Source organism: Brachybacterium netajii (SeqCode) (genome assembly GCF_054114245.1).
Genome location: NZ_JBSYXB010000005.1, coordinates 115,344 through 225,394, shown reverse-complemented (window position 1 = coordinate 225,394; position 110,051 = coordinate 115,344). Strand labels below are relative to the sequence as shown.

The window sequence follows — 110,051 nt, the reverse complement described above, 5'->3', positions numbered from 1 at the left end:
TCCAGATCGGGGTATCACTGCAGGTCAGAGCGTCGGCGCAACGGTTGCGCCTCCGGTTCGGTCGTTAAGCGGGCGTTCAGCTCCTTCAGCTGCGCTCCGGGCGCTCCCCAGAGGGCTCCCCGGAGGGCTCCCAGCACCGGCCCCTGTCCTCGCCCCTGTCCCTCTCCCCGCGTCCCTTCCCCTGCTCCCCTCGCCCGTCTCAGGTTCCCCGCCTCAGGCTCCCCGCCTCCGGTTCCCCGGCGAACCGTTCCACTGCGCCCCCGTCCTCTGCTGCGACCGGCGGTTCCTGGACCTCAGCCGCTTCCTGCGCTGACGGTGAACCTGTGACCCGGCCCCTCGTGCGCGTGCCCGCACGGGGCTACGGTGACGGCCATGTGGCAGATGATGGACCTCCTGTACGGGCACAAGAAGCAGATGGTCTCCGCGGAGGAGGCGCTTCCGGGGCGGGACGCGTACCCCTACCCCCTGGAGCGCGAACATGCGGTCCTCGGGACCGACATGCTCGGACCGGAGGCGCCGTCGGATCCGCACCCGTGGCCCGCGGACGCCGAGGAGATCGTCCTCGCCGGCGGCTGCTTCTGGGGCATCGAGCGGATCGCCTGGCAGGTGCCCGGCGTCCACACCACGGTCGCCGGCTATGCCGGGGGCTTCACCGCCCACCCCACCTATGACGAGGTCTTCTCCGCGCGCACGGGCCATGCGGAGGCCGTCCGCGTCATCTATCGGGGAGGGGCGACGACGCTCCGCCTCCTCCTCACCGAGTTCTGGGAGCAGCACGACCCCACGACTGCCAACCGTCAGGGCAACGACGTCGGCACCGAGTACCGCAGCGCCGTCTACTGGACGAGCGCGGAGCAGGAGCGCATCGTCCGCGACTCCGTCGAACAGTATCAGCGGGCGCTGACCGACGCCGGCCGCGGGGAGATCAGCACCGAGCTCTCCGCCCTCTCCGACGCGGGCGACGGGTCCTTCTACGTCGCCGAGCCGGTGCACCAGCAGTACCTGGCCAAGAACCCCGGCGGGTACTGCAACCATGGCTTCAACGGCGTCGCCTGCAGCATCGCCTGAGCCCACAGCTCAACAGCCCCGGATCTCGGGCACGGGCGCCGGACCCGAGATCCGGGCCCGGGCCCCCGGTCCGGGGTCAGGCCGGCTGGTCGCTCTCGGCGATGAGCTCGAGGTCCTCGACGGAGGGCAGCGGCACCTCGCCCTCCTCGAGCAGGTCGTAGGCGCGCTCCATGAGGGCGGTGTCCTCGAGGGTGTCCTCGGCAAGCGTCACCATCAGCTGCGCCAGACGACCCTCGGAGATGAGCAGGCGGAGCTCGAAGGTGATGCCGTCGTGGACGAACCGGCCGAGCACGGGCCAGGTCTGGTCATGGGGGACGACGAGCCGCTCCGGTGCATCGACCGCGAGTTCGATGTCGCTGGTGGCGTAGCCCGGATCGACCTGCTCGGCGACGGCGAGCTGGGAGCGCAGCGCCGGCGCCCCCGGCAGCCCACCGCGGCCCGACGGGTTCGCGAGCAGCGCGGCGATCAGCGCCCGCGACTCCTCGGACAGCTCCGTGCGCACGGGCTCGTCTTCCTCCTCGACCTCCCAGCCGTCGGCCCCGTCGGCCGCGGTGCTCCGGGCATGCGCCCAGTAGGCGAGGGCGGTGCCGGCCGTGCCGACCGCGGCGAGCAGCACGCGGGGGTGACGGATGCCGACCGCGCGCATACCGTCGACGATGCGGCCGTCGATCGCCTCCGACACCTCCGCGAGACCCAGCGTGAGACCGGCGGCGAGGACGCCGTCGGCGGCCGGGGAGACGAGCCGCTGGCCGTCGCGCGCGAGGTCCGCGGACAGCGCACCGCTCGCGGCGGCCATCCCGACCCGGTACCAGGCCCGACGGCGGGGCCCCAGGGTCCGCGGCTCCACGAGCGAGAGCGCCCCGACGGCCTGCGCCATCAGCCCCGCGCGGGCGATCAGGCCGAGCGGCAGCGGCCGGGAGCCGATCAGGATCTGCGACCGCGATCCGTGGACGACGGATGCGCCGACGCCGGAGGCGATGCCCGAGACGATGCCGGGGACGGAGCCGAGGCCGGATGCGGAGGAGCTGGAGGACGCCATACGGCGAGCATACGGGCACGATCCGTCGCCTCGGCTCCGACGATCGTCTCGTCCTCCGCCCCCGCGCACCGTTCGATCCGACGTCGCCCCGCCGTCGGCCCGCTGTCGCCGCGCGTCCACCGGTCGCCGCGCGTCGGCCGGTCGTCGGAGGCCGACGGAGCGGCGCAGCGCACACGGAGCGCGGGGGAGCGCGTGGGCTCCGGCACCCGGGCGTTCCCGCCCCTCCTCTGCGGACGCGCGCGGGACTACCGTGGCCGCATGCTCGATCTCCTGGCGGGAACCCCGCTGCTGACGCTCTTCGCGGTCGTCGCCCTGGGATCGGCGGTCGGGGTGCTGAAGATCGGTCCCGTGCGCTTCGGCGCGTCGGGCGCGCTCTTCGTCGGCCTCGCCGTCGGCGCCCTGGACCCGCGGCTCGGCGAAGGGCTCGGCACCCTGCAGTCCCTGGGGCTGGCGCTGTTCGTCTACACGACGGGCCTCGCCGCCGGCTCCACCTTCTTCCACGACCTCCGCACGCAGACGCGCCTCATCCTCGGCGCGACGCTCGCGCTGATCGCCGCCGCCGTCCTCGGCGTGCTCGTCGGCGAGGCGCTCGGGCTGACGCCCGGCATGATCGGCGGGCTCTACGCCGGCATGTACACCGCCACGCCCGCCCTGGACACCGCGACCACCGCCCTCGCCGGGTCGAGCGCTCCCGCCGTCGGCTTCGCGATCGCGTATCCGATCGGCGTCCTCCTCACCATCGTGATGCTCTCCTCCGCCGTGAAGAAGCACCTGCCCGGACGCAACGACCCGCCCCCGCCCTCCGCCGCCGGACTCCTCGACCTCAGCGTCGAGGTCGAGAACCCGATGCGGGTGCGGCAGATCCCCGGGATCGCCGCGACCGCCGGCCGCAGCGGACAGGTGCGCATGTCCTACCTCCTGCGCGAGGGCCATATGCGCGTCGCCCGCCCCGAGGACCATCTCGTGCGCGGCGACCGCATCCTGCTCGTCGGCATCCCCGACGCCGTGCGCACCGCCGCCGACGCCCTCGGCCACGCCTCCCCGCAGCATCTCGTGCACGACCGCCGCGCCGTCGAGTTCCGCCGCTTCGTCGTCTCCGACCCCGCGATCGCCGGGCAGACCATCGCCCAGCTCCGCGTCCCCGCCCGCGTCGGCGGCATGATCACCCGCGTGAGGCGCGGCGACCGCGAACTCCTCGCCCTGCCCGACATGCCCCTGCAGCTCGGCGACCGCGTCGCCGTGGTCGTCCCCCGCGAGCGCCTCGACGAGGCCCGCGCCATCCTCGGCGACTCCGAGCGGCGCATCACCGAGGTCGACTGGGTCAGCGTCGGGCTCGGCATGGTGCTCGGCATCCTCGCCGGCCTGATCGCCATCCCGATGGGCGCCGGCGCAGGCCTCTCCCTCGGCGTCGCCGCCGGCCCCCTCGTCGTCGGCCTCATCCTCGGCCGCCTCGGACGCACCGGCCCCCTCGTCTGGACCCCGCCCACCGCGGCCGGCCTCACCATCCGCCAGTTCGGCCTCGTCATCTTCCTCGCGACCGTCGGCCTGTCCAGCGGCCAGGCCTTCGCCTCCACCGCCTTCAGCCGCACCGGCCTCCTCGTCGCGCTCCTCACCGCGGGACTGACCGTGCTCAGCGTCGGCGCCGTCTGGTTCGTCGGACGCCTGAGCGGCATGTCGACCGCCCGCACCGCCGGCGCCATGGCCGGCTTCATCGGCCAGCCGGTCCTCCTCGGCCACGTCACCGCCTCGATCGACGACGAGCGCGCCGAATCCGGCTACTCCGCCCTCTTCACCCTCGGCATGATCGTCAAGATCATCCTCGTCCAGCTCATCGTGATGCTCTGAGGGCGACGCGGGGAAGGGCGGGGCGAGTGTGCACGTCACGGGGGCAAGCGCACCTTGCTGGCACCTGCCTCCCGCCTCCTGACGGCCGAGTGTCCGCCAGCTGACGGCCGAGTGTCCACCAGCACTCCCTAAAGCGCTCCATTTCCGGGCACTCCTGCCCACTGCTCGCGCTGACAGGGCGAGCGCGCTGGGAGGAGTGCGAGCTCGCGGGCGTCAGGCGGGCGAACGGGCACGAAGGCGGTGCATCTGGCGATCTCCCCTGCTCTCCTCGGCCCAGTGTCCACCAGCACCCCCTGAAGCGCTCCATTTCCGGGCACTCACGCCCACTGCTCACCCCCAAGCTCACCCTGGTCTGCGAGCAACGCCCGCGGCCCGTCCCTCCCAGCATCCGGCCCGCCCCTCCCGGCGTCCGAGCCAGCTCTCCTCAGCTATGGGCTCCCGGCTACGCTCGCTGCGTGATGTCTGCCGTTCCCGATGCCCATGAGCCCGTGCCCGATGAGGCTCGCGCGGCGGACCCCGCGCCCGCATCCGCACCCGAACCTTCGCCCGCCCCCTCCCCCGCGCACCCTCGCTTCCGGCTGCTCGTGCCGATCGCGATCGCGCTGGCGGGGGCGCTCGCGTACGGGCTGCTGGGGTGGCAGCAGTGGCGGAATCTGGTGGCGCCGTCGTGGGATCTGGGGATCTTCACGGAGCTCGCGAAGGCGTACGGGAGCTTCTCGGCGCCGATCGTGCCGATCAAGGGCGACGACGTGAACCTGCTGGGCGACCACTTCCATCCGATCCTGGTGCTGCTGGCGCCGGTGTGGTGGGTGTGGCCGTCGGGGCTGGCGCTGGTGTGGACGCAGGCGGTGCTGTTCGGGGCGTCGGCGATCCCCCTGGCGAAGCTCGCGATCGACCGGCTGGGGCGGGCGATGGGGACCGTCGTCGGCGTGGGGTACGTGTTCTCCTTCGGTCTGCAGGCGGCGGCGGACGTGCAGTTCCATGAGATCGCGTTCGCCGTCCCGCTGCTGGCGCTGTCGCTGACGGCGCTGCTGCGCGAGCGGGTCATGGCCGCGGCGCTGTGGGCGATGCCGCTGGTGCTGGTCAAGGAGGATCTCGGGCTCACGGTGATGGTGCTGGGCCTGGTGATCGCCCTGCGCTACCGGACCCCGCGCGCTGCGACGCCGCGCGACGCCACGCCGCGCGCTGCGACGCCGCACGACCGGACCCCGCACGACCGGACGCTGCGCGACCACCGGATCACGGGGTTCGGGCTCGCGTGCTGGGGCGCCGGCTGGTTCCTGCTGTCGACGTTCGTGATCCTGCCGCTGCTGAACACGGCGGGGCAGTACGACTACACGGACAAGCTCGGGTCGGTGCTCGACGTCTTCGTGCCGGGGACGAAGTGGGTGACGGTGCTGATGCTGGTCGCGGCGGCCGGCGTGATCGGGGCCCGCTCGCCGCTGATCTGGCTGATGCTGCCGACGCTCGCGTGGCGCTTCACCGGGACCGTCGAGTTCTACTGGGGCTGGACCTGGCATTACGGGGCGGTGCTGATGCCGATCGCGTGCGCAGCGCTGCTGGATGCGCTCGGGGATCGTCGGACGGGTCGGGCGACGAGCCTGCTGCGCCGGGACCGGCCCCTGCCCTCCCGGACGGTCCGCTGGACGGCGGCGATCGCGTCGGCGGCGACCGTCCTGACGCTCGGCGCGCAGATCCCCGTGCTGGACGTCCTGCGGTCGGAGCGCTGGGAGCTGACCTGGCGCGCCGAGCCCGCCCAGGGGGCGCTCGATGCGATGCCCGACGGGGCGGTCGCGGCCGTGGACATCACGCTGCTCGCCTATGCGGTGCCCGATCATGACGTCCAGTGGATGCACGGGCCCAATCTCCGCGTCCCGGACTGCGCGCTGATCGACCAGTACGCCTTCTCCTGGCGCGATGATCCTCCGCGGTCCGCGTCGGACGCCGAGGCGTGGGCGACCCTCGAGTGGGGCGCCGGATCGGGGAACCCCGCGGGGGCCGATGTCGTCTACACGACGGTCTACGACGACGGCGGCTTCCTCGTCGTCTGCCGGGACGACATCGGGGCGGACTGACCGGCGGGGGTATACTGCCGCCCGGTGCGCGCGGGGCCTCGCGCCCTGGTCCGATCGGACACGCACCGCCCCGACGGAAGGATCATCACCGTGACGACACCTCGCGTGAGCGTGCAGGAGGCGTGGGACGCCCTCGCCCAGGGCAATGAGCGGTTCATGAAGGGAACCCTCGCGCATCCCCAGCAGAGCGCCGCCCGGCGCAGCGAGCTGACGGACTACCAGGAGCCCGACGCGGCGTTCCTGGGGTGCGCGGACTCGCGGGTCGCCGCGGAGATACTCTTCGACTGCGGTCTCGGCGACCTGTTCGTCGCCCGCAACATCGGCCAGATCGCCAACGAGAACACGGTCGCGACCATGGAGTACGCGGTCGCGGAGCTCGGCGTCGCCGTGATCGTCGTGCTCGCCCACGGCTCCTGCGGGGCCGTCGCCGCGGCGATCGACCTGACCTCCGCGACCCCCAGCTACGTCACGCCCGCGATCGAGAAGGAGCTGGAGCTCATCCAGCCGGCGGTGCAGCGCGAATGGCTGGCCTCGCACCGCGACACCCCGTACGTCGACCCCGCGCTGATCGACGCCGACGCCGTCGGCCGCCGTCATCTCGACGAGACGATCCACGCCCTCATGCGCTCCTCGCGCGTGATCAGCGACGCCGTCGCCGCCGGCGACCTCGGCATCGTCGGCTGCCAGTACCAGCTGGAGGACGGCCGGGTCGTCCCGATCACGGCCGTCGGGCAGCTGACGATCGCGGCCTGAGGCGCGGCGGAGGGCACGGCTCAGCGCTCCAGCAGCTGAGCCCTCCAGCCCGACGCGACCGCGCCGGCGACATGGCCCGCCGAGTCGTCGAGGAAGGCGACCGCGTCGCGCGGGACGCTTCGTCCGAGGACCTGCTCGATGCGCGCATGGGCCGCGTCGAAGGCCTCGCGGTCGGGCTTGGCGGCGCCCAGCTCCGCCGAGTTCAGCAGGCGCTCGCCGGCGGGGCCGAGGAGGTCGTCGACGCCGAGGTCGCGCAGCTCCTCGCGCACGCGGTCGGTGCCGTTGGTGAACACGAAGACCTCGCGGCCCGAGCGCCGGGCCTCGTCGAGGACGGCCCGGACGTCGGGGTCCGGGACCGGGGTGCTCGCGAGCCAGGCACCGACGACGGCGCGGGCCTCGTCGGCCGCGATCCCGTCGGCCTGCAGGTCGGCGGCGATGCGCTCGCGCCATTGCGCATGGGTGGCGCGGCCGCGCACGACCTCCCGCAGCAGCGGGCTGCGCAGGATCGCCCGGTAGGAGGTGCCTCGCGGGCGGTCGAGGCGCGCGTCGAGGCCGGGGAACAGCGCGGGGTCGAAGCGGCGCAGCACGCCGTCGAGGTCGCTGACCACCACGTGCGTCGCCCGGTCCCGGACGAGCTCCCGGAACACCGCGAGGGACGCCGCGCGGGGTGCCGCGCGTGATGCCGCGCGGGGCGTCTCCGCCGCCGGGCGCCGCGGTCCGCGGACGGTCTCGTCCTCGCCGGGTTCCATGCCCCCAGCGTAGGCAGATCGGACCGCCCCCGGCGCCACCGCTCTGACCTGGCATGGGCTACGCTCGTCGGCGGACACGGGGTGCCCCGCCGGGGCTGAGACCACACCCGCAGAACCTGATCGAGTCAATGCTCGCGGAGGGATGTCATGGAAGAACCGCGCTCGAACGCGCCCGCCACCGCCGTCGACGCCGTCACGGCCACCACCGCCGTCCCGGCGAAGACCACCGTCACGGCCACCACCGCCTTCACCGCCCGGCTCCGCGAGGAGGCCAGCCCCGCCTGGGACCTCGCCGTCGGCCATCGCTTCGTGCGAGAGCTGCACGTCGGGACCGTCCCCGACGACGTCATGGCCGGGTACCTGGTCCAGGACCATCGCTTCCTGGACAGCTTCCTGATGCTGATCGGGGCGGCGATCGCCACGGCCGACACCCCCGCCGCCCGGCTCCGCCTCGCGCAGTTCGCGGGCGACGTCGCCGGCGAGGAGAACACCTACTTCCTGCGCTCCTTCGACGCCCTCGGCATCGACGAGGACCGTCGGGCGAGCATCCCCGACGCCCCGGCGACCGCCGGCTTCCTCGCCCTGTTCCGCGAGGCCGCCGCGAGCGGCGACTACGCGGTCGCGCTGGCCGTGCTGCTGGTGACCGAGTGGCTCTACAACGACTGGGCGGCGGCCGCGCCGCGCCCGCTCCCGGCGGACTTCGTGCACGCCGAGTGGATCGTCCTGCACGACAATCCCGGGTTCGAGGAGTTCGTCGGCTTCCTGCGCGCCGAGCTGGATCGCGTCGGCGCGAGCCTCGAGGCGGCCGACGGGGCAGCCTCCAGCGCGGCCGAAGGAGAGGCCGGCGGCGCATCCGACGGCGCGTTCGCCGGGGTCCGGCTCGCGGCCGTGCGCGAGGCCTTCGCGCGCACGGTCTCCCTCGAGCTGGAGTTCTTCGACGCCGCCTACGAGGACGCCCGGGTGCCGTCCGCGCGGCGCGTCCTCGAGGGGGCCGTGCGATGAGCCTGTTCGCGCAGCTGCGGGCGGCGGCCGTCGAGGACTGGGACGCGTACACCCGCCACGAGTTCGTCGAGCGTCTCGGCGAGGGCACCCTCCCGCTGGCCGCCTTCCAGGACTATCTCGTCCAGGACTACCTGTTCCTCGTCCAGTTCGCCCGCGCCTACGCCCTCGCCGCCTACAAGGGCCGGACCCTCGAGGACGTGCGCCGGGCGTCGGAGGGGCTGACGGGCGTGCTCGTCGAGACCGACCTCCATGCCCGGCTGACGACTTCCTGGGGCATCTCCCCCGAGGCCCTCGCGGCGACGCAGGAGCGCATGGGGACCGTCGCCTACACCCGCTTCGTCCTGGACTGCGGCGCCTCGGGCGACCTGCTGGACCTGCACGTCGCGCTCGCGCCCTGCGCGATCGGCTACGGGGAGATCGGGGCGCGCCTGGCGCCACGCCTCGCGGACCGCTCCGGCACGCAGCATCCGGACGGACAGCATCCCTACGGCGACTGGATCGCCGAGTACGCCGGCGAGGAGTTCCAGGCCTCGGCCCGCGCGGCGACCGCCCGGCTCGATGAGCTCGCGGCGTCCGCGGGGAGTACGGACGCCGCGGGCCTCGCCGGCCCGTCGGCCGCTCGCCTGCCCGACGGGCCCCGGCTCGCGGAGCTCACGCGGATCTTCCGCACCGCGACGCGGCTCGAGGCGGCCTTCTGGCAGCAGGCGCTCGACGCCGTCTGAGCGGCGGCGTGCCCGCCGGCTCCGGCCAGCGGGCGCGCCAGCCGACGGGCACGTCTGCCGACGGCCGGACCGCCGGCGGCAGCGCCGTCGGCCCGGCCGCCGGCGCTCAGCCCCGGGTCTGGGAGGGGTCGCCGATCCAGCCGACGACCAGCGGCGTCAGGGTCGAGCGCTCGATCGCGAGGTAGAGGAAGGGCACGTCGAGCGCGAGGGTCCGCGGCTCGCCGACGTCGGCCGCCGACTCCTCCATCAGCACGGCGGTCGCGGCGGCGGCCTCCATGCCGTTCTGGTCGACGGTGATGACCGCTTCGTGCAGGACGTCGGAGATCACCAGCTCCTCCGCCGTGGTGATGCCCGAGAAGTCGGCGGCGCCGAAGGCGTCCTCCATGCCGAGCCCGGAGAGCACGTCGACGAGGGAGGCCCGCCAGTCGATGTCGAAGGCGGGCAGGGTGACCTGGACGGGCTCGCCCTGCTCGCCCATCGCGGCGAGCAGCGCGTCGAGCAGCGCCGCGCCGTCGGACCCGGTCCCGCCGTCGGACGCCCAGGCGTCGACCACGTCGGCGATCGCGCCCGTCGGCCGCACGAGCACCAGCCCGAGGTCCCCGCCGTAGGAGGGGAGCATGGTGGCCTGGCAGACGTCGTCCTCGTACCAGCTGGTGGTGTCGGCCTCCAGCATCGGCACGTCGACCGCGGTGCCGTCGGCGCGGGTGAAGGGGAGGTCGCCGAGCTGGCTGAGGGGCTCCGGCCACGGGGCGCTCAGGCGCAGGGCGTTGATGAGGGCGAGGCGGGTGGACTCGGAGAGGGCGCCCTCGGGCACGAGCTCCTCGATGAGGTCGTCGGTCTGCTCGGCGACGAAGGCGTTCATGTCCGTGCGGGCGTCCTCGCGCGCGGACTCGTCGGCGAAGTCGGCGGTGTGCAGGCCCGCGTCGAGATGGCGGGCGAGCGCGTCGAGGTAGTCGGACTCGACGTCGAGTCCGTCCTGGATCCAGACGGCGTTGGCGAGGTTCGCGGCGGGCGGCTCGGGCCGGTCCTCGCCGCCCTCCTCCTCGGCGGCCTCGGCCTCCTCGCGTCCGATCTCGAACAGGACGCTGCGCAGCGTGCTCGCCGCCTCCGCGAGCGTGGTCATGTCCGCGCCGAGCACCTCCTCCATCTGCGCAAGGGTGTCGCCGGCGGCGCCGAGGCCCGCCATCGTGAGGGCGACCTGCACGGAGACCGGCGAGCACACGAGGTTGGTCTCCTCGGCGTCGAGGCCTCCGAGCATGCGCGCGGCGAAGGGGGTCAGCCGTCCGGCGATCGTGCCCGGCGCCTGCGGCTCGTCGGGCGAGACGTCCGAGCGGAGGTCCTCGGGGACCGCGACGCCGTCGGAGTCGAGATCGCAGCCGGCCAGCAGGGCCGACGAGGCGAGCACCGCCGGCGGGAGCGCGAGCAGGCCGCGGCGCGGGAGGCGGACGGGACGGGGTGCGGGTGCAGCGGACGTCATGCCCCGATCCAATCACGGGCGTCGCGCCCGCCCGGGGTGCCGATCGTCGGGGGCGCGTCCGGCCGATCGTCGATGCGGCACCGGGCCGACGGAGCGGACAGCGGGCCGATGAGGCGAGCCCGGGGCCGACGATGCGAGCCCCGGGCCGACGGGACGAGCGCCGGTACCGTGGAGCGCATGGACGCCGACGACCCGGTCCCCCTGCACGTCCGGCAGCCCGAGGGCGCGCCCGCCGAGCCCGACGAGCTGCGCACGCTGCTCGAGCAGACCGACGCCTTCGAGGAGCTGGCCGCGCGGATGGCGCTGCTCTCGGACCCTCGACGGCTGCGGATCCTGTTCTGCATCCATGCGCATCCGGGCGTGCGCAGCTCCGACATCGCGCGGGCGACCGGCGCGAACGACTCCACCACCTCGCACGCCCTCGCGCTGCTGCGCTCCGCGGGATGGGTCCGCTCCGAGCGCGTGGGCCGCGAGGTCCGCTACGAGCTCGCCGACCCGATCGTCCACGAGCTCCTGCACGGCATGGGCTCCGACCACCTCCCCGGCGTCCGCCACGGGCACGAGCATGCCGACGGGCACGAGCATCCTCACGAGCATGCGCCGGCTCCCGCGCACGAGCATGGGCACGCCGACGGGCACGCGCACCCGCACGCCGACGAGGCCGCGCACCCCGAGCGCTGACGCGCAACCGACGGCACGCCCTCCGTCGGCGCGCCAGACACTTGTAGTGTCGTGCAAGTGTCAGCCCGATCCACGATCCTGCCGGGCGCCCGCGAGGACTCCGACGTCCCGGGCGCCCCGGCGAGCGCGGGCGCCGTGGCGAGCGCGGGAGCCGTGGCGAGCGAGGGCGTCCCGCGCGGCGCCGGCGCCGCGGACGTGCTCGGGGTGCGCTCGCGGGCACGCCGCGCGCGCCTGCTGCTCGCCGGCCTCGCCCTCGCGACCCTGCTGAGCGCGGTCGTCTGCATCGGGATCGGGCCCGTCCCGATCGCCCCGGGGACGGTGCTGCAGGTCATCGCCGCGCACCTCCGCCTCGACGGCGTGCCGTTCGTCGGCCCGCTCGTCGGCGCGGTCGTCGGCCCGCTCGTCGGCCCGCTCCTCGACGGCGGGGCCGGCGCATCGGCCGGAGTCCCCGTCGATGCGGCGACCGACACGATCGTGTGGAGCGTGCGGGTGCCGCGCGTGCTGCTGGGAGCGGCCGTCGGCGCCTGCCTCGCGATCTCCGGGGCGACCCTGCAGGCCATGGTGCGCACCATGCTCGCCGACCCCTACGTCCTGGGGATCTCCGGCGGCGCCTCCACGGGGGCGGCCGCGGCGATCCTGTTCGGCGTCGGCGCCGCTCTCGGGGAGGCCGCGCAGTCGGTGCTCGCCTTCGTCGGCGCGCTCGGCGCGGCGCTGCTCGTGCTCGTGCTCGCGCGCGCGAACGGGCGCGTCACCTCGATGCGGCTGCTGCTGTCGGGCATCGCCGTCGGGTATGCGCTGTCGGCGGCGACGAGCCTGCTGATCTTCTCCTCGGACTCCGCCGAGGGCTCCCGCTCGGTCATGTTCTGGATGCTCGGCTCGCTGTCCCTGGCCCGCTGGAACGCCTTCCTGGGGATCGCGCTCGCCGCCGCGATCCTCGGCACCGCGGTCCTGATCGGCGGCGGACGGGTCCTCGACGCCCTCGGCGCGGGCGACGAGACCGCCCACGGCCTCGGCATCTCCCCCGACCGCGCCCGCATCGCGCTGCTCGTGGCGGTCTCGCTGTGCACGGCCGCGGCAGTCGCCGCCGCCGGATCGATCGGCTTCGTCGGCCTCGTGATCCCGCATCTCGCGCGCCGGCTCGTCGGCACCCGCCACCGGGTGCTGATCCCGGCGAGCGCGCTGCTGGGCGCGCTGCTGCTGCTGTGGGCCGACGTCGTCGCCCGGATGGTCATGCAGCCGCGGGAGCTGCCGATCGGCGTTCTGACCGCCGCGGTCGGGGCCCCGTTCCTGCTGATCCTGATCCGCCGCCTCCACGCCCACAGCGGCTGAGCCGGGCCCGCACCGCCGCTCGCCTCCACCCGTACCCGCACCCGCACCCGCACCCGAGGAGCCCCATGGATCGTCGTCAGTTCGCCCGCACCGGCCTCGTCGGGATGCTCGGCGCCGCCGTGCTCGGCACCGCGGCCTGCACGGCCGCCGGTTCGGGCTCCGGAGCGGGCGCCGCGGGGGCGGGCGGTGCAGGCGGCGCGCCCGACGACGGGGCCTCCGCCGAGGGCTTCCCGCTGACGGTCGCGAACTGCGAGGCGGAGCTGACCTTCGCGGCCCCGCCGCAGCGCCTGGTGCTGCTGGAGTCGGCACCGGTGACGATCCTCGACGGGATCGGCGCGCTCGACAGGGTGGTCGCGCGGGCCGGCGACTTCCCCGGCGACTACTACGACGCGGATCTCGCCGCGCGCATCGCGGCGATCCCCATGCTCTCCGACGAGCTCGACGCCTCCGGCCACCTGCAGATCTCGCAGGAGGTCGTCATCGCCCAGCAGCCCGACCTCGTCCTCGGCCTGCCCGACGGGATCACCCGCGAGGGCATGCGGGATGCGGGCGCCGAGGTGCTCGTCCAGAGCGTCTACTGCGGCGGTCTCGACGATAGGGCCTCCTTCGACACCCTGCACGAGGAGATCGCCCTCCACGGCCGGATCCTCGGCCGCGCCGCCGAGGCCGACGCTCTGATCGCCGCCCTCGATGCGCGGATCGCCGCGGTCGGCGGCGGCACGGCATCCGACGGCGGCACGGGGTCCGGTGGTGGGGCGGTCTCCACCGCGGCGGTGCTGTATCCCTCGCTCGGCGGCGGGCCGCTGTACGCCTACGGCGCGGCCTCGATGGTCACCGCCCAGCTCGACGCCCTGGGCATCGAGAACGTCTTCGCGTCGACGACGGAGCGGGTGTTCGAGGTCGGCGCGGAGCCGCTGCTGGCGGCGGATCCCGATGTGCTGATCGTCCTGCACCAGAGCGAGGGCGACGGCTCCGACGTCGTCGACGAGATGGTCGGAGCGGACCAGCTGCAGGGCCTCGCCGCGGTCCGGGCGGGGAGCGTGCTGCCGCTGCTGTTCAACTTCTGCGAGCCGGCGACGCCGCTGGTCGTCGACGGCCTCGAGCGCATCGCCGCCTGGGTGCAGGAGCTCGGGGCATGAGCGGGGATCCCGGCCCGGCACCGTCTCCGGCGCCCGTCCTGGCAGCGGTCCCGGCACCGGCCGCAGCACCGTACGCACCGCCGGCCGCAGCACCGGTCCTGGATGCCCGCGGGCTCGTGCACGCCTACGGCGCGGGCGCGTCGGCCGTGCCCGTGCTGCGGGGCGTCGACCTGCAGGTCGGCGAGGGGGAGGTCGTCGGCCTCGTCGGCCCCAACGGCGGCGGGAAGACGACGGTGCTGCGGGCCGTCTCCCGCGCGATCGTGCCCGACGGCGGGAGCGTCCGCCTCGACGGGCGCGACGTGGCCGCGATGTCGGGCCGCGAGCGGGCGCGACGGATCGCCGTGATGGCGCAGGAGACCGACGACGGGATGCCGTTGAGCGTCGCCGATGCGGTCCTGCTCGGCCGCATCCCGCATCGTCGGGGCTTCGGCGGGACCACCCGGGAGGATCTGCGGATCGCGACCGCGGCGCTCGAGCAGGTCGGGGCGCTGCACCTCGCCCGCCAGGACCTCGCGGAGCTCTCGGGCGGTGAGCGGCAGCGGGTGCTCGCCGCGCGCGCTCTCGCCCAGCGGCCGCGCCTGCTGCTGCTGGACGAGCCGACGAACCACCTCGACGTCGGCGCCCAGCACCTCCTGCTCCGCCTCGTGCGCGAGCAGGGCCTCCGGCCGGGACAGGACCGCGCGCAGGGGCAGGGCCTCGCGACCCTCGTCGTGCTCCACGACCTCAACCTCGCCGCCCGCTACTGCGACCGGGTGCTCGTCCTGGACGGGGGCCGGGTGCGGGCCGACGGGCCGCCGGGCCGCGTCCTCACCGAGGAGCTCGTCGGCGAGGTCTACGGCGTCCGCGCCGAGCGCCGCGCCTCCGACGACGGGACCGCCCAGCTCCTCTTCCGCCCCGCGCCGAGCATCGCGCCCGCCGCCGCGCCGTCCCCTCCCACCGACCCGATCGAGGAGCTCCTCCATGCCCGCTGACCCCCGCCCCGCCCGCACCGTCGCCGACGTCGACACCGCAGTCGCCGCAGATACCGAGGCCACGGATACCGAGGCCGCGCAGCGCCGCATGACCTCCTACTGGGATCGCTACGCCGCCGAGTACGACGCCCATCAGCGCTTCCGCCTCGGCCTCGACGGCGAGGCCGAGACCTGGGCGCGGGTCTGGTCGGCCGCCCTGCCGGCGGCGCCGGCGCGCGTGCTCGACGTCGGGACCGGCACCGGGAACGTCGCCCTGCAGCTCGCCGCGCTCGGCCACGAGGTCACCGGCATCGACCTGTCCGAGGGGATGCTCGCGCAGGCCCGCGCCAAGGCCGCGGATCGGGGTGCACCCCGTGCGTCCGTCGGCCCCATGGCATCCGACGAACCGGCGGCATCCGACGGACCGGTGGCGTCCGACGGGGCCCCGGCGCCCGTCTTCGCCCGCGGCGATGCCGTCGCGCCGCCCTTCGCCCCGGGCTCGTTCGACGCGATCGTCTCCCGCTACCTGCTGTGGACGCTGCGCGATGCCCCGGCGGCCCTCGAGCGCTGGTTCGCGCTGCTGCGCCCGGGCGGGGTCCTCGTCGCCGTCGACAGCCCCTGGTACGAGGACGCTCCCGCGCTCCCCCGCCGCACCGCACGCGAGGCCGACTTCGCCGACGCCTACGACGAGGACGCCTTCGGCCGACTCCCCTTCGGACGGGCCGGCGTCGAGCGGATCCGGGCGGCGCTGGCCGAGGCCGGTTTCGAGGACGTACGCGCGGATCCGCTGCCGGAGATCCTCGCCCTCGACCACGCCCACGGCGTCGCCCCCGGTCACACGCCCGCGATGCAGCACCGCTTCAGCGCCCGGCGGCCCGACGCCCCAGCGCTCCGACGCCCCGACCGCATGTGACGGGAGCGGCGGAATAAAGGCGTGACGCGCCCCGTTGAGGGGTGATAGCGTCCTACGCGGTCTCCGGTGGTCGGAACCTGAGACATGGACTGCGCTCCGGCGCCGTCCCCGCAGCAGCCCGCTCCGGCGGGCGACGCCCCTGCGTCATCGCAGGAGAGCTTGCCCCGGCGGACCTCCCCCGCCGTCCGACACAGCGATCGGCAGCGCCGACACCCGCCATGGAGGCGGGCCGGCGACCGCATCGCCAGCACGCGCATCAGCACCGAGACCCTCGTCGCCGTGACGGGATTCCACAGGTCCTGCGGATGATGCGCCGCCCACGACATCGTCGGCCCCGTGCCGACCCACCCCGTCGGCTCCGGCCGATGCAGAACCGTCGGCATCCGCCGACCACGAAGGACCCATGATGAAGAACCAGAAGACCCAGCAGCACCAGAAGACTCAGCAGCACCAGAAGAACCAGCAGCTCTCCTCGCATCGGGCGGCCCGGAAGACCGGCCGCTTCACCGAGTACCGCACGGTCGTGTTCCGCGACCAGAGCGCCGGGATCCGCTACCTCACGCGCTCCAACCGCGCGACGCCGTACTCGACGACCTGGTCCGACGGCCGGATCTACCCCGTCGTCGAGATGGACCTGTCCTCCGAGGCGCACTTCGCCCGGAAGCAGGCCCGCGCCGAGCAGCGCGCCCTCGCGGCCGCCTGATCTTCCCGGCCCGCACGGCCGACGCACGACTGCCCGTCCCGGATCCGTCCGGGGCGGGTAGTCTCGTTCTCGGCCGTCGGTGTCGGATGCTCGCGTCAGATGCTCGCGGCGGGCGCGAGCGCGGCGACCGCCGCGTCGGCCTCGGCCATCGCGAGCATCGCGTTGATGTGCGCGCCGGCGAGCGCGCCGCCCGCGGCCGACGGGCCCACCTGCGCCGACGGGTCGGCGACGTTCCCCGCCGCCCAGACGCCGGGCACCGCGGTCGCCCCGCCCTGACCGGCCACGACGCGTCGGCCCATCCCGGCGGGGAGGTCCTCCACCGGCAGGCCCAGGCCCTCGAGCCCGTCGAGGCGCGGCTCGAGGACGGTGGAGACGGCGAGCACGCTGCGCGGGACGACGGTCCCGTCGGCGAGCTTCACGCCGGCCAGGCCGGTCGCGGCGGTCTCGTCGGCGAGGACCTCGGCGACCGCGCCCTCGATGATGCGGATGCCGCGGGCGCGGAGCCGCTCCCGGTCGGCGGGATCGAGCCCGGCCTCCCCTGCCTCGCCGGCGAGCATCACGACGTCGTCGCTGAGCTGGCGGAACAGGAGCGCCTGGTGGACGGCCATGGCGCCGGTCGCGAGGATCCCGATGGGCTCGTCGCGGACCTCCCAGCCGTGGCAGTAGGGGCAGTGCACGAGGCCGCGGCCCCAGTGCCGGGCGAGGCCCTCGATCTCGGGGAGGCGGTCGCGGGTGCCCGTGGCGACGAGGATCCGGCGCGCGCGCAGGACCCGTCCGTCGGCGAGGACGATCTCGAAGCCGAGGTCCCCGTCGGGGCTCGGGCTCGCCGCTGCGGAGGCGACGCGCCCGGTGACGATGAGGCCGCCGTACTCGCGCACCTCGCGGCGTCCGCGGGCGAGGAGCTCGGACGGGGGCGTGCCCTCGTTGCCGAGGAGGCCGTGGACTCCGTCGGCGGGGGCGTTGCGGGGGTCGCCGGCGTCGATCACGACGACGCTCCGGCGGGAGCGGGCGAGCATGAGCGCGCCGTTCAGTCCCGCGGCGCCGCCGCCGAGGACCGCGACGTCGACGACGTCGCCGGGGATCTCGTCGCGGACGGCGTCGTCAGCCGTGCCCGTGGGATCAGCGGTCGGGGCGGTGATGGTCTCGGTGGGGGAAGTGCTGGTCATGGGTGCCTCTCCTCGGGTCGTGGGCGGGTCGCTCGCGGCGGGCGCTCGTCGTGCCTGACCTCGTCGCGTCGTCTACGACGCTAGAAGATCTGGCGCATAAGGCATAGCATCTTGCTCATGCCGCAAGATTCTGCCTCCGTCGACGGCCTCGTCCGCAAGCGCATCCGTGGGCTGCGTCTCGCCCAGGGTCTTTCGCTCGATGACCTGGCCGCCCGCACGCACATGAGCCCGTCCACGCTCTCGCGGATCGAGAACGGTCAGCGCCGGCTCGCGCTCGATCAGCTGGTGCTCATCGCCCGCGCCCTCGACACGGGCCTCGACCAGCTCGTCGAGTCCGCGGAGGAGGACGTGGTCTCCAGCGCCGTGATCGACGAGGCGAACGAGTCGAAGCGCTGGTCGATCCGCGCCGAGCCCGACAAGATCATCATGCGCCGCCGCCTGACCGGGCCCCCGCCCGAACCCTCCCGGATGCGCGCCCACCCGGGCAAGGAGTGGCTGCTGGTCCTCTCCGGGACCGCGATCCTCCGCCTCGGCGAGCGCCGCTACCGCATCGAGACCGATCAGTGCGCCGAGTTCTCGACAATGCTCCCGCACGCCTTCGGCGCCGAGGGAGGCCCCTGCGAAGTGCTCATGGTCTTCGACCGGGCCGCGAGCCGCGAGCACCAGGGGCATCACGAGGAGCAGGGCGAGCCGTCCGGGCGGGACGAGCGGGAGCCGACGAGCCGGAGCTGACGGCCGGACGAGCCGATGAGCGGCCCGGCGGCCGGGCGGCCGGGCGGTCATCCGCTCGGACGACAGATGGTCCGTTCGGATGAGGGCGGGTCCCTCCCACGGGCGGACGCCGTCCTCGCGCCCGCGGACGCATACTCGGATCGACGCCGCACGACGCGACTCGCCACGGGCGACGGCGCCGACAGCCCGTTCCAGGGCCCCGCGCCCGCGTTCGAAAGGCCTTCCGATGTCGCACGTCGCCCATCCCGCCGTCCCCCCGATCCCCGCTCCCCCGGGCACCCCTGCCACCCCTCCGACCGCGCGGCCCGCCCTCGCCGTCGTCGGCCCGCCTGCTCCCGCCACCGCCCCCGCACCGCGGCGGGCCGCCTGGTACCTGCGCTTCTCCTGGGTGATCGCGCTGGTCGCCGGGCTCGCCGCCTACATCGCGACCTTCGTGATCATGCTGATCACGCAGAACCCGACGATGCTGCCGACGGTGCTGCTGGTCGGCGCCGGCACCATCCCGCTGGCCGTGCTGCTGTTCGCGCAGACGAGCCGCGTGGGGCCGATGGTCCCCACCAGCACCGTGCTGATCGTGGCGAGCGTCGGCGGGCTGTTCGCCGTGTGCGCGGCGGGACTGACGGAGGCCCTCGCCGGCGCGGTCCTCGGCCGTCCGGCGATCCTGCTGGTCGGGATCATCGAGGAGACCGCGAAGCTGGTGGTCCCGCTGATCATCCTCGCCCTCGCCCATAGGGCGACCCGCGGCGGCGGGATCGTCATCGGCATCGCCGCCGGCACCGGCTTCGCCGTGCTGGAGACCATGGGCTACGGCTTCGACGCGCTGCTCTCGCAGAACGGCGGGCTCGGCGCCCTCGACGCGACCCTGGTGCTGCGGGCGATCCTCGTCCCCGCCGGGCACGTCGCCTGGACCGGCGCGGTCTGCGCGGCCCTGTGGCACCTGGTCGAGAGCTCGCACAAGGGGCGCGCGACGCTCGCGCTGGTCGGCGCCTACGTCGGCGCGATCGTCCTGCACACCGCCTGGGATGCGAGCACGAGCGGCGTCCTGCATGTGCTGATCGGCCTGGTCAGCGTCGTCGGCCTGCTGTGGATCACGATCGCCGCGCATCGCGCCTTCGTCCGCCGGCAGACGGCGGGCGCGCTCGCGAGCACGCCCGCCTGAGCACGCCCGCCGGAGTCAGCCGCGCGCGCCGAGCCAGGGGGCCAGCACGTCCTCGGCGCCGAGCCAGGGCGCGAGGCCCTCGGCCCATTCCTCCTCGGTCAGCAGGCAGCGGGCGAAGGCGTCGCGGACGCGCGGCGCGTCGGCCGGGTCGACGCCGGTGACGACGATGCGGGTGGTGGGCAGGTCGCGCCCGGCCTCGGCGATGGACCCGATGCTGGCCTGGCCGCCCGCGCCGTCCCACTGGCAGATCGCGTCGGGACGGTCGGGCAGCCAGAAGCGTCCGCGGCCGCGGAGGCGGCCGGCCCCCAGGTCCTCGACGTTCTCGAGCAGGCGCTGAGGATGGAAGGGCCGCTCGGAGGCGAGGTCGAGGGTCCAGGTGCCGTGCTCCGAGGGGCCGCCGTGGGGTCGCACGCTGCGCGGATCCCGTCGGACCAGGCCGGCGACGTGCCCGACGGGGGCGTCGACGACCTGGGACGCGTCCAGGCTGTGCAGGCAGGGGGCGAGCAGCTGGTCGTCGGCCCGCAGATGCTCGACGAGCTCGAGCCCGGCCTCGGAGCCCTCGCCCCCGGAGCCGTCGGCCCCGGCGACGACCAGCAGGTCGGCGTACTCGATCTGCGCGGCGAGCGCCTCGCCGACGCTGCGGGAGTCCTCGGGGGCGACCTCGAGGCGGCGCTCGGCGAGGGTGTCGTCGCCGAGCAGGTCGTGCAGCGCCGTGGCGGCGGACAGGACCGCGACCGTGCGCGCGGTGCGCCAGGCGCTCCCGCTGTCGACCGCCTGCTCGTCGACCTCGACCCCGGCGACGAGGGCGCGGTTCCTCGCGGCGGCGCGGCGGGTGCGCAGCGCGCCGACGAGGGCGCCGACGACGGTGATCGGGTCCGCGGCGATCGGCGGGGTCAGCAGGATGGTGCGCACGTCGGAGCGGGCGGCGAGGCGGTCGAGGGTGGGGACGGCGTCCTCGCGGGTCGCGCAGGAGACGCAGGGGTGGGCGAGCTCGAGGACCTGCTCCTCGAGCACGCCGTCGCGGCCGACGACGCGGCGGCGCAGCACGCCGGTCCGGGGGTCGGACTCGTAGCGCAGCTCGACCGCCTCGGGCAGGTCGAGCATCAGGTCCGCGACGAGCGCGCCGCGCAGGACCGGGTCGATCGCCGCGACGACGGCGACGGGGACGGGCGCGGGACGGCCCGCGGGACGGCCGAACGACGGGGCCGCCGCGGCCGGGCCCGCCGCGGAGAAGGCAGGGGCTGTGCGATGGGACATGAGGACTCCTCCACCTCTTGACGATAACGATTCTCATTAATAGTATCTGCCGGTGCGTCGGGGCGGTGTCAAGCCGTCGACGCATCGGCTGCGGCGAGGAGCACATCCGCCCGAGCAGCCCGCAGACAGCGCCGCGGGAGCGACGCGCAGACAGCGCCGCAGGAGCGACGCGGAGAAGGGAGTGCCCATGGCACGCAGGAACGAGGTGCGCGGAACCATCCGCCTGCGCTCGACGGCCGGCACCGGCTACACGTACATGACCACCAAGAACCGTCGGAACACCCCGGACCGGCTGACGGTGCGCAAGTTCGATCCGCGCATCCGCCAGGTCGTCGAGTTCCGGGAGGAGCGCTGATGGCGAAGACCTCGAAGATCGCCGCCGACGCCCGGCGCCGACGCACCGTCGAGCGCTACCGGGAGCAGCGGCTCGCGCTCAAGCGCACGATCAAGGACCCCGCGACCTCGGCCGAGGAGAAGGCTCTCGCGCAGCGGGACCTGCAGCGGCTCCCGCGGGATGCGAGCCCGACGCGCCTGCGCAACCGCGACGCGATCGACGGCCGCCCCCGCGGCTATCTCCGCGTCGTCGGCCTCTCGCGCGTGCGCTTCCGCCAGGCGGCGCATCGCGGCGAGCTTCCCGGCATCACGAAGTCCAGCTGGTGACCCTGCAGGGGCACCCCAGAGGAGGAGCAGCATGAAGAAGGACATCCACCCCGACTACCGGCCCGTCGTCTTCCGCGACGCGAGCGCCGGCTTCGCGTTCCTGACGCGGTCGACGGCGACCTCCGAGAAGACCGTCGTCTGGGAGGGCGGCGCCACCTATCCGGTGATCGACGTCGAGGTCTCCTCCGCCTCGCACCCGTTCTACACGGGCCAGGCGAAGGTGCTCGACACCGCCGGTCGCGTCGAGCGGTTCCGCCGGCGCTACGGCCAGCGCGCCCGCGCCTGACGGGCGGCATCGACGACGAAGGGCCTGATCCTGCTCGGCAGGATCAGGCCCTTCTCGTCATCCGCGGAGGTCGCCTCCGCCGACGGGTCGGCGCGTCAGTGCCTCGCGGACGCTCCGCCGTGGCCGAGGGCGGCACCGGCGCGCTCGGCGCCGAGGGCCGCGAGGTCGGTGCAGAACTTCACCAGGAGCACGAGGACGGGGACGGTGGCGACCAGCAGGAGGGCGCCGATGAAGAGGAGCGGGAAGGCTTCGCCGAAGGACATGGTTGCTCTGCGATTCTTCTGGGGGGCGGCGGACGAGGGCCGCCCGCAGGCGCCTCCCGTTCTGTGACTCGCAGAGTGTGCTCCTCGCACCCCCGTCCTGTCCACTACGGCTCACACCGTCTCGGCCGGACCGCCCGTCGGGGTGTCGAAGAGATGCTCCTCGACGAGCGCGAGCCGCGCAGGCCGCTGCTCCATCTCCAGCAGCACGACCTCGTTGCGGCCCTCGCGCAGCAGCGGCGCCGGGACGTACAGCGTCTGCTGCGGTCCGACGTGCCAGTAGCGGCCGACGCAGAACCCGTTGACATAGGCCACGCCGTGGCCCGCCGCGGAGACGTCCAGGAAGGTGTCGGCAACCTGCGAGGGCGCCGCCTCGAAGGACGCGGCGATGAGGACGGGGCCGTCGGCACCGTCAGCCGGAGTCGCGCCGTCGGCCGGAGCGCGGTCGGCCGGAGTCGCGCCGTCGGCCGCGCGGGCGACCAGCGCGGCGAGCTCCTCGCCCATGTCCTCGAGCGGCCAGGGGTCGACCTCCCAGCCGTTGAGGAAGCGCGGCTCGCGCCAGACCCCGCCGAGGATGCCCTTGCGCTCGCCCAGGCGCTGGCCGAAGTTCGCGCGGCCGAGGTTCTCGACCAGCAGGTCCACGCGCACGGTCCGACGGGATCCGCCGAGCTCGCCGCGCTCGGGCAGGAGGCGGTCCAGGAGCGGGGTCAGCTCCACGATCTCGCAGGCGGGATGGCGCTCGGTCGTGCCGACCTCCCCGCCGACGACGCCCGCGAAGATCCCGTCGACCCACACCCAGGCGCGGTCGTGGAGATCCCACAGCTCGAGCGGGCGCAGACGGGCGCCGTCGGACGCGCCGTCGGCGCCGGCAGCGCCGTCGGCGCTGTCAGTGCTCGCCGCGATCACCTCGATCTCGATGTCGCGGGAGGCGCGGAGCATGCCGCGCTCGAGGCCCAGGTCCTCGAAGGACGGGATCCTCGGGTGCAGGGCGCCGGGCCGGGCAAGCAGGCCCGTGCCGTGCAGGGACGCGGTCCGCTCGATCGTCAGCTCGGCGGCGGGCAGGTGCGCGGGGGCGGCCTCGATGCCCAGCTGCTCGAGATGCTCCGCCAGCGGCGGGAGCTCGCGGTACCGGCCGATGACCTCGCGGAAGGCGCGGAACTTCTCCGTGAGGGTGCCGTCCTCGGCGATCGGGGCGTCGTAGTCGTAGCTCGTGGTGGTGGGCTGGAGGCGCTCGGCGAAGTTCGCGCCCGCGCGCAGCCCGAAGTTCGTGCCGCCATGGGCCATGTAGAGGTTCACGCTCATGCCGTGCTCGAGCATGTCGGAGAGCTCGCGGGCGGCATCGGCGGCATCCCGCACATGGTGCCGCTCGCCCCAGTGGTCGAACCAGCCGTTCCAGAACTCCATGCACATCTGCGGCTGGTCGGGGAGCTCGACGGACGCCATCTCCAGGGCCTCGAGGGCGCGGGAGCCGAAGTTCAGGGTCGCCCAGGCGCCCTCGACCGTGCCCCCGGTCAGCCACTCCCGGCCGGGGCCGTCGGAGGTCACCAGCAGCTCGTCGATCCCGCGCACGCGCAGGCCGTCGCGCAGATGCTCGAGATGGTCGCGGTCGTCGCCGAAGGAGCCGTACTCGTTCTCCACCTGCACCATCACGACATTGCCGCCGCGGGAGGCCTGGCGGGCGGCGATCACGGGGATCAGCTCGTCGAACCAGGCGTCGACGGCGGCGAGATAGCGCGGATCGCTCGTGCGCAGCGCCAGGTCCCGGTCGGCCAGCAGCCAGCCGGGGAAGCCGCCGTTCTCCCATTCGGCGCAGATGTACGGGCCGGGGCGGACGATCGCATCGAGCCCCAGCTCCTGCGCGATGTCGAGGAAGCGGCCGAGATCGGCGAAGCCCTCGAAGGTCGTCACCCCCGGAGCGGGCTGGTGCACGTTCCAGGCGACATAGGTCTCGACGGTGTCGCAGCCGAGCGCGACCAGGCGCAGCAGGCGGTCGCGCCACAGGTCGGGGTGGATGCGGAAGTAATGGACGGCCCCGGAGATCACCCGGTGCGGCGCGCCGCCGCGGAGAAGCCCCGCGGGCGTGGGCTCGAGCAGTGCGGACATGGTCAGGCCTCCTGGACGACGGCGGATCCGCCGGCGGGGACGAGCAGGGCGCCGTCGGCGTCGGCGCCGGCGAGGAGCTCCCGCCCGCGCACGGCGATCACCTGGTCGGCATCGGAATGGTTGAGGACGAAGAGGAACGAGGTGCCGTCCTCGGCGATGCGGCGCACCGCCTCGACGTCGCGGGCGAGGCCCGGCAGGACGGGGCCGACGCCGGCGCCGTCGGCGATCTGCGCGACCAGCGTGCGCAGGCCGTCGGCCGACGGACGGGCCGCGACGTACCAGGCCGACGCGCCCTCGGACCTGTCACCCCCGGTCCCGTCGTCCCCGGTCCCCCCGATCTCGCGCCGGGTCACCGCGGGCAGGCCGGCGAGCTCGCCGTCGGCCCAGGTGCGGACGGCCTCGGCGCCCTCCAGATGCGTCTTCTCGCTCCACAGGTCGGCGGCGGTGCCGTCGTCCAGGTGCAGGACCTCGCCCTCCTGCAGGGCGTAGAACTCCTCGCTGCGCACCCCGAGGAGCTCCCGGAAAGCGCCCGGGTAGCCGCCGAGGCGGATCCGGTCCTGCTCGTCGACGATCCCGGAGAAGAAGCTGATGACGATGTGCGTGCCGGCCTCGGCCGCGGCGGTCACGCGCGCGGCGTCGGCGTCGGACACCGTGTAGACGGTGGGCAGGACGACGAGGTCGTAGGCCGCGAGGTCCGCGTCCAGCGGCACCAGGTCCACGCCGATCCCGAGATCCCACAGCGCCGTGTACCAGCGCAGCAGCTCGCCCGAGTAGCTCAGGTGCTGGGTCGGATGCGAGTCCAGCTCGCTCCCCCACCAGGACGGATAGTCGACGACGAGCGCCGCCCGGCTGCGCACGCGGGAGCCGGCGACGGGCGCGAGCGCCTCGAGCGCCCGCCCCAGGCCGACGGTGTTGCGCCAGACGTCGGTGTCGCGACCGGCGTGCGGGACCATCGCCGAGTGGAACTTCTCGGCGCCCGCCTGCGACTGCCGCCACTGGAAGAACATGACGCCGTCGGCCCCGCGGGCGACATGCGCGAGCGAGTTGCGCAGCATCTCCCCGGGCCGCTTCGTGCGGTTGCGCGGCTGCCAGTTCACGGCCGACGTCGAATGCTCCATGAGGATCCACGGGTCGCCGCCGCCGACGCCGCGGGTCAGGTCCGCGGCGAGCGCGAGCTCGATCTGGCTGCGGGGGTCCGCGGCGATCAGGTAGTGGTCGTTGGCGATGAGGTCGAGGTCGTCGGCCCAGGAGAAGTAGTCCATCCACTTCGTCGCGCTCGAGAGCATGAGGTTCGTGGTGGTGGGCACGTGCGGGGTGACCTCCCGCAGCACGTCGCGCAGGGCCCGGTAGTGCACGAGCAGCTCGTCCGAGGAGAAGCGGGCGAAGTCCAGCTGCTGGCCCGGGTTCGCGTAGGTCGGCGCGGTGCGCGGCGGCAGGATCTCGTCGAAGGAGTCGTAGCGCTGCGACCAGAAGGCCGTTCCCCAGGCCGCGTTCAGCCCCTCGATCGTGCCGTAGCGGGCCTCGAGCCAGGTGCGGAAGGCCGCGGCGGCGTTGTCGGAGTAGTCGTGCGGGACATGGCAGCCCAGCTCGTTGTCCACATGCCACAGCGCGAGCGCCGGATGATCGCCGTAGCGCTCCGCCATCGTGCGCGTCATCCGCAGCGCGTACTCGCGGAACACCGGCGAGGACACCGCATACGACTGGCGGCCGCCCTGGCCGAGGACCGTCCCGTCCTCCCGCTGCGGCAGGATCTCCGGGTGCCGACGCGTCAGCCACGGCGGCGGGGAGGCCGTCGCCGTCGCGAGCGCGACCCGGATCCCGGCCGCGGCCAGGCGGTCCATCGTCGCATCGAGCCATCCGAAGTCGTACTCGCCCTCGCGCGGCTCGAGCGTCGCCCACGCGAAGATCGCGACGCTGACCAGGTTCACCCCGGCCTCGCGCATCAGCTCGACGTCCTCGAGCCTCACCTCGTCGGGCCACTGCTCGGGGTTGTAGTCGCCGCCGTAGGCGATCCCCTCGACGCCGAGCGGCCAGGGTCGTGCTGCTGCCATCGCTCCTCCAGGAGGCTGCTCCGGGCGCGCGGGCCCGGGAGATCGGATGCGCCGGGCGGGGTCGCCGTCGACGCTCGGGGCCAGCGTAGACGAGATCGCGTGAGCGTTCACGCGATGCTGGTCGGAGGGCGGCGGGAGGGTGGCGACGGACGTGCCCGACGGGAGCGCTCGACGGGAGCGCTCGACGGACGCGGAACCGTGACCGTTCCCAGGCAGACAGGCATGACTTTCCGTGCTACAGCGCCGACATTGCCTCTTGACATGCTGACTGTCGAGGTCATTAATTGGAATCGATCACAGTCCTCGCGTCGATGCCGGGACTGGACGAGCGGGCCACGACGGTGCGGTCCGCTCCCCCGACAGGCTCCGCGACGGCGCGGACCACGACCAGCAGGAGACGGACGATGGAGTTCTCACCCCGGATCGCAGGACGACCCGCCCCGCAGGCGCGCACCTCCCCGGGCCCCCGGCCCACCCGGCGCAGCGCGCTGCTCGGCGGCACGGCCCTCGGGGCCGCGGCGCTCGCGACGCTCAGCGCCTGCAGCGAGGCCCCCGCCGAGGGCGGCGCGGCAGGAGCCGACGGCAGCACCGGGAGCAGCGCGGACGGCGGCCTCGAGTGGGATGACGCGGCCGGCGGCTACGTCATGGAGGAGGCCGTCGCGAGCGGCGAGGCGCCCCTGACGCTGTGGGTCGAGTACGAGGAGTACGGGGACGCGATCGTCGCCGCCTTCCAGGAGCTCCACCCCGACGTGCGGATCGAGGTCGAGATCGTCGCCAAGGTCGACGCCGGTGAGCGCATGGCGCTGGACGGCGAGGCCGGGACCGGGGCCGACGTCTTCACGCTCGCCTACGACCAGCTGGGGCGGACCATCGACGCCGGCGTCGCCGCCCCCATCGGCCAGTACCAGGAGGCGCTGACGGAGCGCACGGGCGAGGTGTTCGTCTCGGCCGTGAGCCGCGACGGGGAGATGCGCGCCGTGCCGATCTCCACCGAGTCGATCGCGCTGTTCTACAACCGCACCCTGCTCGAGGAGCTCACCGGCTCGGCGGAGCCCGCGACCACCTGGGAGGAGATCGCCGAGCTCGCGGCGACCTACAACGACTCCGCCACGAACACGTGGACCATCCGCTTCCTCTCCGGGGAGCTCTACTACGCCTACCCGGTGCTCTCCTCGCTCGGCTGGCAGCTCTACCCCGAGGGCGACATCGAGCAGCCGCACCTGGACTCCCCCGAGCTCACCTCCGGCCTCGAGTACTACGCGACGCTGCGCGAGGTGTGGGACGTGAACTCGGCCGACGCCACTTACGACTCCATCGAGAACGAGTTCGTCAAGGGCGAGACCCCGTACGTCATCACCGGCCCCTGGACCTTCGGCGACTTCGACGCCGCCGCCGAGAGCGTCGGCTTCGAGTACGGCGTGACCACGCTCCCGTCCGTCGCCGACGGCGGCCCCGCCTCCTCCCTCGCCGGTCTGTCCGTCGCCGTCGTCTCCGGGTACACGCCGTATCCGGCGGCGGCGCGCGTGCTCGCCGACTTCCTGGCCTCCGACGCCGGCGCCGCCGCCCTCTACTCCTCGATCGGGGCGATCCCGGCGCTCACCCCGGAGCTGTCCGTCGGCGTCGAGGGCCTCGCCGACGACGAGCACGCCCAGGGCGTCCTCGCGCAGTCGCAGCACGCCGACCTCGTCGAGGAGATCCCCGAGCACCTCTACACCGTGGGCAACGCCCTGGTCGCCAACGTCTGGGACAGCGTCCTGTCCGTCGCCGACGCCCAGGCACAGGCCGAGTCCGACTACGCGAGCCTCTCGGGCCTCGGGGAGTGACGGGGAGAGGCGAGGAGGGACGAGGAAGAACGAGGAGGGACGCCGTGACGAACACGCTCGAGGAGCGGCCCGAGCCGCCGTCGGCCGACGATGCGCGCCCGGCCGCGGCCGACAGCCGGGTTCCGGACGAGGCCGACGGCGCGGGGCCGGCCAGGGCCGACGCCTCGCCGTCGGCCGCCGCCGGCCGGACCGCCGCGCGCGATCTGCCGCCCTGGGCCGTCGGCCTCGCGTCGGCGGTGGTGTGGGGCGGCGGCCAGGCGCTGAACCGGCAGTGGGGAAAGAGCCTCCTCTTCCTCGCGATCATGGCGGGGACCGTGGTGACGGAGCTGGTCACGGGCCACTATCAGAACGTCGTCGACTACAGCTTCCGGCGCCACGGCGGGTTCTTCCTGCGGGGGCTGTGGGGGCTGATCACCCTCGGCACGCAGCCCCGCGAGACGGGCCTGACGGGTCTCACCGAGGGCGACCACTCGATCGTGCTGATGGTCAACGGGCTGATCGCCGCGCTGGTGCTCCTCCTCCTCGGGCTCGTCGCCGCGGGCGGCATCCTGGATGCGGTGCGCACGCGGCGCACGATCCGGCGCACGGGCTCGGCTCCGAGCTCGCGCGCCTGGGCCGTCGACCTCTGGCAGTCGTCGTACGCGTACATCATGCTGTCGCCGCTGCTGGTGCTGCTGCTGTTCGTCAGCGCCCTGCCGATCCTCTTCGGCATCCTCATCGCCTTCACGAACTACAACCGCGACAACCTCCCGCCGCTGCATCTCGTCGAATGGGTGGGCTTCTCGAACTTCGCGAGCATCTTCTCGATCAGCGCCTGGTCGACCACCTTCCTCGGCGTGCTCACCTGGACGATCGTCTGGGCGCTCGTCGCGACGGTGACGACCTACCTCTTCGGGTTCTTCCAGGCCGTCATCCTGAACAGCTCGCGGGTGCGCTTCCCGCGGTTCTGGCGGAGCATCTACATCCTCCCGTGGGCGGTGCCGGCGATGATCTCGGCGCTCGTCTTCCGCTCGATGTTCAACGGGCAGTTCGGGCCGATCAGCCAGTTCCTGCTCGACGTCGGCCTCACCGACGAGCGCATCTACTGGTTCACCGACCCCGGCAATGCGATGCTCGCCCGCATCCTCGCGATCCTCGTGAACCTGTGGCTCGGCTTCCCGTACTTCATGGCGCTCATCGGCGGCGCGCTGACGACCGTCGACCGGAACTGCTACGAGGCGGCGGTCCTCGACGGCGCCTCGTCCTGGCAGATCCTGCGGCGCATCACCTTCCCGATCGTCTACCGGGCGACCGCGCCCCTCGCGGTGCTCGCCTTCGTCAGCAACTTCAACAACTTCGGGGTCATCTACTTCCTCACCCAGGGCGGACCCGCGAATCCCGACTACCAGTTCGCCGGCAGCACGGACCTGCTGATCACCTGGCTGTTCACCCTCACCGTCGACAACCGCCTCTACAACATCGGCGCGGTCATGTCGATCGTCATCTTCGTGATGGTGGGGACCTTCTCCCTGTGGAACCTCAAGAGATCGAGGGCCTTCGATGAGCTCTGACATCGCCGGCGCCCACCGCGCCTCCCCCGCCGCTCGGCCCGCCGGCCGCGCAGGCCGCCCCGGGAGCCCCGGGTGCTCCGACCGCGCAGCGGTCCTCTGGGACCGCGCCAAGACGATCCTGATCCACCTCGAGCTGGCCGTGCTGGCCGTCGTCGTGATCTATCCGCTGGTGTGGGTCGTCGGCGCCTCCTTCGGATCGACCGGCGGCCTCGCCCAGGCCTCCGCGATCCCCTCGGATCCCTCGCTCGTGAACTACGTGCGGCTCCTGACCGCGACCGACTTCCCCCGCTGGTATCTCAACTCGCTGATCGTCGCGACCAGCAACATGGTGCTCAGCGTCGTCATCTCGGCCTTCAGCGCATACATCTTCTCCAGGATCCGCTTCCGCGGCCGCAAGACCGCGCTCACGGCGATGCTGATCCTCCAGATCTTCCCGACGTTCCTCAGCGCCATCGCCGTGTACATGCTGTTCCTGAACTTCGGCATGCTCGACAGCCTCGTCGGGCTCATCATCGCGAGCCTCGCCGCCCAGCTGCCGTACAACACCTGGCTGCTCAAGGGGTACGTCGACGGCATCCCCACGAGCTTCGACGAGGCCGCCCTCATCGACGGCGCCTCCCGCACGCAGATCTTCACGCGGATCCTGCTGCCGCTGATGACGCCGATGCTGACCTTCGTCGCCATCACCCAGTTCGCGGTGCCGTGGATGGACTTCATCCTCCCGAAGCTGCTGATCAGCAGCCCGCAGAACAAGACCATCGCGATCGGCCTGTTCGAGATGATCGCCGACGAGACCCGCAACCAGTTCACGACCTTCGCCGCGGGCGCCGTCCTCGTCGCCGTGCCGATCACCATCCTGTACATCGTGCTGCAGAAGCACCTGATCAGCGGCCTCACGGCCGGAGGGGAGAAGGGATGACCGCCATGCGGGAGATCCGCGGCGCCGACGCGTCGATGACCGAGGAGCTCGAGGAGCTCGGCGCCGTCTTCCGGCACCGGGACGGCCGGGCCGACGACCTGTTCCGCATCATGGCCGCCGAGGGCGCGACCCTCTCGCGCCTGCGCCTCTGGGTCGACCCGTACGAGGGCGGGGCCGACGGCGGGTCCGGCGGCCGGGCCCCGTTCCTCGGCGGCACGAACGATCTCGAGCGCACCCTCCGGCTCGCCCGACGCTCCCGCGCGGCCGGCCTCGACGTCATGCTCGACCTCCATTACAGCGACTTCTGGACCGACCCCAAGAAGCAGCAGCTCCCCCGCGCCTGGGCCGGGATGGGCGAGGACGAGCTCGTCGCGACCGTCGAGTCCTACACGCGCACGGTCCTGCGCCGCTTCGCCGACGAGGGCATCGACCTCGCCCACGTGCAGGTCGGCAACGAGATCACCAACGGCATGCTCTGGCCGATCGGCCGCACGCCCCGCTACGACCTCGAGACCCGCCGCTTCGAGGAGGTCCCCTCCGGCGAGCGCGCCCGCCAGTACGACGCCCTCGCCCGGCTCCTCGCCGCCGGGGCGCGCGCGGTCCGCGCGGAGGCGCCCGACGCCCGGATCGTGCTGCACCTCGACGCCGGCGGGGCCGACGACCTCTACCGCGCCTGGTTCGACGAGATCATCGGCCGCGGCGTCGAGGTCGACGTGATCGGCCTGTCCTACTACCCCCTCTGGCACGGCACCCTCGACGACCTCGGCCGCAACCTCGCCGCCCTCGCCGAGCGCTTCGGCCGCGACCTGTGCGTCGTCGAGACCGCCTACGCCCACCGCCCCGACACCGCCGACGGCGCCTTCGCGATCTTCGACGCCCCCGCCGCGGAGAAGGTCGGCTACCCCGCATCCGTCGACGGCCAGCGACGCTTCCTCGAGGACCTCCGCGCCACGATCGCGCGGACCCCCGGCGGCCACGGCCTCGGCTTCATCTACTGGGAGCCCGCGTGGCTCCCGATCCCAGGCACCAGCTGGGCGAGCCGCGCCGGCATGGAGTACGGCGACGACATCGCCGAGGGCGGCAACAACTGGTCCAACCAGGCCCTCGTCGACGAGACCGGACGCGCGCTCGAGTCCTGGTCCGCATACCGCCCCGCGATGGGCTGACCCCGACCCCCGCGGCATCCGGCCGCGGCAGGTCGCGACTCAGATCGCGACAGGAAGGAGGAGAACGATGGCGTTCTCGACCAGCAGGGAATGGCGCCCCACCCGACGATCCGCGCTCCTCGGAGCGGCAGGGCTCGTCGCCGCAGGTGCGACGGCCGGCTCGGTCCGCACCGCGGCACGGGCAGAGGCCGCCGGCAACGGCGGATTCATCATGGGAGGGGATCTCGGCATGCTCACCGAGGTGGAGTCCCTCGGCGGGGTCTTCTCCGACGGAGGCGTCGTCGGGGACCCCGTGGCGATCATGGCCGCCCACGGCATGAATCTCGCCCGACTCCGGCTCTGGGTGGATCCCTATTCGTCCACCGGTGAACCGTATGGAGGCGGCACCAATGATCTCCCGACGACCATCGCCATGGCGCAGCGTGCGAAGGCGCAGGGAATGCAGGTCCTCCTCGATCTCCACCTGAGCGACTGGTGGGCCGACCCCGGCACGCAGACGAAGCCGAAGGCCTGGCAAGCTCTGTCCTTCACCGATCTCGTCAGCACGGTCCGCAGCTACACCGAAGACGTCACGGACCAGATGCGCGCCGCCGGCGTGCTCCCGGACATGGTCCAGATGGGCAACGAGGAGTCCGCCGGGATCCTCTGGGATGACGGGAAGATCGGCGACGGCGTCTCCGATTTCGCTCCGCTGGCCCAGCTCCTGCAGGCAGGCATCGACGGTGTGCACGCCGCTCTCGGAACAGGCGAGTCCGTCGAGATCGTCCTCCACCTCGATCAAGGAGGTGACAATGCCCTGTACCGGTGGTGGTTCGACGGCATCGTCGCTGAAGGCGTCGATTTCGACGTCATCGGCCTGTCGTTCTACCCGTTCTGGCACGGGACCATGGGCGACCTCGCCGTCAATCTCAACGACATCTCGGCGCGCTACGGCAAGGACGTCCTCGTCGTCGAGACCTCATACGGGTGGACGCTCGAGGACGGCGACGGCCTCGGGAACTCGTTCTACACGGCAGAAGAGGCGACCGGCGGATATCCCGCGACCGTCGCGGGGCAGACCGCGTTCCTCCGCGATCTGCGCGATCTGATCCGAGCCGTTCCCGGTGGCCGGGGTCGCGGGCTCGTCTGGTGGGAGCCCGCCTGGCTCCCCGTCGAGGGAGCGAACTGGGGGTCGGAAGCCGGCAAGGAGGACAACGACGATTCCGGCGATCTGTCGAATCCGTGGGACAACCAGACGCTCTTCGACTGGGACGGCGAGGCCCTCGCCACCCTCGCCGTCTTCGACGAGACCCCGCATGACGATCTGATCGTCAACGGCGGCTTCGAGGCCGACGGATATACGAACTCGCCCTCCGGCTGGGGCGTCTGGTCACAGGTGCCCGCGGATGCGGATGCGGTGTTCACCCAGGACCCCGCCGTCGTCGGCACCTACAAGCTGACGCATTGGAAAGCGACCGCCTACACCGTCTCCACCTATCAGACGATCACAGGCCTGGCGAGCGGCACCTATCGCGTCTCCGCATGGGTGCTGAGCAGCGGCGGCCAGAACGCCGCCTATCTGTATGTGAAGCAGCACGGCTCTGCGGAGGCTCGCGCGGACATTCCTGCCTCGCCGAGCGCGTGGGTCCGAGTGATGCTCGACGTGACGGTCACGACCGGCATCCTCGAGCTCGGGTTCTACTCCGACGCGAACGCCGACGACTGGATCAACGTCGATGATGTCCGCGTGATCGCCGCGTACTGACCAAGACCGCGGGCCGCCGAAGCAATCCGGGCCTCCGTTCCGCGTCTCCTCGGCGTGACGCGGGACGGCGGTCAGGGCACCGAGCGGTCGGAAGAGTCAGCCCGCCGTCGCCTGCCGCTTCTCCTGGAACCGGTGGATGGCATAGCCGATCGTCCAACCGACGAGGCCGAACAGCAGGAACACGCCGATGGCGACCGGCGGGGTGAACCAGCCGCTGACGAGGAGCAGCGGGAGGACGATCACGAGCATCGCCAGGAAGTGCACGAGGGAGCGCTTCGCGAGCGACCAGGCGTCGATGTCGTAGAGCGGGATCGCCATGATGACGGCCGCGGCGATGAGCCCGGCCACCCAGGTGCTCCTCGCCTGGGCGGCATCCTCGATGAAGAACGAGAGGGACACCATCACCGCCCCGGTGATCGCACCGGAGATGATGAACGGCCTCGCTCTTCTCATACCGGCGACTGTAGCGCGGGAAGACCGGCGCGCTGGGGCCGACGGCCGTCGGCCCATCCGCCGTCGGCCGATCCGCCGTCGGCCGATCCCTCGCCCCCTGAACGCGCAGGCGGGTCCGGCGTCCCCGGAGGGACGTCGGACCCGCCTCGACGTCGGACCCGCACGGAGCCGGACCCGCTCGTCGGCCGAGCACGCGCACACGCGCGCGGCGCGGCCGACGGGCGTGACCCGGCCGTCGGACCCGCCCGTCGGACCGGGCGTCAGCCCTTGACGGCGCCCTCGGTGAGGCCTCCGCGCCAGAAGCGCTGGAGGACCAGGATGAGGATCGCCAGGGGGATCACGGAGAGCAGCGCGCCGCCGACCGTGAGCTGGTAGAACTCGGGCAGCCGGTCGGTCTGGGCCCTCCAGTTGTCCAGGCCGAGGGTGATCGGGTAGAGCCGCTCGTCGGCGAGCATCACCAGCGGCAGGAAGTAGTTGTTCCAGATCGCGACGAACTGGAACAGCAGGATCGTCACGACCGCCGGGGTGAGCTGCGGGAGGGCCAGACGATGGAACAGGCCCAGCTCGCCGACGCCGTCGATGCGGCCGGCCTCGAGCATCGAGTCCGGGACCGCGGCCCCCGCGTAGACGGAGGCGAGGAACAGGCCGAACGGGCTGACCAGCGAGGGGATCAGCACCGACCAGTAGGTGTTGGTCAGGCCCACGGAGCTGAACAGGAAGAACAGCGGGAGGGCGACGGCGGTGCCGGGGACGAGGACGCCGCCGAGGATCAGCACGTAGACGGCGGTGCGGCCCGGGAAGCGGTACTTGGCGAGGGCGTAGCCGCCGGCGACCGCGAAGTAGGTCGCGAGCACCGAGCCGACGCCGGAGTACAGGATCGAGTTCAGCGCCCAGCGCGGGAAGATCCCGCCGTTGGCGCTGAACACGGCCTTGATGTTCGCGAACAGCTCGAAGCTGTCGCCGAACCAGAAGCCGCTCGTGCCGAAGAGGTCCTCGGTGGTCTTCGTGGCGTTCACGACGACCCAGTAGACGGGGATCAGGAAGTAGATCGCCACGATCGCGAGGATCGCGGTGACGATGATCGTCGTCGTGGGCTTGCGTCCGGCGTCGCGGGCGCCGGCGCGGTTGTCGCGCGCGTTCGCGCGACGCTGCCCGCCCGTCCGGCCGGTTCCGTCGACGGGGGTCTTCTCCACGGTGCTCATCGGCGCTTCTCCGTCCACTGCGAGATTCCCAGCGCGATCGCCGACAGCAGGAACGCGGCCACCGCGATGATCACGGCCTGCGCGGCCGCCATCCCGATGTCGTTGTACTGGAAGGCGTAGGCGTAGGCGGACATGTTGGGGGTGTACTCCGAGGTGATGCCGGAGCTCATGGTCTGCAGCAGCCTCGGCTCGGCGAAGAGCTGCAGGGTGCCGATGATCGAGAAGATGACGGTCAGCACGAGCGCCGGCCGGATCAGCGGCAGCTGGATCGAGCGGGCGACGCGGAAGGAGCCGGCGCCGTCGATCTTCGCCGCCTCGTAGAGCTCGCCGGGGACGGCCTTGAGCTGGGCGATGATGATCAGCATGTTGTAGCCGGTGTAGGTCCAGGTCACGATGTTCGCGATGGACCACAGCACCATGTTCGGGCCCAGGAAGTCGACGTCGATGCCGACCAGGGCGAGGACGTCGACGATCGGCGACAGCCCCGGGATGTAGAGGAACGACCACAGGATCGTGGCGATGACGCCGGGGATGCCGTAGGGCAGGAAGTAGGTCGCGCGGAAGAACCCGGGGAAGCGGGCGCTGACGGTCTCGAGCAGCAGCGCGAGGATCGTCGCGGCGACGATCATGACGGTCACCTGCACGGCGCCGAACAGGATCATGCGGCCGATGGAGGCGATGAAGTTCGCGTTCGTCAGCGCCGCGACATAGTTGTCGAAGCCGGCGAAGGAGCTGGTCACTCCGCCTTCGCCGAGCAGGCCGGAGCGCTGCACGCGGCTGAAGGAGTAGCCGATCGCCATGATGATCGGGACGATCATCATCAGGACGAACAGGAGCAGGAAAGGTGCCAGCAGCACCCAGGGGGCGGTTCTCGACCTCATCGTGCGACCTCCGCGTTCAGTCCGATGTCTCGCATGATCGTGACGATCTCCGTCTGGGACTCGGCGAACATGTCGCCCATCCCCATCTCCCCGTTGATGACCGAGGTCATGCCGTCGCCGACGATCGCCATGGCGCGCTGCATGAGGGGAGCCCAGGTCCAGTCGAGGTTCTGGCCGGCGGCCATGTCGACGATGACGTCCTCGTTGTAGTTCTGGCCGGAGAAGAACTCCGAGGGCTGCTGCCGGATCTCGCCGATGTAGTCGGCGGCCGGGGACCAGCCGATGCCGGAGTGCTCGATCATCGCGTCGATGCCCGCGGGATCGGTGCACATCCAGGTGAGGAACTCGAGCGCCTCGGCAGGATGCCGGCTGTTGGCGAGGATCGCGGCCGACGAGCCGCCGTGCGCCCCCGAGGCGTAGCCGGTGTCCCAGGTGGGCATGGGCGCGACGGCCCATTTCCCGGCGCCGTCGGGCACGGATTCCACGAGCGCGTCGGACCAGGATCCGGAGATCGTGGCCAGCACGTTCCCGTCGCCGGCGGCGGCCATCCACGGGGTCGAGAAGGCTCCGTAGCCGGTGCCGACGAGCTTGTCGGCGAGGATCCCGTCCCAGAAGGAGGCGACCTCGAGGGAGGCGTCGTCGGTCATGTCGACGATCCAGCCGTCGCCCTCGGGGCGGAACCACACGGCCCCGGCCTGCATCGCCCAGCCGACGGGATAGGAGCCGTCGGTCGGGTCGAGGGTCATGAGGGTCTTGCCGGCCTCGGAGACCTCCCCCGCGACCTCGCGGAAGGCGTCCCAGGTGCTCGGCGCCTCGAGGCCGAGCTCGCCCTCGAGGACCTCGCGGTTGTAGAAGGTGGCGATCGGACCGGTGTCCTGCGGGACGCCCCAGTAGGAGTCGCCGACCTTCGCCTGGCTGATCGCGCCGGGATCGAACTTCTCCACGTCATCGCCGAAGCCGTAGCGGGAGAGGTCGACGAGCGCCCCGGCGAGCGCGAACTCGGGGAGGCTGCGCAGCTCGACCTGGGCGATGTCGGGCCCTCCGCCCGCGGCGACCGCCGACAGGATCTTGGCGTAGCCGCCGCTGTTGCCTCCGGGGATCCAGACGGCCTCGACCTGGATGCGGTCCTGGGTCGCGTTGTAGACGTCGGCGACCTTCTGCAGGTCCTTCAGCCAGGCCCAGTAGGTCAGCGTCACGGGTCCGTCGGAGGCGGGGATGGTGGGTTCGGCGTTCACCTCGCCTGGGTTCGGCGGTGCGCAGGCGGCCAGGGCGGCGGCCGTGAGCGCGGCGCCGGATCCGGCCAATGCGGATCGCCTCGAGAAACGTCGCATGGGAGTGTGCTCCTCTCATCCTCATCGTTGAGGTAGCACGACCCTAGCAGTCACTGACCAGTGTTCGGTTTCCGTCACCGCACGCCTCCCACCTGCAACGTTGAACGAAAGCGTTTCCCGGCGCGAGGCGGCGGGGCATCCCGGAGTCGCCCCGGCAAGCGCCGACGAGGGCACGCTCCCACCCCCGGAGGCGGCACGGATCGCACCGTCCCCGCAGGTCAGAATGGTGATGCGGGACACTCCGCAGAACGCTGCGCGTCAGTTCCCAGCAGCGCTCGAATCGGTGCTGCCGGAGGCGGAGGACGACGAGCCCGACGTTCCCGAGGAGGAGCCGGTCGTCGAGTCCGTCGTGCTCGAGGAGCTGTCGGTGGTGCCGGTGTCGGCCGTCGCGTCGCCGGAGCTGTCGCTCGTGGAGTCATCGCTCGTCGTGCTATCCGTCGAGGACCCATCGGCCGTCGAGTCGCTCGTGGAGCCGTCGGTCGTGGAATCGGTCGTGGAGCTGTCGGTCGTGGAGTCGGTGGAGTCGCTCGAGGAGTCGTCCGTCGTCGAGCCGCTCGTGCTCGAGTCGCTCGTGCTCGCATCGCCCGAGGAGGAGTCGCTCGTGCTCGAGTCCCCGGTCGAGGAGCTGCTCGAGGAGTCGCTCGACGAGGAGTCGTCCGAGGTCGTGCTGTCGTCGGTCGTCGTGCTCGAGCTCGAGGAGTCGTCGTCGGCCGTGCCGGAGCCGTCGGTGCTCTCATCGGCCGACGAGGCATCGGCGGTCGACGAGTCGGCGGTGTCGTCGCTCGCGGACGAGGAGCTGCCGGTGACCGAGCGCTGGATCTGGCCGGTGCCGGGCGAGAGCTCGATGCCGAACACGCGCTGCACGGCGAACACGCCGCCGAAGGCGAGAAGGGCGATCGCGAGGCTCATCAGCGCGATGCGCAGGACCTTCCGCGCAGGCCCGGGCTCCGCCGCGGCGGTCCGGTTCCCGCCGGCCGCCTCGGCGCTGAGGCCCTCGCGCCCGTCGGCGACGAGCCCCTCCGAGCCGACGGTCCCGTCCCGGCCGGCGGCCCCGTCCCGGCCGGCGGCCCGATCAGCATCATGGGCCGCGTCGATCCCGTCGACGCCGCCGATCGCCGCGGCCATCGCCTCGACCGCGGCCGCCCGATCGCCCGCGGGCAGGTCCCGCTCCCCCGGGCCCGTCGCGAGGCCCGTCTCCGGGTCGAGGCCGCGGAGACGGCGCAGCTTGCGGGTCTTCGCCTCCTTCAGCTTCGCGGCGCTGCGGCGCACGGAATCCGTGTAGAGCGCGACCGCGCCCGCGGAGACCACCGACGTGACGGCCGCGCCGATCACGGTGCCGGCGACACCGAGATGGCCGCCGACCACGGAGGCCGTCGCGGCCGCCGCGCCGCCCGCGATCAGGCTCGTCGGCGAGAGCTTCTTGATCGCCGACTCGGGCTCGCCCTCGGACGCCGCTTCCTGCGGGCCCTCCGACGGGGAGCCCGCGCGGATCACGGTCGTGCGGGAGTCCGCGTCGTCGACTCCGACGCTCGCACGAGCGTCGGCGTCGAGGGGACGGACAGTGGTGGAACGGACGGAGACTGCTGCCATGGGCAGACTGTGCCGCGGCGAGGTGGGAGTTTCCGAGGACCTGCCTCACTCCCGCCCGAGTATGCACACAATCCCCGCGATCCGTCCCGGCGGCCTGCACGATCTCCCCCGGCTCCCCCGAACTCCTCCTCCCCCGGCTCCCCCGGCTCCCCCGTCCTCCGCCGAGTTCCCTCCTCCGGCGGACCGCACGGGTGCACACTGGCCCCATGGCGACGCCGCGGATCGAAGACCATGCCCTGCTGTCCGACCAGCGCTCGTGCGCGCTGGTGACCCGGGAGGGGACCATCGACTGGCTCTGCCTGCCGCGCATCGACTCCGACGCGATCTTCACCTCGCTCCTCGGCACGCCCGAGCACGGCCACTGGACCCTGCGGATCGTCGACGGGGAGGTCCTCTCCCGCCGCTACCTGCCGGGCTCGATGGTGCTCGAGACGACCTGGCGCTCCCCCACCGGCCGCGCGATCGTCACCGAGCTCATGCCCGTCCCCGCCGCTCCGTCCGACGCACGCCCGGATCCAGGCGACGGCGACGGCAGCGGCGGCGATGACGCCGTCGACGGCAGCGGCGGCAGCGGCGACGCAGACGCCGCCTCTGCCGACCAGGCCGACCTGATCCGCACGGTGACCTGTACCGACGGCGAGATCGAGGTGATCAGCGAGCTCGTGATCCGCTTCGAGTACGGACAGGCGGTTCCCTGGGTGCGGCGCGGGCCCGACCGCACCGGCGAGGACGCGCTGATCGCCGTCGCGGGCGGCGACGGTCTCGTGCTCCACGGTCCGCGCCTGCACCCCGACGGGCACCGGCATCGCGGCCGCCTCCGCATCGCCGCCGACGGCGCCGGCTCGTCCTCCGCCGACGGCACCGGCGCCGGCTCTGGCGCGGGCGCGGGCGCTGCCTCCGCCGATGGCGCCGCCTCGGCCTCCTGGGTCCTGACCTGGTTCCCGTCCTGGCAGCCGGTGCCCGCCGCGACGGAGGTCGGCCCCGCGCTCGAGTCCACGCTCCGCGCCTGGACCCGCTGGCTGGACCCGGTGCGACAGCATGCCGACCGGGCCGCCCGTCCGTCGGCCCCGGCGACCCGCCCGTCGGCGAGCCCGGCGACCCGACCGCTGGCCGACCCGGCGACCCGGCCGTCGGCGAGCCCGGCGACCCGACCGTCGGCCGACGACGAGCTCGTGCAGCGCTCCCTGCTGACGCTGAAGGCCCTGACCCATCGCGACACCGGCGGGATCGTCGCCGCCGCGACCACGAGCCTGCCCGAGGACTTCGGCGGAGTGCGCAACTGGGACTACCGGTTCTGCTGGCTGCGCGACGCCGCCCTGTCCCTCACCGCCCTGCTCGACCACGGGCACGTCGACGCGGCGATCTCCTGGCGCGAATGGCTGCTGCGGGCGATCGCCGGGGACCCCGAGCGCCTGCAGATCATGTATGCGGTCACGGGCGACCGCGAGCTGCGCGAGCAGGAGCTGGCGCACCTGCCGGGATACGAGGGGTCCGCCCCGGTGCGGATCGGCAACGGCGCCGCCGACCAGTACCAGGCCGACGTCGTCGGCGAGGTGATGATCGCCCTCGACGCCATGCGCGGCGCCGGGATCGAGGAGTCGCCCTGGTCATGGCCGCTGCAGAAGGCGCTGCTGCGCTTCGCCGTCGCGCACCTCGACGAGGGCGACCAGGGCATCTGGGAGATGCGCGGCGACCCCGCCTTCTTCACCCACGGCCGCGTGATGACCTGGGCGGCCTTCGACCGTGGCGTGCAGGCCGTCGAGCGCGACGGCCTGCCGGCGTCCGACGCCGAGCTCGCCCGATGGCGCGACCTGCGCGACCGCCTCCGCGAGGAGGTCCTCACCCGCGGCGTCGGCCCCGACGGCGCCTTCACCCAGACCCTCGACGGCCCGCCCGAGGTCGACGCCTCGCTGCTGCAGATCCCCCGCACCGGCTTCCTCGCGGCCGACGACCCGCGGATGCTCGCCACCGTCGCCCGCATCGAGCAGGACCTCGCCGTCGGCGACCAGGGCCTGATCCTGCGCTACCGCACCCGCGGCTCCGCCGAGGGCGTCGACGGGTTGCCCGGGGACGAGCACCCCTTCCTCGTGTGCTGCTTCTGGCTCGTCGAGCAGCACGCCGCCTCGGGCCGGCTCGCCGACGCCGAGCGCCTCCTCGAGACCCTGCTCGGCTGCGCGAACGACCTCGGCCTCCTCGCCGAGGAGTACGACGTCGGCGCCGCACGCATGGCCGGCAACTTCCCGCAGGCCTTCAGCCACCTCGGCCTCGTGCGCGCGGTCGACGCCGTCGCCGCCGCCCGTCGCGCCGCCGCCACCGCCCGTCGCGCCACCGCCACCGCCTGAGGCGGCCGACGAGACGGCCGACGAGGCGGGCGACCGTCGGCCGGGCTCCGTCGGCCAGGCAGCCGTCGAAGCGAGCGACCGTCGGCCGGGTGCCCGTCGGCCGGACGCTCGTCGGCCGCCGGACTTGTGTCGGTGCACGCCAGAGGCCTATACCATGCAACCGGTTCCCTGTCTCGCGATTCGCGAGAGTCGCAACCGCATCGGTGCGATCCGGTGGTAGCGTGACGGACCGGCGGTCCCCACCCGCCGCACCGTCTCGAGGACGCGGCACGCGCGCTCGAGGTGGATGCCTCCTCAGGCGTCCGCCCTGCGGCGCCCCCTCGGCGTCCGGCGACGGTGCCCCCGTCCCGACCCCGAAGGGCCACCATGGTCGACATCCGGTTGGACGCGCAGTGGATCGACTACGCGATCATCGCGCTCTACTTCGTCTTCGTCCTCGGTGTGGGCTGGTTCGCCAAGCGCGGCGTCTCCAACTCCATCGAGTTCTTCCTCTCCGGCCGCTCCCTGCCCGCATGGGTGACCGGCCTCGCCTTCATCTCCGCCAACCTCGGCGCCGTCGAGATCATGGGCATGTCGGCCACGGGTGCCGAGTACGGCATGCCGACGATGCACTACTTCTGGGTCGGCGCGATCCCCGCGATGCTGTTCCTCGGCGTCGTGATGATGCCGTTCTACTACGGCTCCAAGGTCCGCTCGGTCCCCGAGTTCATGCGCATGCGCTTCGGCACCGGCGCCCACCTGGTCAACTCCTTCTCCTTCGCGCTCGCGCAGCTGCTGATCGCCGGCGTGAACCTGTACCTGCTGGCCACGATCGTGCACCGCCTGCTCGGCTGGCCCCAGTGGGTGGGCCTGATCGTCGCCGCCGCGTTCGTGCTCTTCTACATCACCGTCGGCGGCCTCTCCGCGGCCATCTACAACGAGGTCCTGCAGTTCTTCGTGATCGTCGCGGCCCTGCTGCCGCTGACCCTCATCGGCCTGCACCGCGTCGGCGGCTGGAGCGGCATGAAGGAGCGCATCTCCGGCGACGGCATGCTCGGCTCCGAGCAGCTGCACACCTGGCCCGGCCAGGCCCTCTCCGGCTTCGACAGCCCGGTCCTGTCCGTGGTCGGCATCGTCTTCGGCCTCGGCTTCGTGCTCTCCTTCGGCTACTGGACGACGAACTTCGTCGAGGTCCAGCGCGCCATGGCCTCGAAGTCCATCACCGCCGCCCGGATGACGCCGATCATCGGCGCCTTCCCGAAGATGTTCATCCCCTTCATCGTGATCATCCCCGGCATGATCGCCGCGGTCCTCGTCGGCGAGCTCACCGAGTTCAAGCAGCTCGACTACGCGGGCGACGCCGCCGGCGCCGCCGCCACGGGCGTCACCTACAACGACGCCCTGCTGCTGCTCATGCGCGACGTCCTCCCCAACGGCCTGCTCGGCGTCGCGATCGCCGGCCTGCTCGCCGCGTTCATGGCCGGCATGGCCGCGAACATCTCCGCCTTCAACACGGTCGTCACCTACGACCTGTACGAGCAGTACGTGAAGAAGGACGCGCCCGACGCGCACTACATCAAGGTCGGCCGCATCGCGACCGCCGCCGCCTGCGTCATCGCCATCTTCACCGCCCTCATCGCCGGCCAGTTCTCCAACCTCATGGACTACCTGCAGACGCTGTTCGGCTTCTTCAACGCCCCGCTGTTCGCGACCTTCATCCTCGGCATGTTCTGGAAGCGGATGACGCCGACGGCCGGCTGGGCGGGCCTCGTCTCGGGCACCGTCGCCGCCGTGATCCTCTGGAGCTCCTCCACGTTCTTCGGCGTCTTCGAGCTGCCCGGCCAGGGCCTCGCCTTCGTCTCGGCCGCGACCGCCTTCATCGTCGACATCATCGTCTCGGTGATCGTCACGCAGTTCACCACCCCGAAGCCGGATCACGAGCTCAAGGGCCTGGTCTACTCCGAGACCCCGAAGACCGACCTGGTCGACCCCGAGGAGAAGGCCCTGCCCTTCTACCGTCGTCCGGTGCCGATGGCAGGCATCGGCCTCGCCCTCGTCATCATCCTGAACGTCGTCTTCGCCTGAGCACGGAACGAGGAGAGAACTCATGAGTGCACACAAGGACAACGGCGCCGACGCGTCGGCCCCGTCCGCCGCCGTCGAGACCGCGGGCGCTTTCGACATCCGCAACTTCATCGGCGCCCTCGTCGGCCTCTTCGGCGCGATCCTCACGCTGATGGGCCTGTTCGCCTTCGACGCGGCCGAATCCGCCAAGACCGACGGCATGAACGCCAACCTCTGGGCCGGCATCGCGATGGTCGTCGTCGCCGCCCTCTTCTTCCTCTGGGCGAAGCTCGACCCGATCCGCATGATCGTCCAGGACAACGAGGAAGGCGCCGAGGAGCCCAAGGACATCGCCGGCCTCGACTGAGGGGCTGCGCGTCTGAGGGCTGAGGGCTCGAGGGGCTGAAAGCCTGAGCGCGTGAGCGCGTGAGCCGCCTTCCGGGGACGCCCCGGGCATCCGCACGCTGCGGATGCCCGGGGCGTCTTCGTCATCCTCGGCATCTTTGGGTGACTTCGTCGTCCTCGGCATCTTTGGGCGTCTTCGTCGTCCTCGGCGTCCAGATCCAGCGCGCCCCGGGGCAGTGGCCGGAAGCACCCGGAAATGGAGCGCTTTAGCTATAGCTCATGCCCACTCGACCAGGGGCGCTACCCCGCTGACGCTTCAACTCCAGCGACCCTCCGCCGACTCCGCCAACGCTCCCCCTGCAGACCTCCTCCAGCCACCACGGCCCCGCACCCGCCCGCGCCCCTGCTCACGCCTGCGCTCACGCCCACGCCGCACCTCCAGTGGCCGGAAGCACCCGGAAATGGAGCGCTTTAGCTACAGCTCATGCCCACTCGACCACCGGCGAGGCCCCTCGACCACCGGTGCACCGCCGTCGGCACTTCACCACCGATGCTGCCCCCGCTGAAGCCTCCAGCCCCTTGGGCCCCCGCACCCGCCACCTCCAGTGGCCGGAAGCTCCCGGAAAGTGAGCGCTTTAGCTACAGCTCATGGCCACTCGACGGGCTCCCTCAGGATGACGCCCCCGCCCGACGAGATCCCCCCGGGGATGACGCTCCCCTTCGACCCAGAGTGGCTCCCCGAGCCCCATTGCCCCATAGCCCCGTGGTCCCGTGGGCCCGGTCTCCTTCCGCCGACGGGAGCGCCGGGGGACGTGGACCTCGTCTCCGCTCGCGTGCACCATGGACGGATCATGTCCTCAGCTCGCCGCGCCACCGACCCTTCCCCCATCGCCACTGCTCACCCCGACGCCACCGCTCACCCCGACGTCACCGCAACCGACACGGGCACGGGCACAGGTACAGGTACAGGCACGGGCACAGACATAGACACGGCCACCGACCCGGTCGGCCCCGACCTGGTCTGGTATGTCAGCTACGGCTCGAACATGAACGCCGACCGCCTGGCCTGCTACATCCGCGGCGGGCGGCCGGAAGGGGCGCTGATCGGATACACGGGGTGCCGGGACCGCACCGCTCCGCGGGCGGATGCGGGGGTGGTCCTGCCCGGTCGGCTGCACTTCGGCGGACGCTCGCGGGTGTGGGACGGCGGGATGGCCTTCTACGACCATGACGCGGAGGGGCCGACGCCTGCGCGCGCCTATCTGCTGAGCGTGGAGCAGTTCGTCGACGTCGCCGTGCAGGAGATGCACCGGGAGGTCGCCGACGATGATCCGCTCGAGGCCGCGGTGCGGGAGCTGATCCGGGAGGGGGCTGTCGGCGACCGGTATGCCGCGGGGCCGGGACGGTACGAGACGATGCTGCGCGTCGGCGAGCGCGAGGGCGTCCCGATGCTGACGTTCACGGCGCCCGACGGGGTGCGCGCGATGCCGGCGACGGAGCCGACGCCCGCCTATCTGGGCATGCTCGCGGAGGGTCTGCGGCAGGCGCACGGCTGGGATCGGGAACGTGCGGACGCCTACTTCACCGCACGCGGCGCGCACCCGGATCCGGCGATCCGCGAGGAGATCGAGCTCAGGACCGCGTCCGACGCGATGCGCTGAGAGCCAGCGCCGCGCCGAGAGCCAGCGCCGCGCTGAGGGCCGACGACGCCCTGGGGGTCCGGCGCCGCTCCGAAGGTCAGCGCAGGGCGGCGGCGATCTCGTCGAGGGACTCGGCCTGGCCGTAGCCGGTCAGCAGCGGGAGCGCCTTGATGACGGGGGCCGTGCAGGTCCCGGGGATGTCAGTGGTGGCGACGACGAGGTCGGAGTCCGCGGCGCAGCTCGCACCGGCGGGGTCGTTCCCGTCGAGGGCGAAGTCCATGACGCGGGCCTGGGTGACCGATGCCTGGATGCCCTCCTGCAGCAGATGCTCGCGGACGTTCTTCGCGACGATCTGGGAGGTGGCGACACCCGTTCCGCAGACGACGAGGACCTTCTTCATGGACTGCTGCTCCTTGATGGACTGGTTCAGAGCAGTGCCGTCGGGTCCCGCCGCGTCCTGTCCAGGACGAGCGGCAGACCGGCGTGCGGCTGCATCTGCGGCCGATCCATCTTGCCCCTTCCGCGCGTCGGACGACCACTCGCAGGGACGAGATCCTGGTCATGCATCGCAGGAGAGCCGCGGAGCCGCGGGACCCACGGGCTCCGGAGGAGCCACGGAGCCGCACCCCCGCCGCCCCGCTCGCGCTCCACCGATCCGCTCGCTCTCCACCGATCCGCTCGCGCTCCGCCGATCCGCTCGCGCCCCGCCGATCCGAGGCGCAGGATGGAGGGACGGATCTGCACCCTGCCCGAGGAGCTTCGCATGACCGCCGCATCCCGTCCCGCCGCCACCCCGGAACGCATCGCCGACCTGCTCGGACGCGTCCCGCGCAGCTCCTTCGTCGGCGGCGCGTTCGTCGGCGACGCGTTCGTCGGCGGCGCCTCCGACGCAACGACCTCCGACACGCCGGCCTCCGACGCCCCGACCTTCGACGTCATCGACCCGGCCACGGGCCGGACGCTCGTGCAGGTGGTCGACGCCGACGCGGCGTCCGTCGGACGGGCCGCCCTCGACGCCGCCGTCGCCGCGCAGGAGGCCTGGGCGGCGACGCTCCCGCGGGAGCGCTCGGAGATCCTCCGCCGCGCCTTCGAGCTCGCCCAGGAGCGGGCCGACGACCTCGCGCTGATGATGACGCTCGAGATGGGCAAGCCCCTCGCAGAGGCCTACGGCGAGGTCGCCTACGGGGCCGAGTTCCTGCGCTGGTTCAGCGAGGAGGCGGTGCGGCTGGGCGGGGAGATGCGTCGGGCGCCCGCGGCCGACCATGCGATCCTCACGGTCGCGCGGCCCGTCGGCCCGGTGCTCGCGATCACTCCGTGGAACTTCCCGCTGTCGATGGGGACGCGGAAGATCGCGCCGGCGCTGGCCGCCGGCTGCACGGTCGTCCTCAAGCCGGCGGGGGCGACGCCCCTGACGTCGCTGCTGCTCATGGAGATCCTGCGGGACGCGGGGGTTCCCGACGGGGTCGTCAACTGCGTGGTCACCTCGGATTCGGCGACGCTGTCGACGACGCTGACGTCCGATCCGCGGCTGCGGAAGATCTCCTTCACGGGCTCCACGCCCGTCGGACGCACCCTCCTCGCGCAGGCCTCCGAGCATGTGCTGAAGGCGTCGATGGAGCTGGGCGGGAACGCGCCCTTCCTGGTGCTGCCCTCGGCCGACGTCGACACCGCCGTCGCCGCCGCCCTGCCCGCGAAGTTCCGCAACAACGGTGAGGCCTGCACCGCCGCGAACCGCTTCTACGTCCACGCCTCCGTCGCCGAGGAGTTCACGGCGCGCCTCGCGGAGGAGGTGCGGGCGCTGGTCGTCGGCCCCGGGATCGACCCGGCGACGACGCTCGGCCCGCTCATCGACGACGCCGCGGTCGCGAAGGTCGAGGAGCTCGTCGCCGACGCCGTGGAGCGCGGGGCGCGGGTCCTCGTCGGCGGCGAGCGCCTCGCGATCGGCGGCGCGGCCGACGACGGGAACAGCAGCGCGAGCGACGCGGCCGACGGTGCGGGCACGCCGTCGGGCGGGTCCTCCGGCGCGGCGCCGGGCACGCCGTCGGGCGGGTTCTTCTACGCGCCGACGGTGCTCGCCGACGTCCCCCGCGACGCACGCGTGAACCGCGAGGAGATCTTCGGGCCGGTCGCGCCGATCATCGTCATGGACGACGTCGAGGAGATGATCGCCGCGGCGAACGACACCGAGTTCGGCCTGATGAGCTACGTGATCGGCGAGGACCTCGGCGAGGTGACCCGTGCGGCCGGACGCATCGAGTCCGGCATGGTCGCCGTCAACCTCGGCGTCGCCTCCGACCCGGCGGCGCCCTTCGGCGGGGTCAAGGAGTCAGGCCTCGGCCGGGAGGGGTCGCATGAGGGCCTCGACGAGTACGTCGAGCGCACCTACATCCGCATCCCGCTCTGAGGCGGCCCCGCGGAGCCGCCGGGGCACCCCGTCTCGCGCGCCGGAGCGATCGTGCCGGGGCGGTCGGGCCGGAGCGATCGCGCCGGGGCGCTCAGCGGCGTTCGCCGTGGCGGCTCGGGTCCTCGATGCGGAAGCCCGGGCGGGGACGGCCGTAGGCGTCGGGGTCGGCGTACTCGTCGGTGTCGTCGTCGGCGTCGCCGGACAGCTCGGCGGCCTCGTAGGGGTCGTCCCCGTCGGACGTCATCTCGTCGCCGTCGCGATTGCCCTGCTCGGCGGCGGCGAGGTCCTCCTCGCCGAGATCGCGCGGGAAGTCGGGGGCGAAGTCCGCCCGGGTCGCCGCGTCGCGGCGCTCCTCCCGCTCGAGCTCGAGGATGCGGTCGGCGTTCTCCACGCCGTCGGGCCCGGAGAAGCCGCGCTCCTGGGGGCTGCGCCCATCACGGCCGCCCCGACCGTCTCGGTCATCCCAGCGGTCTGCGCTCTGATCAGCCATCGTATCCTCCTCGACCCGTAGTCCCCGAGCGTACGACCGCGGAGGCGCTCCCGCATCTCCGGCGCACCGGAGATGCGGGAGCGGAGGCTCAGACCCCCTGGGCGATCGCGAAGGAGCCGGGGTCCCCGCCCTGTCGGCCGGAGGGGCCGCGGTGGAGGGCGCTGATGCGGGCGACCTCGTCGGCGCTCAGGCGGAGGTCGCGGGCGGCGAGGTTCTCGACGATGCGCGCGGGCGTGACGGACTTCGGGATCACGACGTTCCCGAGCGCCAGGTTCCAGGCGATGAGGACCTGCGCAGGGCTCGCGCCATGGGCCTCGGCGACCGCGGTGACGACGGGGTCGGCGAGCTCGCCGCCGCCCTGCCCCAGCGGCGACCAGGACTCGGTGACGATGCCGAGCTCCGCGTGGTGGGCGCGCAGCTCGGGCTGGGCGAAGTAGGGGTGCAGCTCGATCTGGTTGAGGACGGGGCGCACGCCCGTCTCGGCCTCGATGAGCGCGAGGTCCTCGGGACGGAAGTTGGAGACGCCGATCGAGCGGATACGGCCCTGCTCCTGGAGCTCGACGAACGCCTGCCAGGTCTCGGCGGCGAGGCCCTTCTCGGGCGTCGGCCAGTGGATGAGGTAGAGGTCGAGCACGTCGAGGCCGAGGTCGGCCATGGTCTCGTCGAAGGAGCGCAAGGCGTTGTCGCGGCCCTGATCCTGGTTGGGGCACTTGGAGGTCACGAAGACCTCGTCGCGCGGGAGGCCGGCGGCCCGCAGCGCCCGGCCGACGCCCTCCTCGTTGCGGTAGCCGCGGGCGGTGTCGATGTGGCGGTAGCCGGCCTCGAGCGCCGTGACGACGACGTCCGCGGCCTCGTCGTTGCTCACCTGCCAGACGCCGAAGCCGAGCTGCGGGATCGACCGCTCGTCGGCGAAGGGGATGCGCGGCTCCGAGGCCGAGGCGGATGCGGATGCCGATGCGGGGGTCGCGGGAGTCGGGTCGTTCGCGGGTGTCGGGGCGTTCATCATCGATGCTCCTGGTGAGAGTGGGGAGAAGGGGTGGGAACGGAACGAGGGGGGACGGCGGGGCGGCGGGAGCGGCGGGGCTCAGACCGCCACGGCGCCGAGGGAGACGGGCCGGGAGCTCGGATCGGCTGCGAGCCAGTCGGCGAGCTCGCGCGGGCGGACGTCGTGCTCGGCGAGGCGAGCGATCGGCAGCCAGGCGGTGCCGTCCTGGCGCGGGTCGGGATCGGTGCCCTCGCCGGGCTCCTCCCCCTCCGCGAGACCGCACCAGTAGGCGATGTTGACCTGGTGGAACAGCGGCATCGAGCCGCCGTCGAGGAGCCGACGACGCGTGATGACCTCATAGAAGCACGCCAGCTGGTGGACCTCGACGCGGGCGCCGATCTCCTCGCGGCACTCGCGCTCCAGCGCCGCGATCTGGTCCTCGCCGTGCTCCTGCCCGCCGCCGGGCGGCTCGAACAGGTACTGGCCGTCGGGCGTGCGGGAACGGTTCATGAGCACCTGGCCGTCGCGCACGATCAGCGCCTTCACGGCGACCCGGGGCGTCCTGCCGGTGGGGCTCACAGGTCGCCGCCAGACTCGCCGCCGCCCGGCTCGCCGCCGCCTGGCGCGGTCAGGCGGGCGCGGGCCCGACGGGCGAGCTCCTCGTCGTCGGACGCCTCCAGCAGATCCCGCACTGCCGCCTCGTCGCGCAGCAGGCCCATCAGCGCCTGCAGAGCGCGCAGATGCGCCCGCACGTCGGTGAGCAGGGGCATCGCGATCAGCTCGACGTCGACGGTGCTGCCCGATCCGCCCATCTCGCCGAAGGCGACGGGCCGGGCGAGGGTCGCGATCACGAGGCCCGGCGTCACCACATGCTCAGGATCCGCATGCGGGATGGCGGTGGGGACCGGGGTCGGCAGGCCCGTCGGATAGGTGGCCTCGCGGCGACGCAGCGCCTCCGGGAACTCGACGGCGACGGCACCGGCGTCCAGCAGACGACCCGCCAGGGACCGCAGCGCATCCTCGTCGTCGCCGACGTCCAGCCGTGCGACGGCGAGCAGCACGTCGAGCTGCTCGTCGCGCTCGCCATGCTCGTCGCGGGCCCCGTACTCGTCGTGGGGCTCGCGCTCGTCGTGGGGCTCGCGCTCGCGGTGGGGCTCGCGCTCGCGGTGGGGCTCGCGCTCGCGGTGGGGCTCGCGCTCGCGGTGGGGCTCGCGCTCGCGGTGGGGCTCGCGCTCGGGGTCGCCGGGTCGTCGCTGACTGGTCATGGAGCCTCCTGGTCGTCCGCTCGATTCTGTCACGTCGACTCCTCCGCCGACGGCTCGTCCCGTGCCTCCTCCGCGCCCGTCGGTCCCTCGCCTCGTACGCTGGTCCGGATCCCCGCCCCGCCGAGCCGCTGATCCCAGGAGCCTCCATGCCCGCCCCGCGCGACACCGCCGTCATCGTCCGGACCGCCCGCCTGTACTACGAGCAGGGCCGCTCGCAGACGGAGGTCGCCCAGGACCTCGGACTGTCCCGCTCGAACATCTCCCGGATCCTCACGCAGGCCCGCGACCGCGGGATCGTCGAGATCTCGATCCACGACCCCGACGGGCCGCCCCGCCGCGACGAGGCCCTCGAGGGCGCGCTCCGCGCCGCCTTCGGGCTGCGGGAGGCGCACGTCGTCTCCGCCCCGCGCACCAGCGGGACCGCGGCCGTCGCCCGCGAGGGCGCAGCGGTGATCGCCGAGCGCGCCACGCAGGTCTCCTCCGTCGGCATCTCCTGGGGCCAGACCGTGCAGAGCATCGTGGCCGAGCTCCCGACGCTCCACCTGCGCCCCGCCCCGCGGGTGCTGCCGCTGGTCGGCGGGCACAGCGCGCTCGACGAGCTCGCCGACGGGGAGTCCGTCCTGCGCACCCTCGCCTCCCGCCTCGGCTCCCGCCCCGAGACCCTCTACGCCCCCGCCGTCCTCGAGTCCGCGACCGCCGTGTCGACCCTCCGCGCCGAATCCAGCATCGGCTCGCTCCTCGCCGACGCCGCCCGCGTGGACCTCGCCGTCGTCGGCATCGGCTCGCTCGGCGTGCACTCCTCCCCGCACGTCCTGCGCCTGATGAAGCTCGACGACGACGAGCGCGCCGCCTTCACCGCGCAGCATCCCGTCGGCGACGTCTGCGGACGCTTCGTCGACGCCACGGGCGTCCCGCTCGGAGCGCCGACGGACCAGCGCGTCCTCGCCGTCACCTTCTCCGAGCTCCTGCGGATCCCCGAGGTCGTGGGCGTCGCCGCCGGCGCCGAGAAGGCCCCTGGCGTCGCCGGCGTGCTCCGCAGCGGCGCCATCCGCACCGCCATCCTCGACGACGAGCTCGCCCGCGCGATCCTCGCGGGAGTCTGAGCGAGGACCGCGCGGGCGGGCGGCTGATCAGGCCTTTCCGCGCAGGACCAGCTGGAACCGCTCCGTCGTCTCGCGATCCACGGGCAACTCCTTCCCGTCCAGGTGCGTGATCGGCGCAGCCAGGCGCACGGACGACAGCAGCCAGGCGGCGTCGGCCGCAGCGACGTCGGCGACGGTCAGCAGCTGCTCCCGCAGCACCCCGCCCTCGCCCCGGACGAACACGGCGATCGACCCCAGGCTCGTGCCCGGCAGCACACCCGCATCGACCGGCGTGGTCAGGTACTCGCCGTCCTTGCGGATGAGCAGCGTCGACGTCGGACCCTCGAGGCAGTAGCCGTCGCTCGCGACGAACAGGACGTCGTCGACCCCGCGCCGATGCGCCTCGCGGGTCGCCGCCATGTTGATCGCATACGACAGGGACTTCGCCCCGGCCAGCAGCCACGGGCTGGTCTCCGGCGCGGTCGTGGGGATCCCGCGGTCGAGGGTGTCCACGCGGATGCCCTGCTGCGCGGCCGAGTAGTCGTCGGCCTGCTTCGCATGGATCCAGCAGGTCGGGACGCCCGTCCCCTCGACCCCGCGCGTCACGATGATGCGGACGGTCAGGTCCGGGACCGCCGGATGCGCGGCCACCGCAGGATCAGCCATCGCGGCATCCACCGCAGCGGCGAACGCGTCGGCCATGACCTCGAGATCCGGCTCCGGAAGCTCGAGCATCCGTGCGCTGCGCGCGAGCCGCTCGAGATGCGGCCGCAGGTTCACGGCCACGCCGTCGAACACGCCCACGGTCTCGAAGATCCCGTCCCCGCGCGTCGCCGCCAGGTCCGTGACCAGCAGCTGCGCGGCCGACGGATCCGCCTGGACGTAAGGCGGCTGAGGCGTCTCCCCGGTACCTCCCGGGCTATCCGCCGCGCGCGCGATCCCGCCTGCTGCGCCCTCCGCGCCGCCGGCAGCGGGAACGAGGAACAGCACCGGCTCGGGAGCACGGGAAGCGGACGTGGACATGATGACCTCCGGGTATGCCCCTGCGCCGTGGCTCGGCGCGGAATGGGGATGGGGTGCGTCCCAGGGTAGACCTGTCATCGGGTACCGAAGCCTCGCAGTCCCGAGGCAGGGAAGCTTCGCGGAGCGTCCCTCAGCTGCATCTAGCGCGGGCTAGTGTCCCTCAGCTGCAGCCAAGGCGCGCAGTGTCCCTCAGCAGTAGCTGAAGCGCTCCATTTCCGAGCACTACCGGCCACTCGACCGCCCACGGCCCGCCCACGGCTCACTTTGGGCACGCCCAGCGTCCCCTGGCTGCAGCCAAGGCGAGCAGTGTCCCTCAGCAGTAGCTGAAGCGCTCCATTTCCGAGCACTTCTGCCCACTTGGCCACGACTGCCGCAGGGCCGCCACCCCAGCAGGCCGGCTACCCCAGCAGGCCGGCCACCCCCAGCAGGGCAGCCGCCCCAGCCGACTCCGCCGTGTCAGCCAGCGACGATGGCGACGACGCGGCCGCCCTCGCGCCACTCGACATGCCAGTCCAGGGGGTCGCCGGGCAGCTCCGCGTCGATCACCGAGGTGAAGGCGTCGACAGGTGCCTCGCGCAGGTCGGCGACGCCGATCGTGCCTTCCGGCAGGTCCACGCTCCCCGCGGATGCGCTCAGGAAATCGGCGAGCGGCACGACCGGGACCTCGACGAGGTCCTCGCCTGCCTCGGCTCCGGCCACGACACCGGTCTCGACCAGGTCTTCGCCCGCATCCACGTCCTCATCCGCGTCGCCCTCCTCATCGTCCTCGCCGATGCCGAGCACCGTCGCGTAGAGGTTCTCGACGAGGAGCCGCTCGAGCTCCTCGGCGCGCGACTCGTCGCTGTCGAGGTCGACGCCGTCGCTCGCACCAGCACCCGAACCAGCGCCAGAAACAGCACCCGCACCCGAAGCAGCACCCGATCCAGCACCACCACCGGTCCCGCGCCGCGCGGCGAGGTCGGCCTCGTGCTCGAGGGCGTCGAGGCGATCGAGGGCGGAGGCGAGAGCGTCGGCGAAGCGCTCGAGGTAGGCGCCGAGATCCGTGGCGACGAGGCGGAGTGCGAGGTCCTCGCCGATGCCGTAGACGGCGCCCGCGGTGCCGTCGGGGAGGATCGCGAGGATCACGGCGACGTCCTCCCCCTCGTGCAGGGGGTAGAAGCTGGTGGGGGCGCCGAGGAGCGTGTAGGGGCCGACGTCGGTGCGCTCGTCGACGACGAGGCTGAGGTGGTCGCGGTCGCCGACGCGGATGCCGCCGAACTCGTCGAGGATCTGCTCGAGGACGGGCGGCGGATCGGCCGTGAACTCGCCCTCCCCTTCGGCGAGACCGGGGATGGGGGCGACGTCGCGCTGGTGGGTGAGGGCGAGCGAGGCGAGGCGCTCGAGCACGGGGCGCAGCGGCGCGATCGGCAGCGGCGCCTCGGGGACGGGCCAGGACAGGGACGGCATCGGCGAGCTCATGGGCTCATCGTGGCACAGCGATGCCGCGCGGCCAGCCCGGGGAAGGCCCCGTCAGCGCACCGCGAACACCCGCGCTCCGGCGGCGCGACCGCCCGCACTCGAACCGCTGCGACCACCCGCCCGGTCGACCTCCCGGCGCACCGCTCGGCCGGCCTCCCGGCATATACCGCCCGGTCTACCGCTCGGGCAGGCGTCGGGCGGGACCGCCGGGGCGGGTGACCAGGGTGGAGGCCCGCGCCCCGGCGTCGGGGAACTGCTCGCGGTAGGCGGCGAGCCAGCGAGCGGCGAAGGCCTCCGCCCCCGCCGCGCCACACTCACCAGCCCCAGCACTCGCCTCCGCACCAGCACTCGCCCCCGCACCCGCCCCCGCACCCGCACCCGCACCCGCATCGACGAGGGCCCAGACGCTGCCGCCGAAGCCGGCGCCGAAGCTGCTGGCGGCGTGGGCGCCGAGCTCGCGGGCGAGGCGCTGGAGGGCGATGGTCTCGGGGGTCTGGTTGCGCAGGCCCTCCTCGGCGCCGTGCTGGGACTCGTCGACGAGGCGTCCGAGCTCGTCGAGGTCGCCGTCCTCGAGGGCGATCGCGGCGGCGGGGACGATGCGCTCGGACTCGTCGAGGAACTGGGTGAGACGGGCGGAGAGACCGGCATCGCCAGCGGCGAGGCCTGCATCGTCGGCCGCGAGGCGTCGGAGCCGGTCGATGGCGGCGGGTCCGGTGGCGACGGCGGACGCGAGGGTGGGGTCGTCGCGGTCGCCGGCCTCGTTCCAGCGGGCGAGGATCTCGCGGACCGCGAGGGAGGCGCGGTTGTAGCGCTCGAGGGCGGCACCGGTCTTCTCGGCGTCGACGCCGCTGACGGCGACGACGAGCGCGAGGTCCGCGGGGAAGGGCACGACGCGCTCGGCGCGCACCGGGGCGAAGGAGTACTGGACGAGCGCGTCGGGGACGCCGCAGAGCATGGCCGTGTGGTCCTCGCTGCCGCCGAAGGTGCCGACGCCGCGGCGGCCCTCGAGGATCCCGTAGGTCTGGCCGTTCTCGACGCAGCCGAGGTATTCGGCGAGCTGCTCGTCGTCGGCGATGGCGGAGCGGAAGGGCTCCTCGTCGGCGACGGCGGCGAGGTCCAGCAGGACGAGGGCGAGGCCCGTGACGAGCGCGGAGGAGCTGGACATGCCGGCGGCGAGCGGGAGCGTCGAGGCGATGGTGATCTCGGCGCCGCGGAGGCGTCCGCGGAAGTTCGCCTCGAGGCGCTCGACGACGGTGCGGACGTATCCGCCCCAGTGCCCTCCGCCGGTCTCGGCGGGTCGCTGCGGGGAGTCGAGGTCCATGGTGACGATGTCGGCGGCGTCGTCGGATCGGATCTCGAGGACGCGGTCGGCACGGCCGACGCCGCGGAGGGTCAGCCCGACGTCGACCGCGGCGAGCAGCGAGCGCCCTCCCGCGTAGTCGGTGTGCTTGCCGAGGACCTCGATGCGCCCGGGGACGAACCAGCGCACGGTCCGCGGGGAGGTGAAGTCGGCATGCGTGGGGTCCCGGGCCTCGCGGTCCAGCGCGTCGACGATCGCCCGCGTCCGCCCGACGGCCCCGGCCGGCCCGTCGGCCCCCGTCCGCCCGTCGGCCCCGGCCCGCCCGTCGGCCCGCGTCCGCCCGACGGCCCCCGTCCGCCCGTCGGCGCTCACAGCGTCGCCTCGATCCCGGTGAGGGCCCGCTGGACGGCGGCGACGTCGCCGCGGGAGGACATGTCCAGGACGCCGACGGCGGCGGGCACGACCTCGAAGTCCTCGCCCTCGCTGAGGAGCAGGCGGACGGCGTCGACGAGCTCGAGCTCCCCGCGCACCGACGGCTCGATGCGCGCGCAGGCGTCGAAGATCGAGGCGGTGAACAGCCAGGCGTTCATCGAGACGGGGGCGTCGCCGAGGGTGCGGAAGGTGTCCTCGTCGGGCTTCTCGACGATGTTGCAGAGCCAGCTGTCGTCGTCGGCCGCGACGAGCGCGAAGGCGCGGATCCGCTCGGCGGGGATGTTGGAGCGCTCGATCAGGGCGGTGCGGTCGAAGCCGACGAGGGCGGCGCCGTCGGCCGCGACGAGCGCACGCAGGGCCTCGGCCGGATAGTAGTTGTCCGAGTTCAGCACGATGAAGCGCTCCTCGCCGGCGAAGTCGCGGGCGGCGACGACGGCGTCGGCGGTGCCCCGCGGCTCCTCCTGGATCGCGGTGGTGACGCGGACCCGTCCGCCGGTGCGGGAGGCGGCGTACTCGCGCAGCACCTTGTGCTCGGGGCCGACGACGAGGCAGACCTCGGTGATGCCGGCATCGGCGAGCGCGGAGAGCACGAAGTCGAGGAAGGGGCGCCCGACGTCGATCAGGGCCTTCACGCCGCTGGAGGCGACGCGCGCCTGCGCCTCGTCGAGCTCGGCGTCGTCGTCGGTGCGGCGCATGCGCGTCCCGAGGCCGCGCGCGAGGATGACGGCGCGGCGCACGACGTCGGTGTCGGGGGTCCCACCAGGGGTTTCATCTGCCACGCTCATGGAGTCTACGGCGCGGGCGGTGTCTCGCAGGCGGGTTCGGCGCAGACGGGGCCGACGGACGGGTTCGGCGCGGTCGAGCGGGTTCGGCGCAGACGGGGCCGACGGGCGTCCGGGCGGTCAGAACGGGAGCGTGATCCCGAGGTAGTGCTGGAGGCTCTTCGCGGTGATGAACATCAGCGCGTACAGGACGACGAGCGCGATGGCGCCGAAGACCGCCCAGGAGCCCCAGCGGGCCACGGCGACGCTCTCGCCCTTGGCGCGCAGTCGCAGGCCGACGCCGAACAGCAGCGGCAGTCCCGCGCCGAGCAGCAGGCCGACGACGAGGACGCGCAGGCTCCCGGCGAGGATCGAGGCGAGGTCGATCATCTCAGGCCTCCGTCCTGCCGGCGCGGCCGGCGACGGCGAGCTCGACGGGTGCGTCGAGCCGCGTGAGCGGCGCCGGGACCGGGAGTGCGCCGGCAGCGGCGAGCTCCGCAGGAACCGTCGCAGGAACAGCCGCGGAGACGGCGGCGGCCCGTTCAGCGGCGGCAGGGACGGCGGCGGGGACGGCGGCGGCCCGCTCGGCGGCGCGGACGCGCTCCGCGGTGAGCTCCGCGGCGAGCGCCGCGGCGCCCTCGGCGATGCCTCCCAGGGCGCTTCCCTCGGTGCTCTCCTCGGCGCCTGCGGTGCCGGTCCGGACCCCAGCCAGGGCCCGGGTCTCGCTCTCGCTCTCGGGCTCCGTCTCGCCCTCGGTCCCGTCCCATTCGTCGGTGACGTTGGTGTGGTCGACCTTCTGGAGGGTCGAGCGGTAGTACATGTAGCCGGCGAGCGCGACCAGGATCGCGAACTCGACGATCGCGCCGGCGACGCCGCCGACGAGGTGGCCGATCCCGTAGACGGCGGCGCCCATGATCGCGGCGGCGGGGAGGGTCAGCAGCCAGCCGCTGACCATGCGGCGGGCTGTGGCCCAGCGGACGACGCCGCCGGGGCGGCCGACGCCGGAGCCGACGATCGAGCCGGTCGCGACGTGCGTCGTCGACAGGGCCATGCCCATATGGCTGGAGGTGAGGATGATGGCGGCGGAGGAGGCGTCGGCCGCGAAGCCCTGCGGGGCGTTGAGGTCGGTGATGCCCTTGCCGAGGGTGCGGATGATGCGCCAGCCGCCGAGGTAGGTGCCCAGGGCGATCGCGCCGCCGCACAGCAGGATGATCCAGGCGGGCAGGCCGTTTGCCTCGATGTCGCCGGTGGTCAGCGAGCCGTGGGCGATGAGGCCGAGGGCGATGACGCCCATCGTCTTCTGCGCATCGCCGGTGCCGTGGGCGAGGGAGACGAGCGAGGCGGTGGCGATCTGGCCGACGCGGAAGCCCTTGTCGCGCTCCTTCTCGCGGATGCCGCGGGTCACCCGGAACACGAGCCAGGATCCGCAGGCGGCGACCGCGCAGGCGATGAACGGCGAGAGCAGCGCGGGGATGATGACCTTGGCGAGCAGGCCGCTCCAGTTGATCCCGAGAGTGCCCATGGCGGCGAGGCCGGCGCCGACGAGACCGCCGAACAGGGCGTGGCTGGAGCTCGACGGGAGGCCGAACAGCCAGGTCGCGAGGTTCCAGATGATGCCGCCGACGAGTCCCGCGAAGACGATCGACATGGCGGTCGCGCCGTCGAGCCCGGAGATCAGGGCTCCTGAGTCGGTGTCCTGGATGCGCAGCACCGAGGTGGTGACCGTGATCGCGACCTCGACGGACAGGAACGCCCCGATGAGGTTCATGATCGCCGCGAGGGTGACCGCGGCCTTGGGTCTCAGCGCCTTGGTGGCGATGGATGTCGCCATCGCGTTGCCGGTGTCGTGGAATCCGTTGGTGAAGTCGAAGGCCACCGCGGTGACGATCAGCAGCAGCAGGATGACGAGCTCGCCTGTCATGCTGCAAGTCTGCAGTCCCGAGGGGGGTCGGAGATACCCGTTGGAGCCGCGTTCACCTCTCGTTAACCGTCACCCTGGCACTTCATCTCAGCTTGTGACACAGATCACGCAGCGCGGCGATGGTGGAACGCGGCGCGGCTCACGTCACCGCTGTGCCGGGGCTGTGCGCAGGCCATGCGCGCGCTGTCCCGCGGACCGCTCCGCGCCCCGGTCACAGCCCTGTGGGCCCCACGACCCGCGCACCGGTCACCGCCCTGCGAGTCCCCCGCGTCCCCCGCGCCGGTCACCGCGCCGCGAGCACCTGCTCTGCGACGCGGGCGGCGGCGTCGATCGCGGCGGCGTCGATCCCGTGGCCGAGGGTGAGGCGCACCGCGGTCTGCGCGAGCTCCCGCTCGATCCCGATCGCGGTGAGCACGTGGCTGGGCTCGTCGCTGCCCGCCGCGCAGGCGGATCCGCTCGAGGCGACGACGCCGCGCTCGGCGAGGTCCAGCAGGATCGACTCGCCGCTGACCCCGGGGAAGCAGAAGGAGGCATGCCCCGGCAGCCGCCGGTCCGGTCCCGCGGCCGACGCCGGTGCGCCCGTCGGCGCCGGTCCGGCCGTCGGCGCCGGTCCGGCCGACGGGCCCGGCTCGACCGACGGGCCCGGCATGCTCGTCGGATGCGGCCCGGTCAGGAGCGTGCCCGGTCGGGCCGCGAGCACACGGGCGATGAGCTCGTCGCGCAGCGGCGTGGTCGCGGCGACCCGGGCCTCGCGCTCCGACTCGGCGAGCTCGAGGGCGACGGCGAGCGCGACCGCGAAGGCGACGTTCTCGGTGCCGGAGCGGCGCCCGCCCTCCTGGCCTCCGCCGTGGACGAGGGGCTCGAGGGGCAGGCGTCCGCGGATCATCGCGGCGCCGACGCCCTTGGGCGCGCCGACCTTGTGGCCCGAGAGCGTCAGCGCGTCGACGCCGAGGCCCCGCAGGTCCAGCCAGCCGGCGGCCTGGACGGCGTCGGTGTGGAACAGAGCGCCGACCTCGTGGGCGGCGTCGGCCAGGGCGGGGATGTCCGCGACCGCGCCGATCTCATTGTTCGCGTAGGCGAGGGAGACCAGGGTCGTGTCCTCCCGTAGCACGGCCCGCAGCGCCGCGGGCGTCACGACGCCGTCGGCCCCGGGATCGACGAAGGAGACCTCGAAACCGTGGACGCGTTCGAGGAAGGCGATGCTCTCGAGCACCGCCTCGTGCTCCGTCGGCGAGGTGACCAGGTGCTTCCCGCGCGGGGTCGCCAGGGCGAGGCCCTTGATCGCCAGGTTCGCGCCCTCGGTGCCGCCCGCCGTGATGACGATATCGCTGCGCCGTGCGCCGAGCACCGCCGCGATCCGCCGACGGGCGTCGGCGAGGCCGCGCGCGGCCTCCTCCCCGACCGCGTGATGGCTCGAGGGATTGCCGAAGGACCCGGTCAGGTACGGCCAGGCCGCTTCGAGCGCCTCGCGGCGCACCGGCGAGGTGGCGGCGGAGTCGAGGTAGATCACCGGGCGACCGCCCGTCGGCCCGTCGCCGCGCGGGTCGCCGCGCGGGTCGTCGCGCGGGTCGTCACGCGGCCTCGATGTCCATGTCGAGGCCCAGGTCGAGGCTCCGCACCGAATGGGTGAGGGCGCCCGAGGAGACGACGTCGACGCCGGTGCGGGCGACGGCGCCGACGGTGTCCAGGGTGACGGTGCCGCTGGCCTCGACGATCGCGCGGCCGGCGACGATCGCGACGCCCCGCTCGAGGTCCTCGAGGGAGAAGTTGTCGAGCATGATCACGTCGACGCCGCCGGCGATCACGGGCTCGATCTGGTCGATGCGGTCGACCTCGACCTCGAGCCGGGTCATGTGCCCGAGCTGCGCGCGGGCGCCGCGGATCGCCTCGGTGAGGTCGATGCCCTGCTGGCGGAGCACGGCGAGATGGTTGTCCTTCGCCATCACCCCGTCGGACAGCGAGAAGCGGTGGTTGCTGCCGCCGCCGCAGCGCACGGCATGGCGCTCGAGGGCGCGCAGACCGGGCGTGGTCTTGCGGGTGTCGGCGATGCGGACGCCGGTGCCCTCGACGGCCTCGACGAACGCGCGGGTGAGCGTCGCGATCCCCGAGAGCCGCTGGACGAGGTTCAGGGCGATGCGCTCGGCCTGGACGACCGCGCGGGCGGGGCCGGCGACGCGGGCCAGCACGTCGCCCGCGCGGAAGGCCTCGCCGTCGGCGACGAGCGCGGTGACCTCGACGGCGGGATCGGTGAGGCGGAAGGCCGCCGTGAGCACGTCGATGCCGGCGAGGACGCCGTCCTCGCGGGCGGTCAGCCGGGCGGTCGCCGTGGCGTCGGCCGGAAGGAAGACCTGACCGGTGAGGTCGCCCCAGGGGGCGTCCTCGGCGAGGGCCGCGGCGACGACGGGATCGATCTGCGCGCGCGAGAGCGGCGGGACGACGGGGTTCAGCATGCGAGGGCCTCCGAGGGGGCGTCGAGACGGTGGTGGGCGCCGACGGACAGCGGCCGCGCGAGCGCATGCGCGGTGGTCAGACGGGCGAGGTCGAGCAGGTTGCGGTCCTCGAGCTGCGCGAGCGTCGTGATCGTCGCGGGGTCCGGGACCCGCCAGCCGGCGAGGCGCTCGGCGGCCGCGTCGAGCTCATCGCCCGTGCGCAGCAGCCCGACCTGCTCCCACATGAGCTCCTGGAGGTCGGACCGGGTCCACTCCTCCGCGCCGCCGGGCGTCGGCGGGGCGGCGTCGACAGAGCCGGCAGGGAGGGCGGCGTCGTCGGAGCGGGCGGCGTCGGGTCGGGCGGCGTCGGCGGCCGACGAGTCCGCCGCCGTCGTGGCGTCGGCCGGTGCGACGCCGGCCGCCGCATCGGCCGAGACGGCGGCCAGCGAGGCGGTCGTCGTCGTGCGCGAGGACGGGCCCGCGAGCTGAGCGAGCACGGCGTCGGCCGCGCGCGCCCCGAAGACGGCGCCCTCGAGCAGCGAGTTCGAGGCCAGGCGGTTCGCGCCATGGACCCCGGTGCGGGCGCACTCCCCCGCGGCGTAGAGGCCGGGCAGGGTGGTGCGTCCGGCGAGGTCGGTGCGGATCCCGCCCATCCAGTAGTGCGCCGCCGGGGTCACCGGCACCGGCACGGCCGACCAGTCGATCCCGGCGGCGCGGACGGCCGCATCGATCGTCGGGAAGCGGGCGGCGAGGCGCTCGGCGCCGATCGCGGTGGCGTCCAGCAGCACCGGGCGCCCGTCCTGGTCCGCCATCACGCGGGCGATCGCCCGGGCGACGACATCGCGGGGAGCGAGCTCGGCGCGCTCGTCGACCGCCGGCATGAAGCGTCGGCCCTGCTCGTCGAGCAGCAGCGCTCCTTCTCCGCGAACGGCCTCCGAGACCAGGAAGGAGCCTTCGACCAGCGCCGTCGGATGGAACTGGAAGAACTCGAGGTCCTCGAGGGCGGCCCCGGCGCGCCAGGCGGCGGCGGTGCCGTCGCCCGTGGCGACCGCGGGGTTCGTGGTGTGCGCGAAGAGCTGGCCGGCACCGCCGGTCGCCAGCAGCACCGCGCGGGCACGCGCCTCGAGACGCGTCCCGTCGGCCGCGAGCAGGGCGGCACCCCGCACCCGCCCCTCGACCACCAGCAGGTCCAGCAGCGCGGCATGCTCCATGACGGAGATCCGCCCCGCCGCCTCGGCCTCGCGCACGGCGGCGACCAGGGCCGTCTCGATCGCGAGCCCCGTGGCGTCGCCGCCCGCATGCAGGATCCGCGGACGCGAATGAGCACCCTCCAGGCACAGCGCATAGGGCTGCGCCTCGTCGGCGCCGGCCCGTCCGTCGGCCGACGACGCGGCGTCGTCCGACGAGGCGGCGTCGGCCGACGGAACGCCGTCGAACGCCGCCCGTCCGTCGGCGCGGTCGAAGCCGACGCCGAGGCCGACGAGCGCGCGGATCGCATCGGGGCCCTCCTCGCAGAGGACCCGCACCGCCTCCTCGTCACACAGCCCCGCGCCGGCGGCGAGGGTGTCGGCGACGTGCGCGGCGGGGCTGTCGGCGGGGTCGATCGCCCCGGCGATGCCGCCCTGGGCGTGGCGGGTGGAGCCGTCGGCGAGCTCGCCCTTGGTCACCAGCAGCACGCCCGCCTCGCGGGAGGCGCGCAGCGCCGCCGTCAGCCCGGCGATGCCCGAGCCGATGATCAGCAGATCGGCGCGCATGCTCAGCCCTCCCGGGTGACGCCCTCGGCGGCGGCCGCGGCCGCCGGCTCCTCCGTCAGCGCACCGGTCGTCGACTCCTCCGTCGGCGCACCGGCCGTCGACGCGCCGGTCGTCGGCGCCTCGCCCGGCAGGGGGCGCGGCGCGGGCTTGGCCGCGAGCATCCGCTCGAGGGCGGTGCGCGCGGGGACCGCGACGTCGTCGGAGACCGTGATGCGGTTGATGACCTCGCCGGCGAGCAGCGACTCGAGCGCCCACGCCAGGTATCCCGGGTGGATGCGGTACATCGTCGAGCAGGGGCAGACGACCGGGTCGAGGCAGAAGATCGTGTGCTCGGGATGCTGCGCGGCGAGGCGCTGGACCAGGTTGATCTCGGTGCCGATCGCGAAGGTCGTCGGCTCCGTCGCGTTCTCGATGGCCTTGCGGATGTAGTCCGTCGAGCCGGACTCGTCGGCCGCGTCGACCACGGGCATGGGGCACTCGGGATGCACGATCACGCGCACCCCCGGATGCTCGTCGCGCGCCTTCGCGATCTGGTCGACAGTGAAGCGCTTGTGGACCGAGCAGAAGCCGTGCCACAGCACGACCTCCGCCTCCAGCAGGCCCTGCTCGTCGTTGCCGCCGAGAGGCTGGCGCGGGTTCCACATCGGCATCCGGTCGAGGCCGATGCCCATGGCCTTCGCCGTGTTGCGGCCGAGATGCTGATCGGGGAAGAACAGCACGCGACGGCCCCGCTCGAAGGCCCACTCGAGCACCGTCGACGCGTTCGACGAGGTGCACACGATCCCGCCATGGCGGCCGACGAAGCCCTTCAGCGCGGCCGAGGAGTTCATGTACGTGACGGGGATGATCGGGGCCCGGGTGTCGCCGTCGGCGGCGTCGAGCTCGTCCTCGTAGACCTCCATGAGCTGCTCCCAGCACTCCTCGACCTGGTCGAGGTCGGCCATATCGGCCATCGAGCAGCCGGCCGCGAGGTTCGGGAGGATCACGGCCTGCTCGGGCGCCGACAGCAGGTCCGCGGTCTCCGCCATGAAGTGCACGCCGCAGAAGATGATCGCCTCGGCCTCGGTGCGGGCCTTCGCGGCGGTCGCCAGCTGGAAGGAGTCGCCCACGTAGTCGGCGTACTGCACGACCTCGTCGCGCTGGTAGAAGTGCCCGAGCACGACGACGCGGTCGCCGAGCTCCGCCTTCGCCGCCCGGATCCGACGATCCAGCTCCTCGCTGCTCGCCTCGCGGTACACCTGCGGGATCTCCCGCTGACGGGGAGCGTCCGCCGGCACCGGATCCGCCATCGAGGCGCCCGGCCCGTACCCGGGATCGCGGGCGTCGACGTCCCAGGGGGCGTCCAGCAGCTCCGTCGAGCAGGTGCTGCCGGCGGCGGCGCCCGCCGAGATGTCGCGGATCGTCAGGTCGACGGACGCGGTCAGGCCGGTCAGGCCGATCGCCGTCGCGCCGGTCGCAGTCGTGGTGGTGGTCATGGGGATCTCCGTGGTGATCGAGGGATCAGGCGGTGGGTCGGCCGACGGCCGGGATCGCCGCCTCGGGTCACAGTCCCGTGAGGGGTCCGTTGTCCGCGAGATGGATCGAGGTGTCATGCCGGTACAGCCGGGCCGGTCGATGCCGGCCCCCGGTGCGGAAGGCGTCCGTGGCCACGAGGCGGCCGGAGGACTCCATCTGACGCCGGAAGTTCGCAGGATCGAGGGTGCGCTGGAGCACGGCCTCGTGGACGCCGCGCAGCTCCGCGAAGGTGAAGGTCTCCCCCAGGAACGCCGCGGCGATGCGGGAGTACTCGACCTTGTTGCGCAGGCGCCACAGGGCGTACTCGACGATGAGCGAATGATCGAAGGCGAGCTCAGGCAGCTCGTCGGCGACGAACCAGCGGACGTTCACGCCGGCCTCGCCCGCATCGGCCTCGGCCTGGCGCACGAGCGCCCAGTAGACGACCGAGACGGTCCGCTCGATGGCATGCGGAGCAGCGGCGGGGCGCCCGGCGGGATGCCCGGCGGGAACCGCGCCCTCGCCCGTAGGGGCATCACCGCTGGTGCGGGCATCGTCGCTGGTGCGAGCGTCGTCGCCGGTACGGGCGTCGTCGCCGGTGCGAGCGTCGTCGCCGGTGCGATCGAGGCCGCCGAAGGCGTAGAGCTGCTCGAGGTACTGCGGCGTCAGCTTCGTGGTCTCGCGGAGGTTCCGCGCAGCGGACGCCGCAAGTCCCTCATCAGCCGCCAGGGGGCCACCCGGAAGCGCCCATAACCCCTGGTGAGGAGCACGAATGCGGCGAACGAGCGGCAGCCACAGAACGGGCCGACGGGTCTGCGGATGCGGGCGCAGGGCGAAGATGACCGTCGAGACGGCGAGCGCGACCTGAGCGTCCATGAACGATCACCTCCAGTTAAAGTCACGGGAACCTTTACAGGTGCGAAAACATTAGGGTCGCCCCGACCAGAAGTGGCCATCTCGACCACTCTTTGAGACCTGGCCCACAGGGTCGATGACTTTAACTCGCGCTTCGACACCGTTCCGTGACGCCTCCGTGATACTCCCGTGATGACGTCGCGGCGCCGGCGCGGCGGCGGCGTGGCGACGGCACGGCGGCGGCGCAGCGGCGCGGCAACGGCATCGAGATCCTCGCGCGCATACCTTCCGCACTCGATCGACACGCCATGGGAACCGAACTCTTGCCCTCGCTTTTCAACGCTGTAATGCTGGCTCGGCGCGGACCTGCCGCGCGCACCTCGACGAGGAGGAACCATGCACAGTCCCCTGTCTCGCTCCACCGCCGACGACGATCCGGGAGCCCCCGACCTCTCCGCCCCCGCGGATCTCTCCACCGCCCCAGATCAGCCCGCCCCTGATCAACCTGCCGCTGATCAACCTGCCGCTGATCAACCCGCCCCTGCGGAGCCGCTCGAGCTGCCGGGTCGCCGCACGGTGATGACCGGCATCGCGGCCGCCCTGGTCGGCGGCCCCGTCGTCGGCGCCCTCGGCACACCGGCGGCGAACGCCGCCTATCCCGGCCCCGGCGCGGTCTCCGGCGACCTCACCGTGCACGACCCGGAGATCATCCGCCGCGCCGACGGCACCTACCTCATGCCGCACACCGGAGCAGGCGTCGCGCTGAAGACCTCCACCGACCGGGTCACCTGGAGCGACGTCGGCGCCGCCTTCCCGAACGGCACCCCATGGGCCGACCCCTACACCGGCGGCGACACCAACCTGTGGGCGCCCGACATCCACTGGGCGGACGGCGTCTACCGCCTCTGGTACTCGGCCTCGACCTTCGGCTCGAACCGTTCGGCGATCTTCACCGCCACCAGCCCCAGCGGCGAACCCGGCACCTGGACCCATGGCGGCCTCGTCGTCGAGTCCTCCACCTCGGACGACTTCAACGCGATCGACCCGGCGCTGGTCATCGACGACTCCGGCACCTGGTGGCTCGCCTTCGGATCCTTCTGGGACGGCATCCGCATGATCCGCCTGGACCCGACCACGGGCCTGCGCTCCGGCAGCGAGCTGCACACGCTCGCCTCCCGCGGCGGCGGCGCGATCGAAGCCCCGTCGATCCACCGCGCCAACGGCTGGTACTACCTCTTCGCATCCTTCGACCTGTGCTGCCGGGGTGCCGACAGCACCTACCGGGTGATGGTCGGCCGCTCCTCCTCCGTCACCGGCCCGTACTACGACCGCTCCGGGACCGCGCTCACCGCCGGCGGCGGCACCGAGATCCTCGCCTCCCACGACGCGATCCACGGGCCCGGCCACCAGGCGGTCCTCTCGGATGTGGACGGCGACGTGCTCTTCTACCACTACTACGACGCCGCCGGTGACCCGAAGCTGGGCATCAACCTCCTCGGATACGACAGCGCCGGCTGGCCCTACGTCAACTGACAACCGCCCGCTGGCCGTCGGCGACGCCCGCTGGCATCTGAGCGGGCCCGAGCGGGGGCGGTGGGCGGCTGGTCGCGAGCAGTGGGCAGCGGGCAGCGGGCAGCGAGCAGCGGGCAGCGGGCAGCGGGCAGCGGGCAGCGGGCAGTGGGCAGTGGGCAGTGGGCAGTGGGCAGTGGGCAGTGGGCAGTGGGCAGTGGGCAGTGGGCAGTGGGCAGTGGGCAGTGGGCAGTGGGCAGTGGGCAGTGGGCAGTGGGCAGTGGGCAGTGGGCAAAAACTGTCGGATATGGAGCGCTTTAGCTAATGCTGACGCCCACTGGACGGCGCAACGAGGTCGCAACGAGGCCATCGAGCCTCTCCGCGCCTCCCTGCCCCAGCCCGCCGCGCTTCACTACCCAGCTCGCCCCGCCTCACCCCGCCTCCGGCGTGCCCCTCCCCTTCAACCCCTGAGGAGTGGGCAGAAACTGTCGGATATGGAGCGCTTCAGCTACTGCTGGCGCCCACTCGACACCTCGTCGAGATCGCCTGACACCTCGTCGAGATCGCCTGACACCCCGTCGAGCTCGCCCGACATCCCGTCGAGCTCAGCGGGGCGTCGCTGGGGTGAAGAAGCAAGCGCAGGTGGGGGACGAGGTCCCGGAGGTGGCAGAGCCGGAGCAGGCGGTGGGCGAAGAGCGGCCGTCAGTCGCCGGGGGCGATCTGCGCGCGGAGGTCGCCGATGCCGAAGCTGCCGTGCTGGGAACCGGCGATGACCTCACGGGCGCGCTCGACACTGTCCCACGTGTTCCACAGCAGAACGCCGACGACCTTGCCGTCGTCGAGGTAGTGGACGACGGCGGCCGTCCGCGCGTCGTTCCAGACCTCGACCGTCTCGAGGGAGGCGTCGAGCCGCCCGACGGCCTCGTAGCCGTCGTCGAAGAGGTCCGAGTAGAACAGCGGCGTGTACGCGTAGTCGTCTCCGGCGTCCGGGTTCCCCGCAGCAGCCGCAGCCATGTTCGCGCCGACGCGCTCGCCGCTGGCCCAGGCGTTGTCGACGTGCTCGACGTGGCGGTGGCCGAAGAGCGGGTCGTCAAAGCGGGCGATGTCGCCGGCGGCCCAGACGCCGTCGGCGCTCGTGCGCAGGCGGGCGTCGACGATGACGGCGGCCCCGTTCCCTGCCGCGTCGGGGTCGCCGTCGAGGGCGAGGCCCGCGGCGTGGGCGAGGGAGGTCTGCAGCACGGAGCCGATCCCGAGGACGACGGCGTCGGCCTCGACGGTCCGCCCGTCCGCACCGCGCAGGATCAGCGGGCCGGCCCCGCCATCGCCCGCGGCGCCGGCGTCGCCGTCCTCTACACCCCCACCCGCACCTTCGATGCCCTCGATGCCCTCGAGGCGGAAGCCGCCGATGAGCTCGATGCCGTGCTGGCCGAAGACCTCGGCGAGGTGCTGAGCGATCGAGGTCGGGAACATGCGGTCGAGGAGGATCGTGCCCGAGTGGAGGAGGGTGACGCGGGCGCCGGTGCGGGAGAGCGCGGCGGCGGCCTCGGAGCCGATGTATCCGCCGCCGACGACGGCGATGCGCGCCCCGTCGGCGGCGAGCTCGCGCAGATGACGGTAGTCCGCGACGGTGCGGAGGTAGGCGACGCGGGGGTCGTCGACGCCGGGGAGGCGGCGGGGCGCGGCGCCGGTGGCGAGCAGCAGCTGCCCGTAGCCCACGACTGTGCCGTCGGCGGTCGTGACGGTGCGCGCGGCGGTGTCGAGGTCGGTGACCTCGGTGGACAGGGCGAGGTCGGCGCCGGTCTCCGCGGCGGTGGCGAGGTCTTGGGAGGCGGGGTCGGGGTCGTCGCCGTGCCAGAGGTCCTTGGAGAGCGCGGGGCGGTAGACGGGCCCGTCGGCGTCGGCCGAGAGGATCGCGATGCTCGCCGCGGGGGCCGCCTCGCGGATCGCCCGGGCGGCCTTGTCGGCGGCGACCCCTCCTCCGACGATCACATGGTCGTAGCTGCTGCGGAGGTCGGGCATCATCGGCTCCTTCATCGGGCGATCGCGTCCTGCCACGCTATGCCTCCGGCACGGAACCTGCAACGATCACCGTCCGGCCCCGCCCACGGAGCCGCCCGCCCGCTGAGCCGCCCGCCCGCCCGCCGACCGGCCCAGCCGCCCGCCCGCCGCCCGCTCATCGGAGGTCACGGATCCGCGTGCCGCGCGCCCGACGTGCTTGGATGAGATCGCGACGACTCCGCTCCCGCTCCGGGGCGGCGCCCACCCCCGTCGGGAGGTCACCATGGGACGCGAGATCGGCTCGACCGAGTACACGCGCGGCCAGCGCACGCACTACCGCCATGAGCTGCGTCGGAACCTCGACCTGTTCGAGTCGTTCCTGGACACGGCCGAGTTCGTCGACGAGGGGACGATCGGCGTCGAGCTCGAGATGAACCTGGCGGAGGAGTCCGGCTGGGGGCCCGCGCTGCTGTCGGACACGGTCCTCGAGGAGCTCGGCGATCCCGACTTCCAGCACGAGATCGGGCGCTTCAACATCGAGGCGAACCTGCCGGTGAACCATCCGGCTGGCTCGGGCCTGCTGGATCTGGAGCATGCCCTCGCCGAGCGCATGGCCCGGGCCGACGACGCCGCTCGCGCGCACGGCGCGCGGATCGTGCCCGTCGGACATCTGCCCACGGTGACCGCGGAGCTGTTCGCCGATGAGGCGTGGCGTGCGCCCGGCGCCCGCTATGCCGCGCTGGAGGCGGCGGTGCTGGAGGCCCGCGGCGAGGAGATCCAGCTGCGGATCGACGGCGAGGGCAAGGGGCTCGACGCGACCTTCGACTCGATCGCGCCGGAGTCCGCGTGCACGTCGCTGCAGCTGCACCTGCAGGTCTCGCCCGAGGAGTTCGCGGCCGTGTGGAACGCGGCGCAGGCGATCGCGGGCCCGCAGACGGCGCTCGCGGCGAACTCGCCGTTCCTCATGGGGCGTCGGCTCTGGCACGAGACCCGCATCCCCACCTTCGTGCAGGCCCTGGATGCGCGGCCGCCGGAGTACGCGACGCAGGGCGTCCGCCCGCGGGTCTGGTTCGGGGAGCGCTGGATCACCTCGATGTTCGACCTGTTCGAGGAGAACGTGCGGCTGTTCCCGGCGCTGATCCCCGAGTCCCGCCAGATGGCGGAGGAGCCCCTGCTGACGGAGGGCGCCTCCCCGCGTCTGCACGAGCTCATGCTCCACAACGGCACCGTGTGGCGCTGGAACCGGCCGATCTACGATCCCGGCACCGATGTCCCGCATCTGCGGCTGGAGAACCGTCTGCTGCCGGCGGGCCCGTCGGCCGCCGATATGGCCGCGAACGCGGCGTTCTTCTACGGGCTGGTGCATGCGCTGGTGCATGAGCGGCGTCCGCTGTGGTCGCGGATGAGCTTCGAGCAGGCCGACGAGGCGTTCCACCAGTGCGCCCGCTGGGGCCTGGAGGCACGGATCCGCTGGCCGCGGCTGGGTCGGGTCCGCGTCGCCGACCTGCTGCTGGAGCATCTGATCCCGCAGGCGATGGCGGGTCTGCGGGAGCTGGGGGCCGACGAGGCGGCGATCGCCCGCTACGAGGAGGTCCTCACCGAGCGGGCCCGCACCGGTCGCAACGGCGCCCGCTGGCAGATCGACACGGTCACCTCGCTCGAGCTGCGCGGCGCCGACCGTCCGACGGCGCTGGCCGAGATGACGCGCCTGTACCGCGAGGGCGTGGACTCGGGCGAGCCCGTGCATGCCTGGCCGGTCCCCGCCCGCCGCGATCGCGCCTGAGCCCGACGTCGTTCATCTGCGTTCACAGTTGCCGGGCCCGCAGGCGCCGGTGTCCGCATTCGCCAGTGTTCATATATCGGGATTGCGATCTCGCATGACGGAGTGAGTCGTACTCTTCCTCGATGACCTCCTCCCCCACCCCGGCGAAGCCCGCCCTGTCCCCGGAAGATCGCTCGGCGCGCGTCGCCGTGACCGTGTTCCCCGTGATCATCCTGGCCGCGGCGGCCTTCGGCTTCCTCCTGCCCGACGCCGGGCAGACGATCGCCCCGTACACGGCCATCTTCCTCGGCATCATCATGTTCGCGATGGGCCTCACGCTCACGCTGCCCGACTTCGCGCTGGTCGCGAAGCGGCCGCTGCCGGTGCTCATCGGCGTCGTCGCCCAGTACCTGCTCATGCCGCTGACCGGCTTCGCGATCGCCTGGCTGCTGAACCTCCCGCCGGAGCTCGCGGCGGGCGTCATCCTCGTCGGCTGCGCCCCCGGCGGCACGAGCTCGAACGTCATCACCTACCTCTCCAAGGCCGACACCGCGCTGTCGGTGACGATGACGTCGATCTCCACGCTGCTCGCCCCGATCCTGACCCCGCTGCTCACGCTGTGGCTGGCCGGCGCGTACATGCCGCTGGACGCAGGCGACATGGCCCTGTCGATCGTGAAGATGGTGCTGATCCCCGTGATCGGCGGCCTGGTGGTGCGCCTGCTGCTGTCGAAGCTCGTGGACCGCGTGCTCCCGGCGCTGCCCTGGGTCAGCGTCATCGGCATCTCCCTCGTGGTCGTCGCCGTCGTCTCCGGCTCCGCCGACAAGATCGTCGAGGCGGGCCTGCTGGTCCTCGCCGCCGTGATCCTGCACAACGCCTTCGGCTACCTGCTGGGCTACTGGTTCGCCCGCGTCCTGCGCCAGCCGGTGCGCACCGCCCGCACCACCTCGATCGAGGTCGGCATGCAGAACTCGGGTCTCGCGGCGACGCTCGCGGCCTCCTACTTCAGCCCCGCGGCCGCCCTGCCGGGCGCCGTGTTCTCGATCTGGCACAACCTCTCGGGCGCCGTGCTCGCGATGTACTACCGCCGCTCCGCGGACAAGCACCTGACCGGCCCCTCGGCCTGACGGCCGCCGCCCCCTGCGCTCCGCCGATCCGCGCGGCGGCAGCCTCCGCTCACGACGTTCGCCATGTCGATCGCCCGGGCGAGGATGCCGTCGCGTACGATCGCAGCAGCGCAGGGGGCGCTGTCGTTCGATCCGCCACAGTGGGCGGTCGAAATGTCACATCTGTCCTGGTTAGACGGAAGTTTCACGAGTCAACGACAGTGGCAGTATCCATACCGGAACGACGAAGATATCCCCCTGACGACCGATATTCCGAGGGGGACTACGGTGCAGCTGAGCGACCTGTCCGAGACAAGCGGCGTGTCCATCGCGTCGATCAAGTACTACCGGCGCGAGGGCCTGCTCCCTGCCGGGATCCGCGTGACCGCGACCCGGCAGGAGTACGACCAGCGCCACATCGACCGCCTGCGCCTGATCCAGGTGCTGCGCGATGCCGCCGACGCGCCCATCCAGCGCATCGCACGCCTCACGGCGATCCTCGACGACCCCGCCCGCCCGCTCCTCGACGCCATCGGCGACGCCCATGCGATCGCCCTCGGCATCGAGGACGACGGCCATCCGTCGGCCCCGACGGCGGCGCCCGCCGCGGCGTCTCCGATGGGCGGGGCGAGCACGTCGGGAGACGAGGACGAGGAGCGCGACGACGGCGACGAGAGCGAGGCGGGCGAGCATCCGCTGATCGCCCCGCTCCTGGAGCGCCTGGGCTGGCCCGACATCGACACCGCGCCGCGGCGCGCCCTCGACTCGACGCTGCGTCTGCTGGAGTCCTGGAACCTAGAGCACATCGAGGAGGAGCTCGAGCGCTATGCGCAGCCGATGGCCGACATCGCCCGCGGGGATCTCGAGCAGCTCCGACGGATGCCGGTCGGCCTCGAGAACGCCCTCGGCGAGGGCGGAGCCGCAGGCGCGGGGGACGCCGCGGGCGAGGGCGGCGCCTCGATGCCGTCCGACGATGCGGTGGTGCTGCGCGTGGTCGCGGGGACCATCGGCTTCGATCGGCTCCTGCGCGCTCTGCGCTTCCTCGGCCACGCCTCCCTCGTCCACACCACCTTCAACGACGTGGAGGGCTTCCGCAGCCCGCGGCCCTGAACCGTCGGCCTGTGCAAGACCTCCACAACTCGGGGACGACTCCTCCTCCCCGCCCCTGACCTGCGGGGATGCCTCTCATTCGGCGCTTTCCAGTCCTCTGATCCGGCGTACGGGGTCGCGATCTCCCGCCCTCTCAGCACCTTGCCAGGATCAGCACAGTGAACCCCAGGGGACGGTGGCTGTACTGATCCCATCGCGTCACCGGAGGACCTGCTGACTGAGGAGGAGGCAGGGTCCATCGATTCCGGGGACGCGGGGGAAAGGGATGGCCCCGGCTCGTGGGGACGAGCCGGGGCACTTTCCTGTTCGGGCGCGTTCCTGATCGGGGCCGCTCCGCGCCGCGCCGCGCCGACGACGGTCCCCGCACCCCAGGCCTCGCCCGCACGATGCGCACCGCGCGAGCGTTCACAGACGCTCGACAGGTCCGGCCCAGCGAATCCCGGGGCTCGACCTGTCTACTGGACTCATCGCATCACCGGAGGCCCCGCTGACTGAGGAGAGGCAGGGCTCCACGATTCCGGGGATGCGGGGGAAAGGGATGGCCCCGGCTCGTGGGGACGAGCCGGGGCGCTTTCACGTCCAGGGCCCCCATCCAGCGGCTCGCGCGCCGCGCTCACGCCCAGAGGCACGGCCCCCTCCGTCCGCCGATCCGCGGCGGGAACAGCGAATGAACAGGTCCGATACAGGGGTTCCTCGGGAACGTCGGGTCTACTGGTCTCATCGCATCACCGGAGGATCCGCTGACTGAGGAGGAGGCGGATCTCCACGATTCCGGGGATGCGGGGGAAAGGGATGGCCCCGGCTCGTGGGGACGAGCCGGGGCACTTTCCTGTTCGGGGGCTTTCACGTCCGGGGGGGGGACTTCCGCCTCCGGGCGCCCTCCTGTCCGCGACGTCGCCCGCTGGTCAGCCGCGCGCGGCGAGAGCCCGGTCGTAGGCGAGGCGCAGGCGCTCGAGGGCGGCTTCGAGGACATGGGTGGGGGTGGCGAGGACGACGCGCGTGAAGCCCTCGCCCTCGGGGCCGAAGATGGGGCCCTCGTCGAGGAACAGGAGGGCGTCGACGACGTGGATGCGCTCGAGCTCGTCGGCGCTGAATCCGAGACCGCGCAGGTCGAGCCACTGCAGGTAGGTGCCCTCGAGGTCGGCGACGCGCACCTGCGGGAAGTGCTCGGCGAAGAAGGCCTTCACGAGCTCGTGGTTGCGGCCGACGAGCGCGATGAGCGCGTCGAGCCAGGGCTCGGCGCGGGTGTAGGCGGCCTCGGCGGCGATCGCGCCGACCGCGCCGGGGTTGTCGAAGCCGAGCGCGTCGATCTCCGCCCCGAAGCGCTCGCGGAGCGCGGGGTCCGGGACGATCGCGTTGGCGAGCTGGAGGCCGGCGATGTTGAAGGACTTGCTGGGGCTGGTCAGGGTGATGGTGCGCGCGGCGACGTCCTCGCCGAGGGTCGCGAGGACGGTGTGCTCGTGGCCGGGCTGGACGAGGTCGAAGTGGATCTCGTCGCTGACGATCAGCAGGTCGTTGTCGAGGGCGATGCGGGCGACGGCCTCGAGCTCCTCGCGCTCCCAGACGCGCCCGGTGGGGTTGTGGGGGCTGCAGAACAGCAGCATCGTCGTGCGCGGGTCCTTCGCCTGCTCCTCGAGGAGCTCGAGGTCCAGCCGCCAGCGGCCGTCGCGCTCGACGAGGGGGCTGCGGACGATCCGTCGACCGCTCTTCTCGATCGCGCCGAACATCGGATAGTAGGAGGGGGTCGGCAGGATGATGCCGTCACCGGGCGCGGTGAAGGTGCGGATCGCGATCGTGAAAGCGGGGATCACGCCGGGGGTGGTGCGGATCCAGGCGGGGTCGACGTCCCAGCCATGGCGGCGCCGCAGCCAGCCGGCGACGGCATCGCGGTAGCCGGGGGTCGGCAGCGAGTAGCCGAGGATGAAGCCGTCGGCGAGCGCGTCGCGGATCGCTTCGACGATCTCGGGCGCCTGCGGGAGGTCGAGGTCCGCGACGGAGAACGGGGCGATCGGCTCGGCGCCCTCGGGGACGGAGAGGTCGGCGCCGAAGCGCTCGGCCGTGCGGTGCATGGCGATCCACTTGGAGGAGCCCATCGCGGTGCGGTCCACGAGGGTCTCGAAGTCGTATGCCGTCTCGTCCGCGGTCACGGGTGCCTCCTGGTCGGCAGGTCGGGGGTCGGGGGTCGAGCGGGCCGATGGGGCCGTCCGACGAATCTACCGGCGCGCTCCCCCGTCGGCCGGCGACGAGCGTCATCCGCGTTCACCCGGCCGGCGTCCGACGGCGGCGAGCGTCAGCGGCGCAGGTCGATGCCGAAGACGCGGCGGATCTGCGTGACGGCGTGGCGGGTGAAGCGGCGGTCCGAGGGCGTGGAGGCGAAGGGGACGAACAGGCCGGGGTGGTCGGGGTGGCTGACGCGGCCGTGGGTGGAGCCGGGGGTGATGACGAAGCCGGCGGCCTCCATGCGCGCCAGGAGCTCGCGCCGGCTCGTGGGATGGCGGGTGCCGCGGCCGCCGCGGGCGCTGGGCCCGGCCGCGGCGTCGGCGATATCGAGCGCGGGCTCGTAATCCTCGGGACGGACCGAGAGCGCATAGCGGGCGGAGAACGCGCCGATCACGGCGTTGTCGGCCCGTCGGACCTGGACGACGAGGTCGCCGCGCAGGAAGTGGTCGCTGGTGCCGGCGTCGGCCGTCCAGGCGTCCTCGGGGTCGGCGACCGTGAGCACGATCTGCTCGCTGCGGAGGTCGGGGACGCCGACGCTGCGGATCTGCTCCTCGTCGATCCGCAGCGGGCGCGGCTTCGGCCGCGGGTCCTCGGGGACGAGCGAGTGGACGGCGCCGACGGGCGGCGGCGCGGCCGGGCGGGGCAGCTCGACGGTGCGGGCGCGGCGCGGGAGCGGCGCCGAGGGAGAGGCCGAGGGCGAGGCCGGCACCGAGGGAGAGGCCGACGACCGGGCCGACGACGAGGCCGCACCAGCAGCGGCAGCGGAGCCGTCGGCGGCCGGGACGCTGCCGTCGGCGGACCAGTCCACCGGGCGCACGCGCCGGGACGGATCGGTGAGGCCGCCGAGCGCGGCGGGCGTCGGCCGGGCCGCAGCCGACGGCCGGGCCGCAGCCGACGGCCGGGGTCCGCGGCGCGGCGCGGCGGACGGGGAGGTGGGGTCGTCGGCGCTCACCCTCCGATGGTGCCATGCCGCGGGTCCGACGCCGGTCGCCGTCGCCCGCGCCGGGACGGGCCGCACTGTCGAAGCCGGGCCGACGTCCGCTAGGTTGGTCTGGCTCCGCGTCGCCCTGGACGCGGCCGCCACCGCCCTCGAAGGAGCCCCTGTGACCCGCACCGTTCCTCGTCCCGGCGGCCTCCAGCACAGCAGCGATCCCGGCCGTCGTGCCGGTCTGGCCCGCGGCGCCGCGATGCGCGCGGCCGCCGCGCTGCTCCTGCCGATGCTGCTCCTGGCCGGCTGCTCCGGCGCGTCCGACGACGGGGACGCGAGCGGGAGCACCTCCGCCTCCGCAGGGTCCGACGGCGGATCGGGCGCCGTCGCCGGATCCGACGACGGCGGCGCGTCCTCCACCGACGACCCCGGGGCGAACGGCGGCGCCGGGGAGGGCCTCGGCGACGATCCCGCGTCCGACGGACCGTCGGCCGACGACGGCGCGACCGGCGGCGACGCCTCCGCCAACGTCGACCAGGAGCCCTATGCGGTCACGCCCGCTCCCGACGGGTTCGAGGGCCCGTCCGACTCCTGCACCGGGGAGGGCGCCTACTACGTGCGCGTCGGGGAGACCGCCGAGCCGGCGCTGCCCGAGCGCGACGGGGAGGCCCTGACGATCGGCGCGAGCGGCATCGACGACGGGTCCGCCCTGCTCACGGCCGCCGTCGGCGACGGCGCCCCGCGGGACGTCGAGGCGGCGAGCGTCGGCACGACCGTCACCATCGAGAGCTGGACGATCTCGGTGACCAGCGTCTGCGCCGATTCCGCGCAGATCGAGTTCGACCTCGTCGACTGACCGCCGACCGATCCGACCCCTGCGCCGCCCGCTGAGCAGCTCTTCCGACCATGCCCCGCCCCTCCGACGACGGATCCGCCATCCCCTCCCAGCCCGCCGCGCCCGCTGAGCCCGCTGAGCCCGCTGAGCCCGCTGAGCCCGCTGCCCATCGCTTCAACCTCGCCGCGATCGGCGCGGGCCTGCCGGTGGCCGCCTCGATCGACGCGCTGACCGCTGCGATCCGCTCCGGCGCCGCCGTCGTCACCGCACCGCCCGGCACCGGCAAGACGACGGTGGTCCCGCCGCTGGTCGCGAACCTGGTCACGGATCTCGCCGCGGACCCCGGCGTGGACCCCGGCGCGGACTCCGGGCCGCGCGGCACGACGCTGGTCACGCAGCCACGACGGGTGGCGGTGCGCGCGGCGGCCCGACGCATCGCGGCCCTCGACGGCAGTGCGCTCGGCGGGCCCGTCGGCTTCACGGTGCGCGGGCAGCGGCGGGTCGGCCCCGCCACGCGCCTGCAGATGCTCACGCCCGGCGTGCTCATGCGGCGCCTGCTCGCGGATCCGGCCCTCGAGGGCGTCTCCGCGATCGTCCTCGACGAGGTCCATGAGCGCTCCCTCGACACCGATCTGCTGCTGGGGATGCTCGCCGAGGTCCGTCAGCTGCGGGAGGATCTGCTGGTCGTGGCGATGTCCGCGACGCTCGACTCGGAGGCCGTGGCGACGCTGCTGGGCGGCGGCACGGGCGCCGGGCCCGGGGGCGCGGCCCCGATCGTCGACATCCCCTCCGCCCTGCATCCGCTCGAGATCGACCTCGTGCCCGGGCCCGGTCCCCGCCTCGACGAGCGCGGCGTGACCCGCGACTTCCTCGACCACCTCGCGCGCACGGCCGTCCGCGCCCGCGAGCAGGAGGACTGCGATGCGCTGGTCTTCGTCCCGGGCGCCCGGGAGGTCGACGAGACCGTCGCCCGCATCCGCTCGCTGCTCGCGGCCCCGGGCGCGACCTCGGGCGCGGCTGTCGAGGCGCTGCCCCTGCACGGCCGGCTCCCGGCCGACGAGCAGGACCGGGCGACCGCCGGGCGGCGTCCCGGGGAGCCCGCCCGGATCGTCGTGTCGACGTCGATCGCCGAGAGCTCCCTGACGGTCCCCGGCGTGCACCTCGTGGTCGATGCGGGTCTCGCGCGGGAGGTCCGCCGCGACCGCGGACGCGATATGAGCGGTCTGGTCACCGTCAGCGCCTCGCGGGCGGCGATCGATCAGCGCGCCGGACGCGCCGCCCGTCTCGGCCCGGGTCGTGCGGTCCGCGTCTTCTCGCAGGCCGAGCTGGCGGGCATGCCCGCGCAGTCCGCCCCGGAGATCACCACCGCCGACCTCACCGATGCGGCCCTCCAGCTCGCCTGCTGGGGCACGCCCCGCGGCGCGGGCCTCGCGCTGCTGACGCCGCCGCCGGCCGCGGAGATCGGCGCCGCCGAGGAGACCCTGCGCGCCCTCGGCCTGGTCGACGCCCAGGGTCTCGCGACCGAGGCGGGGACGCGGGTCGCGCGGATGCCCGTCGGCGTGCGGGAGGCGCGAGCGCTCTCGGCGGGGGCCCGGCTCGTCGGCCCGCGGACCGCCGCCGAGGTCGTCGCCGCGGTCTCCGACGACCTGCGGCCCGAGGGCGCCGACGTCGCAGCGCTGCTGCGCCGGCTCCGCTCCGGCCGCCACCCCGCCGCCTCCCGCTGGTCGCGGGAGGTGACCCGCCTCGAACGGATCGCCCGCGAGGCCGACGACGGTGCCTCGCGCGGCGCCGGGCCGGCGGGCACCGGATCGGCGAGCACCGGGTCGCCGAGCGCCGAGGCTCGAAGCGCCGGGTCGCCGACCGTCGGGGCCTCCGCCGACGACGCCGACCGGGCGGGTGCGGTGCTCGCCCTCGGCCGGCCCGAGCGGATCGCTCGCCGCACCGGCGAGGGCTCCCGCTCCTACCTGCTCGCCTCGGGGACCCGGGCGGCGCTGCCGGAGGCGAGCGCGCTGCTGGGCCAGGAGTGGCTCGTGGTGTGGGAGGTGCAGCGGGCGCAGGGGCGCGCGGCCGACGGCACCGGCGCGGTGATCCGGGCCGCCGCGCCGCTCACGGAGGAGGCGGCCCTCTCCGCGGGTGCGGGCCTGCTGGTCGAGGAGCGCGCGGCGCGCCTCGAGGACGGGGCGGTGCGGGTGCGACGCCGGCGGGCCCTCGGCGCAATCGAGCTGGCCTCCACGCCCGTCGCCGCGACCGCCGAGGACGCCGCCCCGGCGATCCTCGCGCATGTGCGGGCCGAGGGCCTGGGCGCGCTCGGGCTCCGGGCCGACAGCGGATCCGGCCGTCACAGCGGGGGCGCGCGGGCCCTGCGCGGACGCCTCGCCCTGATCCGCCGCGAGCTCGGCGATCCCTGGCCCGCGATGGATGAGGAGACGCTGCTGGCGACCCTCGAGGACTGGCTCGGACCGCAGCTGAGCGGACGTTCCGCGAAGAGCGCCGCCCGCCTCGAGAGCCTCGACCTCACCTCCGCGCTGCGCACCCTGCTGCCGTGGCCGGAGGCGTCGCGCCTCGACGAGCTCGCCCCGGAGCGCCTGGCCGTCCCCTCGGGGAGCACCGCCCGCATCGACTACCCCGACCCGGAGGATCCGACGGGTCGGCCCGTGGTCTCCGTGAAGCTGCAGGAGCTGTTCGGCCTCGCCGAGACCCCGCGCCTGGTCGGCGGCCGGGTGCCGGTGCTCTTCCACCTGCTCTCCCCCGCGCGTCGGCCGCTCGCCGTCACCGACGACCTGCGCTCCTTCTGGGACGGCCCCTACCAGCAGGTCCGCAAGGAGATGCGCGGGCGCTACCCCAAGCATCCCTGGCCCGAGGACCCCTGGACGGCACCGGCGACCGCGCGCACGACCCGCGGGAGCGCAGGCCGCGGAGCTCCCCGGTGATCGCCGCCTGGGACCGCCACCAGATCCCGCTGTACGTCGCGGCGATCGCGCTCGGCGCCGTCATCGGCCTCGCCGCCCCGTCCCTCGCGCCCGCGCTCGAGACGGCGATCACGCCGGTGCTCGCGCTGCTGCTGCTCGCGACCTTCCTCGGCGTGCCGCTGCTGGAGGTCGGGCGCGCGCTCCGGGACGTGCGCTTCCTGATCGCGCTGCTGGTGGCGGACTTCGTGCTGGTGCCGGTGATCGCCGCGGTCCTCACCCGGTTCGTCGCCGACGATCCCGCGCTGCTGATCGGGGCGCTGCTGGTGCTGCTGGCACCCTGCGTCGACTATGTCATCGTGTTCACGGGCCTCGCCGGCGGCGACCGCACGCGCCTGCTCGCGGCGGCGCCGCTGCTGATGCTCCTGCAGATGATGCTGCTGCCTCCGATGCTCGCTCTCCTCGCCGGCCCGGAGGCGCTCGCCGCCGTCTCGGCGGGGCCCTTCGCGGCAGCGTTCGTCCAGCTCATCGTCCTGCCGCTGGCGGCCGCGGGGATCGTGCAAGGGCTCGCCCGACGAGGCGGCTCCGCCCCGTCGGTCCGTACGTCGCGGGCGCTGGAGACGATCATGGCGGGCGCGATGGTGCCGCTGATGATGGCGACGCTCGCGGTGGTGATCGGCTCGCAGATCGCCGCGGTCGGCGGGAGCCTCGGCCCGCTCGCACGGCTCGTCCCGGTCTATGCCGTCTTCGCGGTGCTGGCCCTCGCGGCGGGTCGGCTCGTCTCCCGCGTCGCACGCCTGGACGTGTCGGCGACGCGCGCGGTGATGATGTCGGCCTGCACCCGCAACTCGCTCGTCGTCCTGCCGCTCGCGCTCGCCCTGCCGGCGCGGCTCGGCCTGGCGCCGCTCGCCGTCGTCCTGCAGACGCTCGTCGAACTGGTGGCGATGGTGATGCTGGTCAGGGCGCTGCCGCGCATCGCGCCGTAAGGGGAGGCGACCCCGACGGCAATCCCGACACGGGCCCATGAGGCCCCGACCCCGCACGGCCACGTCGGCCGCCGGTCCGGTGCCGCGCCTCACCCGCCCGCCGCCGCCACCCCGCCGGCCACGGCGGTCGCCGCGACGAGCGCCGCCGCGGTCTGGTCGATGATCGCGCGCAGCGCCGCCGCCGTCGGGTCGTCGATGCGGAAGCCGTCGACCACCCGCTCGAGCTCGCGCCGGCTCATCGCGCCGATCTCATCGCGGAGGATGCGATGCCCGATGCGCTGGGCGAGCAGGAGCTCCAGCAGGATCGCGTCCTGGACGCTCGCGGACGCGGGCTCCGCGATCGCCCTCGCGAGACGCCGGCGCAGAGCCTGCTCGAGCCCCGGGTCCGCCGTCGGCCAGGACGTCAGGAACCATCCGTCCTTGCGGCGCACCGCGCCCGCCGCCGCGAGCTCGTCCCCGATGACCTCGGTGAGGTCCAGCAGACGCGAGGACAGCGCCCCGCGCAGGCGCGGCGAGTTCAGGTCGACGAGACCCTCGAGGGCGGCGTCGAGGACGGGCTCGCCCGTCGGCGAGGCGTCGAGGACCTCGACGCGCGGACTGCGGGCCTCGTCGAGGCGGATGCGGTCGCGCAGCGCCAGCTCCGCGACCGCCGCGGCGGCGAGGGCGAGGCGCCGGAACTGCGTGGAGTCCTGGCGACCTGCATCGTTGGTGAGCAGGAGGAACAGCTCCCCGGGGATGATCGTCGACGTGCTCATGCCTCCAGTGTCGCGCGCGGACGGGACGCGCGGGCGGCGGCCCGTAGACTCGCCGGGTGCAGTGCCATCATTTCGACGCCGGGGAGTGCCGTTCCTGCACCCTCCTGGCGATCCCCCACGACCGCCAGGTGGTCGAGGGGCGCGCCCGCGTCGAGACGCTCCTCGCCCCGTATCTCGCCGGCGCCTCGTCGGCCGACGGGTCCGTCTGGGACGCGCCGATCGTCGGCCCCGAGGCGGGCTTCCGGGCGCGCGGGAAGATGGCCGTCGCGGGCACGGCGCAGGCGCCGGTGCTGGGCCTGCCCGGGCAGCCGACGACCGCCGACCTCAGCGACTGCCCCCTCTACCCCGCGGGCGTCGAGGAGGTCCTCGAGGGCGTGAAGGCGCTCGTCCGGCGCGCGCAGGTGCCGCCGTACGACGTGGCCCGACGCCGCGGCGAGCTCAAGAACGTGCTGGTCACCGCCTCGCCCGACGGTGAGCATGGGGTGCGCCTGGTGCTGCGCAGCGACCGGGCGCTGGAGCGGATCCGCGAGCATCTGCCGCGCCTGCTCGCCGCGCACCCGTCGATCGTCGCGGTCAGCGCGAACCTGCATCCGGACCATACGACCCGCGTCGAGGGCGAGCAGGAGATCCCGCTCGCGGGCGCCGCCTCGATCGCGATCCGCACCGGGGACGTCACCCTGCAGGCCCGTCCGCAGTCGTTCCTGCAGACCGACACGGTCGTCGCCGGGGAGCTCTACCGCCGGGCCGCCGCCTGGGTCGCCGAGATCGCAGAGGTCGCCGAGATCGCCGAGATCGCGCAGCAGCGCGCCGCGGACGCGGACCCCGGCACCGCATCGGCCGCGCCGCTCCGCCTGTGGGATCTGTACTGCGGTCTCGGCGGCTTCGCCCTGCACATCGCCCGCGCGGTCCCGTCGGCGCAGGTCACGGGCGTGGAGGTGTCGGAGCAGGCGATCGACGGCGCGCAGGAGGCCGCGGCGGCGATGACCGCCGCCGGCGAGCTCGCGCCCGGCGCGGCACCGACCTTCCTCGCCGACGACGCGACCGCCTGGGCGATCCGCGAGGCCGGAGACTCCCCCGCCGGCCCGCCGGACGTGGTGGTCGTGAACCCGCCGCGGCGCGGGATCGGCGAGCGCCTCGCCGCCTGGCTCGAGGGCTCGGGGATCCGCGATGTCGTCTACTCGAGCTGCAATCCGGCGACGCTCGCGACGGACCTGCAGGCCATGCCGTCGCTGCGGATCGTGCGGGGCGCCTATGTCGACATGTTCCCGCACACCGAGCATGCTGAGGTGATCGTCCGCCTGCGCAGGATCGATCCGTCGGCCCCGCAGGAGCCCGCGACCCGTCAGGAGCCGTGATGACCCCGTCCCCCGCGTCCCAGCTGCGCGATGTCCGCCGACGCGTCCTGACCGAGGGCGGCGGGAGCATCGTCGCCCTCGACCAGGAGCTGTCCGCCGCCGCGGTCGACGTGTGGGCGGCGCTCACCGATCCCGACCGGCTGGCCTCCTGGTTCCTCCGGCCGACGGGCACCCTCCGCGAGGGCGGGCGCTTCGCGCTGGCCGAGATGGGGGTGAGCGGACGGATCGTCCGCGCCGATCATCCGCTGCGCCTGGTGCTGACGTGGGAGTCCGCGGGGATGCCGGGCAGCGAGGTCGAGGTGGTGCTGGGGCGGATGCGAGATCGGACGCGGCTGAGCCTGCTCCACCATCTCCCGCACGACGAGCACTGGGCGACCTACGGGCCGGCGGCGACGGGCTGCGGCTGGGAGGGCGCGCTGTTCGCGCTGGTCCGGCATCTGGCGGACCCCGAGGTCGACCAGCAGCAGGCCCTCGCCGGCTGGGCGACCTCCCCGGAGGCCGCGCAGTTCACCCGCGACACCGCCGCGGCCTGGGCCGAGGCGGACATCATCGGCGGCGCCGACCCCGAGACCGCACGCGCCCGCGCCGCGCGCACCGCCGCCGCCTATCTCGGCGAGCAGCCGGCCGGAGACCCGGCGGCTCGTCCGTCCGACGACCCGGCGGCTCAGCCGTCCGACGCCCCGACCGAGGAGCCCCCGACCGCATGACCCCACCGCGCCCCCGCGTGCTGCTGCTCTCCACCGGCGGCACGATCTTCATGCATCAGGACGCCTCGGGCGGCAGGGCCGCGCCCGACGACGCCGCCGGCGCCGACCTCGCCCGCTCCCTCGTCGACGGCATCGCGGTCGAGCATCGGGAGGTCGCGAACGTCGGCTCCTCCTCGATCCTCCCCGAGCATCTCGCCCGCGCGCTCGCGCAGGCCCGCCGGGCCGTGGACGAGGGCGCCGCGGGGGTCGTCCTCAGCCATGGCACCGACACCCTCGAGGAGTCCGCCTTCCTGCTGAACCGGCATTGGGAGCGCGAGGCGCCGCTCGTGCTGACGGGCGCGATGCGTCCGGCGAACGCGCCCGGGGCCGACGGGCCCGCGAACCTCCGCGACGCCGTGCGCACCGCGGCGGCGCCGTCGGCCCGGGGCCTGGGCGTGCTGGTGGTGCTCGACGCGTTCGTGCACCTCGCCGACCGGGTCGGCAAGGCCTCCTCCCGCTCCATCGGCGCCTTCGCCTCGGAGCCCTCGGGGCCGGTCGGCCTGGTCGACGTGGCCGACGGGGCCGACGTGCGGCTCCTCTACCGGCCGCTCGCGCGCCCTGCCGTGATCGGCGGGGACCTCCCGGCCGTGCTGCCGCGGGTGCCGATGCTGATGGCGGGGATCGGCGAGGAGCTCGCCCTGCTCGACGCCCTCCCCGCCGGGAGCCTGGACGGGCTGGTCGTCGCGGGCACGGGCGTGGGGCATGTGGCGGCGCCCGCGGTCCCGCGGCTGCGCTCGCTCGTGGACGCGGGCGTCCCCGTCGTCGTCGCGACCCGCGTCGCCCGCGGCGGCACCTCGACCCACCACTACGACTATCCGGGCAGCGAGGTCGACCTGATCGCGAACGGCGCGGTCATGGCCGGGGCGCTCCCGGCGCAGAAGGCGCGCCTGCTGCTGCAGGCCCTGCTCGCCGACGGCGCGGACCCGGGCCGGGTCCGCGCCGAGTTCGCGCACTACGCGTACTGAGAGGTCCGTGCGTCGGCCGGACCCGGCTCGCGCGGCCGCGGGGCCGGGCCTCGCGCAACCGCGGGGCCGGGCCGACGTCTCAGGCCGCCGGGACCGGGGCCTCGGCCCGCAGCATCTCCTCGACGACGGCGCCGTCGGCCGCGGGGATCTCGAGCCCCAGCAGACGGGCGAAGGTGACCGCCTCGTCGGTGATCGTGCAGCGGGTGAAGCGCACGCCCTCGGCGATGTCGGGCCCGCACATGGCGAAGACCGGCTGGATGTCCTGCTCGGGGAGGTGCCCGTGCTGGCTCAGCAGGGAGCCGTAGTCGGCGTCGAGCCGGCCGTACTGCGCGCGCCCCTCCCAGAGGTGCTGGATGATGGTGCCGGCGGTGCCCTCGAGGACGCCGAGGAAGGGACCGAGGTAGCCGTAGTCCTCGAACATGTCGTCGAGGGGGCGGAAGGCGTCGACGGGGACCTCGGGGTCGTCGACCCAGCGCTCGACGAGCGCGAGGACCCGCGCGCGGGCGGCGCCGTCGGCGAGGGGGCTGATGTGCAGCAGCCCCGTGAGGCCGCTGCCGTGGACCCAGGCGTCCCAGTCGGCGACCTCGCCGCTCTCGTCGAGGCGCACGAGGCCCTCCTCGACCAGCAGCACGTTGGGCCGGAAGCTGCGGCCGACCTCCGCATGCCCGTGGTCGGAGACGATCGCGATGTTGGTGGTGTCCGCGAGGCCGGTCTCGTCGAGGGCCGCGAGGATGCGGGTGATCCCGCGGTCGACGCCCTGGAAGGCCTCGCGCACCTCGTGGCTGAAGCGGCCGGTCGTGTGACGGGCGGAGTCGACGCCGGCGAGGTGGACGAACAGCAGGTCCGGGGCCTCGCGGCGGATCATGTCGACGGCGACGTCGACGACGAAGCGGTCGAAGACCGGCCCGCCGTCCCAGCCGATGCGGCCGCTGTGGCGGTCGACGTAGGGGCGCCCGCGGTCCGAGCAGGCGTCCCGCAGCAGGCCGAGGGTCTCCGAGAGGCCGTCCGGATCCCAGATCTCGGGGACGGCGAGGTCGATCGACTCCGACCAGCCGGTGACGGGCCAGCCGACGGCGGCGCTGACCAGGCCGGCCTCGGCGGCGAGGTCGAAGAGCGTGGGCGCGGTGACCGCGCGGGAGTCCCAGAACCAGTCGGGACGGCGGGCGCCCGGCTGCACCGGCTCGTTGGCGTAGACCCCGTGGCCGGCGGCGAAGCGGCCCGTGGTCTGCGAGGTGTGGTTCGGGTACGTCACGGTCGGGTAGATCGACTCGGCGCTCCCCCAGGCTCCTTCGAGGACCCGGGCGAAGCCCGGCAGCGTGCTCGCGAAGGGCACGTCGACGGCGCTCATCCCGTCGACCGAGACGACGATCAGGCGGCTCATCGACGAGGACGAGGACGGGGTCGGGGTCGAGGACATGGCGTGCTCCTGGGGCCGGAGGGCGCGGGAGCCGGGCGGCTCCCGACGACGACAGCGCCGACGGGGAGCGCGGTCGTCCCCGCGATCGGCATCGGTCGCCATGGCGGACACCGCCACGCTAGAGGCCTCGCGCCACGCCCCGGGGTCGCGGAGGTGAACCTCGCCCGAACTCGCCGGCCCAGCGCGTTCACCCCTGCCGTGCGCCCGACGGCGGGCGTCGGCGGGCATCGGCGGGCGACGGCGGGCGTCGGCCGGACGGGCTCCGACGAGCGGCCCGGCGCCTCGCGGATCACATCCGCGGACACAATGGCCGACCCCACTCCCCGTTATGACCCGCCGGGTGACAGACTGGACCCAGTCCAATCCAGTGATCGAAAGGTGCGATCGTGCCCGTTGCTGCTGACCCCGCCCCCTCCCTGCAGGAGTACGCCCACCCCGAGAAGCTGGTGACGACGCAGTGGCTGGCCGACCGGCTCGCCGCCGGCGACACCGACGGACTGGTCGTCGTCGAGTCCGACGAGGACGTGCTGCTCTACGAGACCGGACACATCCCCGGCGCCGTGAAGATCGACTGGCACCTGGACCTCAACGATCCCGTCACCCGCGACTACGTCGACGGCGCCGGCTTCGCCGCGCTCATGGACGCCTCCGGCATCTCCCGCGACACCACCGTCGTGATCTACGGCGACAAGTCGAACTGGTGGGCCGCCTACGCCCTGTGGGTGTTCGAGCTGTTCGGCCACCCCGACGTCCGCCTCCTCGACGGCGGCCGCTCCGCCTGGCAGGCCGAGGGCCGCGAGATGACCCGGTCCGACGACGGCATCCCCGCCGCGACCACCGGCTACCCGGTCGTCGAGCGCGAGGACGCCCCCATCCGCGCCTACCGCGAGGACGTCCTGGACTTCCTCGGCGGCCAGCTCGTCGACGTGCGCTCCCCGCAGGAGTTCACCGGCGAGCGCACCCACATGCCCGACTACCCGCAGGAGGGCACCGTCCGCGGCGGCCACATCCCCACCGCGCTGTCCGTGCCGTGGGCCCGCGCCGCCGCCGAGGACGGCCGCTTCAAGCCCCGCGCCGAGCTCGCGGCGATCTACCAGGACGAGCTCGGCTTCACCGCCGACGCCCCGGTGATCGCCTACTGCCGCATCGGCGAGCGCTCCTCGCACACCTGGTTCGTGCTGCGCTACCTCCTCGGCTTCGAGGACGTGCGCAACTACGACGGCTCCTGGACCGAGTGGGGCAACGCCGTGCGCCTGCCCATCGCCGTCGGCACCGAGCCCGGCGAGGTGCCCGGCCGATGACCGCATCGCCCGCATCCTCCGCGTCCGGGGCCGGCACGTCCGGCTCCGGCGCGTCCGGCTCCGACGTCGAGCTGCCGGAGGCGTTCCGGGAGCTCTCCGAGGACTTCCACGCCCTCACCGGGCGTGACCGCCTGCAGCTGCTGCTGGAGTTCTCCGACAGCCTGCCCGAGCTGCCCGCCCGCTTCGCCGAGCATCCCGAGCTGCTGGAGCCGGTCCCCGAGTGCCAGTCGCCGATCTTCCTGATCGCCGAGGTCGAGGGCACGGGCCGCGAGGCCGTCGCGCACCTGTTCTTCTCGGCCCCGCCGGAGGCTCCGACGACCCGCGGCTTCGCCTCGATCCTGGCGGAGACCCTCGACGGCCGCACCGTCGGCGAGGTCCTGGACACGCCCGAGCAGGTCACCCACGAGCTCGGCCTCGCCGAGGTCGTCAGCCCGCTGCGGCTGAACGGCATGGGCGGCATGCTCGCCCGCATCAAGCGGCAGCTCGCCGCCAAGGCCGGCCTCTGACCCGACCCGGCGGACCTCCGGCCCTGGTGATCACTGCCCTCGGGCAGTAGCGTGAAGAGTCCGGCGGCCGTCGCCGATGCTCCCCCGGACCGCTTCTCCGGATGCTCCCTGCGACGGCCCGACGACCCGATCAGAGGAGATGACATGGCTGACCTCGTATACACCATCCCTGGCCTCGGCACGGAGGATTCGCTGCGGCTGGTGGAGGCGCTGCAGGATCGCCTGCATGCGATGAACGACCTCCACCTGACGCTCAAGCATGCGCACTGGAACGTGACGGGACCGCAGTTCATCGCGGTCCACGAGATGATCGATCCGCAGGTGGCGCTGGTGCGCGGGTTCTCCGACGAGGTCGCCGAGCGCATCGCGCAGCTGGGCGCGTCGCCCGTCGGCACCCCGGGCCGCCTGGTCGCCGAGCGCGGCTGGAGCGACTATGCGCTGGGCAAGGCGAGCACGCAGGAGCACCTGGCGGCGCTGAACGAGGTGTACGAGGGGGTCATCGCCTCGAACCGCAAGGCGATCACCCTGGCCGGCGAGCTGGATCCGTTGACCGAGGACCTGCTCATCGCCCAGACCCGTGAGCTGGAGCTGTTCCAGTGGTTCCTCCGCGCCCATCTCGAGGGGTCGCAGAGCTGATCCGCCCGGCCCGGACGGACGTCCGAGGTCGAACGCCCAGGCCTGAGCGCCACGGAGGGCGGGTACCGTGATCGGTGCCCGCCCTCCGCTCATCCGCCGCCGCGACACCTGAGCCCCGATCCCCGACCCCGCCCCGACCCGAGGAGCCATCCCGCATGCCGATCGCCGCGCCCACGCCCGAGCAGCTCGAGACCCTGCAGGACGAAGCGGTGCGCTTCACCCGCGAGCTGATCCGCATCGACACCACCAACTTCGGAGGGAACGATCCGGAGACCTGGGGCCGCGGCGAGGCGGAGGCCGCCGCCTACGTCGTCGAGCGGCTGCGCGAGGTCGGTCTGGAGCCGCGCACCTTCGACTCCGCGCCGACCCGCACCAGCGTGATCGTCGAGATCCCCGGCGAGGCGTCGGCCGACGGGGCCCGCGGGGCCGACGGAGTCGATGGAGTCGATGGAGTCGATGGAGTCGATGGGGCCGGCGAACCGCGCGGCGGGCTGATCATCCACGGGCACCTCGACGTGGTCCCGGCGCGCGCCGAGGACTGGTCGGTCGACCCGTTCTCCGCGGAGCTCCGCGACGGGATGATCTACGGCCGCGGCGCCGTGGACATGAAGGACATGGTCGGGATGATGCTGGCGCTCGCACGGCATCTCGCCCGCACCGGTCAGCGTCCGCCGCGGGATCTGCTGTTCGCCTTCTTCGCCGACGAGGAGAACGGCAGCGTCTGGGGCGCGCAGTGGCTCGTGGACCATCACCCCGAGCTGTTCGCCGGGTACACCGAGGCGATCAGCGAGGTCGGCGGCTACTCGATCACCCTGCCGGAGAAGGACACCGGGAAGGATGTGCGCGCCTATCTCCTGCAGACCGCGGAGAAGGGCCTGATCTGGGGGCGCCTGCGCGCCCACGGCCGCGCGGGCCACGGCTCCGTGCCCAACGACGAGAACGCGATCGTCCGCCTCGCCCGGGCGATCACCGCGATCGACGAGCACGAGTTCCCGCAGGAGTTCGTCGCGAGCGTGCGGGCGCTCTTCGACGGGGTCACGGAGATCACCGGCGTCGGCTGGGACGCGGACGACATCGAGGCCTTCCTGCCGCTGCTCGGCGGGGCGCGGCAGTTCGTCGCGGGCACTCTGCGGGACTCGGCGAACCTGACGATGCTCGAGTCCGGGTACAAGGTCAACGTCATCCCGCAGACGGCCGAGGCGGGCATCGACTGCCGCTTCCTGCCGGGGCATGAGGAGCAGCTGCTCGCCCTGCTGGAGGAGCTCGTCGGCGAGCATGTCGAGGTCGTCGTCGATCTCGTCGGCACCTCCACCGATGCGCCCCGCGAGGGCGCCCTCGTCGACGCGATGACCGCGGCGATCCAGGCGGAGGACCCGGGATCGCATGTCCTCCCCTACTGCCTCAGCGCCGGGACGGACAACAAGCCGCTGAGCACCCTCGGGATCACCGGCTACGGCTTCGCGCCGCTGCAGCTGCCGGCGGATCTCGACTTCGCGCCCCTGTTCCACGGGGTCGACGAGCGAGTCCCCGTGGAGGCGGTCCGCTTCGGCGCCCGCGTGCTGCTGCGCCTCGTCAGCACCTGCTGAGGCCGACGGCCGGTCGCTCAGCCCTCCGCTGCGACGTCGGCGAGCGGCTCGGCGTCGACCGGCTGCTCCGCGTCGGCGGGGTGCTCCGCGTCGGCGGGGTGCTCGCCGAACAGGGACTCCATGCCGACGATCGTCGTCGGCAGCGGGTCCCCGGGGGCGATCCCGGTGTACCACGGGGGCTGGATCCGCAGGAGCGTGCCGGTGAGCTCGCGGATCGCGGCCCGCTCCTCCGCGGTGGGCTCGCGGTCGACGTCGACATCGACACCGACAACGTCGTCGGCGTCGTCATCGCCGCCGGCGGCCGTGCCGGGCACCGGGCCGAGGGACTCCGGGGGCGCGTTCACCCACCCGATCAGCACCTGCAGGAACCCTCCGGCGAGGAAGAGCGCGTACTCGCGGCGCGGGAGCCCGGGCGGCACCTCGTCCCCGAGGAGCCCGAAGGCGAGCTCGAAGAGGTCCGCGTAGCGGTCGACCAGGTGCACGTAGGGCCGGTGGGAGAACCGCCAGGAGAGGGCCCCGCGGAGGAAGGCGCGGTGCATGACGACGTCGCGCGCGGTGGAGGCGGCCGAGAACTGCACGATGGTGCGGATGCCGTGCCCCTCGACGGCGAGCCGGGTCGCCCCCTCGCGGATCTCGGTGACCAGCTCGCCGACCATCGCGGCGATGAGGTCGTCGAGCCCGCCGAAGTGGCTGTAGAACGAGGCCCGGCTGATGCCCGCCCGGCGCGCCACCGAGTTGACCGTGACCTCGGCGCCCTCGGCGCTCAGCGCCCGCGCGGCGGCGAAGACCGCGGCCCGGGTGCGGGCGGGGCGGGGGTCCGGCGCGCGGGAAGCATGATCGTCTGCCGTCATCGGGCCATCGTAGGGGGCTCCTCCCCGACGGAGCTCCACAGGTGACACGGGCGATCCCGGGCACGAGACGAGGAGATGCGAGCGGGAGACGAGCGGGAAGCCCTGGTCCCGGGCCCGCGTGCCCGACGTGGCCGGGCGGCCGCTCGGGCCGCCCGACCACGGTGCCGCTTCGGCATCTGCGGGCCCTGGGGGACCCGCTGCAGTCCCTGACGAACGGGGACGAACGTAGCACGCGGCGACGATTTGGACCAGACTTTGCAGTCACCTGTCCATTTTCCCTGCCGCTTTGCCCGCCCCGGCCCAGGCCGCCCCCTTCCGTGATGAGGCTCCGTCGTCCGCCGCCCCGTGAGAGCGCGTCCATCGCAGCCGGAGGGATCGGACGTTCCCGGTTTCTCCCGTTACCCTGGTTCGAGTTCCCTGAACAGAAAGGCGCTGCAGAGATGGCAGAGCGAACAGTGACGATCGCGAGCACCAGCGGGCTGCATGCCCGCCCGGCGGCGATCTTCTCCCAGGCCGCGACGGAGCAGCCCGCCGCGGTCATGATCGAGAAGGCGGGATCGGAGCCGGTCCCGGCCAAGAGCATCCTCATGCTGCTCACCCTCGGCGCCGATCACGGCGATGAGGTCACGCTGCGTGCTGAGGGCGAGGGCGCAGAGGAGTCCGTCGCCGCGCTCGCCGCGCTCCTGGAGCGCAATCTCGACGACGAGTACTGAGGCGCCGGGCTCCGCGACAGCGCCTCCGGCCAGCGGCTCGGCGGGCCGACGGGCCGACGGGCCGACGGGCCGGAGCATCGGAGGCCTCTCGGCCCGGGTATGCCCGCAGCGTCGACCGCGGACGACACCTGGGGACTTGGCCATGCCCGCTCCCGCGGGCCGGCGCTCGACGACGCCCGAATCCGCAGGACAGGTGCGATGCGACACGACATCGGACGGGCCGTGCACGGGCACGAGCAAGGAATGCAGAAGGGCCCCGGTTCTCACCGGGGCCCTTCTGCTGGGACCGTGTTCCGAGATGTTCGCGAACGACATCTTCAGTGGTCACATCGGCGGTAGCGGCGGGATTTGAACCCGCGGTACGGGATCACCGTACACATCATTTCGAGTGATGCACCTTCGGCCGCTCGGACACGCTACCGCCCACCATCCTAATGACGTGCGGCCCCTCCACCAAACCGATGGCCCGCAAGGCGACCCACATCACGCCGCGGCGCGTCCGCCGTGGCGGGGGCGGACGACCACGAGGTTGCCGGTCGCGTGGACGACGGCTGCGTGCGCGGTCGAGCCGAAGCGGTCGTGGCTGACGCCGCGATGACCCAGCACCAGCAGGCGCGCGCCGGTCGCGGCGTCGAGCAGCGCCCCGGGGACCGACGGTGCGGCGACGAGGTCCTCGACGACGGCGATGCCCGGCCGACGGGCGCGGGCCCGCTCCCCCGCCTCCCGCAGCATCGAGCGCCCGCGGGCGGCCTCCTCCTCGTCGGCCGGGTCGCCGGCGGGGGCGACGTGCAGGAGGCGCAGCTCGTCGTGCCAGAGGGCGGCGAGGTCGGCAGCCAGGTCGACGGCCTCCCCGCCGGCCAGGGAACCGTCGCAGGCCGCGAGCATGGGACCGCCGAGGTACTGGTCGGAGCGGATGATCGCGACGGGGCAGCCGGCGTCGTGGAGGAGTCCGCGGCCGACGGATCCGAGGAGGGTGCCGAGCACGCCGCCGAGGCCGCGGGTGCCGATGACCAGCAGATCCGCCGTCGCCGAGATGTCGCCGAGCACCTCGCGGGCGGCCCCGGGGATGAGCTCCGCGGCGACCTCGAGCTCGCCGTCGGCCGTAGCGCGGGCGGCCTCGACGGCCTGGTCGAGGAGATGGAGGGCGCGGTTGCGGGGAGCAGCCCCGGGGTCGGCCATGCCGGCCGGCGAGACGCCGTACGAGAACAGCGGCCAGCTCCAGGCGTGGACGATCAGCAGCGGCCGGCCGAGCGCCGAGGCCAGGGCCGCGGCCCAGCGGATCGCCTCCATCGAGGCGGCGGAGTCGTCATGTCCCACCACGATCCGGCCCGTGCAGTCGACGGCCATGATCAGCACCTCCCGTGCGCGCCCCGGGGACGGGGGCCCCGGGATCCGACGCCCTTCCAGGGTACGCCCGGTCCCGCGGCCCGACCAGGCCCGAGGGCCCTCCCGGCGGGCGGCAGGAGAGCCGGCGAGCAGGCCGGCGGACGCGCAGGCAGGAGGGGTCCGACGGGGACCGTCGCGGGCCGCTTCCCCTCGGCCGCGCGGACGGTCCCCGCCGGAGGTTCAGGCGGTGCGGCGCACCGTGAGCTGCGGGGTCAGGGTGATGGCCCGCTCGACGTCCCGCTCGTGGAGGAGGTCGATCAGCAGCTCGGTCGCCCGGCGCGCGAGCTCACGGCCGGGGTTCACGATCGTCGTCAGCGCGATCGTGTCGTCGGAGGCGGAGATGACGTCGTCGAAGCCGACGATCGCGACGTCCTCGGGGACGTGCAGGCCCTCGGCCTCGAGCTTCTTCATCGCGCCGAGCGCCATGAGGTCGCTCGAGGCGAAGATGGCGTCGAACTCGAGGCCCTCGCGGAGCATCGAGGCGGTCTCCCGCTCCCCCGAGGCGATGGTGAAGTCGCCGAAGCGCAGCGCCGCGGGGGCGAGGCCGGCGTCGGCGAGCTCCTTCTCGAAGCCGAGACGGCGGTCGATCGCGGCGGCCATGTCCTGCGGGCCGCAGATGATCGCGATCCGTCGGCAGCCGCGCTCGATGAGACGACGGGCGGCCATGCGCCCGCCGGCGAGGTTGTCGAGGTCGACGTAGGGCACGTCGCGACCCCCGGAGGGGCGGCCGATGAACACCATCGGCACCTTCGTGTCGGAGGCGAGCTGCTGGGCGATGTCGCCCTCATGGTGGGACATGACGACGAACCCGTCGGCGTGGCCGCCGCGCAGGAACGTCCGCAGCCGATCGTCCTCGGCCCGTCCGCTGCTCATCAGCAGCATGAGCTGCTTCTGCGCGACCGTGAGGGCCGCGGCGACGCCGGAGACGGCGGCCCCGAGGAACGGATCCGAGAACACGAACGCCTCGGGCTCGGGGACGACCAGCGCGACCGCCCCCGTCTGCCGCGAGGCGAGGCTGCGGGCGGCGACGTTCGGGACGTATCCGAGCTCGGAGACCGCCTGCTCCACGAGCGCGATCTTGTCGGCGCTGACGTTGGCGTCGCCGCGCACGACCCGCGAGGCCGTGGCCCGCGAGACGCCCGAGGCCCGGGCGACGTCCTCGAGGGTGGGGCCGCGCCCGGCGTCCGGGACGACGACGTCCTGCTCCTGTGCTCCCACCGGTGTCCTCCTTGGTGCGCGTCGATGCGCAGTTGCTCCATGATGCCGTGCTCACGGCCGGGGCGGCATCGAACGTCCACCCCGGCCGGACCGGTCACCCCTTGACGGCGCCCTGCATGATGCCGTTGACCAGCTGGCGGCCGACGACGATGAACAGCAGCAGCAGCGGGATCACGGAGATGACGACACCGGCCATGATCAGCGAGTAGTCCTTGAAGTACGCGGCCTGCAGCTGCTGCAGGGCGACCGGCAGGGTGAGGCTGTCCCCGCGCAGGACGATGAACGGCCAGAAGAAGTTCGTCCACGAGCCGACGAAGGTGAACAGGAACAGCATCGCTCCCGCTCCCCGGGCCGCCGGCAGCGCCACGTGCCAGTAGGTGCGCAGCAGGGTGCAGCCGTCGACGCGGGCCGCCTCGATCAGCTCGAAGGGGAGGGCGTCCTCGAGGTACTGGGTCATCCAGAACACGCCGAAGGCGGTCACCAGGCCCGGCACGATGACGGCCTGCAGGGTGCCCACCCAGCTCAGCTTCGTCATGACGATGAACAGCGGGATCACGCCCAGCTGCACCGGCACCGCCATGGTGGCGATGACGAACATGAGCAGGCCGCGACGGCCGCGGAAGCGCAGCTTCGAGAAGGAGAAGCCGGCGAGGGTCGCGAAGAAGACGACCGAGGCCGAGGTGATCACGGCGACGATCACCGAGTTCGCCAGCGCCCGCCAGAAGTTGATGTCGGAGGTGACGACCTTCTGGAGGTTCTCGAACAGCCGGCCCTGCGGCAGCAGCGAGGGGATGGGGTTGCGGGCGATGGTGCCGGCGTCCGAGGACGCCAGCAGCAGCGCGTAGTAGAGGGGGGCGATGAACAGGAGGATCACGACGCCCAGGAGGACGTAGTTCCACCAGCGGGGGCGGGCCTCGACCCCGCCGCCCCCCTTGAGGCGGCGGCGGGCCGCACGGGCCGCGCCCTTGCCGGCGAGCTGCTCGATGGCGGCGGTGGACTGCATGCGGGGCTCCTTACCGCTTGGACCGGGCGGCGCCGCTGGAGGCGATCCGCCGGGTGATGAGGAAGTTGACGACGCCGATCAGCAGGATGATCAGGAACAGCAGCCAGGCCACGGCGGAGGCCTTGCCGAAGTCGAGCTGCGGGCCCCAGCCCAGCTCGTAGAGGTACATGGTCAGGGTCATCCATTGGCGCGAGGCGCCGCCCTGTCCGCCCGTGTCGAACATGCGCGGCTCGTCGAAGATCTGCAGGCCGCCGATGGTCGAGGTGATCACGACGAAGATGATGGTGGGGCGCAGCATCGGCACGGTCACGTGGAGGAAGCGGGCCATCCGGTCGGTGCCGTCGATGATCGCGGCCTCGTAGACCTCCCGCGGGATCGCCTGCATGGCGGCCAGGAAGATCAGGGCGTTGTAGCCGGTCCAGCGGAAGTTGACCATGGTCGCGATCGCGACGTGGGAGGCCAGGGCGTCCTTGTGCCAGCCGATGGCGGGCAGCCCGACGTCCGTCAGGAGCATGTTCACCACGCCGGACTCGTCGGCGAAGATCTTCGAGAAGATCAGCGAGACGGCCACCGGGGCGACGATGTACGGCACCAGCACGCCCATGCGCCAGAAGGTCTTCGCCCGCAGGTTCGCGTCGAGCACGTAGGCGATGAGGATCGCGGCGATCACCTGCGGCACGGAGCTGAGCAGGAAGATCGAGAAGGTGTTGCGCAGCGCCTTGTAGAAGCTCGCCGAGCCGAGCACGTCGACGAAGTTCTGCAGCCCGATGAACTCGCCCTGGCCGCGGATCAGATCCCAGTCGTGCAGGGACACGAACGAGGTGTAGAGGATCGGGAACAGCCCCGTGACGATGAACAGCAGGAAGAAGGGGCTGATGAAGAGGTAGGGGCTGACCTTCATGTCGGCCCGGGACATCCTCTGGGTCCAGGCCGAGGGGCCGTCGGAGCGGCGGCGGCCGGAGGGGGCAGGGGCGCCGGGGGCCCTGCGGGTGCGGGGGCGGCTGTCGTGGCCGGGGTCCTCGCCGGAGTTCCGGGAGGAGCGCATCGTGGTGGTCACCATGGTCCTTTCGCGTCGAGCGGGTTCGATCCGGGCAGGGCCGACGGGCGGACGCCGCAGCGCCGCCCGTCGGCCGACCGGATCAGAGACCGAGCTCGTCGTAGGCGGCGAGCGCCTGCTCCCAGGAGGAGGCCGGGTCCTCGCCGTTGACGTCCCAGCGGGTGATGGCGTCGGCGACCACGGTGTTGATGACGTAGAAGTTCGGCCCGACGAAGGGCTGGGTCTCGATGGCGGTGGCGCGGGCGGAGAAGATCTCGCCGACCGGCGCGTCGTTGAAGAACTCGTTGGTGGAGGAGAGCAGCTCCTCGCTCTTGAGCGCCTCGACCTGGCTGGGGAAGGTCCCCTGCGCCTTGAAGGCCTTGATCTGCTGCTCGGGGGCGGTGAGCCAGATGGCCAGCTTCTTGGCCTCCTCGATGTTCTTGCCCGAGGAGGGGACGGACAGGTAGGAGCCGCCCCAGTTGCCGCCGCCGCCGGGGAAGACGTCGGCGATGTCCCAGCCGACGACGCCGTCGGCGTTGCCGGAGAGCGGGCCGGTCATCCACGGCGGGCAGAGCATGTTCGCGAAGCCGTCGTTCTGGAAGGACGCGGTCCAGTCCTCCTCCCACTGCTTGTAGCCGGCGGAGATGTCCTTGTACTCGACGAGGAGGTCGTAGATGGCCTTCACGTCGGCGTTGTCCGCGAGCGGGATCGGAGTGCCGTCGGAGTTCTCGTAGGGGTTGGCGAGCTGCTGCACCATGCCGTTGTAGGTGCCGCCGGCGCCGTCGAACCACGGGATGCCGGAGGCCTTGGTGAAGGCGCGGCCGATCTCGAAGTAGTTCTCCCAGTCGCCGGTGAGCTGCTCGGCGACCTCGGTGCGATCCGTCGGCAGCCCGCCCTTCTCGAAGAGGTCGGAGCGGTAGGCGATGGCCTCGGGACCGATGTCGGTGCCGTAGCCGATGAGCTTGCCGTCGATCGTGGCGGCCTCGGTCTTCCAGTCCAGCCAGCGCCCGGCGACCTCGTCGGAGGTGAGGTCCTCGAAGACGTCGGCGTACTGCAGCAGCTCGGCCCACCAGCCGACCTCGATGCCCTCGACGTCGGACAGGCCGGAGCCGGCGGCGAGGCCGGCCATCAGGTTCGCGCGGGCCTCATCGGCGCTGGCGGCCTTCTTCTGGGTGACCTTGATGCCCGTGAGCTCCTCGTACTCGGGCAGCAGGTCCTCGTAGCCGAACTCGTTGAAGGTGCCGACGGTCAGCTCGACCGTCCCTCCGTCGCCCGAGCCCGAGCCGGAGTCGGACTCGGAGCTGCACGCGGCCAGTCCCGCGGTCGCGGCGACGGCGGCGCCGGCTGCTCCGGCGGTGAGTGCAGTCCTGCGGGTGAACCTCATGATGAACTCCTTCGTTCTGTGCTTCGCGCACGCTGCGTCGAGGTCCTTCTCGACGTGATGGGCGTGCAGACGGGGCGGGATGTCGGGAACTTCCGTGCGGTGCTGCGATGCTGCGGTGCTTCTTCGGTGATGCTCCGGTGCTGCTGCGGCACCGCTCCGGTGCCCCCGGCCGATCCGGGAGCGCTCTCAGAAAACACCGTTGAGATGAGAGCGCTCTCAGATAGGATGCCGCCATCTTGGCACGCCCCGCGACGGACGTGAAGTCCGAAAACGGTTCCGACATTGTTTCGAAACGGCAACGAGCCCCTGCGGAAGGATCTCGACGATGACCGATCAGCTGCTGTCCCAGCAGTCCACAGCCCCTGCCGACGGCGATCGGGAGGTCGATCCCGCGCTCGTCGCACGGGCTCATGAGCTCGCCGCGCGCGGCACCGTGCTGCTGCGGAACGAGGGCGTCCTCCCCTTCGCCGCGGGCGAGCAGGTCGCCCTGTTCGGCCGCGTCCAGCACGACTGGATCTGCGTCGGCTACGGCTCCGGCGGTGACGTGAACGCCCCGTACCTCACCACCCTGCTCGGCTCGCTGCGGGAGTCCGGCGCCGTCGCCGTCGACGCCGAGCTGGCCGATCGCTACACCGCCTGGTGCACCGAGAACCCCGTCGACCCGGGCATCGACTGGGGGAAGTGGCCCCGCCACTACCCGGAGATGCCCCTCGAGGACGAGGCGATCGAGGCCGCGGCCCGCCGCGCCGAGGTCGGCGTCGTGGTCATCGGCCGCGCCGCCGGCGAGGACCGCGAGAACACCCTCGAGCCCGGCTCCTACCTCCTGACCGACGACGAGCGCTCGCTGCTCGAGCGGGTCTCGCGCGCCTTCGCGCGCACCGTCGTGATCGTCTCGACCGGCAACGTCATGGACCTCGGCTTCGTCGAGGAGCTCGAGATCGACGCGCTCGTGCTCGCCTGGCTCGGCGGCATGGAGGGCGGCAGCGCCCTGGCCGACGTCCTCACCGGCGTCCTCGAGCCCGGCGGCCGCCTCGCCTCGACCATCGCCCGCCGCTACGAGGACCATCCGTCCTCCGCCCACTTCGGCGATCCCGAGGCCAACGACTACGTCGAGGACGTCTTCGTCGGCTACCGCTACTTCGAGACCTTCGCCCCGGAGACGGTGCTGTTCCCCTTCGGCGCCGGCCGCGGGTACACGACCTTCGACATCGCCGCGCAGGTCGAGGAGGCCGCGGGCGCCGCCACGGGCGCCGCGGGCCGGACCGCGATCGTCCGCGCGACGGTCACCAACACCGGCGAGCGCGCCGGCTCCGAGGTCGTGCAGGTGTACGTCGCCGGCCCCGATGCCGCGCTCCCCGCCCCGGCCCGCGTGCTGGCCGGCTTCGCGCGCACCCCGCAGCTGGAGCCGGGCGCCGCGGCCGAGGTGGAGATCTCGGTGCCGCTCGCGGATCTCGCCCGCTACGACGATGCCGGCGTCGTCGGCCCGAAGAGCGCGTACGTGCTGGTCCCCGGCGCCTATGAGCTGCTCGTCGGCACCGATGTGCGCTCCGCGGCGGCCGTCGGGAGCCTCGAGGTCGCCGAGCTCGAGGTCGTGCGGCAGCTCGAGGAGGCCGCCGCCGCGAACCCGGAGCACCCCTTCGACCGGATCGTCCCGCAGCGGGCCGCCGACGGCACCGTCGTGCGCGATGAGCGCGGCGTCGCCGTCGTCGGCGCCGAGCCGGTGCCGACCGCGACCGTCGACCTGCGCGAGCGGATCCTCTCGCGCCTGCCCGCCGAGATCGCCCCCGCGGGAGCCCCGGGCGCCGAGGGCGCCGAGGGTTCCGAGGGTTCCGAGGCCGCGGCAGACGCGATCCGCTTCGAGGACGTGGCCGCGGGCCGGGCCGAGCTCGACGCCTTCCTCGCGCAGCTGTCGGTCTCCGAGCTGGCCTCGCTGACCTACGGCGACATCACGATGGACAGCCCGTTGGGCGCGCCCGGCAACGCGGGCGCCCTGGGCGGCGTCACCGAGGCGCTGCGCGAGCGCGGGATCCCGGCGGCGACGACGACGGACGGCCCCTCGGGGATCCGCCTGTCGGCCTACGCCTCGCTGCTCCCCTGCGGCACGGCCCTCGCCTCCAGCTGGGACCCGCAGGCGGTGCGCGAGCTCGCGGCCCTGCACGGGCAGGAGATGATCCGCAAGGGGTCGCACATCCTGCTCTCCCCCGGCATGAACATCCATCGCGACCCCCTGTGCGGGCGCAACTTCGAGTACTTCTCGGAGGATCCGCTGATCACGGGCCGGATGGGGGCGGCGGTCGTCGGCGGGGTGCAGTCGCAGGGCGTCTCGGCCTGCCCCAAGCACTTCGCGGCGAACAACCAGGAGACCAACCGCGTGCGCGCGGACTCCCGCCTGTCCGAGCGGGCGCTGCGGGAGATCTACCTGCGCGGCTTCGAGATCTGCGTGGCCGAGGCCGCGCCGCGCTGGATCATGACCTCGTACAACCGCCTCAACGGGGTGTGGGCGCACTACCACTACGACCTGGTCACCACGATCCTCCGCGGCGAGTGGGACTACCGCGGCGCGATCATGACCGACTGGTGGATGACCATGGCCCAGGACCCGCTGTTCCCGGCGCTGAAGGACTCCGCCTACCGCGTGCGCGCGCAGGTGGACGTGCTGATGCCCGGCTCGATCCTGCACAGCGGCGATGAGCGCGAGGACGCCGTCGTGGACAGCCACGCCCTCCCCGAGGGCATCACCCTCGGCGAGATCCAGCGCAGCGCCCGCACCGTGCTGCAGTACCTGCTGGACGCGGGGCTCGTCGGCGACGCCGACGAGCCTGCGGCCGCAGGAGCCGACGCCTCCTGACCGTCGGCGCGGCTCACCCGAGCCCGCGGGCGAAGACGGCCATGGCATCGCGCACGAGCGGTGCGGTGTCGTGGCCGTCTGCCGTCCGGAAGGCGGAGCGGAAGCGCTCGTCGGCGACGTACAGCTCGCCGATCCCGGCGAACGCCTCCGCCCCCGGCTCGCGCCCGCCCCAGCCCTGGGCGACCCAGCGGTGCAGGCGGGCGGTGATCTCCTGGACGGCAGGATCCTCGGGCGCGAGGCGCTGGTCCAGCGCCCGCGCGTACTCGGCGACGATCGCCTCGAGCTCCCGCTCGAAGGCGGTCCGCGCGCCGGGTGCCAGGGAGCGGTACCAGGCGTCGGAGTCGGCATAGGCCTGCCGGCCCCAGCGCTCCTCCACCTCGTCGCGGTGCTGCGTATGGTCGAACCCGTCGAAGATGCTCTTCGCCACGAGATCGCCTCCTTCGTCGATGATGCGGATGGTGGTGCGCACCGAGTCGGCGATCCGCGCCAGACGTCCCCGCTCCGCCTCGATCTGCGCGAGATGCTCCCGCAGCGCGTCGGCGGCCTTTCCGGGGACGGCCGGGGAATCCCCCGGTCCGAGCATCCGGCCGATGTCGGCCAAGCCCATGCCGAGTTCCCGCAGGACGAGGATCCGCTGCAGGCGCAGCAGGCCGTCGCGGTCGTAGAACCGCAGGCCGCCATGCCCGATGCGGGACGGCACGAGCAGATCGACCCGGTCGTAGTGCCGCAGCGTGCGGCTGGTGGTGCCGGTGACCGCGACGATCTCCCGCATCGACCATTCCTGTTCGGGCATGTCCCTCTCCTCTCCTGCGGGTCGCGAGCCTCTCGGCCCGGGTCCTGCGGACTCCGTGCACCATCCAGCCTGTCCGTTGACGTCGCGTCAAGCGCAAGCCCGCACGTGCACCTGCACCTGCACCTGCACCCACGAGGAGAGATCCGTCAGCCCTGCGGGATACGCTTCACCGGGTGATGAGCACCGAGTCCACCAGCCAGCCCGGCCTCCCCGCCGGCGCCCTCCCCCTCCCGCCGCGCCCCGAGCGGCGGCCCACCGAGCGCTCCTTCCACGGAGACACCGTCACGGACCCCTACGAGTGGCTCCGCGACAAGGAGGACCCGCAGGTCATCGCCCACCTCGAGGCGGAGAACGCGTACGCCGACGCCCGCACCGCGCATCTCGAGGAGCTGCGCGGCACGCTCGTCGAGGAGTTCATCGGGCACACCCAGGAGACCGACCTGTCGGTGCCGGTGCGGCGCGACGACTGGTGGTACATCACCCGCACCACCGCGGGGAACGACTACCCCGCCTTCACGCGCGTCGCCGAGCGCGACGACCTCCCCCGCGGCGAAGGCGGCACCCCGCTGATCGAGCCGGGCGTGCTCCTGGACGGCGAGGAGGTGCTGCTGGATGCGCAGGCCGAGGCCGCGGGCCACGAGTTCTACTCGCTCGGCGGGCTGGTCCCCTCCCCCGACCACACGCTGCTCGCCTACGCCGTCGACACCGCCGGCGACGAGCGCTTCACGATCGTCGTGAAGGACCTCGCCTCCGGCGAGATCGTCGACGAGGCCGTCACCGGCGTCGGCTACGGCCTCGCCTTCTCGGGCGATCAGCAGGAGCTGTTCTACGCGCGGGTCGACGACGCCTGGCGCCAGCACCAGATCTGGCGGCATCGCCTGGGCGCGCCCGCCGCGGAGGACCGGCTCGTGATCGAGGAGCCCGACGAGCGCTTCATGATCGGCTTCGACCGCTCCCGCGACGGCTCCACCCTCGTGATCCAGGCGGGCTCGTCGACCACCTCGGAGGCCTGGACGCTGGACCTCGAGGATCCGTCGTCGGCCCCGGTCCCCGCGGGCGGGCGCCGCGAGGGCGTCGACTACGGGATCGAGCATGCGGGCGACCGTCTGCTGGTGATCCACAACGACGGCCATCGCGGCTTCGCGCTCGCGCAGGCGCGCCTCGAGGAGCCGGCCGTCTGGGAGGACCTCCTGGTCGCGGGCGAGGGCGAGCGCCTGCTGGCGGTCGAGGCCTTCGCCTCCTTCGTCGCCCTCGAGCTGCGCAGCGGCGGCCTCGCGAGCGTGCGGCTGATCCCGCGCGCGGCCGACGGCACGCTGCTCGTCGAGCAGGCCGCCGACATCACCCACGGCGGCGAGCTCGACACCGTCGAGCTGGACACCAACCCCGGCTGGGAGCGCACCAGCGTCCGCTACCAGCTCACCAGCATGCTCACCCCGACGACCATCGCCGAGCGCGAGGTCGCGACCGGTGGGACGACCGTCCTGCGCGTCACCCCGGTGCCGCAGTACGACCCCGCGCTGTACGTCGAGCGGCGCGAGTGGGCGCGGGCCGACGACGGCACGGCGATCCCGCTGAGCGTCATCTCCCGCCGCGACGTGGAGGCCGACGGGACCGCCCCCGGCTACCTCTACGGCTACGGCTCCTACGAGGTCTCGATCGACCCGTCGTTCGTCCCGAGCCGGCTGTCGCTGCTGGACCGCGGCGTCGTCGTCGCGATCGCGCATGTGCGCGGCGGCGGCGAGATGGGCCGCGACTGGTACGACCACGGCAAGCTGCTGGAGAAGAAGAACTCGTTCTCCGACTTCGTCGCCGCGGCCGCGCACCTGACCGCGACCGGCCTCGTCGCCGAGGGGCGCCTCGCGGCCGAGGGCCGCAGCGCCGGCGGCCTGCTCATGGGCGCGATCGCGAACCTCGCCCCCGAGCGCTTCCGCGCCGTCCTCGCCGGGGTGCCCTTCGTCGACGCCCTCACCACGATCCTCGACCCCTCGCTGCCGCTGACCGTCGGCGAATGGGAGGAGTGGGGCGACCCGCTGCACGACCCCGAGGTCTACGCGTACATGAAGGAGTACACGCCCTACGAGAACGTGCGCGCGGTCGAGTACCCGGCGATCTTCGCCTCCACCTCGCTCAACGACACCCGCGTGTTCTTCGTCGAGCCCGCCAAGTGGGTCGCCCGCCTGCGGGAGACCGTCGCCTCCGACCAGGCCGAGCGGCCGATCGTGTTCCGCTGCGAGATGGTCGCCGGCCACGGCGGCCGCTCCGGCCGCTACCGCAAGTGGGAGCAGCGGGCCGACGAGCTCGCCTGGCTCCTCGACCAGATCGGCGCGACCGCCCGGATCTGAGGGCCGGCGCTCCCGGGCGCCTCGACGGCCGGGCCCGGTCGGGCCCGCTCGGGGCGGCCGGGCCCGCGGGCCCGGTCGGGGCGGGCGGCGGTCAGCGGGAGGCGACTACGACCGCCGGGCCGAAGCCCCAGCCCAGCGGTCGCGGGTCGACCTCGGCAAAGCCGGCGGCGTGCAGCAGCTCGGTCCAGCGGGCTCCCGTGCGCAGCGCGGTCCCTCCGGTGGCGAGCGCCACGAGGGAGCGCGCGGCCGCATGGTCGTCCTCGGCGGCGCCGTCGGAGAGCTCCGTGACGATCACGAGATGCGCCGGCGCGGCCGCGGCGACCGCCGCGACGACCTCGTCGGACGCCGCATCGAGGGAGAGCTGGACCAGCAGCGCATCCGCCGCGGGGAGCCGCACGGCCGCCGCACCGCCAGGCTCGACGGATTCGACGGACTCGACGGACTCGACGGATGCGCCGGATTCGCCGGACTCGCTGGGCCCGACGGCCTCCTCGATCTCGACGGTCTCGACGGCGATGCGCTCCCGCTGCGCCGGGGGCAGCTGCGCAACGCGATCGCGGACGGCTCCCGCATCGGCCTCCGGGACGGCGAGGACGACGCGGCGCCCGGGCGCACGCAGGAGCTCCTGCGCGGTGGGGACGAGGCCGTCGCCGAGCAGGGCGATCGTGTCGGCGGCTGCGAGGGCGGGGATCTCGCCGAGGGCCTGCAGCGAGTAGGCGAGATCCGCCTCGGCGCGCTCGTGCAGCGATTCCCGCAGCGCGGGATCCTGCGCCGTCCACACCGCCCGGGGCAGGGTGGGTGCGCTGGTGCCGCCGGGCACGCCGTCGCGCAGCGCGTCCAGCAGTCCGACGAGGCCCAGGTCGAGGCGGTTCGCGGGCACGTCCAGATGGAGATCTTCCTGGATGCCCTCCTCGAGGAGCGCCTCGCCGAGGGCCGTCAGCCGCAGCTCGGCCCCCGGGCGGGCGAGGAGACCGATCGCCTGCATCGCCTCGAGCAGCGGATCCAGCCGCGCGCGCGGCACCGAGGTCGCCGTGGCGAGCGCCTCCGGCGTCCCGCTGCCGCCGGCGATCAGCTCGGGAAGACCGAGGGTGACGGCGACGCGCAGCACGATCGGCGGCAGCAGCTCCGCCATCTCGTGGATCTGGGCCACGAGCTCGATCGGGCTCGGGGGCGCGGACCGCTGCTCGGGCTCGGCGCCCGCCACGGCGGTCGCGGCACCGGGGCCCGCCGTCGCTGTCGCTGTCGACGCGGTCGCTGCTGTCGCCGCCGTCGCCGCCGTCGCCGCCGTCGGCTCACTGTGCGCGTCGCCGGAGGTGGAGCTCCCGACATCGCGGCTGGTGCGGCGCCAGTAGCCGACGACCTCGACGTCCTCCTTCGGCAGACCGCGCTCGCCCCGCAGGTGGCGGCGGATCGGGGCGATCGTGAGGGTCTCCCCCGCGCACCAGGCGAAGCCGCGGCCCGCCGGCAGCTCGAGCGCGCGCACGGCCTCCAGCAGCTGCGTCGAGTAGCCGGGGGCGACGCCCTCCGGGCGGATCAGCCAGGTGAGCTCGGCATCGGCGGCGGTGTCGATCCGCTGCACGTCCGCCGCGTCGGGCACCTCGACCACGACGATCGCGCGGGCTCCCGCGGGCGCCTCCTCGAGCCAGCGGCCGACGGCGGGCAGCGCGGTCTCGTCGGCGATCAGCAGATGCCAGTCGACCTCGCTGCTCACGGAGGCGGAGATCTTCGGGCCGGCGAACTTCAGGGGATCGCCGACCGCGGCGGACCGCGCCCACTCGGCGGCGAGCCCGCCCTCGTGGGCGACGACGTCGATGTCGAACTCATCCTCGCGCACCCGGCGGACCGTGTAGTCGCGGGTGCCGACCAGCACCCCGGGCTCCCACGCGAAGCGGTCTCCGTCCTGTCGGCCGACCTCCCCGAATCCGCCGTCGGCCTGCGGGAGCACGAGCTTCACATGGTCGTCGAAGCCCTCGGAGCGGAAGGCGGGGATCGCGTGGCCGTCGTGCACGCCGGCGGCCAGGTCGGGCCCGCCGAGCGTGATGCGGCGCATGTGCGGCGTGATGTCCTCGATCGCCCGCACGGTCACCGATCGCAGAGCGATCGGGAAGATGGTCATCTCGCGGGAGGTGCGGGGCATCGGGTCCTGCTTCCGGGCTCGACGGGGTCGGTGCGACCGCGAGGCGTCTGATCCGAAAGCCTAGCCACACTGAAAGAACTCAGGGCAGCCTCACCTCGGTGACATGGGACACCGGTGGGCGACCGGGCGCCCCGAGCACCTCAGGCCTCGGCGGCCGTGCCACCGCGCGGCCGCACGACCGCGCGACCGCTGCCCCGCAGACGAGTCAGCCGACGGTGCGCACCACGTTCCCCGCCTCGTCGCGGATCGGCGAGGGCACGACCACGACGACGGCGTCGACCGCGGACAGCGGATACTCCCCCGCGACGGGCCGGACGACGGCGGCGAGCTCAGCGGCGAGCTCGGGGGTGACCCGCAGATCCGCGCCATGCTCGGTGATCCGCACTCCGGCGCCCCGCCCGTCGGCCGCCGCGTCCAACCCGTCGGCCGCCGCGTCCGGCCCGTCGGCTCCGGCATCCGGTCCGTCGGCTCCGGGCGTGACCGGTAGGAGCATCAGGCTCTGCTCGGGCCCGGACAGGAGGCCCGGACGGCCGTGCGCGATGCGGCCGGAGAGCAGCCGGTGCAGAGGCTCGACAGCGGTCGCCCCGAGGGTGATCCTCACGCGCGGACCCGGCCCGCCCTGACCGAACTCGCCGACCTCGCCGATCTCGACCATCTGGACGGCGGCGACGAGCGTCGAGGAGCCCTCGGTGCGGATCCCCTCGGCGATCCGCTCCGCCATCCCCGGGAGATCCCGGACGCTGCGGCGGGAGAGGTCGGTGACCAGCATCGGGTCGCGGTCCGCGAGGAGGCCCAGCACCCCCGGGGTCGACCAGCGCTGGGCGTCCTCGAGGTCCTCGGCGGTCGCGCCGACGACCTGCACGAAGCGCACGCTCCCCGCCGGTGCGCGGAGCGTGCCGAGCTGCGGGTCCTCGACGAACAGCAGTGCGCTCAGCGCCGTCGGATCATCGACCCGGATCGGTCCGCGGACATCGAACTGGTCCCCCGGTGCGACGATGCGCCTCGAGGTGATCACGTAGCGCGCGAGGTTCTGCAGCAGGGACGCCGCCCAGATCGGGGGCTCGGCGTCCGCCTCGAGCGCCGCGGGATCGGCGACGCGGATCGTCAGCTCCAGGCCCCATCCGGACTCCTGCTCCGGATCCTCGACGACCTCGCCGGAGAAGAGGTCGCTGAGGCCGTAGGAGACCAGATGCCAATGGGGCGCCGACTCCGCCTGACGGTAGAAGCTCACCCCGTACAGCGCATCCGGCCCGCCGAGCGCCATCGGCAGCGTCGCCGCGGCATGGGGCGGGGACGTCTGCCCGGGGTGGACCGCCTCGGCGGCGGCGGTGATCGCCTCCCAGCCGGGCGCGTCATCGCCGGTCGGCGCCGCAGCGCCCGGCGCCGAGGCCGCGGACGTCGCAGCGTCGTCGGCCGACGTCGGATCCGACGACACGGACACCGCCGACGGCGAGGACGAGGCGGCGGGCGCGGAGCGGCGTCGGAAGATGTCGAGGATTCCCATGCGCAGAACCGTAACCGAACGCCCGCCGCGCGCCCGCCGAACGCCCGGTACCGCAGCAGCCCGGGCCGGATCGGACATCTCCGCAGGTGCTTGACGTTCCCCGGAGGGCCGCTTAGAGTCCCCCTCGGAACTGAAAGCTTATGAAACTTTTCGCTCACGATGTCAAGGGAGACACATGAAGCGCCGACAGGTCCTCACAGCATCCGCTCTCGCCACCGCCGCCGCGGTGGCCGCACCGACCGCCGCCGTCGCCGACGGCGGCGGCTCCTCACGATCGGGACGGGGCCGCGGCGGCGGCTCCGGGAGCGGACAGGGATCCATGAACGGGAACGGTCGGAAGAACGGTCTGCGCGGCCGACGGGCGGGCGACTGCCCTGCGGACGCCGACACCCTCGCGAAGGCCGCGGGCCGCCGCTTCCGGATCGGCTCCGCCGTCGCCGGCGGCGGCCACCACACGAGCCAGGACTATCCGCCGCCATTCACCGACGACGCGACCTACCGCGAGCTCCTGGGCCGCGAGTTCACCTCGCTGTCGGCGGAGAACCAGATGAAGTGGGATGCGCTGCGGCCCGCCCGCGACACCTACGCCTTCGACGAGGCCGACGCGATCATGGACTTCGCCGAGGAGCACGACCAGGAGGTCCGCGGCCACACCCTGCTGTGGCACAACCAGAACCCGTCCTGGCTCACCGACGGCGGCTTCGGCGCCGAGGAGCTGCGCGCGATCCTCGAGGACCACATCCGCACGGTCGTCGGCCGCTATCGCGGACGGATCTACCAGTGGGACGTCGCCAACGAGATCTTCGACGACGACGCGCAGCTGCGCGACCAGGCGAACATCTGGATCCGCGAGCTCGGCATCGGGATCGTCGCCGACGCCTTCCGCTGGGCCCATGAGGCCGACCCCGACGCCCTGCTGTTCGTCAACGACTACAACGTCGACGGCATCAACGCCAAGTCCGACGCCTACTACGCGCTCGTCCAGGACCTCCTGGCCGACGGCGTCCCCGTGCACGGCTTCTCCACACAGGGGCATCTGAGCATCCAGTACGGCTTCCCCGGCGACCTGCAGGCGAACCTCCAGCGCTTCTCCGACCTGGGCCTGCACACGGCGATCACCGAGCTGGACGTGCGCATGCCGCTCGCCGAGGGCGCCGTGCCGACCGACGAGCAGCTCGCGACCCAGGCGGACTACTACCGGCAGGCGACCGAGGCCGCCCTCGCCGTCGAGGACTGCGACTCGCTGACGATCTGGGGCTTCGTCGACACCTATTCGTGGGTGCCGGTGGCCTTCGAGGGCCAGGGCGCCGCCTGCGTCCTGTGGGAGGACTACACGCGCAAGCCCGCCTACTTCGCCGTCCGTGACGCCCTCGCGGAGGCCTCGGGGGTCACGATCGACGACTGATCCCGGAGACGACGACGGGGCCGACGCACGGGATCACCGCGCGTCGGCCCCGTCGGACCGATCAGAAGGCCGTGCCGATCAGAAGGCCGGGATGACCGAGCCGTTGGCGTAGGTCTCCTCGATGAAGGAGCGGACGTCCTCGGAGTGCAGGAGCTCGTCGAGCTTCAGCAGCGCCTCGTTCTCCTCGTCCGCGGTGCGCACGACGAGCATGTTCGCGTACGGGTTGTCCTCGCCGGACTCGATCGCGAGGGAGTCCTCGGAGGGGACCAGGTCGGCCTCGATGGCGTAGTTGCCGTTGATGACGGCGGCGTCGTAGTCGCTGAGGGTGCGGGCGATGAGCGCCGCGTCGACCTCCTCGAAGGTCAGGTTCAGCGGGTTCTCGGAGACGTCCTCGGGGGTGGCCTCGGTCGGCTCGACGCCGTCGGCGAGGGTCAGCAGGCCGTTGTCGGCGAGCAGCGCGAGCGCGCGACCGCGGTTCGTCGGATCGTTCGGCACGGCGATCGAGGCGCCGTCGGAGATCTCGTCGGTGCTGCCGAGGGAGTCGGAGTACAGGCCCAGCGGCTCGATGTGGATCCCGGAGAAAGGGGTCAGCTCGTAGCCGTTCTCCTCGATCTCGGTGGTGAGGTACGGGAGGTGCTGGAAGTAGTTCGCGTCGACCTCGCCGTCGTTGAGGAGGCGGTTGGGCACCTTGTAGTCCGTCTGCTCCTGCAGATCGAGCGCGAGGCCCGCGTCGGCGGCGAGGTTGTCGGCGACGAACTGGAGGATCTGCATGTGAGGCAGCGGGGTCGCGGCCACGCGGATCGTGGTGACGCCGCCCTCCTCGGTGGGGGCGCTGGTCTCGGCGTCATCGGAGCCGCAGGCGGCCAGGCCGAGCGCGGCGAGGCCGACGCCGCCGGCGGCGAACAGGGAACGACGATCGATGCTGTGCATGGGATTCTCCTCGAGGATGGGGATAGGTCGGGGCGGGTCAGGCGGTGCGAGCGCGGTGATCGACCGCACGGGCGAGCCGCGAGCCCAGGAACTGGACGATGATGACGATGAGGACCAGCAGGATCACCGTGGCCACGATGATCTCGTTCTGGTAGCCGGTGTAGCCGCGGTTGTAGGCGAGCTGGCCGAGGCCGCCGCTGTTCACCGAGCCGGCCATGGCGGTGTAGCCGATGACGGCGATCGTGGTGGTGGTGATCGATCCGATGATGCCGGGCAGCGCCTCGGGGACCAGCACCTGACGGATCACCTGCCAGCGGCTCGCCCCCATCATCTGCACCGCCTCGATCTTCCCGGCGGGGATCTCGCGCACGTTCAGCTCGAACAGCCGGGCCGCGAAGGGCACCGCCGCGATCACCAGCGCCAGCATCGCCGCGTTCGGACCGGTCGACCGGCCCAGCAGCTCCTTGCTCAGCGGGATCAGCGCGATGATGAGGATGAAGAAGGGGAAGGACCGCAGCACGTTGACGACGAAGCCGACGACGCGGTTCACGCTGCGCACGAGCGGGCTCTGCGAGCGCTCGGTCTCGAACAGCGCGATCCCCAGCGGCAGGCCCAGCACGACCGTGAACAGCATGGTCCCGGCGGTCATGTAGAGCGTGACGAGGACGCTCCACCACAGCGACCCGTTGCCGGTCCAGGTGGTGAAGGCGCGGTTCTGGAGCCATTCCTGCAGGGTCTCGATCATGCGGAGGCCTCTTCGTCGTCCGTGCGGGGGGTCGGATCGTCGGCCGCGGGTCCGGCCGACGAGGCGGCGTCGGCCGACGCGGCGGAGCGGCGGGCGGGGGCCGCCTCGCGGGCGACCACACCGGCCTCCCGGAGGGCCGCGAGATAGCGCTCGAGGCCCGCGGCGCTGATGGGCGCGCCGGAGGAGTTGCGCAGCGCGAGCTGCACGCGCCCGACCTGGCGCCCGCCGATGGTCTCGATGGTCCCGGCGACGAGCGTCGGCTCGGCGCCGTGCTCGCGGGCCAGCCGCATGAGGTCCTCGCTGGTGCCGAGGGCGGAGGTGGATCCGT

Annotated in this window: 91 protein-coding genes, 1 tRNA gene, 1 pseudogene and 1 riboswitch (1 of these 94 only partly in view); of the genes and pseudogenes, 46 read left to right on the top strand and 47 right to left on the bottom strand. The window is 73.2% G+C overall.

All coding sequences use genetic code 11. The annotated features are described in order from the left end of the window. Positions 1-372: 372 nt before the first annotated feature. On the top strand, positions 373-1,068 hold the full coding sequence (msrA, locus tag ACXET9_RS11690) for a peptide-methionine (S)-S-oxide reductase MsrA (protein WP_457886769.1): 696 nt from the start codon (positions 373-375) through the stop codon (positions 1,066-1,068). Positions 1,069-1,144: 76 nt separating this feature from the next. Here msrA and ACXET9_RS11685 read toward each other — a convergent pair whose 3' ends face one another. Then, positions 1,145-2,107 (bottom strand): hypothetical protein, encoded by a 963-nt coding sequence (locus tag ACXET9_RS11685; RefSeq protein ID WP_457886768.1) that lies wholly within the window; start codon positions 2,105-2,107, stop codon positions 1,145-1,147. A 258-nt stretch (positions 2,108-2,365) separates the two neighbouring features. Here ACXET9_RS11685 and ACXET9_RS11680 point away from each other — a divergent pair, with 258 nt between their 5' ends. The 3 genes from ACXET9_RS11680 (at position 2,366) to ACXET9_RS11670 (ending at position 6,780) form a co-directional block, all read left to right on the top strand. Next, a complete protein-coding gene (locus tag ACXET9_RS11680; protein ID WP_457886767.1) occupies positions 2,366-3,952 on the top strand; it encodes an aspartate:alanine exchanger family transporter in 1,587 nt (528 codons plus the stop codon). Positions 3,953-4,410: 458 nt separating this feature from the next. Beyond that, a complete protein-coding gene (locus ACXET9_RS11675) occupies positions 4,411-6,027 on the top strand; it encodes a DUF2079 domain-containing protein (protein ID WP_457886775.1) in 1,617 nt (538 codons plus the stop codon). 90 nt (positions 6,028-6,117) lie between these two features. After that, entirely contained in the window at positions 6,118-6,780 is a 663-nt protein-coding gene (locus ACXET9_RS11670; RefSeq protein WP_457886766.1) for a carbonic anhydrase, read from the top strand. A 20-nt stretch (positions 6,781-6,800) separates the two neighbouring features. Here the strand turns inward: ACXET9_RS11670 and ACXET9_RS11665 are convergent, their stop codons facing one another. Further along, positions 6,801-7,529, bottom strand: a complete 729-nt coding sequence (locus tag ACXET9_RS11665; RefSeq protein WP_457886765.1) for an HAD family hydrolase — start codon at positions 7,527-7,529, stop codon at positions 6,801-6,803. 67 nt (positions 7,530-7,596) lie between these two features. Further along, a riboswitch (TPP riboswitch) is annotated at positions 7,597-7,689 on the top strand. Here ACXET9_RS11665 and ACXET9_RS11660 point away from each other — a divergent pair. Both ACXET9_RS11660 and ACXET9_RS11655 read left to right on the top strand, forming a co-directional pair. Beyond that, positions 7,677-8,531 (top strand): TenA family protein, encoded by an 855-nt coding sequence (locus ACXET9_RS11660; RefSeq protein ID WP_457886764.1) that lies wholly within the window; start codon positions 7,677-7,679, stop codon positions 8,529-8,531. Its footprint overlaps the riboswitch before it by 13 nt. Continuing rightward, positions 8,528-9,253, top strand: coding sequence for a TenA family protein (locus ACXET9_RS11655; RefSeq protein WP_457886763.1), 726 nt, complete (start codon positions 8,528-8,530; stop codon positions 9,251-9,253). The genes ACXET9_RS11660 and ACXET9_RS11655 overlap by 4 nt, the downstream gene beginning before the upstream one ends. 106 nt (positions 9,254-9,359) lie before the next feature. Here the strand turns inward: ACXET9_RS11655 and ACXET9_RS11650 are convergent, their stop codons facing one another. After that, the gene (locus ACXET9_RS11650) at positions 9,360-10,730 is read right to left on the bottom strand and encodes a serpin family protein (RefSeq protein ID WP_457886762.1); all 1,371 of its coding nucleotides are present in this window, start codon (positions 10,728-10,730) and stop codon (positions 9,360-9,362) included. Between the two features lie 177 nt (positions 10,731-10,907). Between ACXET9_RS11650 and ACXET9_RS11645 the strand changes: the two genes are divergently transcribed. The 6 genes from ACXET9_RS11645 (at position 10,908) to ACXET9_RS11620 (ending at position 16,445) form a co-directional block, all read left to right on the top strand. Further along, positions 10,908-11,411: a metalloregulator ArsR/SmtB family transcription factor gene (locus ACXET9_RS11645; RefSeq protein WP_457886761.1), complete on the top strand. Its 504-nt coding sequence runs from the start codon at positions 10,908-10,910 to the stop codon at positions 11,409-11,411. A 195-nt stretch (positions 11,412-11,606) separates the two neighbouring features. Beyond that, positions 11,607-12,740 carry a FecCD family ABC transporter permease gene (locus ACXET9_RS11640; protein WP_457886773.1) on the top strand — a complete coding sequence of 378 codons (1,134 nt, stop codon included), beginning with the start codon at positions 11,607-11,609 and terminating at the stop codon, positions 12,738-12,740. 65 nt (positions 12,741-12,805) lie between these two features. Beyond that, positions 12,806-13,879 (top strand): ABC transporter substrate-binding protein, encoded by a 1,074-nt coding sequence (locus ACXET9_RS11635; RefSeq protein ID WP_457886760.1) that lies wholly within the window; start codon positions 12,806-12,808, stop codon positions 13,877-13,879. Next, a complete protein-coding gene (locus ACXET9_RS11630; protein WP_457886759.1) occupies positions 13,876-14,850 on the top strand; it encodes an ABC transporter ATP-binding protein in 975 nt (324 codons plus the stop codon). The genes ACXET9_RS11635 and ACXET9_RS11630 overlap by 4 nt, the downstream gene beginning before the upstream one ends. Beyond that, positions 14,840-15,742: a class I SAM-dependent methyltransferase gene (locus tag ACXET9_RS11625; RefSeq protein ID WP_457886757.1), complete on the top strand. Its 903-nt coding sequence runs from the start codon at positions 14,840-14,842 to the stop codon at positions 15,740-15,742. Before ACXET9_RS11630 ends, ACXET9_RS11625 begins: the two co-directional genes overlap by 11 nt. 406 nt (positions 15,743-16,148) lie before the next feature. Continuing rightward, positions 16,149-16,445 carry a hypothetical protein gene (locus tag ACXET9_RS11620; protein ID WP_457886756.1) on the top strand — a complete coding sequence of 99 codons (297 nt, stop codon included), beginning with the start codon at positions 16,149-16,151 and terminating at the stop codon, positions 16,443-16,445. Between the two features lie 95 nt (positions 16,446-16,540). On the opposite strand, the gene ACXET9_RS11615 is transcribed toward ACXET9_RS11620, so the two are convergent. Then, a complete protein-coding gene (locus ACXET9_RS11615) occupies positions 16,541-17,611 on the bottom strand; it encodes an NAD(P)/FAD-dependent oxidoreductase (protein WP_457886755.1) in 1,071 nt (356 codons plus the stop codon). A 117-nt stretch (positions 17,612-17,728) separates the two neighbouring features. Between ACXET9_RS11615 and ACXET9_RS11610 the strand changes: the two genes are divergently transcribed. Next, positions 17,729-18,343: a helix-turn-helix domain-containing protein gene (locus tag ACXET9_RS11610; RefSeq protein ID WP_457886754.1), complete on the top strand. Its 615-nt coding sequence runs from the start codon at positions 17,729-17,731 to the stop codon at positions 18,341-18,343. A gap of 226 nt (positions 18,344-18,569) precedes the next feature. Beyond that, positions 18,570-19,502 (top strand): PrsW family intramembrane metalloprotease, encoded by a 933-nt coding sequence (locus ACXET9_RS11605; RefSeq protein ID WP_457886753.1) that lies wholly within the window; start codon positions 18,570-18,572, stop codon positions 19,500-19,502. A 15-nt stretch (positions 19,503-19,517) separates the two neighbouring features. Here ACXET9_RS11605 and ACXET9_RS11600 read toward each other — a convergent pair whose 3' ends face one another. Further along, the gene (locus ACXET9_RS11600) at positions 19,518-20,759 is read right to left on the bottom strand and encodes a GTP-binding protein (RefSeq protein WP_457886752.1); all 1,242 of its coding nucleotides are present in this window, start codon (positions 20,757-20,759) and stop codon (positions 19,518-19,520) included. 187 nt (positions 20,760-20,946) lie between these two features. Here ACXET9_RS11600 and rpmG point away from each other — a divergent pair, with 187 nt between their 5' ends. Genes rpmG through ACXET9_RS11585 form a run of 3 tightly spaced genes read left to right on the top strand, consistent with a single transcriptional unit; the run spans position 20,947 to position 21,705 of the window. Next, complete coding sequence (gene rpmG, locus ACXET9_RS11595) at positions 20,947-21,114, top strand: 50S ribosomal protein L33 (RefSeq protein ID WP_457886751.1); 168 nt, start codon at positions 20,947-20,949, stop codon at positions 21,112-21,114. Beyond that, entirely contained in the window at positions 21,114-21,419 is a 306-nt protein-coding gene (gene rpsN, locus ACXET9_RS11590) for a 30S ribosomal protein S14 (protein ID WP_457886750.1), read from the top strand. The genes rpmG and rpsN overlap by 1 nt, the downstream gene beginning before the upstream one ends. Positions 21,420-21,450: 31 nt before the next feature. Next, entirely contained in the window at positions 21,451-21,705 is a 255-nt protein-coding gene (locus ACXET9_RS11585; protein ID WP_457886749.1) for a type B 50S ribosomal protein L31, read from the top strand. A 95-nt stretch (positions 21,706-21,800) separates the two neighbouring features. Here ACXET9_RS11585 and ACXET9_RS11580 read toward each other — a convergent pair whose 3' ends face one another. The 3 genes from ACXET9_RS11580 to ACXET9_RS11570 all read right to left on the bottom strand — a co-directional run bounded on the left by ACXET9_RS11580 (position 21,801) and on the right by ACXET9_RS11570 (position 26,119). Beyond that, complete coding sequence (locus ACXET9_RS11580; protein WP_457886748.1) at positions 21,801-21,968, bottom strand: hypothetical protein; 168 nt, start codon at positions 21,966-21,968, stop codon at positions 21,801-21,803. Between the two features lie 111 nt (positions 21,969-22,079). Beyond that, on the bottom strand, positions 22,080-24,068 hold the full coding sequence (locus ACXET9_RS11575) for a glycoside hydrolase family 35 protein (RefSeq protein WP_457886747.1): 1,989 nt from the start codon (positions 24,066-24,068) through the stop codon (positions 22,080-22,082). 2 nt (positions 24,069-24,070) lie between these two features. Continuing rightward, positions 24,071-26,119: a beta-galactosidase gene (locus ACXET9_RS11570; protein WP_457886746.1), complete on the bottom strand. Its 2,049-nt coding sequence runs from the start codon at positions 26,117-26,119 to the stop codon at positions 24,071-24,073. Between the two features lie 404 nt (positions 26,120-26,523). Between ACXET9_RS11570 and ACXET9_RS11565 the strand changes: the two genes are divergently transcribed. From ACXET9_RS11565 to ACXET9_RS11545, 5 genes are all read left to right on the top strand, one after another. Then, positions 26,524-27,942 (top strand): extracellular solute-binding protein, encoded by a 1,419-nt coding sequence (locus ACXET9_RS11565; RefSeq protein ID WP_457886745.1) that lies wholly within the window; start codon positions 26,524-26,526, stop codon positions 27,940-27,942. Positions 27,943-27,986: 44 nt separating this feature from the next. After that, on the top strand, positions 27,987-29,492 hold the full coding sequence (locus tag ACXET9_RS11560; RefSeq protein WP_457886744.1) for a carbohydrate ABC transporter permease: 1,506 nt from the start codon (positions 27,987-27,989) through the stop codon (positions 29,490-29,492). After that, on the top strand, positions 29,482-30,411 hold the full coding sequence (locus ACXET9_RS11555) for a sugar ABC transporter permease (protein WP_457886743.1): 930 nt from the start codon (positions 29,482-29,484) through the stop codon (positions 30,409-30,411). The genes ACXET9_RS11560 and ACXET9_RS11555 overlap by 11 nt, the downstream gene beginning before the upstream one ends. Next, positions 30,408-31,577 (top strand): glycoside hydrolase family 53 protein, encoded by a 1,170-nt coding sequence (locus ACXET9_RS11550; protein ID WP_457886742.1) that lies wholly within the window; start codon positions 30,408-30,410, stop codon positions 31,575-31,577. The genes ACXET9_RS11555 and ACXET9_RS11550 overlap by 4 nt, the downstream gene beginning before the upstream one ends. A 67-nt stretch (positions 31,578-31,644) precedes the next feature. Then, positions 31,645-33,321: a glycoside hydrolase family 53 protein gene (locus tag ACXET9_RS11545; RefSeq protein ID WP_457886741.1), complete on the top strand. Its 1,677-nt coding sequence runs from the start codon at positions 31,645-31,647 to the stop codon at positions 33,319-33,321. 96 nt (positions 33,322-33,417) lie between these two features. Here ACXET9_RS11545 and ACXET9_RS11540 read toward each other — a convergent pair whose 3' ends face one another. The 5 genes from ACXET9_RS11540 to ACXET9_RS11520 all read right to left on the bottom strand — a co-directional run bounded on the left by ACXET9_RS11540 (position 33,418) and on the right by ACXET9_RS11520 (position 38,778). Beyond that, positions 33,418-33,774, bottom strand: coding sequence for a DUF3021 family protein (locus tag ACXET9_RS11540; RefSeq protein ID WP_457886740.1), 357 nt, complete (start codon positions 33,772-33,774; stop codon positions 33,418-33,420). Between the two features lie 260 nt (positions 33,775-34,034). Then, positions 34,035-34,976 carry a carbohydrate ABC transporter permease gene (locus ACXET9_RS11535; protein WP_457886739.1) on the bottom strand — a complete coding sequence of 314 codons (942 nt, stop codon included), beginning with the start codon at positions 34,974-34,976 and terminating at the stop codon, positions 34,035-34,037. Then, positions 34,973-35,857, bottom strand: coding sequence for a carbohydrate ABC transporter permease (locus ACXET9_RS11530; RefSeq protein ID WP_457886738.1), 885 nt, complete (start codon positions 35,855-35,857; stop codon positions 34,973-34,975). The genes ACXET9_RS11535 and ACXET9_RS11530 overlap by 4 nt, the downstream gene beginning before the upstream one ends. Next, positions 35,854-37,188, bottom strand: a complete 1,335-nt coding sequence (locus ACXET9_RS11525; protein ID WP_457886737.1) for an ABC transporter substrate-binding protein — start codon at positions 37,186-37,188, stop codon at positions 35,854-35,856. The genes ACXET9_RS11530 and ACXET9_RS11525 overlap by 4 nt, the downstream gene beginning before the upstream one ends. Before the next feature lie 258 nt (positions 37,189-37,446). Continuing rightward, complete coding sequence (locus tag ACXET9_RS11520) at positions 37,447-38,778, bottom strand: hypothetical protein (RefSeq protein WP_457886736.1); 1,332 nt, start codon at positions 38,776-38,778, stop codon at positions 37,447-37,449. Positions 38,779-38,984: 206 nt separating this feature from the next. On the opposite strand from ACXET9_RS11520, the gene ACXET9_RS11515 reads away from it, so the two are divergent. From ACXET9_RS11515 to ACXET9_RS11500, 4 genes are all read left to right on the top strand, one after another. Beyond that, positions 38,985-41,120: a glycoside hydrolase family 15 protein gene (locus ACXET9_RS11515; protein ID WP_457886735.1), complete on the top strand. Its 2,136-nt coding sequence runs from the start codon at positions 38,985-38,987 to the stop codon at positions 41,118-41,120. A gap of 366 nt (positions 41,121-41,486) precedes the next feature. Next, positions 41,487-43,184 carry a sodium:solute symporter family protein gene (locus ACXET9_RS11510; RefSeq protein ID WP_457886734.1) on the top strand — a complete coding sequence of 566 codons (1,698 nt, stop codon included), beginning with the start codon at positions 41,487-41,489 and terminating at the stop codon, positions 43,182-43,184. Between the two features lie 22 nt (positions 43,185-43,206). Next, positions 43,207-43,530, top strand: a complete 324-nt coding sequence (locus ACXET9_RS11505) for a hypothetical protein (RefSeq protein ID WP_457886733.1) — start codon at positions 43,207-43,209, stop codon at positions 43,528-43,530. Positions 43,531-44,359: 829 nt separating this feature from the next. Further along, a complete protein-coding gene (locus tag ACXET9_RS11500; protein WP_457886732.1) occupies positions 44,360-45,169 on the top strand; it encodes a histone deacetylase in 810 nt (269 codons plus the stop codon). A 76-nt stretch (positions 45,170-45,245) separates the two neighbouring features. Here the strand turns inward: ACXET9_RS11500 and ACXET9_RS11495 are convergent, their stop codons facing one another. Further along, positions 45,246-45,548, bottom strand: a complete 303-nt coding sequence (locus ACXET9_RS11495; protein WP_457886731.1) for a PTS sugar transporter subunit IIB — start codon at positions 45,546-45,548, stop codon at positions 45,246-45,248. A gap of 363 nt (positions 45,549-45,911) precedes the next feature. Here ACXET9_RS11495 and ACXET9_RS11490 point away from each other — a divergent pair, with 363 nt between their 5' ends. Then, complete coding sequence (locus ACXET9_RS11490; protein ID WP_457886730.1) at positions 45,912-47,552, top strand: NAD-dependent succinate-semialdehyde dehydrogenase; 1,641 nt, start codon at positions 45,912-45,914, stop codon at positions 47,550-47,552. A 91-nt stretch (positions 47,553-47,643) separates the two neighbouring features. Here ACXET9_RS11490 and ACXET9_RS11485 read toward each other — a convergent pair whose 3' ends face one another. The 4 genes from ACXET9_RS11485 to ACXET9_RS11470 all read right to left on the bottom strand — a co-directional run bounded on the left by ACXET9_RS11485 (position 47,644) and on the right by ACXET9_RS11470 (position 50,292). Next, positions 47,644-48,042, bottom strand: a complete 399-nt coding sequence (locus ACXET9_RS11485; protein WP_457886729.1) for a hypothetical protein — start codon at positions 48,040-48,042, stop codon at positions 47,644-47,646. Positions 48,043-48,130: 88 nt separating this feature from the next. After that, positions 48,131-49,045, bottom strand: coding sequence for an aldo/keto reductase (locus tag ACXET9_RS11480; protein WP_457886728.1), 915 nt, complete (start codon positions 49,043-49,045; stop codon positions 48,131-48,133). An 81-nt stretch (positions 49,046-49,126) separates the two neighbouring features. Next, a complete protein-coding gene (locus tag ACXET9_RS11475) occupies positions 49,127-49,606 on the bottom strand; it encodes an NUDIX domain-containing protein (protein ID WP_457886727.1) in 480 nt (159 codons plus the stop codon). Then, positions 49,603-50,292 carry a PTS sugar transporter subunit IIA gene (locus ACXET9_RS11470; protein WP_457886726.1) on the bottom strand — a complete coding sequence of 230 codons (690 nt, stop codon included), beginning with the start codon at positions 50,290-50,292 and terminating at the stop codon, positions 49,603-49,605. Before ACXET9_RS11470 ends, ACXET9_RS11475 begins: the two co-directional genes overlap by 4 nt. Before the next feature lie 146 nt (positions 50,293-50,438). On the opposite strand from ACXET9_RS11470, the gene ACXET9_RS11465 reads away from it, so the two are divergent. Beyond that, on the top strand, positions 50,439-51,395 hold the full coding sequence (locus ACXET9_RS11465) for a sugar-binding transcriptional regulator (protein ID WP_457886725.1): 957 nt from the start codon (positions 50,439-50,441) through the stop codon (positions 51,393-51,395). A gap of 27 nt (positions 51,396-51,422) precedes the next feature. On the opposite strand, the gene ACXET9_RS11460 is transcribed toward ACXET9_RS11465, so the two are convergent. The 11 genes and pseudogenes from ACXET9_RS11460 to ACXET9_RS11410 form a co-directional block, all read right to left on the bottom strand. Further along, complete coding sequence (locus tag ACXET9_RS11460) at positions 51,423-52,397, bottom strand: aminotransferase class IV (RefSeq protein ID WP_457886724.1); 975 nt, start codon at positions 52,395-52,397, stop codon at positions 51,423-51,425. Between the two features lie 456 nt (positions 52,398-52,853). Next, positions 52,854-53,855, bottom strand: coding sequence for a hypothetical protein (locus ACXET9_RS11455; protein ID WP_457886723.1), 1,002 nt, complete (start codon positions 53,853-53,855; stop codon positions 52,854-52,856). Positions 53,856-54,030: 175 nt separating this feature from the next. Continuing rightward, positions 54,031-55,527 (bottom strand): galactokinase family protein, encoded by a 1,497-nt coding sequence (locus tag ACXET9_RS11450; protein WP_457886722.1) that lies wholly within the window; start codon positions 55,525-55,527, stop codon positions 54,031-54,033. After that, positions 55,524-56,366: a sugar phosphate nucleotidyltransferase gene (locus tag ACXET9_RS11445; RefSeq protein ID WP_457886721.1), complete on the bottom strand. Its 843-nt coding sequence runs from the start codon at positions 56,364-56,366 to the stop codon at positions 55,524-55,526. Before ACXET9_RS11445 ends, ACXET9_RS11450 begins: the two co-directional genes overlap by 4 nt. 123 nt (positions 56,367-56,489) lie before the next feature. Next, positions 56,490-56,738, bottom strand: coding sequence for a hypothetical protein (locus ACXET9_RS11440; protein WP_457886720.1), 249 nt, complete (start codon positions 56,736-56,738; stop codon positions 56,490-56,492). Positions 56,739-57,108: 370 nt separating this feature from the next. After that, positions 57,109-58,269: pseudogene (locus tag ACXET9_RS11435) on the bottom strand (anion permease); the annotation flags it as partial. A 283-nt stretch (positions 58,270-58,552) separates the two neighbouring features. Continuing rightward, positions 58,553-59,779, bottom strand: coding sequence for a cysteine desulfurase family protein (locus ACXET9_RS11430; RefSeq protein ID WP_457886719.1), 1,227 nt, complete (start codon positions 59,777-59,779; stop codon positions 58,553-58,555). Positions 59,780-59,840: 61 nt separating this feature from the next. Beyond that, positions 59,841-60,719 carry a carboxylating nicotinate-nucleotide diphosphorylase gene (nadC, locus tag ACXET9_RS11425; protein WP_457886718.1) on the bottom strand — a complete coding sequence of 293 codons (879 nt, stop codon included), beginning with the start codon at positions 60,717-60,719 and terminating at the stop codon, positions 59,841-59,843. After that, complete coding sequence (gene nadB / locus ACXET9_RS11420) at positions 60,713-62,452, bottom strand: L-aspartate oxidase (RefSeq protein ID WP_457886717.1); 1,740 nt, start codon at positions 62,450-62,452, stop codon at positions 60,713-60,715. Before nadB ends, nadC begins: the two co-directional genes overlap by 7 nt. 2 nt (positions 62,453-62,454) lie before the next feature. Continuing rightward, positions 62,455-63,927, bottom strand: coding sequence for a quinolinate synthase NadA (gene nadA, locus ACXET9_RS11415; RefSeq protein WP_457886716.1), 1,473 nt, complete (start codon positions 63,925-63,927; stop codon positions 62,455-62,457). A 67-nt stretch (positions 63,928-63,994) separates the two neighbouring features. After that, the gene (locus ACXET9_RS11410; RefSeq protein WP_457886715.1) at positions 63,995-64,822 is read right to left on the bottom strand and encodes an NUDIX hydrolase; all 828 of its coding nucleotides are present in this window, start codon (positions 64,820-64,822) and stop codon (positions 63,995-63,997) included. A gap of 375 nt (positions 64,823-65,197) precedes the next feature. Here ACXET9_RS11410 and ACXET9_RS11405 point away from each other — a divergent pair, with 375 nt between their 5' ends. After that, on the top strand, positions 65,198-66,334 hold the full coding sequence (locus ACXET9_RS11405; protein WP_457886714.1) for a family 43 glycosylhydrolase: 1,137 nt from the start codon (positions 65,198-65,200) through the stop codon (positions 66,332-66,334). A gap of 678 nt (positions 66,335-67,012) precedes the next feature. Here the strand turns inward: ACXET9_RS11405 and ACXET9_RS11400 are convergent. Continuing rightward, positions 67,013-68,329, bottom strand: coding sequence for an NAD(P)/FAD-dependent oxidoreductase (locus ACXET9_RS11400; RefSeq protein WP_457886713.1), 1,317 nt, complete (start codon positions 68,327-68,329; stop codon positions 67,013-67,015). Between the two features lie 262 nt (positions 68,330-68,591). On the opposite strand from ACXET9_RS11400, the gene ACXET9_RS11395 reads away from it, so the two are divergent. The 3 genes from ACXET9_RS11395 to ACXET9_RS11385 all read left to right on the top strand — a co-directional run bounded on the left by ACXET9_RS11395 (position 68,592) and on the right by ACXET9_RS11385 (position 72,286). Then, positions 68,592-70,091, top strand: a complete 1,500-nt coding sequence (locus tag ACXET9_RS11395) for a glutamate-cysteine ligase family protein (RefSeq protein WP_457886712.1) — start codon at positions 68,592-68,594, stop codon at positions 70,089-70,091. 122 nt (positions 70,092-70,213) lie between these two features. Beyond that, entirely contained in the window at positions 70,214-71,197 is a 984-nt protein-coding gene (locus ACXET9_RS11390; protein ID WP_457886711.1) for a bile acid:sodium symporter family protein, read from the top strand. A 267-nt stretch (positions 71,198-71,464) separates the two neighbouring features. After that, positions 71,465-72,286 carry a MerR family transcriptional regulator gene (locus ACXET9_RS11385; RefSeq protein WP_457886710.1) on the top strand — a complete coding sequence of 274 codons (822 nt, stop codon included), beginning with the start codon at positions 71,465-71,467 and terminating at the stop codon, positions 72,284-72,286. A gap of 905 nt (positions 72,287-73,191) precedes the next feature. On the opposite strand, the gene ACXET9_RS11380 is transcribed toward ACXET9_RS11385, so the two are convergent. Then, positions 73,192-74,433, bottom strand: a complete 1,242-nt coding sequence (locus tag ACXET9_RS11380) for a MalY/PatB family protein (protein WP_457886709.1) — start codon at positions 74,431-74,433, stop codon at positions 73,192-73,194. A gap of 143 nt (positions 74,434-74,576) precedes the next feature. After that, entirely contained in the window at positions 74,577-75,458 is an 882-nt protein-coding gene (locus tag ACXET9_RS11375) for a hypothetical protein (protein ID WP_457886708.1), read from the bottom strand. A gap of 151 nt (positions 75,459-75,609) precedes the next feature. On the opposite strand from ACXET9_RS11375, the gene ACXET9_RS11370 reads away from it, so the two are divergent. Genes ACXET9_RS11370 through ACXET9_RS11360 form a run of 3 tightly spaced genes read left to right on the top strand, consistent with a single transcriptional unit; the run spans position 75,610 to position 80,161 of the window. Beyond that, a complete protein-coding gene (locus ACXET9_RS11370; RefSeq protein ID WP_457886707.1) occupies positions 75,610-76,290 on the top strand; it encodes a hypothetical protein in 681 nt (226 codons plus the stop codon). 50 nt (positions 76,291-76,340) lie between these two features. Then, on the top strand, positions 76,341-79,199 hold the full coding sequence (hrpB, locus tag ACXET9_RS11365; RefSeq protein WP_457886706.1) for an ATP-dependent helicase HrpB: 2,859 nt from the start codon (positions 76,341-76,343) through the stop codon (positions 79,197-79,199). After that, positions 79,196-80,161, top strand: a complete 966-nt coding sequence (locus ACXET9_RS11360; protein WP_457886705.1) for an arsenic resistance protein — start codon at positions 79,196-79,198, stop codon at positions 80,159-80,161. The genes hrpB and ACXET9_RS11360 overlap by 4 nt, the downstream gene beginning before the upstream one ends. 89 nt (positions 80,162-80,250) lie before the next feature. Here ACXET9_RS11360 and ACXET9_RS11355 read toward each other — a convergent pair whose 3' ends face one another. Then, a complete protein-coding gene (locus ACXET9_RS11355) occupies positions 80,251-80,916 on the bottom strand; it encodes a GOLPH3/VPS74 family protein (RefSeq protein ID WP_457886704.1) in 666 nt (221 codons plus the stop codon). Positions 80,917-80,972: 56 nt separating this feature from the next. On the opposite strand from ACXET9_RS11355, the gene ACXET9_RS11350 reads away from it, so the two are divergent. From ACXET9_RS11350 to ACXET9_RS11340, 3 genes are read left to right on the top strand one after another with little or no spacing between them, the layout of a single operon-like run. Further along, complete coding sequence (locus ACXET9_RS11350) at positions 80,973-82,271, top strand: 23S rRNA (uracil(747)-C(5))-methyltransferase (protein ID WP_457886703.1); 1,299 nt, start codon at positions 80,973-80,975, stop codon at positions 82,269-82,271. Further along, positions 82,271-82,978 (top strand): SRPBCC domain-containing protein, encoded by a 708-nt coding sequence (locus ACXET9_RS11345; RefSeq protein ID WP_457886702.1) that lies wholly within the window; start codon positions 82,271-82,273, stop codon positions 82,976-82,978. The genes ACXET9_RS11350 and ACXET9_RS11345 overlap by 1 nt, the downstream gene beginning before the upstream one ends. Next, positions 82,975-83,982 carry an asparaginase gene (locus ACXET9_RS11340; protein ID WP_457886701.1) on the top strand — a complete coding sequence of 336 codons (1,008 nt, stop codon included), beginning with the start codon at positions 82,975-82,977 and terminating at the stop codon, positions 83,980-83,982. Before ACXET9_RS11345 ends, ACXET9_RS11340 begins: the two co-directional genes overlap by 4 nt. Positions 83,983-84,061: 79 nt before the next feature. Here the strand turns inward: ACXET9_RS11340 and ACXET9_RS11335 are convergent, their stop codons facing one another. Continuing rightward, positions 84,062-85,399: an alkaline phosphatase family protein gene (locus ACXET9_RS11335; protein WP_457886700.1), complete on the bottom strand. Its 1,338-nt coding sequence runs from the start codon at positions 85,397-85,399 to the stop codon at positions 84,062-84,064. A gap of 386 nt (positions 85,400-85,785) precedes the next feature. Between ACXET9_RS11335 and ACXET9_RS11330 the strand changes: the two genes are divergently transcribed. The 4 genes from ACXET9_RS11330 (at position 85,786) to ACXET9_RS11315 (ending at position 89,428) form a co-directional block, all read left to right on the top strand. Continuing rightward, positions 85,786-86,700, top strand: a complete 915-nt coding sequence (locus tag ACXET9_RS11330) for a sulfurtransferase (protein WP_457886699.1) — start codon at positions 85,786-85,788, stop codon at positions 86,698-86,700. Beyond that, positions 86,697-87,206, top strand: a complete 510-nt coding sequence (locus ACXET9_RS11325; protein WP_457886698.1) for a SufE family protein — start codon at positions 86,697-86,699, stop codon at positions 87,204-87,206. The genes ACXET9_RS11330 and ACXET9_RS11325 overlap by 4 nt, the downstream gene beginning before the upstream one ends. 144 nt (positions 87,207-87,350) lie before the next feature. Further along, a complete protein-coding gene (gene dps, locus ACXET9_RS11320; RefSeq protein ID WP_457886697.1) occupies positions 87,351-87,842 on the top strand; it encodes a DNA starvation/stationary phase protection protein Dps in 492 nt (163 codons plus the stop codon). A gap of 155 nt (positions 87,843-87,997) precedes the next feature. Next, positions 87,998-89,428: a M20/M25/M40 family metallo-hydrolase gene (locus ACXET9_RS11315; RefSeq protein ID WP_457886696.1), complete on the top strand. Its 1,431-nt coding sequence runs from the start codon at positions 87,998-88,000 to the stop codon at positions 89,426-89,428. Between the two features lie 17 nt (positions 89,429-89,445). On the opposite strand, the gene ACXET9_RS11310 is transcribed toward ACXET9_RS11315, so the two are convergent. Continuing rightward, positions 89,446-90,279, bottom strand: a complete 834-nt coding sequence (locus tag ACXET9_RS11310) for a TetR/AcrR family transcriptional regulator (protein WP_457886695.1) — start codon at positions 90,277-90,279, stop codon at positions 89,446-89,448. A gap of 440 nt (positions 90,280-90,719) precedes the next feature. Between ACXET9_RS11310 and ACXET9_RS11305 the strand changes: the two genes are divergently transcribed. Continuing rightward, entirely contained in the window at positions 90,720-90,992 is a 273-nt protein-coding gene (locus ACXET9_RS11305; protein WP_457886694.1) for an HPr family phosphocarrier protein, read from the top strand. Between the two features lie 333 nt (positions 90,993-91,325). On the opposite strand, the gene ACXET9_RS11300 is transcribed toward ACXET9_RS11305, so the two are convergent. The 6 genes from ACXET9_RS11300 to ACXET9_RS11275 form a co-directional block, all read right to left on the bottom strand. Continuing rightward, positions 91,326-91,413: transfer RNA gene (locus ACXET9_RS11300), tRNA-Ser, on the bottom strand. A 62-nt stretch (positions 91,414-91,475) separates the two neighbouring features. Then, complete coding sequence (locus ACXET9_RS11295) at positions 91,476-92,339, bottom strand: universal stress protein (protein WP_457886693.1); 864 nt, start codon at positions 92,337-92,339, stop codon at positions 91,476-91,478. Positions 92,340-92,558: 219 nt separating this feature from the next. Beyond that, entirely contained in the window at positions 92,559-93,596 is a 1,038-nt protein-coding gene (locus ACXET9_RS11290) for a LacI family DNA-binding transcriptional regulator (RefSeq protein WP_457886692.1), read from the bottom strand. Between the two features lie 94 nt (positions 93,597-93,690). After that, positions 93,691-94,599 (bottom strand): carbohydrate ABC transporter permease, encoded by a 909-nt coding sequence (locus tag ACXET9_RS11285; RefSeq protein WP_457886691.1) that lies wholly within the window; start codon positions 94,597-94,599, stop codon positions 93,691-93,693. A 10-nt stretch (positions 94,600-94,609) separates the two neighbouring features. Then, positions 94,610-95,659, bottom strand: a complete 1,050-nt coding sequence (locus ACXET9_RS11280; protein WP_457886690.1) for a carbohydrate ABC transporter permease — start codon at positions 95,657-95,659, stop codon at positions 94,610-94,612. A gap of 79 nt (positions 95,660-95,738) precedes the next feature. Next, on the bottom strand, positions 95,739-97,019 hold the full coding sequence (locus ACXET9_RS11275; protein WP_457886689.1) for an ABC transporter substrate-binding protein: 1,281 nt from the start codon (positions 97,017-97,019) through the stop codon (positions 95,739-95,741). Positions 97,020-97,344: 325 nt separating this feature from the next. Between ACXET9_RS11275 and ACXET9_RS11270 the strand changes: the two genes are divergently transcribed. Further along, entirely contained in the window at positions 97,345-99,867 is a 2,523-nt protein-coding gene (locus ACXET9_RS11270; RefSeq protein ID WP_457886688.1) for a glycoside hydrolase family 3 protein, read from the top strand. A 13-nt stretch (positions 99,868-99,880) separates the two neighbouring features. Here ACXET9_RS11270 and ACXET9_RS11265 read toward each other — a convergent pair whose 3' ends face one another. Continuing rightward, positions 99,881-100,660 carry a MerR family transcriptional regulator gene (locus ACXET9_RS11265; protein ID WP_457886687.1) on the bottom strand — a complete coding sequence of 260 codons (780 nt, stop codon included), beginning with the start codon at positions 100,658-100,660 and terminating at the stop codon, positions 99,881-99,883. A 176-nt stretch (positions 100,661-100,836) separates the two neighbouring features. Between ACXET9_RS11265 and ACXET9_RS11260 the strand changes: the two genes are divergently transcribed. Then, a complete protein-coding gene (locus tag ACXET9_RS11260; protein WP_457886686.1) occupies positions 100,837-103,002 on the top strand; it encodes a S9 family peptidase in 2,166 nt (721 codons plus the stop codon). 91 nt (positions 103,003-103,093) lie between these two features. On the opposite strand, the gene ACXET9_RS11255 is transcribed toward ACXET9_RS11260, so the two are convergent. Together ACXET9_RS11255 and ACXET9_RS11250 are read right to left on the bottom strand one after the other, a co-directional pair. After that, positions 103,094-105,139, bottom strand: coding sequence for a siderophore-interacting protein (locus ACXET9_RS11255; RefSeq protein ID WP_457886685.1), 2,046 nt, complete (start codon positions 105,137-105,139; stop codon positions 103,094-103,096). Between the two features lie 205 nt (positions 105,140-105,344). After that, positions 105,345-106,643 carry a suppressor of fused domain protein gene (locus ACXET9_RS11250; protein WP_457886684.1) on the bottom strand — a complete coding sequence of 433 codons (1,299 nt, stop codon included), beginning with the start codon at positions 106,641-106,643 and terminating at the stop codon, positions 105,345-105,347. 175 nt (positions 106,644-106,818) lie between these two features. Here ACXET9_RS11250 and ACXET9_RS11245 point away from each other — a divergent pair, with 175 nt between their 5' ends. Then, complete coding sequence (locus ACXET9_RS11245) at positions 106,819-108,048, top strand: endo-1,4-beta-xylanase (RefSeq protein WP_457886683.1); 1,230 nt, start codon at positions 106,819-106,821, stop codon at positions 108,046-108,048. Positions 108,049-108,126: 78 nt separating this feature from the next. Here ACXET9_RS11245 and ACXET9_RS11240 read toward each other — a convergent pair whose 3' ends face one another. The 3 genes in view from ACXET9_RS11240 to ACXET9_RS11230 are tightly spaced (at most 37 nt apart) and all read right to left on the bottom strand, a layout consistent with a single transcriptional unit that may run on beyond the window. Beyond that, entirely contained in the window at positions 108,127-108,978 is an 852-nt protein-coding gene (locus ACXET9_RS11240; protein WP_457886682.1) for a MetQ/NlpA family ABC transporter substrate-binding protein, read from the bottom strand. A 37-nt stretch (positions 108,979-109,015) separates the two neighbouring features. Then, the gene (locus ACXET9_RS11235) at positions 109,016-109,723 is read right to left on the bottom strand and encodes a methionine ABC transporter permease (RefSeq protein ID WP_457886681.1); all 708 of its coding nucleotides are present in this window, start codon (positions 109,721-109,723) and stop codon (positions 109,016-109,018) included. Further along, on the bottom strand, positions 109,720-110,051 hold the final stretch of the coding sequence (locus tag ACXET9_RS11230) for a methionine ABC transporter ATP-binding protein (protein ID WP_457886680.1). The gene runs 781 nt beyond the window's last position; 332 of the gene's 1,113 nt are visible here — the last part of the coding sequence; the start codon falls outside the window, past its right edge; the stop codon is at positions 109,720-109,722. Before ACXET9_RS11230 ends, ACXET9_RS11235 begins: the two co-directional genes overlap by 4 nt.

Excerpts from the sequence above, each read along its gene's own strand:
- ACXET9_RS11325 (WP_457886698.1), top strand. The coding sequence starts at position 86,697 with ATGACCGCATCGCCCGCATCCTCCGCGTCCGGGGCCGGCACGTCCGGC.
- ACXET9_RS11275 (WP_457886689.1), bottom strand. The coding sequence starts at position 97,019 with ATGAGGTTCACCCGCAGGACTGCACTCACCGCCGGAGCAGCCGGCGCC.
- ACXET9_RS11310 (WP_457886695.1), bottom strand. The coding sequence starts at position 90,279 with ATGACGGCAGACGATCATGCTTCCCGCGCGCCGGACCCCCGCCCCGCC.
- hrpB (WP_457886706.1), top strand. The coding sequence starts at position 76,341 with ATGCCCCGCCCCTCCGACGACGGATCCGCCATCCCCTCCCAGCCCGCC.
- ACXET9_RS11575 (WP_457886747.1), bottom strand. The coding sequence starts at position 24,068 with ATGTCCGCACTGCTCGAGCCCACGCCCGCGGGGCTTCTCCGCGGCGGC.
- ACXET9_RS11285 (WP_457886691.1), bottom strand. The coding sequence starts at position 94,599 with ATGCAGTCCACCGCCGCCATCGAGCAGCTCGCCGGCAAGGGCGCGGCC.
- ACXET9_RS11340 (WP_457886701.1), top strand. The coding sequence starts at position 82,975 with ATGACCCCACCGCGCCCCCGCGTGCTGCTGCTCTCCACCGGCGGCACG.
- ACXET9_RS11465 (WP_457886725.1), top strand. The coding sequence starts at position 50,439 with ATGCCCGCCCCGCGCGACACCGCCGTCATCGTCCGGACCGCCCGCCTG.
- ACXET9_RS11235 (WP_457886681.1), bottom strand. The coding sequence starts at position 109,723 with ATGATCGAGACCCTGCAGGAATGGCTCCAGAACCGCGCCTTCACCACC.
- ACXET9_RS11295 (WP_457886693.1), bottom strand. The coding sequence starts at position 92,339 with ATGGCCGTCGACTGCACGGGCCGGATCGTGGTGGGACATGACGACTCC.
- ACXET9_RS11305 (WP_457886694.1), top strand. The coding sequence starts at position 90,720 with ATGGCAGAGCGAACAGTGACGATCGCGAGCACCAGCGGGCTGCATGCC.
- ACXET9_RS11525 (WP_457886737.1), bottom strand. The coding sequence starts at position 37,188 with ATGCGACGTTTCTCGAGGCGATCCGCATTGGCCGGATCCGGCGCCGCG.
- ACXET9_RS11515 (WP_457886735.1), top strand. The coding sequence starts at position 38,985 with ATGGCGACGCCGCGGATCGAAGACCATGCCCTGCTGTCCGACCAGCGC.
- ACXET9_RS11535 (WP_457886739.1), bottom strand. The coding sequence starts at position 34,976 with ATGAGCACCGTGGAGAAGACCCCCGTCGACGGAACCGGCCGGACGGGC.
- ACXET9_RS11655 (WP_457886763.1), top strand. The coding sequence starts at position 8,528 with ATGAGCCTGTTCGCGCAGCTGCGGGCGGCGGCCGTCGAGGACTGGGAC.
- ACXET9_RS11635 (WP_457886760.1), top strand. The coding sequence starts at position 12,806 with ATGGATCGTCGTCAGTTCGCCCGCACCGGCCTCGTCGGGATGCTCGGC.
- nadC (WP_457886718.1), bottom strand. The coding sequence starts at position 60,719 with ATGCTGAACCCCGTCGTCCCGCCGCTCTCGCGCGCGCAGATCGATCCC.
- ACXET9_RS11510 (WP_457886734.1), top strand. The coding sequence starts at position 41,487 with ATGGTCGACATCCGGTTGGACGCGCAGTGGATCGACTACGCGATCATC.
- ACXET9_RS11355 (WP_457886704.1), bottom strand. The coding sequence starts at position 80,916 with ATGAGCACGTCGACGATCATCCCCGGGGAGCTGTTCCTCCTGCTCACC.
- ACXET9_RS11685 (WP_457886768.1), bottom strand. The coding sequence starts at position 2,107 with ATGGCGTCCTCCAGCTCCTCCGCATCCGGCCTCGGCTCCGTCCCCGGC.
- ACXET9_RS11480 (WP_457886728.1), bottom strand. The coding sequence starts at position 49,045 with ATGAACGCCCCGACACCCGCGAACGACCCGACTCCCGCGACCCCCGCA.
- ACXET9_RS11240 (WP_457886682.1), bottom strand. The coding sequence starts at position 108,978 with ATGCACAGCATCGATCGTCGTTCCCTGTTCGCCGCCGGCGGCGTCGGC.
- ACXET9_RS11610 (WP_457886754.1), top strand. The coding sequence starts at position 17,729 with ATGCCGCAAGATTCTGCCTCCGTCGACGGCCTCGTCCGCAAGCGCATC.
- ACXET9_RS11600 (WP_457886752.1), bottom strand. The coding sequence starts at position 20,759 with ATGTCCCATCGCACAGCCCCTGCCTTCTCCGCGGCGGGCCCGGCCGCG.
- ACXET9_RS11495 (WP_457886731.1), bottom strand. The coding sequence starts at position 45,548 with ATGAAGAAGGTCCTCGTCGTCTGCGGAACGGGTGTCGCCACCTCCCAG.
- ACXET9_RS11500 (WP_457886732.1), top strand. The coding sequence starts at position 44,360 with ATGTCCTCAGCTCGCCGCGCCACCGACCCTTCCCCCATCGCCACTGCT.
- ACXET9_RS11460 (WP_457886724.1), bottom strand. The coding sequence starts at position 52,397 with ATGTCCACGTCCGCTTCCCGTGCTCCCGAGCCGGTGCTGTTCCTCGTT.
- ACXET9_RS11645 (WP_457886761.1), top strand. The coding sequence starts at position 10,908 with ATGGACGCCGACGACCCGGTCCCCCTGCACGTCCGGCAGCCCGAGGGC.
- ACXET9_RS11505 (WP_457886733.1), top strand. The coding sequence starts at position 43,207 with ATGAGTGCACACAAGGACAACGGCGCCGACGCGTCGGCCCCGTCCGCC.
- ACXET9_RS11585 (WP_457886749.1), top strand. The coding sequence starts at position 21,451 with ATGAAGAAGGACATCCACCCCGACTACCGGCCCGTCGTCTTCCGCGAC.
- ACXET9_RS11400 (WP_457886713.1), bottom strand. The coding sequence starts at position 68,329 with ATGCCCGACCTCCGCAGCAGCTACGACCATGTGATCGTCGGAGGAGGG.
- ACXET9_RS11555 (WP_457886743.1), top strand. The coding sequence starts at position 29,482 with ATGAGCTCTGACATCGCCGGCGCCCACCGCGCCTCCCCCGCCGCTCGG.
- ACXET9_RS11660 (WP_457886764.1), top strand. The coding sequence starts at position 7,677 with ATGGAAGAACCGCGCTCGAACGCGCCCGCCACCGCCGTCGACGCCGTC.
- ACXET9_RS11455 (WP_457886723.1), bottom strand. The coding sequence starts at position 53,855 with ATGAGCTCGCCGATGCCGTCCCTGTCCTGGCCCGTCCCCGAGGCGCCG.
- ACXET9_RS11390 (WP_457886711.1), top strand. The coding sequence starts at position 70,214 with ATGACCTCCTCCCCCACCCCGGCGAAGCCCGCCCTGTCCCCGGAAGAT.
- msrA (WP_457886769.1), top strand. The coding sequence starts at position 373 with ATGTGGCAGATGATGGACCTCCTGTACGGGCACAAGAAGCAGATGGTC.
- ACXET9_RS11250 (WP_457886684.1), bottom strand. The coding sequence starts at position 106,643 with ATGGGAATCCTCGACATCTTCCGACGCCGCTCCGCGCCCGCCGCCTCG.
- ACXET9_RS11545 (WP_457886741.1), top strand. The coding sequence starts at position 31,645 with ATGGCGTTCTCGACCAGCAGGGAATGGCGCCCCACCCGACGATCCGCG.
- ACXET9_RS11440 (WP_457886720.1), bottom strand. The coding sequence starts at position 56,738 with ATGATCGACCTCGCCTCGATCCTCGCCGGGAGCCTGCGCGTCCTCGTC.
- ACXET9_RS11540 (WP_457886740.1), bottom strand. The coding sequence starts at position 33,774 with ATGAGAAGAGCGAGGCCGTTCATCATCTCCGGTGCGATCACCGGGGCG.
- nadB (WP_457886717.1), bottom strand. The coding sequence starts at position 62,452 with ATGCGCGCCGATCTGCTGATCATCGGCTCGGGCATCGCCGGGCTGACG.
- ACXET9_RS11255 (WP_457886685.1), bottom strand. The coding sequence starts at position 105,139 with ATGCCCCGCACCTCCCGCGAGATGACCATCTTCCCGATCGCTCTGCGA.
- ACXET9_RS11530 (WP_457886738.1), bottom strand. The coding sequence starts at position 35,857 with ATGAGGTCGAGAACCGCCCCCTGGGTGCTGCTGGCACCTTTCCTGCTC.
- ACXET9_RS11485 (WP_457886729.1), bottom strand. The coding sequence starts at position 48,042 with ATGGCTGATCAGAGCGCAGACCGCTGGGATGACCGAGACGGTCGGGGC.
- ACXET9_RS11395 (WP_457886712.1), top strand. The coding sequence starts at position 68,592 with ATGGGACGCGAGATCGGCTCGACCGAGTACACGCGCGGCCAGCGCACG.
- ACXET9_RS11565 (WP_457886745.1), top strand. The coding sequence starts at position 26,524 with ATGGAGTTCTCACCCCGGATCGCAGGACGACCCGCCCCGCAGGCGCGC.
- ACXET9_RS11245 (WP_457886683.1), top strand. The coding sequence starts at position 106,819 with ATGAAGCGCCGACAGGTCCTCACAGCATCCGCTCTCGCCACCGCCGCC.
- ACXET9_RS11315 (WP_457886696.1), top strand. The coding sequence starts at position 87,998 with ATGCCGATCGCCGCGCCCACGCCCGAGCAGCTCGAGACCCTGCAGGAC.
- ACXET9_RS11265 (WP_457886687.1), bottom strand. The coding sequence starts at position 100,660 with ATGCCCGAACAGGAATGGTCGATGCGGGAGATCGTCGCGGTCACCGGC.
- ACXET9_RS11605 (WP_457886753.1), top strand. The coding sequence starts at position 18,570 with ATGTCGCACGTCGCCCATCCCGCCGTCCCCCCGATCCCCGCTCCCCCG.
- rpsN (WP_457886750.1), top strand. The coding sequence starts at position 21,114 with ATGGCGAAGACCTCGAAGATCGCCGCCGACGCCCGGCGCCGACGCACC.
- nadA (WP_457886716.1), bottom strand. The coding sequence starts at position 63,927 with ATGACCACCACCACGACTGCGACCGGCGCGACGGCGATCGGCCTGACC.
- ACXET9_RS11680 (WP_457886767.1), top strand. The coding sequence starts at position 2,366 with ATGCTCGATCTCCTGGCGGGAACCCCGCTGCTGACGCTCTTCGCGGTC.
- ACXET9_RS11270 (WP_457886688.1), top strand. The coding sequence starts at position 97,345 with ATGACCGATCAGCTGCTGTCCCAGCAGTCCACAGCCCCTGCCGACGGC.
- ACXET9_RS11625 (WP_457886757.1), top strand. The coding sequence starts at position 14,840 with ATGCCCGCTGACCCCCGCCCCGCCCGCACCGTCGCCGACGTCGACACC.
- dps (WP_457886697.1), top strand. The coding sequence starts at position 87,351 with ATGGCTGACCTCGTATACACCATCCCTGGCCTCGGCACGGAGGATTCG.
- ACXET9_RS11570 (WP_457886746.1), bottom strand. The coding sequence starts at position 26,119 with ATGGCAGCAGCACGACCCTGGCCGCTCGGCGTCGAGGGGATCGCCTAC.
- ACXET9_RS11630 (WP_457886759.1), top strand. The coding sequence starts at position 13,876 with ATGAGCGGGGATCCCGGCCCGGCACCGTCTCCGGCGCCCGTCCTGGCA.
- ACXET9_RS11550 (WP_457886742.1), top strand. The coding sequence starts at position 30,408 with ATGACCGCCATGCGGGAGATCCGCGGCGCCGACGCGTCGATGACCGAG.
- rpmG (WP_457886751.1), top strand. The coding sequence starts at position 20,947 with ATGGCACGCAGGAACGAGGTGCGCGGAACCATCCGCCTGCGCTCGACG.
- ACXET9_RS11615 (WP_457886755.1), bottom strand. The coding sequence starts at position 17,611 with ATGACCAGCACTTCCCCCACCGAGACCATCACCGCCCCGACCGCTGAT.
- ACXET9_RS11260 (WP_457886686.1), top strand. The coding sequence starts at position 100,837 with ATGAGCACCGAGTCCACCAGCCAGCCCGGCCTCCCCGCCGGCGCCCTC.
- ACXET9_RS11405 (WP_457886714.1), top strand. The coding sequence starts at position 65,198 with ATGCACAGTCCCCTGTCTCGCTCCACCGCCGACGACGATCCGGGAGCC.
- ACXET9_RS11410 (WP_457886715.1), bottom strand. The coding sequence starts at position 64,822 with ATGGACGCTCAGGTCGCGCTCGCCGTCTCGACGGTCATCTTCGCCCTG.
- ACXET9_RS11280 (WP_457886690.1), bottom strand. The coding sequence starts at position 95,659 with ATGGTGACCACCACGATGCGCTCCTCCCGGAACTCCGGCGAGGACCCC.
- ACXET9_RS11335 (WP_457886700.1), bottom strand. The coding sequence starts at position 85,399 with ATGTCCTCGACCCCGACCCCGTCCTCGTCCTCGTCGATGAGCCGCCTG.
- ACXET9_RS11470 (WP_457886726.1), bottom strand. The coding sequence starts at position 50,292 with ATGACCAGTCAGCGACGACCCGGCGACCCCGAGCGCGAGCCCCACCGC.
- ACXET9_RS11345 (WP_457886702.1), top strand. The coding sequence starts at position 82,271 with ATGACCCCGTCCCCCGCGTCCCAGCTGCGCGATGTCCGCCGACGCGTC.
- ACXET9_RS11650 (WP_457886762.1), bottom strand. The coding sequence starts at position 10,730 with ATGACGTCCGCTGCACCCGCACCCCGTCCCGTCCGCCTCCCGCGCCGC.
- ACXET9_RS11665 (WP_457886765.1), bottom strand. The coding sequence starts at position 7,529 with ATGGAACCCGGCGAGGACGAGACCGTCCGCGGACCGCGGCGCCCGGCG.
- ACXET9_RS11490 (WP_457886730.1), top strand. The coding sequence starts at position 45,912 with ATGACCGCCGCATCCCGTCCCGCCGCCACCCCGGAACGCATCGCCGAC.
- ACXET9_RS11620 (WP_457886756.1), top strand. The coding sequence starts at position 16,149 with ATGAAGAACCAGAAGACCCAGCAGCACCAGAAGACTCAGCAGCACCAG.
- ACXET9_RS11580 (WP_457886748.1), bottom strand. The coding sequence starts at position 21,968 with ATGTCCTTCGGCGAAGCCTTCCCGCTCCTCTTCATCGGCGCCCTCCTG.
- ACXET9_RS11675 (WP_457886775.1), top strand. The coding sequence starts at position 4,411 with ATGTCTGCCGTTCCCGATGCCCATGAGCCCGTGCCCGATGAGGCTCGC.
- ACXET9_RS11520 (WP_457886736.1), bottom strand. The coding sequence starts at position 38,778 with ATGGCAGCAGTCTCCGTCCGTTCCACCACTGTCCGTCCCCTCGACGCC.